Below are 105,583 nucleotides of genomic sequence, written 5' to 3' on the forward strand. Positions count from 1 at the left end.
GACTCGCTTTCGTCTTCTGCGGCTTGACGCCCCGTCCGACGTTTCAAACTCTAGCCGATCCCCGCTCCTGAAAGCGAATCGGCCGCAATCTCCGAAAAAGCGCACGCCGAAAATGCGAACGGGGACGCGAAAGACACGCGACCCGTCACGGATCATCGACCTGGTTTCTCAAGGGATTGGCCGCCCCGGGACCGTCCACACAGATGCGTGTCCGGTGCTCCCTGCCGAGCGACCCCCGAACGGCCGGAAGGCCGGCCCCTGGTGGGGGCCGGCCTTCCGTCGCGCTGGGATGCGCCGGGACACGGTGGTGCGCGGTGGGCTGCTGCTCAGCTGTTGGTGGGGAAGCCCAGGTTGATGCCGCCGTGCGAGGGGTCGAGCCAGCGCTGGGTGACGGCCTTGCCGCGGGTGAAGAACTGGACGCCGTCGGCACCGTAGGCGTGGGAGTCGCCGAACAGCGAGGCCTTCCAGCCGCCGAAGGAGTAGTAGGCGACGGGGACGGGGATCGGCACGTTGATGCCGACCATGCCGACCTCGACCTCGTTCTGGAAGCGCCGGGCCGCGCCGCCGTCGTTGGTGAAGATGGCGGTGCCGTTGCCGTAGGGGTTGGCGTTGATGAGTTCCAGGCCCTCGTCGTAGGAGGGGACCCGGACGACCGACAGGATCGGGCCGAAGATCTCGTCGTTGTAGACGGACATGCCCGGCTTGACGTGGTCGAACAGGGTGGGACCGAGCCAGAAGCCGTCGGCGGTGGGGGCGCCGTTAACGTCCTCGGCGATGATGGCGTGCTTGCGGCCGTCGACGGCCAGCTCGGCGCCGTCGGCGACGCCGGACTCGACGTAGGAGGTGACCTTGTCGCGGTGCGCGCCGGTGACCAGCGGGCCCATCTCGGAGTCGCCGTTGCAGCCGGGGCCGACCTTGAGGGTGGCCATCCGCTCCTTGATCTTGGCGACCAGCTCGTCGCCGATCGGGTCGACGGCGACCAGGACGGAGACGGCCATGCAGCGCTCACCGGCCGCACCGAAGCCGGCGTTGATGGCGGCGTCGGCGGCCAGGTCGAGGTCGGCGTCGGGGAGCACCAGCATGTGGTTCTTGGCGCCGCCGAGGGCCTGCACGCGCTTGCCGTAGCGGGTGCCGGTCTCGTACACGTAGCGGGCGATGGGGGTGGAGCCGACGAAGGAGACCGACTTGACGTCGGGGTGCTCCAGCAGGCGGTCGACGGAGACCTTGTCGCCGTGGACGACGTTGAAGACGCCGTCGGGGAGGCCGGCCTCCTTCCACAGCTCGGCGATGAAGTTGGCGGCGGACGGGTCCTTCTCGGACGGCTTGAGGATGACCGTGTTGCCGGCCGCGATGGCGATCGGGAAGAACCACATCGGCACCATGGCCGGGAAGTTGAACGGAGAGATGATGGCGACCGGGCCGAGCGGCTGGCGGATCGAGTAGACGTCGACGCCGGTGGAGGCCTGCTCGGTGAAGCCGCCCTTGATCAGCTGCGGGATGCCGCAGGCGTACTCGACGACCTCCTGGCCGCGGGCCAGCTCGCCGAGGGCGTCGGAGTGCACCTTGCCGTGCTCGGAGACGATGATCGCAGCGAGTTCGTCCTTGCGGGCGTTGAACAGCTCGCGGAAGTTGAACAGCACCTGGGTGCGCTTGGCGATCGAGGTGTGGCGCCAGGAGGCGAACGCCTGGGCGGCGGCGGCGACCGCCTGGTCGACCTCCGCGATCTCGGCGAAGTCGACCTGGCCGGTCACCTGGCCGGTGGCCGGGTCGTGGAGGTCGCCGCGGCGGGGCGCGGTTCCGGCGGTGGCGACGTTCTGGCCGCCGATCCAGTGGGTGATGTGCTTGCTGCTCAAGGGTCTCTGCCTCCGATGTCCACGGATGTCCCGCGCTCGTTCTCCAGTCTGCGCGGGACGGCGGGCCCGCTCAACGAGCACCCTGACGGGGAAGCGCGATTCACCCTTACAGGTCGTCGGGAGGGCTGTCGGGAGAGCAGGCCGGACCGGTGGCCGGATCGGATTCGGCAGGTTCCAGCTGTTCCAGGTAGGGGTCGTGCAGGCCGTCGGCGAGCGCAGTGGTCTCCAGCAGGTCGAGGCGCAGGTCCTGGGCCCAGGCTTCGGCCCACCGCCGGGTGCCGGGGTCCTCGGGCGGCAGCAGCGCGGCGGCGGTCTCGAGCCGGTCGGCGAGCGTGCGGGCGGTGGTGTCCTCGTCGGGGCCGGAGTCGAACGCGTCGGCCAGCGCCAGGAGTTCGCCCTCCCGTCGGCGGGCGGTGAGGGCGTGCAGGACGTACAGGTCGGCGGGCAGGGCGCGTTCGCAGAGGGTGCGGACGGCGAGCGCGGCGGCGTCGTCCAGTGCGGCGACGGGGACGGTGGCGCCGGCGGGGAGGACGGGCGGGTGGCGCAGCGGTTCCCGGCGCAGTTCGACGGCGAGCGTCAACTTCCGGATGGTGACGGCGAGTTGGCAGCGGCGTGCGGTGCCGGGCGGCTCCTGGGCGCGGTGGCCGGCCGCCCGCAGGGTCTCGGCGAGTCCGGTGGCGAGGTCGGCGAGCGGCGGGCCCTCGCCGGTAACCAGCAGCAGGTCGGTGCCGTGGACGGGGGCGGCCAGGCCGTGCAGGCGCAGCGCGTCGGCTCCGGCCAGTACGAGGTCGTGCCGCAGGCAGTACGGCTGGGCGTCGGCGAGCAGCACGGCCCGCTCCTCGGCGCCCGGGCCCACCTCACCGGCCGATCCCGCACCCGCGCCCACCGCACCCGAGCCCGAGCCCACCGCCTCCACACTCACACCCGCACCCGCCGCTCCCACGCCGCCCGCGCCGCCCGCGCCACCCGTGTCGTCCATGGGAACAGTCTGGTCCGCCTAGCCCAGCCCGCGCAGGTGTGCGGCGGCGTCGTGCAGGGCGAGTTCGAGGGCGCGGGGGTCGACGAGCCGTCCGTCGGGGTGCGGGGGGATCAGCCAGTGCGGGCCGCGGGTGGGGCGGGTGGGGTGCGGGAGGACGATCCAGGTGCCGTCGCCGGAGGCGCGGATGCCGGTGCCGGTCCAGCGTTCGGCGGTGCCGACGGGGACCAGGAAGCCGACGGTGTCGCCGTCGGGGTCCTCCAGGACGGGGCCGCCGCCGAGCCGGTCGAGCAGGGCGGCGGCGGGGCGGCCGAGCGGGCCGGGGGCGTGCAGGACGTCCCAGCGGCGGCCGGCGGGCAGCAGGGCGAGGCCGGAACGGGTGCGTTCCCAGGTGCGGCGGCAGTGGTCGGGGTCGGCGGCGGCCTCGGCCAGCCAGTGCAGGGCGCTGGGGCGGCGGGTGGTGCTCACGTGCGGTTCCTCGTCTCTCCGGGGTGACGCGCGGCGGGCGGGGTGCCTGCTGTCGTCATCCGGGAGAGCGGGGTACCGGGGATCTCTTACACGGATCCCCGGCGGGCGGACGGGTGGGGCGGGCGGGCGGGGCGGTCAGCGGTCGCCGAAGATCGTCCGGTGCCAGTCCTTGCGGGCGACCGCGGTGGTGTCGAACATGACGTGCTTGACCTGGGTGTACTCGTCGAGCGAGTACTGCGACATGTCCTTGCCGTAGCCGGAGGCCTTGTACCCGCCGTGCGGCATCTCGCTGATGATCGGGATGTGGTCGTTCACCCAGACGCAGCCGGCCGCGATCTCGCGGGTGGCGCGCAGCGAGCGGTGGACGTCGCGGGTCCAGGCGGAGGCGGCCAGGCCGTAGGGGGTGTCGTTGGCGAGGCGCAGGCCCTCCTCGTCGCTGTCGAAGGGCAGGACGACGAGCACCGGGCCGAAGATCTCGCCCTGGACGACCTCGCTGTCCTGGGCGGCGCCGGTGATCAGGGTGGGGCGGTGGTAGGCGCCGAGGGAGAGGTCGGTGCCGTCGTGGCCCTTGCCGGTGGCGGGGCCGCCGGTGACGACGGTGGCGTAGGCGCGGGCGCGCTCGACGAAGCCGGCGACGCGGTCGCGGTGGGCGAAGGAGACCAGCGGGCCCAGGTCGGTGTGCGGGTTCAGCGGGTCGCCGAGCCGGATGCCGTCGTAGAGGTCGGCGACGCCGGCCACGAAGGCGTCGTAGAGCGGGCGCTGGACGTAGGCGCGGGTGGCGGCGGTGCAGTCCTGGCCGCTGTTGATCAGGGAGGCGGCGACGGCGCCGTGCACGGCGGCGTCGAGGTCGGCGTCGTCGAAGACCACGAAGGGGGCCTTGCCGCCGAGTTCGAGGTGGGTGCGCTTGACGGTGGCGGTGGCGATCTCGGCGACCCGCTTGCCGACGGCGGTGGAGCCGGTGAAGGAGACCATGGCGACGTCGGGGTGGCCGATCAGGTGCTCGCCGGCGGTGCGTCCGGCGCCGGTGACGACGTTGACGACGCCGTCGGGGATGCCGGCGGCGGTGCAGGCGCGGGCGAACATCAGCGAGGTCAGCGGGGTGATCTCGGCGGGCTTGAGGACGATGGTGTTGCCCGCGGCGATCGCCGGGAGGATCTTCCAGGCGGCCATCTGCAGCGGGTAGTTCCAGGGCGCGATGCTGCCGACCACGCCGACGGCCTCGCGGCGCACGTACGAGGTGTGGTCGCCGCTGTACTCGCCGGCCGCCTTGCCCTCCAGGTTGCGGGCGGCGCCGGCGAAGAACGCGGTGTTGTCGACGGTGCCGGGGACGTCGAACTCGGTGGAGAGCTTGATCGGCTTGCCGGTCTGCGCGGTCTCGACCCGGGCGAAGTCGTCGGCGTGCTCGGCGAGGATCCCGGCCAGGCGGTTGAGCGCCTCGGAGCGGGCGCCGGGGGTGGCGCCGGACCACTCGGGGAGGGCGGCCCGGGCGGCGGCGACGGCGGTGTCGACGTCGGCGGGGGCGGCGAGCTCGACCTGCTGGACGGTGGCGCCGTTCGCGGGGTTGACCACGGCGAAGGGTTCGCCGCCGGAGCCCCGGGTCGGGCGGCCCGCGATGTGCTGCGCGCCGTCGTTGAAGCTGGTCAGGTCCATGAGTTGCCTCCATTGCCTACTCGACCAGGCCGACGATGCCTCGGTTCGGGTGCCCGGGGCAAGCGTCACTCAGCAACGGCCCGGCCGAAGGGCCTTACACGCTGCAAGGCCGCATCCGGGTGACAGGGCGTCGCCGTCGCGCATGATTGACCTGACACCCTGAGAACCCCCTGGAGGTATCCGCGATGCTCCCCACCGTCGCCCGCGTGCTCGACCTGGACGTGATGCGGCGCGGTCTGCCTCAGGTGGTGGCGGGTGCGGCCGCGCTGGAGCGCCCGGTGCGCTGGGTGCACGTGAGCGAGCTGCCGGACGTGGCGGGGGTGCTGCGCGGCGGCGAGCTGGTGCTGTCGACGGGCATCGCGCTGCCGGAGGACCGGGACGGGCTGGCCCGGTACGTGCGGGAGCTGGCCGAGGTCGGGGTGGCGGGGCTGGTGATCGAGTTCGGCCGCCGGTACTTCGACTCGCTGCCGCGGGCGCTGGTGGCGGCGGCGGAGCGGCACGGCCTGCCGCTGGTGGCGCTGCGCCGGGAGCTGAAGTTCGTCGCGGTGACCGAGGCGGTGCACGCGCTGGTGGTGAACGCGCAGCTGGAGCAGTTGCGGGTGTCGGAGGCGGTGCACCAGGTGTTCAACGAGCTGGCGACGGAGGGCGCGGAGCCGGCCGAGGTGGTGCGGCAGGTGGCCCGGATGGCGGGGGCGCCGGTGGTGCTGGAGAACCTGGCGCACCAGGTGCTGGCGCACGATCCGGCGGGGCGCGGCGAGCAGGAGCTGCTGGAGAACTGGGAGCACCGTTCGCGCGGCGTGCACCCGGCGGGCCGCACCGGGTACGACCCGCGGTCGGGCTGGCTGGTGACCACGGTGGGCGCGCGCGGCCAGGACTGGGGGCGGCTGGTGCTGGTGGACGAGCCGGTGCCGCTCCCCCAGGACGTGCCGCACCCGCACGCGATGCTGCTGGAGCGCGGCGCGGCGACGCTGGCGCTGAACCGGCTGGTGGTGCGCGACCGGGAGTCGCTGGAGCGGCAGACCCACCGCACCCTGCTGTCGGGCATCCTGACGCACGCGCTGACGGTCTCCGAAGTGGCGCTGCGGGCGCAGGCGCTGGGCGTGCCGCTGGAGGGCCGCCGGCTGGTGGGCGTGGTGCTGCGGCAGCGGCAGGGCCCGCTGCCGGCGGCGCTGGAGGCGCAGGCCCGGCTGCGGGACTTCACCGAGCTGGCGGCGACCGCGATCCGCACCTCACGGCTGTCGGCGCTGGTCGGCGCGCTGGACGACGAGGGGGTGGGCCTGCTGGTGGCGCTGGGTTCGCAGCAGGACGAGCACGCCGCGCTGGAGTCGTTCGCGGCGGCGCTGCGCCGGCTGTCCGCGGAGGCGGGCCGGGACGGGGCCGAGCCGGTGATAGCGGTGGGTTCCTCGGTGGGCTCGGTCCGGGACGCCCGGCGCACCCTGCTGGAGGCGACCCAGGTCGCGGACGCGGCGCTGCACGACGCGCCGGGCGGCCGGGCGGCGTACTACCGGCTGCCGGACGTCCGGCTGCGCGGCCTGCTGCACCTGCTGCGCGACGACGAGCGCCTGCAGACGTACGTGGAGCGGGAGTTGGGCCCGCTGCTGGCGTACGACGCGGAGCACGGCGGCCAGTTGGTGCAGATGCTGCGGATCTACCTGGAGCAGGGCCGCAACAAGTCGGCGGCGGCGGACGCCGCGCACCTGTCGCGGCCGTCCTTCTACGACCGGCTGCACAAGGTGGAGCGGATCCTGGGCATCGATCTGGACCAGGTGGAGTCCTGCCTGTCGCTGCACGTGGCGCTGCTGGCGCTGGACGCGGTCCGCCGCTGACCGGTGGACCGCGTCCGACACGGTCAGCGGGCGGGCTTGGGCGGCGGGACCTGGCCGCGGACCAGCAGGTCCAGGGCCTGGGCGTCGTGCCGGTCGCGGGCTTCGAGGGCGACCCGGGAGCCGTCCGCGAAGTGCGCCTCGACCCGGCTGGACCAGGAGCCCATCCGCGGTTCGATCCTGGCCAGCTGCCCGCGCGGGACCTCGCCGTACGGGTGGTAGCCGTCGGAGAGGGCGCTGCCGAGCAGGATCCGGTGGTCGGTGAAGACCAGCATGACGCCGCGGTTCTCGTAGGTCCGGTCGCCGCGGCCGCCGGTCAGCACCTGGACGGCGAACCGGCCGGCCTGGCTGTCCCAGCCGCCGGACAGGCCGCGGCCGCGGAAGATCCGCCGGAGGTTGCGGAAGAAGCCGCCGATGGCCTCCTCGACCGCGTCGACGAGTGCGCCGGCCAGGTCGAGCAGGAAGCCGACGGCCTGGAACAGGCCGTCGCGTTCCTTGCGGTAGCGGCGCGGGACGCGGCGGAGCAGGTCGCTGAGCTCGATGTCGACGATGGCGTGCACCCGTTCGCCGGGCGCCAGGTGCGGCGCCACCAGCGGCAGGTGGGAGCCGCCGCCGAGCCGGTGCGGCTCGTACACCTGCGGTGCGGCGGTCGGCGGGTACCCGGGCGCGCCGTAGGGGCCAGCCGTCATCCGAACGCCTCCGTGACGCGGTTGCCCGGCACCCGGTAGGGCTCGCCGCCGGGCGGGCCGTCCAGGGCGCCGGCGATGGTGTCCAGGCCCTGGTCGCTGAGCAGGTTGTCGGTGAGGACGCCGGGGAAGTCGCCGGCGCCGGTGACCGCGCCCAGGCCGCCCTTGATGCCGCCCTTGACCGCGCCGAAGCCCTTGCCCAGGGCCTGGGCGGTGGCGAACTCGCCGAGGTTGGCCATCGACGGGTTGCGGACCAGGTCGAGGCCGGACTTCCAGCGGTTGCCCTTGCCGCCGAGCTTGCGGACGGCCTTGGCGGCCTTGCGGGCCTTGTTGAACTTGCCCAGGGTGCGCGCCGCCTTCATCGCCTTGATGGCTTCGTGCAGTTCCTTGAGCGCCTTCTCCAGCTTGAGCGAGACCTGGCCCACCCGGGCGATGTAGATGGCGATCTCGCCCTCGACGATGAGCGCCTCGGCGGCGGTGGCCAGGCCCAGGGTGAGGATGTCGATCGCCACCGAGGCGGCCAGGGTGATGATCAGGGTCTCGATGGCCTCGCGGATGATCTCGATGATCAGCTGCTCGGCGAGCTGGCACTGGGCGGCGGCCTGGTTGATGATCTGCGCGACCTGGGCCATGTCGGCGGCGGTGGCGTCGACGGCCTCGACGACGGTGGCCATGTGGCCGCCGAAGGCCGCGGAGGCCGCGCCCTCCCAGCCGCCCTCGACCCGGGCGCCGGCGGCCCGCAGCTCGTCGGCGACCTCCTGCATCGCCTTCGCCTGGGCCTGCCACTCGTGCGAGGCGGCGGTCAGCGCCTGCAGGTCGCCGGTGACCTTCTCCAGCACGTCCATCAGCCCGGTGGCGTCCAGCGCCGTCTTGACGATGGAGTCGAGGCCCGCGTCGAGGCCCTCGCTGACCGGGTTGTCGAAGCTGGGCAGCGACGGCAGCTGGTCGGCGGCCCGGTCGCGGGTCCACCGGTAGGCGTCGACCGCGTCGCCGAAGGAGCCGGGGGCCAGGGTGCTCACTGGCCACCCCCGTAGACCTCGGCGGTGTCCTGCTCGTTGCTCTCGTAGTTGTCCACCGTGAACCGGACGCCCTCGCCGGTGGCGTCGAGCAGTTCGATCAGGTCGGCGAAGTTCTCCTGTTCCGCTTCGGCGTGCTCCTGGTAGGAGCCGTGCAGCTCGCCCGAGCCCGGCAGCTTGCCGAAGGCCTCGGACGAGAGCTGGACACCCGCCAGGGCCGAGCGGATCTGCGCGATCCGTTCGGCCTGGGTGTCGAGCACGGACGCGTATCCGGTGAGTACTTCGGGCTCGACCCGAAACCCCGTGTCCCCCATGACATTTCCTTTGCTCTCAGGTCAGGCGAATCATCGTACTGATCTGATGAGCAAAGACATCAAGGGGCCCCGGGCGGTTTTCCCGGAGCCCCTGTGAAGAAAAAGTGAAGGATCGTCAGAGCACGTGTGCGTCGGTGAGGGTGAGCACCTCGTCCAGCACGGCGAGGCCCGCCTTGGCCTCCTCCTCGCTGACGTTGCACGGCGGCACCACGTGGAAGCGGTTCATGTTGGTGAACGGCCACAGGCCGCGCTGCTTGCAGGCCGCCGCGAGCTGCGCCATCGGCGCGTTGTCGGCGCCGGCCGCGTTGTACGGCACCAGCGGCTCGCGGGTCTCCCGGTCCTTCACCAGGTCCAGCGCCCAGAACACGCCCAGGCCGCGCACCTCGCCGATCGAGGGGTGCCGCTCGGCCAGCTCGCGCAGGCCGGGGCCGAGCACGCTCTCGCCGATCAGCCTGGCGTTCTCCACGATGCCCTCCTCGGCCATCGTGTTGATCGTCGCCACCGCGGAGGCGCAGGCCAGCGGGTGGCCCGAGTAGGTCAGGCCGCCCGGGAACGCCTTCTGCGCGAAGGTCTCCGCGATCGCCCCGGAGATCGCCACGCCACCCAGCGGCAGGTAGCCGGAGTTGACGCCCTTGGCGAAGGTCAGCAGGTCCGGGGTGATCCCCCAGTGGTCGGCGGCGAACCACGCGCCGGTGCGGCCGAACCCGGCCATCACCTCGTCCAGGATGAACACGATCCCGTACCGGTCGCAGATCTCCCGCACGCCCGCCAGGTACCCGGCCGGCGGCACCAGGATGCCCGCGGTGCCGACCACCGTCTCCAGGATGATCGCCGCAACGGTGCCCGGGCCCTCGAACGCGATGGTCTGCTCCAGGTGCGCCAGCGCGCGCTCGCACTCCTGCGCCTCGTTCTCCGCGTGGAAGTTCGAGCGGTACGGGTACGGGCCCCAGAAGTGCACGATGCCCGACACGCCCGCCTCGTTCGCCCAGCGGCGCGGGTCGCCGGTCAGAGCGATCGCATTGGCGGTGGCGCCGTGGTACGAGCGGTAGGTGGAGAGCACCTTGTGCCGGCCGGTGTGCAGCCGGGCCATCCGGATCGCGTTCTCGTTCGCCTCGGCGCCGCCGTTGGTGAAGAAGATCTTGTCCAGGTCGCCCGGGGTGCGCTCGGCGATCAGCCGGGCGGCCTCGCTGCGCGACTCCTCGGCGAAGCCCGGGGCGATGGTGCACAGCTGGGCGGCCTTCGCCTGGATCGCGGCGACCACCTTCGGGTGCTGGTGCCCGATGTTGGTGTTCACCAGCTGCGAGGAGAAGTCCAGGTAGCGGTTGCCCTCGTAGTCCCAGAAGTAGGAGCCCTCGGCACCGGCCACCGCGAGGGGGTCGATCAGCGCCTGGGCGGACCACGAGTGGAAGACGTGCGCGCGGTCGGCGGCCTTGACGGCCTGCCCGGCGACCGGGTCAGCGGTGGGAGTGCTCATGCGACCAGCGTAGGGAGGCCGCTCCGCCCCGGGCAGCTTCATCCTGTCACGCGCGTCGCGCCGCACCCTGACACATTGACGGACGCAAGCGCCAGGGGCGCGAGGAACTGCGCGCCCGGCCACCCACTCACGTGGAGCGATGGCCTACGGCCCGGTTCCTCGCGCCCCTGCCCTCGGCGCTGCGCTGCGCGATCAGATCGCGGTCATGCTGCGCCTGATGGTCACGACCCGCTAAATCGCGGTCATACTGCGCCCGACGGTCATGACCCGCTAGATCGCGGTCATACTGCGCCCGACGGTCATGACCCGCTAGATCGCGGTCATGACGTGCTTGATCCGGGTGTAGTCCTCGAACCCGTACGACGACAGGTCCTTGCCGTAGCCGGACTTCTTGAACCCGCCGTGCGGCATCTCGGCGACCAGCGGGATGTGGGTGTTGATCCACACGCAGCCGAAGTCCAGCCGGCGGGACATCCGCATCGCGCGGGCGTGGTCCTTGGTCCACACCGAGGAGGCGAGCGCGTACTCGACGCCGTTGGCGTACGCGACGGCCTGGTCCTCGTCGGTGAACTTCTGCACGGTGATGACCGGGCCGAAGACCTCGTTCTGGATGATCTCGTCGTCCTGCTGGAGGCCGGAGACCACGGTCGCCGCCCAGAAGTAGCCCTTGTCGCCGACCCGGTGGCCGCCGGCCTCGACCTTGGCGTGCGCGGGGAGGCGCTCGATGAAGCCGGCCACCTGCTGGAGCTGGTTGGCGTTGTTGAGCGGGCCGTAGAGGACGTCCTCGTCGTCCACGCCGCCGGTCTTGGTGTCGGCGGCGGCCTTGGCGAGGGCCTCGACGAAGGCGTCGTGGATCGACTCGTGCACCAGGACGCGGGTGGCGGCGGTGCAGTCCTGGCCGGCGTTGAAGTAGCCGGCCACCGAGATGCCCTCGACGGCCTCGTCGATGTCGGCGTCCTCGAAGACCACGACCGGGGCCTTGCCGCCGAGCTCCAGGTGGACCCGCTTGACGTCCTTCGCGGCGGACTCGGCGACCTGCATGCCGGCCCGGACCGAGCCGGTGATGGAGGCCATCGCCGGGGTGCGGTGCTCGACCATCAGGCGGCCGGTCTCGCGGTCGCCGCAGATCACGTTGAAGACGCCGGCCGGCAGCTCCAGCTCCTTGAGCACGCCGCCGATGATCTCGGCGAGCAGCACGGTGGAGGCGGGGGTGGTGTCGGAGGGCTTGAGCACCACGGCGTTGCCGGCGGCGATCGCCGGGGCGAACTTCCACACCGCCATCATCATCGGGTAGTTCCACGGGGCGACCTGCGCGCAGACGCCGACCGGCTCGCGGCGGACGATCGAGGTCATGCCGTCCATGTACTCGCCCGCGGCCTTGCCCTCCAGCAGGCGGGCGGCACCGGCGAAGAAGCGCAGCTGGTCGACCATCGGGCCGATCTCCTCGGAGAGGGTCAGCCCGCGCGGCTTGCCGGTGTTGCGGACCTCGGCGTCGACGATCTCGTCGGCCCGGGCTTCGACCGCGTCGGCGATCTTGAGCAGCAGCTTCTGCCGGGTGGACGGGGTGGAGTCCCGCCAGACCGGGAAGGCAGCGGCCGCGGCGGCCATCGCGGCGTCCACGTCGGCCGCGCCGGAGAGCGGGGAGGTCGCGTAGACCTCGCCCGTGGTCGGGTCGACGACGTCGAGCGTGCGGCCGTCCGCAGCGTCGACGAACTCGCCGTTGATGTAGTTGCGCAGCGTACGAAGCTCGCTCACGGTCTCTCCTCGGTCTGGGCCTGCGTCGTTGCAGCCCCGGGCGCCAGGTTACCCCTGGGCCGGGATGGGCACGGCATGTCAGCGACAAGCCACGATCGGCGGTGTGCAGGCTCGCGCGTGTACGTAGCCAGGGTACCCATGTCACTGCCGGTATCGACAGGGGTCGTCGCCAGAGGCCACGCTTTCCGCGCCCGATCTTCGAATGGGCAACGAAATCAGCAGCTCGGGAGCTTGCGATTCCGCCGCCCGTCAGGCACAGTGGCGGCGTGGCCAACCGTGACCGGAACGCCAGCGTTCCCCTCGACGCCGCCTCCAAGGCGATCATCGAGCAGCTCCAGGAGGACGGGCGCCGTCCGTACGCCGCCATCGGCAAGGCCGTGGGCCTGTCCGAGGCGGCCGTCCGGCAGCGCGTCCAGAAGCTGCTCGACCAGGGCGTGATGCAGATCGTCGCCGTGACCGATCCGCTCACCGTCGGATTCACCCGCCAGGCGATGGTGGGCATCCGGGTGGAGGGCGACATCGAGCCGGTGGCCGACGCGCTGGCCGCCTTCGACGAGGTCGACTACGTGGTGTGCACCGCGGGTTCGTTCGACCTCCTCGCCGAGCTGGTGTGCGAGGACGACGAGCACCTGCTCGAACTGATCAACAAGCGCATCCGCGCGCTTCCCGGCGTGCGGAGCACCGAGAGCTTCGTTTACCTGAAACTCCGGAAACAGACCTACACCTGGGGCACCCGATGACAGCCGACCCGGCGCAGAAGGACCTTTCCAAGACCGCCTACGACCACCTGTGGATGCACTTCACCCGCATGTCGTCGTACGAGAACTCCCCCGTGCCGACGATCGTCAAGGGCGAGGGCACCTACGTCTGGGACGACAAGGGCCGCAAGTACCTCGACGGCCTGGCCGGCCTGTTCGTGGTGCAGGCGGGCCACGGCCGCGAGGAGCTGGCCGAGGCCGCCGCCAAGCAGGCCAAGGAGCTGGCCTTCTTCCCGGTGTGGAGCTACGCCCACCCGAAGGCCGTCGAGCTGGCCGAGCGCCTGGCCAACTACGCCCCGGGCGACCTGAACAAGGTGTTCTTCTCCACCGGTGGCGGCGAGGCCGTCGAGACCGCGTGGAAGCTGGCCAAGCAGTACTTCAAGCTGACCGGCAAGCCGACCAAGTACAAGGTCATCTCCCGCGCCGTCGCCTACCACGGCACCCCGCAGGGCGCGCTGTCGATCACCGGCCTGCCGGGCCTGAAGGCCCCGTTCGAGCCGCTGGTGCCGGGCACCCACAAGGCCCCGAACACCAACATCTACCGCGCCCCGGCCTTCCTGGCCGGCCCCGACGGCACCGTCGACCCGGAGGCCTACGGCCGCTGGGCCGCCGACGAGGTCGAGCAGGCCATCCTCTTCGAGGGCCCCGAGACCGTCGCCGCCGTCTTCGTCGAGCCGGTGCAGAACGCCGGCGGCTGCTTCCCGCCGCCGCCCGGGTACTTCCAGCGCCTGCGCGAGATCTGCGACCGCCACGACGTGCTGCTGGTCTCGGACGAGGTCATCTGCGCCTTCGGCCGCCTCGGCACCATGTTCGGCGCCGACAAGTTCGGCTACCAGCCCGACATGATCACCTGCGCCAAGGGCATGACCTCGGGCTACTCCCCGATCGGCGCCACGATCATCTCGGACCGCCTCGCCGAGCCGTTCTACAAGGGCGACAACACCTTCCTGCACGGCTACACCTTCGGCGGCCACCCGGTCTCCTCCGCGGTGGCGCTGGCCAACCTCGACATCTTCGAGCGCGAGGGCCTGAACCAGCACGTCCTCGACAACGAGTCGAAGTTCCTGGCCACCCTGAACAAGCTGCGCGACCTGCCGATCGTCGGCGACGTCCGCGGCAACGGGTACTTCTACGGCATCGAGCTCGTCAAGGACAAGGTCACCAAGGAGTCGTTCAACGACGACGAGGTCGAGCGCGTCCTGTACGGCTTCCTGTCCAAGGCCCTGTTCGACAACGGCCTGTACTGCCGCGCCGACGACCGCGGCGACCCGGTCGTCCAGCTGGCCCCGCCGCTGATCTCCGACCAGTCGACCTTCGACGAGATCGAGCAGATCCTGCGGACCAGCCTCTCCGACGCGTGGCAGAAGATCTGATCCTCCTTCCCCACCCTCCACCGAAGGGCGGCCCCGGCTCCTCACGCCGGGACCGCCCTTCGGCGCGTCCGCACCCGCGGGCGCCCGCGATCCGGCCCGCCGCCGGGGTGAATCTGCCGCCCGACACGCCGCGTTCGAGGTGATTCGTCCCGGATCGGCCCCGTGCGGCGCGCCCGCGGCACCGCCCGATCGTTCTAATCTGACGACTGTCATATCCCCGTCGGCACCTGGATGGATCTCATGTCAGCGGCCCCGCCCGACAACGACGTGCTCTGGGCCCGGGGGATCGTCAAGTCCCACCAGGGCACCCCCGCCCTGCGCGGCGTCTCCCTGGGCGTCCGCGAGGGCGAGATCCTCGCCGTCACCGGCCCGCGCGGCTCCGGCAAGTCCACCCTGCTCGGCTGCCTGTCCGCGCAGCTCCCGGTCGACGAGGGCGAGGTCTGGTTCCACAGCGCCCCCGTGCACACCCTGGGCCGGGCCGGCCGCGAGAAGCTCCGCCGCGAGCGCTTCGGCTACGTCGGCCCCGAGCCGCACCTGGTCCCGGAACTGACCGCCCGGGAGAACGTCGCCCTCCCGCTGCTGCTGGCCGGCGCCGGCCACCGGGCCGCCCACCGGGCCGCCGCCGAGTGGCTGGAGCGCCTCGACGTCGCCGACTGCGCCAAGCTGCGCCCCGCCGACCTCCAGCAGGACCGGCGCCAGCGGATCGCCGTCGCCCGCGCCCTCGCCGCCCAGCCGCCGGTCGTCTTCGCCGACGACCCCACCGCGCCGCTGCACCGCGACGCCCGCGAACAGGTCACCCGGATACTGGCCAGCGCCGCCCGCTCGCACCGCCTGACGCTGGTGCTGGCCACCCACGACCCCGCGCTCGCCCGGTTCGCCGACCGCACCGTCCAACTGGTCGACGGCCGGATCGCGGCCGAACCCGCCGCCGTCGCCGCCGGGAACTGAGGGGGCCGCCGTGTACTACCTCAGGCTCGCCCGCGGCTACCGCGCCCTCGACCTCGCCCGCTGGCTGCTCACCGCGACCGCCGCCGCCGTGGTCGCCGCCTTCCTGCTGCGCGCCCTCGGCCGCGCCCTGAACGGCACCGGGGGCAACCTCGAACGGCTGCTCTGGTGCCTGCCGCCGCTCGCCGCCGTCGCCTGGTTCGCCGCCGTCGCCGCCCGGGCCGTCCCCGCCCAGCACCCCGAGCGGATCACCGGCCTCACCGCGGCCGGCGCCGGACCCACCCGGATCCGGCTGCTGGTCGCCGGCGAGATCGCGCTCGCCTGCGCGCTCGGCTCCGCCGTCACCCTGCTGCTGTTCCTGATCCTGCGCAACGACATCGCCGGGCCCGCGCTCGCCCCCGACATCGGCATGGGCGTCCCGCTGCCCGCCGCCGCCCCGGTCGCCCTGCTCGCGGTCCTCCCGCTGGTCGCCGGGGTCTCCGCGGCCTGCGCGATCCGCTTCCCCGAGGGCCTCCCCGGCCGGCCGGCCGCACCCGCCCGCACCCGCCACACCCCGCTGCGGCTGCTGCTGCCCGCCCCCGTCCTGCTCGCCGGACTCGGCCTCGAACTGTACGGGCTGCGCCCCGCCGCCACCGACGCCGACCGCACCCTCGCGCTGCCCGCCGGGCTCCCCGACACCAGCCCCGCCCTGCTCACCGGCTGGACGCTCACCGCGCTCGCCCTCGCGCTGTGGACCGGGCCGCTGCTCGCCCTCGCCGGCCGGCTGCTCGCCCTGCGCCGGCCCACCCCGCTCCGGCTGCTGGCCGGCCGGGCGCTCACCGCCCAGGCCCGCCGCCTCGGCACCCCGCTGGCCGTCCTCACCGCGGTCGTCGCACTGCTGCTGGTGGCCTGGCGCAGCTGGGCCCGGACCGGAGCCGACGTCCCCGGCCTGACCCTGGTCGAGGGCGCCCTGGTGCTCGCCTGCGCGGTCGCGGCCCTCGCCGCCCGCCTGCACGAACTGCGCGCCGACCGCGGCCCCACCCTCGACGCCCTCGACCGCCTCGGCACCCCGCCCGGCCTGCTCACCGGCACGATCGCCCTGCGCACCCTCGCCACGGGCACCGTCCTGCTGCTGACCGGCGGGCTGACGGTGCTGCTCTGCCCGCTGTAGGACCGCGGACACGACCGGGGCCCGGAAGGACGTCGTCCTTCCGGGCCCCGCCGCATCCGGGCTCAGCCCGCGGCGGCGAGCTGGCCGCAGGCCCCGTCGATCTCCTGGCCGCGGGTGTCGCGGACGGTGGTGGGCACGCCGTGGGCCTGCAGGCGGCGGACGAACTCGCGCTCGTCCTCGGGCCGGGAGGCCGTCCACTTCGAACCCGGGGTCGGGTTGAGCGGGATCAGGTTCACGTGCACCCGGCGGTTCTTGATCAGGCGGCCGAGCAGGTCCGCCCGCCACGCCTGGTCGTTGATGTCCTTGATCAGCGCGTACTCGATGGACACCCGGCGGCCGGACTTCTCCGCGTAGTTCCACGCGGCGTCCAGCACCTCGTCGACCTTCCAGCGGGTGTTGACCGGCACCAGCTCGTCGCGCAGCTCGTCGTCCGGGGCGTGCAGCGACAGCGCGAGGCGGCAGCTCAGGCCCTCGTCCGCGAAGCGGTGCATGGCCGGGACCAGGCCGACGGTGGAGACGGTGATGCCGCGCTGGGAGAGGCCGAAGCCGTCCGGCGACGGGTCGGTGAGGCGGCGGATCGCCGACAGCACCCGGTTGTAGTTGGCCAGCGGTTCGCCCATGCCCATGAACACCACGTTCGACAGCCGGGCCTCGCCGCCGGGGACCGCCCCGGACTTGAGGTCGCGCATGCCGGACGCGATCTGCTCGACGATCTCCCCGGTCGACAGGTTGCGGGTCAGTCCGGCCTGACCGGTCGCGCAGAACGGGCAGTTCATGCCGCAGCCGGCCTGCGAGCTGATGCACATCGTGACGCGGTCCGGGTAGCGCATCAGCACCGACTCGACCAGCGTGCCGTCGAACAGCTTCCACAGCGTCTTGCGGGTGGCGTCGTCGTCGCAGGAGACGTGCCGCACCACGGACATCAGCTCGGGCAGCAGCGCCTCGGTCAGCTTCGTCCGGCTCGCCGCCGGGATGTCCGTCCAGCTCTCCGGGTCGGCGGACATCCGGCCGAAGTAGTGGTTCGACAACTGCTTCGCGCGGAACGGCTGTTCGCCCAGCTCGGCGACGGCCTCCTTGCGCTCGGCAGGGCTGAGGTCGGCGAGGTGTCGCGGGGGCTTGGCGCCGCGCGGCGCGACAAAGGTCAGTTCTCCGGGCTTAGGCATGGTTCATCCAGTGTCGCAGATGCCGAACGGCCCCCGGACGCGGTGGCGTCGCGGGGGCCGTGGAGGGCGAGGGGCCGGGTTCAGCTGCCGACGAAGGCGGCGAGCAGCAGCCAGACCACCGGGGCGGTGGGCAGCAGGGAGTCCAGCCGGTCCATGATGCCGCCGTGGCCGGGCAGCAGGGTGCCCATGTCCTTGATCCCGAGGTCGCGCTTGATCATCGACTCGGCGAGGTCGCCGAGGGTCGCGGTGACCGCCGCGCAGCCGCCCAGGATCAGGCCCTGCCACCAGGTGCCGCCGTCGATCAGGAAGTGCATCAGCAGCGCGCCGGCGATCATCGACAGGCCGATGCCGCCGGCCAGGCCCTCGCGGGTCTTGCCCGGGCTGATGGTCGGCGCCAGCTTGGTGCGGCCGAACTTGTAGCCCACGGCGTACGCGCCGGTGTCGGAGCAGATCGTGACGACCAGGAACAGCAGGATCCGCCAGGCGCCGTCGTCCGCGGCCAGGATCAGCGCGACGAAGGTGGCCAGGAACGGCACGTAGAAGGCGGTGAAGACGCCGGCCGTTATGTCGCGCAGGTAGTTCTCCGGCGGGGTGGCCATCCGGGCCACCATCATCGCCAGCCCGGTCACCGCGAGGATCGCCGCGGCCCACTGGCCGCCCTCGAAGTAGCCGGTGACGACCATGCCCACGCCGCCGACCAGCAGCGGGACCTGCGGGACGCGGACGTCCTTGCGCTCGGCGAGCCGGCTGGTGAGCTCCCAGATGCCGACGGCGACGGCGGCCGCGACGACCACCATGAAGACCGCCTTGACCACGAACAGCGAGGCCGCGATCACCGCCCCGAGTCCGACGCCCACGCCTATCGCGGCGGGCAGGTTGCGGCCGCCGCGCGGCTTGCGGGGCTGCTGGTCGGTCTGGGCCACGGAGGTCTCCTGGGCGGGGGGCATGAACTGAGTCTGTGCCGGGCCGCCCCCTCGTCATGCCGGAGGCCGCCGCGCGTGACCCGTTTGGTGTCGGCCGGGCCGGGCCGTCGGGGCGGCCCCGGCCGGAGCGGGGGCGGGCCCGGGTGGAGCCGCGCCCCGGGCCGGGCGGTCGGGCCGCCGGTCCGGGGCGCTGCGGGCGGGGTCCGGATCAGACCTCCAGCAGCTCGGCTTCCTTGTGCTTGAGCAGCTCGTCGATCTGCGCCACGAACTTGGCGGTCAGGTCGTCGAGCTCCTTCTCGCCGCGGCGGCCGTCGTCCTCGCCGATCTCCTTGTCCTTGACCAGCTTGTCGATCGCGTCCTTGGCCTTGCGGCGGATCGAGCGGACCGAGACCTTGGCGTCCTCGCCCTTGCCGCGGGCCTGCTTGATGTACTCGCGGCGGCGCTCCTCGGTGAGCTGGGGCAGCACCACCCGGATGACGGAGCCGTCGTTCGACGGGTTGACGCCCAGGTCGGAGTCGCGGATCGCGGTCTCGATGGCCTTCAGCGCGGTCTTGTCGAACGGGGTGACCATCGCCATCCGCGGCTCCGGCACGGAGAACGAGGCCAGCTGGTTGATCGGCGTCAGGGCACCGTAGTACTCCGCGACGATCTTGGCGAACATCGCCGGGTGCGCGCGCCCGGTGCGGATGGCGGCGAGGTCGTCCTTGGCGACGGCGACGGCCTTCTCCATCTTCTCCTCGGCCTCGAGGAGGGTCTCATCGATCACTGTGTGCTCCCTGTCCGGTTCATCTGCTGTTGTCCCGTACCGGTGCCCCGGACGGCTGTTGCTGCTCGGAACCCCGACGGCTAGGCCCGGGCGGAATCCTCGCTGATGAGTGTGCCGATCTTCTCACCCTTGACCGCGCGGGCGATATTGCCCTCGGCGAGCAGCTCGAAGACCAGGATCGGCAGGCCGTTGTCCTTGCACAGGGTGATCGCGGTCAGGTCGGCGACCTTGAGGTCGCGGGAGATCACCTCGGTGTAGTCCAGCGCGTCGAACCGGACCGCGGCCGCGTTGGTGCGCGGGTCGGAGTCGTACACGCCGTCCACGCCGTTCTTGCCCATCAGCAGGACGTCGGCGTGGATCTCCAGCGCGCGCTGGACGGCGGTGGTGTCGGTGGAGAAGTAGGGCATGCCCATGCCGGCGCCGAAGATCACCACGCGGCCCTTCTCCAGGTGCCGGATGGCGCGCAGCGGCAGGTACGGCTCGGCGACCTGGCCCATCGTGATGGCGGTCTGCACCCGGGTCTCCATGCCCTCCTTGATCAGGAAGTCCTGGAGCGCCAGGCAGTTCATCACGGTGCCGAGCATGCCCATGTAGTCGGAGCGGGCCCGGTCCATGCCGCGCTGCTGGAGCTCGGCGCCGCGGAAGAAGTTGCCGCCGCCGATCACGATGGCGACCTCCGTCCCGGCCCGGACCACCGTGGCGATCTCACGCGCGATGGCGTGCACCACGTCCGGGTCGACGCCGAGGCCGCCTCCGCCGGCGAACGCCTCGCCGGACAGCTTGAGCAGTACCCGGCGGCGTGCACCGCCCGGAGCGGTCTCCTGCGTCTCCTGCATGGACTTTCTCCTTCTCCGCCTGCTGGTCAGCAGATCTGCAAAGTGCTGGTCACGGTGCCGGGTGCGCGGACCCGGTGCCGTGCCCGTGTACACGAGAGGAGGCCACTGCCGCGGGAACCGGTACGGTCTCCTGCACGGCAATGGCCTCCTCGTCGTTCATGGTGCCGGCGCCGCTCCCCCGGGGGTGCTGGGGGGCTCGTCGGCTCGCTCCTCCGTCCTCGCGGACGGGGGCGGTCCTCCTACTTTATGTCCGGCACGGAGCCTGGAGGGGCGGGACGGACCGCGGGGAACGGGTCTCAGGCGCCGACGCGGAAGCGGACGAAGCGCTTGAGGGTGACGCCGGCCTCGTCGAGGACCTTGGCGACGGTCTTCTTGTTGTCCTTGGCGAACGCCTGCTCGAGAACGGCGTTCTCCTTGACGAAGCCGGTGACCCGGCCCTCGACGATCTTCGGCAGGGCGGCCTCGGGCTTGCCCTCCTCGCGGGCGGTGGCCTCGGCGACGCGGCGCTCGTTCTCGAGCTCCTCGGCCGGGATCTCCTCGCGGGAGAGGTACTTCGGCGCGAAGGCGGCGATGTGCTGGGCGACGTCCTTGGCGGTGTCGGCGTTCTCCTGGTCGAGCTCGACGAGGACACCGATGGTCGGCGGGAGGTCCGGGTCCGACTTGTGCATGTAGACGCCGACGAAGCCGTCGTTGTCGAACTGCGCGAAGCGGCGGAACACGATCTTCTCGCCGAGGGTCGCGTTGGCCTCGTCCACGAACTGCTGGACGGTCTGGCCCGGGGCGATCTCGGAGGCCAGGGCGGCCTCCAGGTCGGCCGGGGAGGTGGCGGCCACGTGGGCGGCGATCGCGTTGGCGACCTCGACGAACTTGCCGCCCTTGGCGACGAAGTCGGTCTCGCAGTTCAGCTCGACCAGGACGCCGGACTTCTTGTCCTCGGCGATCAGCGCGGCGACGGCGCCGTTGGAGGCGTCGCGGCCCTCGCGCTTGGCAACGCCCTTCTGGCCCTTGATGCGCAGGAGCTCGACGGCCTTCTGGACGTCGCCCTCGGCCTCGTCCAGGGCCTTCTTGCAGTCCATCATGCCGGCGCCGGTGAGCTCACGGAGCTTCTTGACGTCCGCGGCGGTGAAGTTCGCCATGGTTGTGATCTCTTCTCACGTCTCGCGTGTCTGCGTGGGAAAGTGCCGGGGCCCGGGGTGCGGACCCCCGGCACGGGAGAGAGGGGCACCCACCGGCTCAGCCCGGCCGGTGCCCCTCACCCTGGTGGTGCGTCAGGCCTGCTCGGCCTCGGCGGCCGGAGCCTCGGCAGCGGCCTCGGCCGGGGCCTCGGTGGCGGCAGCCTCAGCGGCGGGGGCCTCGGCGGCCTTCTCGCCCTCGAGGATCTCCTTCTCCCAGGCGGCCAGCGGCTGGTCGGCGCCCGGCTCGGCCTTGGTGTCGCCCTTGGCGACACCGGCGCGGGACTTCAGGCCCTCGGCGACGGCGTCGGCGATCACGCGGGTCAGCAGGGTGACGGAGCGGATGGCGTCGTCGTTGCCCGGGATCTTGTAGTCGACCTCGTCCGGGTCGCAGTTGGTGTCGAGGATGGCGACGACCGGGATGTTGAGCTTCCGGGCCTCGCCGACCGCGATGTGCTCCTTCTTGGTGTCCACGATCCAGACGGCGCTGGGCACGCGCTGCATGTCGCGGATACCGCCGAGGGTCTTCTCCAGCTTGTCGTACTCGCGCTGGAGGACCAGGAGCTCCTTCTTGGTGAGGCCGGAGCCGGCCACGTCCGTGAAGTCGATCTCGCCGAGCTCCTTGAGGCGCTGCAGGCGCTTGTAGACGGTCGAGAAGTTGGTCAGCATGCCGCCCAGCCAGCGCTGGTTGACGTACGGCATGCCCACGCGGGTCGCCTGCTCGGCGATGGCCTCCTGGGCCTGCTTCTTGGTGCCGACGAAGAGGACGCTGCCGCCGTGGGCAACGGTCTCCTTGACGAACTCGAAGGCGCGGTCGATGTAGTTCAGCGACTGCAGGAGGTCGATGATGTAGATGCCGTTGCGCTCCGTGAAGATGAAGCGCTTCATCTTCGGGTTCCAACGACGGGTCTGGTGACCGAAGTGGACGCCGCTCTCCAGCAGCTCCCGCATCGTGACGACGGCCATGTGCCGTGCTCCTCGTGTGTTGCCCGGCGCGCCGTGGGGGCAGTCGCGCCCTGCGGGGTGCCGGGGTACTCGGTTTTGTCCGTGCCGGTCGGGCGACCGTCACGCCTGACGCCCCGACGTGCCAAGCCGCCCGGCCTGCGCGAGGCTTGCGGCCTCGGCGGGCTCGGCGGACCGAGCGGCACTCGCACCGTCACGGCCGCTCCCCCGAGGGGGGCGGACCGCCGGTGGCGGGGCGTGCGAAGTCGACCCGGCAGACCGGGTCGCGTGTGAAGTGTACGGGAAGCCCCGAGCGGCGGGCGACTCCCGGCGCTCCCGCCACCCTGTTCAGCGCCGTCCCGCCCGGCCCGCCGCCCACCGTTCACTCCTGCGGGGGACGGCAGTTGTCCACAGCCCCCGGTCTGTCCACAGGCCCCGAATCCGACGCGCGCGACGGACCGCGCCGGCCCCACCCTGGTGACCCGCCCCGGCGGACGGGGCGGCGCGGCAGCGTGCGGGCTGCGGCCGTGCTGCGGGTCTCGACGGGTTCGGAGGTGCGGTGTGTACGGGCGGGGTGGTTCGACGGGGTGGCGGTGCCGGTGGAGGCCGGGGCTGGTGCCGGGGCTGGCGTTGGCGTTGGCGTTCGCGTTGGTCTCGGCGGTGGCGCTCGGCGGGTTGGCGCCGGCGTCGGCCGGGGCCCTTCCGACTGGGGCCCTTCCGGTCGAGGCCCTTGCGATGGGGGCCGCCCCGGTGGTGCGTTCCCTCGCCGTGGAACCGGGGCCCGGGCGGGGGCGGGTGTGGCCGGTGGGCGGCCGGTCGGGGCTGCTGCGGCGGTTCGACCCACCGCCCTCGCGCTGGGCCGCGGGGCACCGCGGCGTGGACCTGGCGGCCGCGCCGGGCACGGTGGTGCGGGCGGCGGCGCCCGGGGTGGTGACCTTCGCCGGGCAGGTGGCCGGACGCCCGGTGGTCGTGGTGACCCACCCGGGTTCGGGCGCTCCCCCGCTGCGGACCACCTACCTGCCGGTGGCGGGCTCCGCTCCGGTCGGCACGGGCGTCGCGGCGGGCGACCCGATCGGGGCGGTGACCGCCGACTCCGGACACTGCCCGGTCGACTGCCTGCACTGGGGCCTGCTCCGCGGCAACCGCTACCTCGACCCGCTCGCCCTGCTCGGCTCCGGCCGGGCCCGGCTGCTACCGCTCGGCCCGCCCTGACGCCCGATCAGCTCCCGTCCGGCTCCGGCTACTCGTCCGCACCGTTGGCGCGGCCCGTACCGCCGGGACGGTCGGTGCCGCCGGGACGGTCGGTGCCGCTGGGGCGGTGGGGGTCGCCTGGCCGGTCGGGGCGGTCGTCCGCCTGCGTCTGTGCCTGCGACTGCCCCGGCTGGGGGCCGCCCGGGCGCAGGCCGTCGAGGGCGAAGCGCACCGCGGCGTCGGCGATCTCCCGGACGGCCGCGACTCCGGCGGTACCGTCCTCGCCGCGGGCCCGTTCGATCTGGCGGACCGCCGCTTCCACCACGCCTTGGAGCAGCGCCGCCGCGACACCGGGCCGGCCGTGGCCGAGTTCCTCCAGGGTGCGCACCACCATCGCGGTCAGCCCGGAGTGGGCCGCCCGGATTCTGGACCGCGCGGCGTCGTCGAGCTCGTACTCGGCGACGGCCACCACGGCGCGGTGCACCGGGTCGGTGGCCAGCGCCACCTGGCCGCGGACGTACGCCTCGATCCGCTCGGCCGCACTGTCGCAGACCGCCATGCCAGCCTCGATCTCGGCCGCCCAGAGCGGGAGGTCGACCGTACAGAGCGCTTCCACCAGTTCGGACTTGGAGCGGAAGTACTCGTACACCGAGGAGCGCGCGAGACCGGCGCGCGCCGCGAGCGCGCCGAAGCTCAGCGCCTCCCGGCCGCCCTCGGCCAGCAGGACGCGCGCGGCCTGCAGCAGCGCTGCCCGCTGCAACTGTCGATGCTCGGCCACCGTGGCCGCCCGGATTTTCGGCACTCCCCAACTGTACGGACGCTGACGGCAGGTGGACACGACATCACGCGTCCACCAGCCACCACGCGCCGCGCTGCACCTGTCCTCCGGCCGCCCGCACCTGCCGCCGCTCACCGGGCATCGGACATCTTCGCCCGCAGCTGCAGCACCGATTTGGTGTGGATCTGGCTGACCCGGCTCTCCGTCACCCCGAGCACCTGGCCGATCTCCGCCAGCGTCAGGCCTTCGTAGTAGTAGAGCGTCACGACGGTCTTCTCCCGTTCGGGCAGGGTGTTGACCGCCGAGGCGAGCAACCGCCGGAGTTCGCGGTCCTCGGCGATCTCGACCGGGTTGTCCGCACCGCTGTCCGGCAGCGTCTCCATCAGGGTGAGCCGGTCGCCGCCCTCACCCGCCGAGTGCAGCAGTTCGTCCAGCGCCACCACGTTGGCGAGCGACAACTGGCTGAAAATGGTGTGCAGGTCGTCGAGCGGGATGCCCATCTCGGCCGCCACCTCGGGGTCGTGCGGAGTCCGCCGCAGCCGGGCCTCCAGCGTGGCGTAGGCCCGCTCGACCGCCTTGGCCTTCTGGCGCACCGACCTGGGGATCCAGTCCAGCGCCCGCAGTTCGTCGATGATCGCACCGCGGATCCGGCTGATCGCATAGGTCTCGAACTTGATCGCCCGGTCGATGTCGAACTTCTCGATGGCGTCGATCAGCCCGAACACCCCGGAGGAGACGAAGTCCGCCTGCTCCACATTGGCCGGCAGCCCGACCCCGACCCGACCCGCCACGTACTTCACCAGCGGCGAGTAGTGCAGGATCAACTGGTCCCGGAGCCCGTGGTCCCCGGTCTCCTTGTAGGAGCGCCACAGCGCCTGCAGCGCGGACTGGTCGGTGTCCTTCGCCCGGTCGCCGCTCTTTCCGCCCTCGTCCGCCGCACCGCTGCGCGCACCTGGTGCGGGGGACGGTGCAGGCACCGTCGCTCCGGCTCGCGCACCCGCCTCCGCGCCGTCATCCGCGCCGGTCCGTCCGCTCGACGGACCCGACGCATCCGATGAGCCCGATGCACCGGAGGTACCCGGCGCGCCCCGACGGTCATCGGTCCTCACGGACGCCTTCGCGCCCTGCTTCGCCACCACCGGGGCTTCGGCTCCGCCAGGAACCTCCGTCCCGGTCGGCGCAGCGGCGCCGGCCGACGTCTCCGCCGCGGTGGGAGCCGAGGCCGGGCCCGGAACGGTGGCCGGGGCGGGCAGCGGCACCGATGGTGGTGCACCTGGCCCGGCGCTCGGGCCCTCACCGGAGTTCCGGACCGGAGGCTCCGGCGAGCGCGCGGGCGGCGGGCCGCCCGCCTGCCTGCGGAGTTGGGCGCTCCGGGCGGAGGACTCCTTCGCCTTCGCCCGTGCCCCCCGCTTGGCCTGACCTCGTACCGGGCGCCCGGCGGAGGGCGGAGTCGAGGCCGGGGACGGAGCCGGGGGCTCGGCGGTGGCCGGACCGGGCCGCGGCCGGTCACCGCCCGACCCACCGCTGCTCCGATCGCCGTTGCCGGCCTGACCGGCCCCGCCCTGGCCACCGACCTTGGCCCCACCAGCCTTGGTACCGACCGCACCGGTACCGCCGATTCGAGCGCCGCCGGCTCTGGCCGGCCCGGCCGGCCGAACGCCCGTGCCGGTGTTCGTACCGGTGTCCTCTTCCCCGCGCGGCCGCGATGTCGCCACCGCGACGGGCTGTGCTGCCTGCGGGCAGGGCAGCACCTGACCGGTCCGGTCGGCCGGTGGACGTGCCGGAGTCGGCCGGGCGGTGGACCCCGGCGGGGCCGACCGGGCTGCAGGCCCGGGCGGAGCCGGTGGACGCGGGAGGGGCGAGGACGGGACGGGACGGGTCTGGGACTGTGGGGCCGCGGTCGGGGTGTTGCCCGGCCTCGTCATTCCCACGACTCCCGAGGACCTGACCCGCAGTTCCGCGGCGTTGTGGGTCTCGGCCCCCGTCCCGTCCGGGGACCGACCGTCACCGGTCATCCTGTGTCCGGGAATGTGAGTGGGCATGCGTTGGTCTGCGCCGTTCTGCCGAGTCATGTGCTGATAGGGACGCCATACGCGAGCGTAGCGTGACCGAGTCGCTGCACAGTGCTACCGCCACTCGGGCGTCGCCCGATCCGGTGGCAGCAAAGGGCACCATCGGCGCGTCGCGGACAGCCCCCGACCCGTCCCGGGTGCTCCCGCCTGGCCGACCCGCCGACCAGCACGGACCTGCGCGCCGACTCCGAGCGCCCCGGGCCCGAACCTTCGTCGCGGCGCCCGACCGACCCTGCCGCCCTGCCATCGTCCCCCAACTCGCCCTGCACCACCTCCTGTTGACCGGTTGACCCGTTCGGAACCCTTCAGCCTGTCCGGCTCTGACCGAATGCGATCACTTGCGGCGCACCAGCCTCCAGTGCGCTCCGTGCCGCTCGACGAAACCGAGCGAACTCAGTTCGTGGAGGTGTTGGACGGTCGCGGCCTCGGAGAGCGCCGCGTAGTGGGCGAGCCGCTGGACCGGCGCGCCGTCCGCGCTCGCCGGCACGGCTTCCAGCACTCGGGCCACCGGCGGCTCAAGCGCGTCCCTCGGCAGGATCGGCCCGACCCGCTCCGGCGCCAGGTCGGCTCCGATCGCACCGATCAACTCGCCCACCTCGGCACCACTGGTGACCATGGTGGCCGCCCCGCTCCTGATCAGGGTGTGCACGCCCGCCGAGAGTTCGGAGGTGATCGGGCCGGGGATGCCCATGGTGTGCCGGTTGAGATCCCGGGCCCGCCGGGCGGTGCTGAGTGCGCCGCTGCGCGGCGCGGCCTCGACCACCACCGTGCCGCGGGTGAGCGCCGCTATCACCCGGTTCCGCAGCACGAACCTGAACCGGGTCGGGTTCATCCCGAGTGCCAGTTCGCTCACCAGCAGCCCGTCCCGGCCGATCCGCTCGATCAGCGACTCGTTCCCGCGCGGGTAGCAGATGTCGACGCCGCTGGCGAGCACGGCGATCGTCATTCCGTTGACCGCGAGCGCCCCGAGGTGCGCGGCGGTGTCCACCCCGTAGGCCGCGCCGGACACCACCACCCAGCCGCGCTCGGCCAGTTCGGAGCCGAGCTGACCGGCGACGTGTCGGCCGTACGCGGTGCAGGCCCTCGCTCCGACGACGGCCACGGACCGCAGAGCGAGCAGGCGGAGGGACGGCAGCCGCTGCGTCGGCAGGCCCCGGATCCACAGCCCGATCGGACGGCTGTCGCCGAGGTCATCGAGCTGAGAGGGCCACTCGCTGTCGCCCGGAATGATGAACTTCCCACCGAGCTTGGTGATCCGCTCCAGGTCGGTGGCCGGGTTGAACTTTCGCAGCCTCTCCTGGTAGGCGGTGATCCGGTCGGTCCCGAGCCCCAGCCTGCTCGCTGGCGCCCCCTCGTAGAACCCCTGCAACAGCCCGACCACGCCCAGCCGTTGGACCGCTCGGCCGATCGCGGCGTCGCCCGGCTCGATCAGCCTGGTGAGCGCCGCCCGGGCGATCCGCTCGGGCTCGGGCGGATCCGGCGGGGCCACCGGCGCGGCCCAGCCCGTGGGCCGGATCGTCCGGTGCTCGACCCGTGCCGCCCCGGTCGGGAGGAGGCGGTCGGGAGCCGAAGCCACCGTCGCGCGGTGTACCGCCGGTGGGCCGCCGCCCTGGATCAGGTGTCGGAGCCGCTCGTTTCCGCCGCGCGCCACCCGGGTGTCAGCCTGGTCGGCCACATCGGGCGGGTGTGGCGGGCACGACCGGCCCGGTGGGCCGGACGGCTCCGGACCGTCCGGGAGTTGGCAGCGATCGCCCCCGCCCGGCCGTACGGTGCCAGGCCTGCGCGTGCCGGTACACGGCACGGGCCGGTCGGTTGCCGGCGCCTGCGGTGGGGCGGCGGGAAGGCCGGTGCGGTTGAGAGGCGCGGGGTACCAGGTCATTGATGCTCCTTCTGCTACTGCGGCCTGCCCGTCCGGCGGCGGAGGGAATGTCTCCCACCTGGACCGCGACCAGGTCGAACAGGGCTGGGCCATTCAGCCGTTGGGCTGTTGAGGGTGTCGGGAGGTGGGGCGGTCAGAACTCACCGCCCGAGTCGGTGTCCCTGTCGGCGTCCTCGTACGGGTAGCGCGGGTCGTTCCTGCGGTCCGTCGGGCGGAGGACGCGCCGCACCCCGGTGCGGAGGGTGAGCGCGGTCTGGATGTCGGACCGGTTCGGGCAGTTCCGGCCGGCCAGGTCGGCGACCGTCCAGGCCACCCGTAGGACGCGGTCGAGACCGCGTGCGGTGAGCAGGCCCCGGTCGAGGTCACGTTCGGCGTCGGCCAGCGATCCGGGTGCGAGCTGCCAGCGCGTGCGCAGTTCGTGCCCGGGCACTTCGGCGTTGGTCCGCCACGGGGTGTCGGCGAGGCGAGCGGCGGCCCGTGCCCGGGCCTCCCGCACGCGTGCGGCGACCGTCGCCGTGCTCTCGGCCTTTCCGCCTTGCTGCATCAGTTCGGCCTTGGTGACTCCGGCAACCTGCACCTGGAGGTCCACCCGGTCCAGCAGCGGACCGGACAGCCGTGCTTGGTAGCGGTTGACCATGACGGGTGTGCATTCGCACCCTTCTCCTCTCAGTGAATAGCGGCCGCAGGGGCAGGGGTTGGCGGCCAGGTTATGAGGAGGCTTTGAAGCTGTCCGTTGTCCACAAAGCGAGCGAAAGAGGTACCGCGTGCCCCACCCGGCCGGGTGGGGCACGCGCCCCTTTCATGGCCATGTCATTCGGTGAATCCAAGATCGTCCACCTTGGGAGCGCAGGCTCAGGTACATGGAGGAGAAGCCAGGAAGCGGCAGGCCCGTGGACGGTGAGCCGGGCCCGGGGGCCGATCTGCGAAAAAATCGAGTTGGTCGGCGCCTCTCGCTGCGCCAACCATGGGCAGGCGGCCGGCCGTACAGATCCAACCGCTGTGCCGGTCTGGATTCCCATAGTCGGTACTCACATGTATCTCTACATGTGGTACTCGCATCTGGTCCTCGCACATGGATCTCACATGGGACCCGCTGGTGCAGTCAGATCGATGAAGCCACTCAGGTTGATTGGCCACTGGTCGTACGTCTAACTTCGAGGACATGAAGAAGACGACGACGACCAACCCGGACGTACAGCCGCCGGAGGTCTCCGGCCAGGAGACGCGCACGGCGCTGCTGGAGCGCGCGAAGAGGAAGGCCGCGCCCTACCGCAAGACCTTCGTGCAGGCCCACCGCGGCGGGGAGAGCCGGCACGGACCCTTGAAGCGCTTCGTCACCAACGGGAACCTGCGGGCCCTGAAGGCGTACTTGATCACCGTGGCGGCCTGCAGCAGCGAGAACGAGGACGGCTGGACCACCACGCTCGACAGCATGACCTGGGCGCGTCTGTTCGACACCACCTTGACCACCACCGATCAGTCCGCCCGGACCGCGGCCTGGAGGACGCTGAAGCAGCTGCAGGCGATGAACCTCATCAGGTGCTCCCGCCCCCGCAGCAGCACGAAGATCTCGGTCACCCTGCTCTGCGAGGACGGCTCCGGCGACGAGTACACCCGCCCCAACGGGAAGGCGGAGGCGGACCGCTTCCTGCAGATTCCCATCGCCTTCTGGGTCAGGGGCTACGACACCCAGCTCGACCTCCCCGGCCTGGCCCTGCTGCTGGCGATCGCCCGGGAGAAGCCGTGGTCGCAGTTCCCCGCCGAGCGGGCGCCGGAGTGGTACGGCTGGTCCGCGGACACCCAGCTGCGGGGCCTCCAGAAGCTGATCTCCCTCAACCTGGTGGAGCGCCGGGAGAGGTACGTGAAGGCTCCGCTGTCCCCCACCGGCAGCACTCTGGTGTACGAGTACCGGCTCGTCGCGTCGCTGCGGGTGCGCAAGTCGAAGGCGACCCCGGCGCCGGCGGGCTGATCCACCAAAGGAAGGAAAGCGATAAAGCCTTGTATTGCTATAGCCGCGAACCGCCTCGGACGCATTCACGAAGGCAGTGGCCCCAATTGGGCAAGGAAAGCACGAGGAGTGGAAATTGCCCGCGCATTCATGATATAATGGAAATGTCGCCTGACTATCTTGCCGGATGCCCAGGCGACATTTCACGAAACCCATCAACGAACCCTTTGGAGGGTCCCATGTCCAACAATGGACATCAATTCATTGCGAATACTATCACGGTCAACTATCACAACCATAGCTCTGGAGAGGGATCGGGGGCAATCGGACCGGCCGAACCGGCCGCATCTGCCGCCGCAGCGCCTCCCGCACCTCCCGCGGGCGGCCAGAACGCCGCTGGTCCAACAGGCGATCCATCCCCAGTCGGGGGCGGTGACGGGCGAACGTTCCACCAGAACCTCTTCGTCTTCCTGCTGGTCATCGTGATCGGACTGGCGATCACCCTCTTCCTGAGCCCGTCCCTGGTGGCCTCCCTCCTCCTGGTCATCGCCGGTCTCGCCGCTGCGTGGGCGAAGATCAAGGCAAAGGAGTAGGCCGAACGGTGTGAGGGTGGTCACGGAACAGCTGTTCCGTGACCACCCTCACACCGGGAGCGTCGATACCGGCCGGGCGATCGGGGCCGAGTCCGTCACAGGTGCGACGGCGGTCTCCTGGTGTCCAAGTGGACAATTCCGCTGGACCTCTGGAGCTGTGACTTGAGATCGGAATTGTCTGTGGTGAGCTGCCGGATCGTCTCTGCGTAGATGTTCAGGAGTTTGCGGAGTTCGGTGTTCTCCTGGCGGAGTCGTGTGATCGTCTTGCCGTCGTTCGCCTCGGCGGTCGCCGGTTTTGCGGGTGCGCTGATGGGTGGAATCTTCGGCCGGAAGTGCTCGATGATCAGTGACCGGAAGTGCCGGTAGAACGTCGCGTGCCGGATGCCCAGGCGGCGTTCGACCTCGGCGACCGTGGGCGCGCGGCCGGTGCGGGCGGCGTCGGCGATCACGGCGTCCATCGCCGCCCGGACCTCGGTGTCGGTGGGCAGTTGGGGCATCAGCGGTGCTCCTGGTCGGGGGTGTGGCGGGTGAGGAAGTCGGTGATCTCGTCGTGTTGCTGCTGGAGTCGCTGGCGGGGGAAGGGCGCCAGCGCTTCGCCTTCGGCGAGGGCGGCGGCGAGGTGGTGGAGGTGTTCGGCGAGGGCGTCCCGGTTGTCCGTGTTGAGCGCGACGTTGCGGCAGCGCAGGGGTTGGCAGTCGGGCAGGGACGGGCCGTCGGCGCTGTCCTCTGCGCGTCGGCACAGGGCCCGGTCGGGGACGTGGACGCAGGTGACGAAGCTGCCGGGGTAGATGTGGGGGTCGTGCCGGGCCATGAGCCGCTTGAGGCGCACGGGGTCGGTGACGACCTTGCCGGGGAAGTCGGCGTGCTGGGCGAACTCGGCGAGCCTCAGTTCGGCCTCGGCACCGGCCGGGCCGGTCAGCCGGTGGTGTTCGCCGACGGCCGCGAGGTCCAGGAGTTGTTCGCCGCGGGCGAGTGCCTGTTCGGCTTCGACTTCGGGGCGGAACCCGGACTCGGAGGTGCCCGCGTAGCCCTCGAACATCTGGACGCTGAGGTGCCGGTACTGGATCGCGCCGGCGATGCTGCCGCCGGGCCTGCGGGCGATGAACCATGCGAGGGTGCGGCGGAACTGGCGGGTGGTGATCGGCCAGGGCCGGCCGTTGACGTGCGGGATGGTGTCGGTGCGGCCGTGGGCGGTGCAGTAGTCGTTGATCCAGTCAATGAACAACCGCAGGTCGGTGACGGTCTGGGTGCTGGTCTTCGACCGGTTCGGGTCGGTGCGGCGGTAGTGCGGCGAGCTGGCGAGGACGCTGAACAGCCGCTGGTTTCCGTCCGGGGCGAGCCGTTCCATGATCCGGATCGCGCGTTCGACGGGTTCGCCGACCACCCAGTGCGCTTCGGCTCCGCGGACGTCCTGTTCGCCCTTGAAGGCCAGGCTCGTGACCCGGCGCCGGTAGGTGTGCCCGTCCTCGGTGGCGGCCTTGCTCAGGCAGCCGCCGGCGAGGTGCTTGACCTCGCTGTCCCGCATGCCGGAGAGGTAGGAGATGACGACGTAGCAGGCCGCGGCCAAGAGCCGGTCGAGCCGCGGGACGTCCTCGTAGGCGATCCGGCCGCGCCAGGGTCGGCCGTCGATCCGGCCGGCGACCTGGGCGAGGAGGTAGGTGTCGTCGTCCAGGCCGAGGTCCCGTTGGGCTTCGGCGATCATCGCCCGGCAGGTGTCGGTGTTGAACGCGCCCCGGTTGCAGCCGACTTGGCGTGCGAGGTGGCTGGTGTTGACGACCAGCGTGTCGGTCTTCTGACTGCGGCAGCCGCGGGCGCCGGGCAGTGGCTGGTCCTGCGCGCGGTAGCGGTCCAGGACCACGGCGAGGTGGGCGGGTGCTCCCTTGATCCTCGGCGCCCCGCGGCGGATGCGGTTGGGGGTGCTGTTGTCCCGGAGCCCGGCGTACTCGTCGTGGGCCCGCAGAACGTCGTCCGAGAAGTCCTCGATCCAGCGTAGCGCCCAGGTCAGGAGGGGGCCGATGACCTGTTCGGGGATGCGCTCGGTGGTGTTCTCCCCGTCGTTGCGGCGCTTGGGGCGGAGCCAGCCGGGGACGGTGGCCGGGTCGAAGGACAGTGCGTCGGAGAGCTTCGCGCGGAACAGCCACAGCTTCCGCGCGACGAACGTCTTCGTCCGGTGGGTGTCCAGGGCGATCCGCAGGGTGCCCAGGTGGGTGAGGTAGTCGGCGAGGTCGGCGGGGGTGAGCTCGCACAGGCGGGTGACCCGCTCGGCGGCCCATCCCAGGAACAGCCGCAGGTCGGCGAAGTGCCCGCGGAGGGTGAAGATGCGGGCGGGCCGCTCGCCGGGCGGAAGGTCGTTGGCGAGCTCGCAGGCCATCAGCTCCTTGGCCACCTGTCGGAAGCAGGCGGGGATCATGGGGAAGTTCAAGATCAGTTCGCGGTGGTGGTCCTGGACGATCGCCGGTTTGAGCTTCCACACGTCGTCGCCGAACCGGGAGGTGTCCTGCGGCAGGACGCCCGGCCTCAGCGGCCGGTCGCCGAGGACCAGGGCGTCGGGGGCGAACCGCGAGGCGGTGGCCGTGGACGGGGCGGGCGTCGTCACGTGGTCTCCTTCGGCCCGTCGAACAGGGCGGCGATCGGCAGGGCCGGCTTGGCGGCCTCGGCGTTGCGGATCTGGGCCGCGGTGAAGCGGGGCAGGATGCGCCGGGTGACGACCAGCCAGGTGACGGCGTGTCGGCGGCACCAGTCGGCGACGTTCGCGGCGTCGAGTTCGGCCCGCATCTTGTCCAGCAGTGCCAGCAGTGCGGGCAGGTGCTTCTCCAGCACCAGCGCGTTCTCGCAGCGCAGGCAGGTCAGGAACGACTGCCGACACGGTCCTTCGTCGAACGGGCCGTTCTCGAAGTCCAGGCAGGCGCTGGCCAGGGTGTCCAGTCGGCCGTCCCGGGCCGCGGAGATCTTCCCCGGCGTGGTGCCCAGCAGCTTCGCCGCCGCGTGCGGGTCTTCGGCCATGGCGGTCTCGGCGGCCTGGTCCAGGACCCTGGCGGTGGCGGCCCGCGCGTGCTTCTCGGCGTCGGCGAGGGCCTGGGCCATGACGCGCTCGGCCCAGTCCCGGATGCGCGGGTCGGGCTTGAGGTAGTGGCGGAACGAGACGTCCAGGGTGTTGGTCCGCGAAGCGGTCGGCAGATGCCCGCCCAGGGCCCTGGTCGTGCGGACCTCGACCGTGGTCTTGATCCGGTTGTTTGTCACCTCCAACGGCTCCCCCGCGTCGTCGCGCAGGCCGTGGGAGGCGGACCATTGCTTCAGCGAGAGCTGGCCGCTGGTGTTCATCCGTAGGGCGAACGGGGCGACGTGGCCGGCGGCCTTCTGCTTGGCCTCCCAGTGCTCGTAGTGGTCGGCGCGGCGGCCGTCGAGTCCCGCGAAGACCGACCACAGATGCTCGCCGCCGGAGAACGACCGGCTCCGGGCGGTCAGCCGGTGCAGCAGCAGGTAGTAGCCGCCCGGGGTGTGGAGCTGACGGCTCGGCAGGCCGATCTCCCAGTGAACCGTCTCCCGGCTGGCGCTCTTGGCGCGGCGCCGTTTCAGCAGGTTGACCGCGACGGCCCGTTCTTCCAAGAGGCGGTGTTCCGCCGGAAGCTCCTTGATCGTCTCGACGTTCCGGCCGGTCAGCGCGACGCCCAGGATCAGCAGCGGCGTCAGGTCGGGCTCGGTGAGGAACAGTCGCTGGGCCAGCAGCCGGCGCCAGTGGTTGCCGACCATGCCCCGGGGCAGGGTGCGGCCGTTCGGGATGCCCCGGGAGGTTCCGGTGCGGGCGAGCCGCAGCAGCCGCTCCGCGTCGGTGCGCTCCTGGCCCTCGAAGACGTCCAGACCTTCGGCCTCGATCCGGGCGAGCTCCGCCTCGCCCGCCGCGATGCGGTCCCGGATGGCGGCGACGTCGCTGCGGGCGGCCGTGACGATCGCGGCGAACTCGCGCTCCGAGTAGCCGGGCCGGCCCTCCTGCGGGCGACCGGCGACGTGCCCACGACGGGCGAGGAAGTCCACCACGTCCGGCCGCAGTCGCCCCGGCGGCAGGCGGCGCAACAGCAGCACCACCGCCCCGAACCGGCCGGTGAAGGCGGTGTTGTTCCCCCGGTTCTGCAGGTGCAGCCGCAGCCGCAGGAGGTGGGACTCCCTCAGCTCGCCGGGGTCCACGGGCGGGCTGTCCAGCGTGGCCAGGAACGCCAGCAGCAACCGGGCCGAGTAGTGGACGTGCTCGGCGCTGTGGAGGGTGCGGCAGGTGCCGGTGGGTCCGAACCTCTCGGCCTCGGCTGCGGCCAGGTCCTCGTGCCAGCCGGGCAGCGGCAGCCCCGCCAGCGAGAACACCTTGTGCCGGCCGTCCTCGCCGTCGAACACGACCGTGACCCCCGCCGGAGTCGGGCGGACCGCCGACGGCGGCTCGTAGAGGCCTGCGGGGAGCGCGGCGGACCGACCGCGGCCCGGCCGGACGGAAATCGTACTCACGCGGCCGTCTCCCATCCCTGCGGACAGAACCCGCTCGGCGCCCAGGCGTCGGCCGGGATCAGCGCGAGCCGGGTCTCCAACTCCAACTCCTGCAGCGTGTGCAGGTAGAGCTGAGTAGTGATCACCGACCGGTGTCCGAGTCTGATCCGCAGCCAGTTCAGCGGGTCGCCGAAGACCATCTGGAACATCTCGCGCTGACCGGGGTTCATCTCGCCGAGGGCCTGCAAGTGCCCGCGCCAGAGCTGTTCCAGCGTCACCACGCTGTAGGAGTGCCGCAGGATGTGCGGGTGTGCCCGGTCGCTCAGCCCGTGGCTGCGGCAGCGGGCGTTGGCGTCCTTGAACACCTGCTGGAACCCGGCGGGCGTCATCGGCATCCCCCGCTCGGTCAACCACAAGGCGGCCGGCTCCAACCCGTTCTCGCCCTCGATGAACAGGCGCCGCCGCTCGTGCGGCTCCAACCTGGCCACCGGCACCCACCGGCCCGACAGCCGCACCGCGGCCCGCTCCCGGTCCTCGACCACCAACGGCGAGCGCACCGCCTTGTAGCGGCCCCGGTGCTGGGCGTCCTCGACGGCCTCCGCACGGTCCACCTCGACGTACTCCCAGACGTCCCGCAGCACGAGCACCGGCATGTAGACCACCCGGCCGGACCCGTTCTTGGCCACCGCGTTCGGCAGCCGGGTGCGGGCGTTGTGCACCCCCGGCTCCACCCGCGGCAACTCGAACAGGGTCAACGCGCTCTGCTCGGCCAGCCGCAGACCCGTGCGGACCATCAGGTCCGTGTACGCGGAGTTCCGGGCGGCGAACCGGCCACGGAACCCCGGCCAGGGCAGCCCGTCCGGGCCGAACCCGCGGACCCCGACGTCACGCCACCTCGCGTAGGCCGCCGGCGGCAGCCACTTCACGTCCCGGCGCGGACCGGCGTGCGACGACTCAGCCGGCGCCAGATGCTCACGCCACCCGCGAACCGGGTCCGGGAGCGTCACCACCCGCTGAACTATCGGGTTGACCCGGACAAGATCTACCGAGATCGCCCACCGGTAGAACTCGTTCACGGTGGAGACCTCCCGGTCCCACGTCGAGTCCTCCACCCTCGGCCCGGCGGGGTCCTTGCGCCTCCACCGCTCGTACGCGGCCCGGTCCTCCGGCACCGCGTCCCGCCATATTCGCTCGCGGGCGGCCCCGCCCCCGGGCGACAGCACCGGCGGCCGGCTGAACCAGAGGAAGTTCAAGAACCCCCGCAGGTCACGGGCGGCCGCGGCCTGCGTGTTCCACGGACTCGCGCTCAGCACCGTGGCGAAGTACCTGTTCAGATCGGTGTCGTACCCGCCCGTCGGGCTGATCAGGAACGGTTGCCCGTCCAGAACACCATGACCGTCCAGCCACTCGTCCAGCACACCCGGGTCCGTGTACGCAAAGGACTCCGTGCGCGGACGCGCCAGGTCCCGGCGAGTGAAGAACACCCGCCATCCCAAGATCGACATAGTGTCGGACTCTAGCCCTGGACATGTTCACAACCGCATAACGGATACAGAGCAGGAAGCGGGCGGGCAGCCGCATCGAGCCTGCGGCTCTGGCGATCATCACCTCCCCCGATTCCAGGGGTTGGCGCAGTGCGTCGAGGACCCGGACCGGGAATTCGGGTGCCTCGTCGAGGAACAGCACGCCGCGGTGGGCGAGGGAGACGGCTCCGGGCCTGGGCAGTCCCGTTCCGCCGCCGACGATGGCGGGCATGGTCGTCGAGTGGTGCGGCGCGCAGTAGGGCGGGGTGTCGATCAGCGGGCGGTCGGGTGGGAGCAGGCCGGCCACGGAGTGGATCGCGGTCACTTCGAGGGCTTCGCTGGGGGTGAGCGGGGGGAGCAGGGCCGGGAGCCGTTCGGCCAGCATCGTCTTGCCGGCGCCCGGCGGGCCCTTCAGGTAGAGGTGGTGTCCGCCTGCTGCAGCGATCTCCAGGGCTTGGCGGGCCTCGTCCTGCCCGGCCACGTCGGCGAGGTCGGGTCGGACGGCCTGGTCCGAGGTGAGGTCGCGGACGCCGAGGCCGGGGAGCAGCAGCCCGGCGAAGGAGGAGTCGGGACGGCCGGTGGACGGGTCCGGTGGCTCGTCGGGGACGGGGGCGTTGGTGAGGATCGCGATGAGCTGGCGCAGGCTGCGCACTCCGAGGACGGAGACGCCGGGCACCAGTTTCGCTTCGGCGGCGGTCTGCTCGGCGACCACGATCTGCCGGTAGCCGGCGTCGGCCGCCGCCAGGACCGCGGGCAGGACTCCGCGCACCGGGCGTACGCGGCCGTCCAGTCCGAGCTCTCCGATGATCAGCATGCCGTCGATCGACGCGGGGTCGAGCCGTTCGGCGGCCGCCAGGACGGCGCAGGCCACCGCCAGGTCGTACCCGCTGCCGCTCTTGGGTACGGAGGCCGGGGTGAGGCCCACGGTGAGTTTTCGCAGCGGCCACTTCTCCCCGCTGTTGGAGACGGCGGCGCGGACCCGGTCGCGGGCTTCCAGGAGGGCCTTGTCGGCGAGGCCCACCAGGCTGAAGGCGGCGAGTCCGGGTTCGAGGTCGGCTTGGACCTCGACCACGACGCCGTCCACGCCGACCAGGGCGACCGAGCAGGTGCGGGCGAATGCCATTCAGACCGCCCCGCGCAGGTGCTCGACCGCGGCGGCGCCCCGGCGGGGGTTGACCACGGCGACCAGGTCGATGCGGACGCCGCCGGGCGGCGGCGGGGCCGGCCCGCCGCTCTCCGCGTCGGGTTGCGGATCGACGCCCCCGGCCCGTTCGGCGGCGAGCACGAGTTGGGAGAAGTGCACCGGCCAGCGTTCGGCGAGCCACCGTTCGGCGAGGTGGCGCAGCCGGTCGGCCTTGGTCTGGTCGATCGCCTCGGCGGGCTGCTGGAAGCCCCACTCGGAGCGGGTCTTCACTTCGCAGATCGCCAGGGTGTCCCCGTCGAGCGCGACGATGTCGAGCTCGCCGTCGGCGCAGCGCCAGTTGCGTTCCAGGATGCACAGGCCGCCCTCCGTGAGTCGGCGGGCGGCGACCTCCTCGCCGTAGCGTCCGAGGCCGTTGGTGGAAATCTTGTTGGGGTTCTGCACGGCAATCACCTCCGGTCGGAAGGTTGCCGTCAGGCGCCGAGGGCGGGCCAGCGGAATCGTCAGGCCTGTGGATAACCCGGGCCTGTGGATAACTTGGTTCACCCGTTCGAGCGACAAATCGAAAAATGCGCTGGACAGTGCTCGATCAGCGCAGTCAATCTCGGTGGCCCGGGCACCGTCGCAGCTCACGGAGGTGCGACAGCCCCGGCAGGAGGGCACGGTCGGCCGTGCCGTTCCCGCCGGGCACCCGGCCCGCCGGAAACCGATCGCCCGGTCGCGGGGCGGTCAGTTACCGAAGGCGGAGTCGTCCGAGGGCAGCTCGAGGTCGCTCTTGGCCAGCTCCTCGATGTTCACGTCCTTGAACGTCAGCACGCGGACCTTCCGAACGAACCGGGCCGGTCGGTACATGTCCCAGACCCACGCATCCGCCATCGACACTTCGAAGAACACCTCGCCCTGCACCGAGTGCACCTGGAGGTCGTAGTCGTTCGTCAGATAGAAGCGCCGCTCGGTCTCAATCACGTACTTGAACAGGCCGACGACATCCCGGTACTCCCGGTAGAGCTTGAGCTCCATCTCGGTCTCGTACTTCTCGAGGTCTTCGGCACTCATTCCAAGCGTCCCCTCACTCGTCACGTCCACCCCATTGTGGACCACCGGGCCCGTGCTCAGAGCCTTACTGGCCGTTCTGGCGGTCCTTCCGTCAGAACCCGTGCCACCAGTTCGACCAGTCCGCGGGGGTGGACGGTCTCCCCCGTGGCCCTCAACTCCCCCACCGTCCACCAGCGGACGGCCAGCAGCAGCGCGTGTTCGTCCGCTCCGCCCTCCGTCAGTGACACCGCGGTCCTGGTGGTGCGGGCCAGTCGGAACCACTGCTCCTGTCGATACTCCCTGCCCCGGAAGGAGAACTCCGCCGTGCCGTACGCGACCAGCGGTCCCCAGTCCACGTCCGTCAGCCCGATCTCCTCGGCCAGCTCGCGCCGGGCCGCCTCGGCCGGGCTCTCGCCCGGCTCGATGCCTCCGCCGGGTGTGATCCACCAGGTGGTCCCGGGTTCGGCCGGGTCCGTCCCGTGCAGCAGCAGGACGCGGTCGTCCGGGTCCAACAGCAGCACCCGGACGGCCCGGCGATGCTCGACCACCATCTGGTTCAGCTCCGTCCTGAAGCGCTGGGCTCGTCTCCTGGCCAGTGCCGATGCCGGGGCCGGTGCGCCGCCGGCCCCGGGATCAGGCCCTCCGCCGCCGCAGCCGCCCGGCCAGCGAGACCACCCAGCCGACTGCGGAGGCGACCACGATCAGCACCGCGCCGCCGGCCGCCGTCCACGCGGCGGGCACCAGCGGGCCGGGGTGGTGCGCACCCGGTGCGCCCAGTTCGTCGAAGGCCGTGGTGCGCTGCTTCAGCCCGGCCTGGGACAGTGGCTGGATCACCGCTTCGACCTTCGCCTTCACCTCGGAGGCAGGCACCGAGCCGAACGCCACGTCGAGGTGGCTGCGCGAGTCCAGGGAGTTCCCCCGGAAGTCGCCGAGCAGGAACAACCGCCCCTCGGGCACGGTGATCGAGAACTCGGTCGTGTTCATCGCCGCAGGGGTCAGGTAGGGCTCGGACACCTGGTGCCCGTTGACGGCGATCCGCCCGTCGCGGCCGCCGGAGACGGTGTCGCCGCCGACCGCGACCACGCGCTTGACCAAGGTCGCGCTGCCCCAGTCCGGGTCCTGGAAGACCACGATGTCACCGCGGCCGGCGGATCCGCCGGTCCGGGCCAGGACGGTGTCGCCGACCCTCAGGGTCGGGCTCATCGAACCGGTCGGGATCTTGTAGGGCCGGTACTGGAGGGCCAGCGTCCCGAAGCCGCCGACCAGCATCACGAAGCCGAGCGCGATCACCACGCCCTGCGCGATCGACCCGGCGCTCCGGCGGCGGGCCGGCCCGGCCTCGGTGCGCGGGGTCTGCTCCGCGACGCTGCTCATCGGCTCCGCCCTCTCCTGGTGCTCGGGCGCTCCGGACGAGCGCTCGCGGCCGGTGCGCCGCCGGCCGTCCTGGTCCGGACAGCACTGCGGGCCGCGGCACGTGCGAGCAGATTACTCGCCAGTACCACGGCCCGCGCAAGGGGTCTTCCCGGCCGGTCGGTGTCCGGTCAGCGGCGGCGCCTGCGCACCCACCACACGGCGGGGACGGCGAGCGCCGTACCGGCCATCGCCGGAGCGAGCGGTCCGGCGGCCAGCCCCTTCTGGTCGAAGGTGTCCGGGACGGGCAGCGTCGCCCAGTCGCCGATCGGCCAGGCCACCACGAACGCGCGGCCCACCACGTTGCCGACCGGGACGGTTCCGCCGCCGGGCTGGTCCATGTGGTACCGCGAGTCCAGCGAGTTGCCGCGGTGGTCGCCCATCACCCAGATGGTGCCCTTGGGCACGTTCACCGGGCCGAAGGGCTTCTCCCCGCACGGGGTGTTGCCGGGGAAGATGTACGGCTCGTCGAGCGCGACGCCGTTCACCTTGACCGGGCCGGAGCCCTGGCACTCCACGGTGTCGCCGCCGACCGCGATGACCCGCTTGATCAGGTCCTTCTCGTCGCTGGACGGCATCAGCCCGATGAAGCTGAACACGTCCTGCACGCCGCGGACGAAGGAGTTGTCGCTGCGCTGGGTCGGCTCGTCGTTCAGCCAGCCGCCCGGGTCCTTGAAGACCACCACCTCGCCGCGCTCCGGCTCCGAGCCGAACCAGGGAGTGAGCTTGTCGACCAGGACGCGGTCGCCGACCTGCAGCGTGTTCTCCATCGACCCCGAGGGAATCGAGAACGCCTGGACGAAGAAGGTCTTGATCACCAGGGCCAGGATCAGCGCGATGCCGATCAGGATCGGCAGTTCCTTCCAGAAGGAACGCTGCTTCGGTGCCTTCCTGGACGTCGCCGCCGAATCCCCGGTGGCTTCCGCCCCGTCCTCGGTGTCCCGGAGCTCCTCGCCGTCACCGGCGGGCAGCCCCTCCTGGTTGCCCACGGGTTCCCCGTCGGGCTCCGGAGCACCTGAGCGGGCACCGATCACCAGATCCCCCACGACATCTCCTCCCTGCTGTGCGGACGCCTGCGCGCCCGCGCTCACGAGTGCCGCACAGCGGGCACCACACTCTGCGATCGACCGAAAGCCCGCCTCTGGCTTGCCCTACTGGGGCAGGCCCGACACCAGGCCGGAACCGAGCACTTCACACTTCTCTATCACTACCGGTCGACGTGCCCGTGCTCCCACGCGCCGACCCGGATGTCAGTCGGCCACCGGCCCGCCCCTCCGGCGCGTTCTGCGGTGCCGGGTGAGGAGCGGAAGGACGCCCAACACACCCATAACGAGTGGGGGTTCCGCAGGAACCGGTTCAACGGCCGCCGATCCTGCTGTCCGCCCCGGAAGGGAGGAGAGTGAATCGGGAACGTCGAGTTGACCGAAGTGGGAGAGCGGCCAGGCCACCACGAACGCGCGTCCGACCACGTTCTCCACCGGGATCGTCCCGGAGCCCGGATTGCCCATGTGGTAGCGAGAGTCGGCGGACAGGTCGCGGTGGTCGCCCATCACCCAGAGCCGCCCCTGAGGGACCGTCACCTTGAAGGTGATCCGCGAGGGCGAGTTGCCGGCCGCGATGTACGGCTCGTCCAGCGGGGTGCCGTTCACGCTCACCCGGCCGTGCTCGTCGCAGCACTCCACGGTGTCGCCGCCGACGCCGATCACCCGCTTGATCAAGTCCCGTTCGTCGTCGGAGGGGAGCAGCCCCACCGCGGAGAACACCGACTTCACGTTCCGCAGCACGGGCCCGTCCGTGGACCGCTTGTGGTCGTTCTCCAACCAGCCGCCCGGGTCCTTGAAGACCACCACCTCGCCGCGCTCCGGCTCGGCGCCGAACCACGGGGTCAGCTTGTCCACGACGACCCGGTCGCCGATCCGCAGGGTCTGTTCCATCGAACCGGAGGGAATTACGAACACCTGGATCAGGAACGTCTTCATCACCAGCGCGATGACCAGGGCCACCAGCACGATCACCGGCAGCTCGCGCAGGAACGAGCGCCGGCTGCGGCGCGCGGCGCGCTTGGCGCTGCGGCGGCGCTCGGCGCGGCCCCGGGCGGAGCGGCCACCCGCGTCGTCCGCACCGTTCCCGCCGCCGTCACCACCACTGCCCCCGGAGCGGCTGCCGCCGTGCTCCTCGCCGTCCACGTCCTCCGCTCCGTCCGCGGGGGGCGTTGCGGGGATCAGGTACACGGACCCGGGGTCGGCACCGGTTGCGAAGTCCGGTCCGAAACCAGGTCCGGAGCCGGGCTCGGAGTCAGGGCCGGAGGCGGTGCAGGAGGTGCGGCCCGGGTCCGCGGAGTCGGACGGGCCGTCGGCGGCGGTCCTGGGTCTACCTCTGCTCCCCATGGCCACCAGTCCCCTCAATCGCGGCGAACGCCGCCGGTCGGTCGAGGGAGGTGGCCCGGCCGAGGGGGAACATCACCCAGTCGGCGCGGCCGATCACCTTGTCCTCGGGCACGGCGCCTCCGCCGGGCTCGCCGAGGTGGTCACGGGAGTCGCGGGAGGCGCTGCGGTGGTCGCCCATCATCCACAACTTGCCGTCAGGAACCACGATGTCGAACGGTACCGCCGACGGGGCGTCGCCGGGGAGCAGATACGCGCTCTCGTCCAGCGGCACCCCGTTGACCTTGAGCCGGCCGTCGGTGCCGCAGCAGGTGATCCGGTCCCCGCCGACGCCGATCACCCGCTTCACGTAGACCGTGTCACCGGCCGGGGCGAGGCCCGCGCCGGTCAACAGCCGCTTCAGGCCGGACGGTTCGTCCTGGTACGGCAGGAAGGAGCCGATGCCGTCGAAGACCACTACGTCGCCCCGCTGCGGGTGCCCGCCGAAGGCGTACGCGAGCTGGTTGACCAGCACCCGGTCGCCCGGTCGCAGCGTCCCCTCCATCGAACCGGAGGGCACCGCGAACGGCCGGACCACGAAGGCGTTCACCACCAGCAGGACGACCACGCACACCGCCGCGATCCACAGCAGGTCGCGCGACCACCGCCGCCCGCCGCCGTGGTCGTCGTCAGCACCCGCCTCGCCCTCGGCGCCCCGGTCTCCCTCGGCGCCGACCTCACCGTCCGGGCTCGGGCTCGGGCCGGAAACGGCGACGGTGGCCGTTCCGGGGGCTCCAGGAGCTCCCGGGGTTCCGGAGGCGGAAACGGCGGCGGACCGCGACGGCGAGTCCGCACCCGTGGGTGCGGGACTGCCGTCGCGGTCCGTCGGTGGCTCGTGCGTGCTCATCGGGGGTGAGCTTATCCCCCCGGTCTACACCGGTTGGAGGGCCAACCCCGATTGAGCCTGCGCGATCACGCGTCGCGCTTCTCCTTGATCTTCGCGGCCTTGCCGCGGAGGTCGCGCAGGTAGTACAGCTTGGCGCGGCGGACCGCACCGCGGGTCACGACCTCGATCTTCTCGACGACCGGGGTGTGCACCGGGAAGGTGCGCTCGACGCCGACGTTGAAGCTGACCTTGCGGACGGTGAAGGTCTCACCGATGCCCGCACCGTGGCGGCGGATGACGACGCCCTGGAAGACCTGGACGCGCGAGCGGTTGCCTTCGATGACTCGGACGTGCACCTTGAGGGTGTCGCCGGGGCGGAAGGCGGGGATGTCGGTGCGCAGCGAGGCCGCGTCGACAGCAGCGAGCTTGTTGCTCATCGTTGCTCTCCATCGCAGGCGCCACGGGCCGCCCACGGAAGTTCGATTCGACTGGGTGGTGTTGCGGGCCGCTTCGGCTGGCGGTGATCCCCCCGTGGCGGGGGCACCGGTCCACTGGCTCCCCGTGAGGAGATCCGGGCGGCAGACAACAGTCGCCTATTGTTCCACAGGCTCGGCCACGGACCGAAATCGGCCGGCGGCCTCGTCCCAGGCCAGGCCGAGCACGCTGAGCGCCTCGCGCTCCTTCTTGGTGAACGCCTCGCGCTGCCAGCGGGCCACCAGGTCGGGCCGGTTGGCCAGGGTGCGGGCGAACGCCTGCTCGCGCCGCCACTGGGCGATCTTCCCGTGGTGGCCGCTGAGCAGGATCTCCGGCACCTCCCGGCCGCGCCACTCGGCGGGCTTGGTGTACACCGGGCCCTCCAGCAGGTCGGCCATGGCGCCGGGGGCGAAGGAGTCGTCGCGGTGCGACTCGGCGTTGCCCAGCACACCGGGCAGCAGCCGGGCGATCGCCTCGACCATCACCAGCACCGCGACCTCGCCGCCGGCCAGCACGTAGTCACCGATCGAGGTCTCGACCACCGGCATCCGGGTCGCGGCCTCCTCGATGACCCGCCGGTCGATGCCCTCGTAGCGGGCGGGCGCGAAGGCCAACCAGGGGCGGGCGGCGAGTTCCTGGGCCAGTTCCTGGGTGAAGGAGCGTCCGCTGGGGGTGGGCACCACCAGGGTCGGCACCTCGCCCTCGGGCCCGGCGGCCAGCACGGCGTCCAGCGCGGCGCCCCACGGCTCCGGCTTCATCACCATGCCGGGCCCGCCGCCGTAGGGCGTGTCGTCCACGGTGCGGTGGATGTCCGTGGTCCAGGAGCGCAGGTCGTGCAGGTGCACGTCCAACTGCCCGCGGGCGCGCGCCTTGCCGACCAGCGAGACGTTCAGCGGCTCCAGGTACTCGGGGAAGATCGTGACGACGTCGATCCGCATGTCGCTCACGCGCCACCACCGTTCTCGCCCGAACCCGAGCCCGGACCCGAACCCAAGCCCGAGCCGGCATCCGAGTCCGCGCCCTCGCCCGCGTCTCCGTCCGAACCCGCGTCTCCATCCGAACCCGCGCCCGAGCCCGAGCCCGCGCCCGAACCCGCGTCGACCGGGTCGATCAGGCCGGGCGGCGGAGTGATGACGACGCGCTGCTCGTCCAGGTCGATGGTGGGGACGATCTGCTCGACGAACGGGATCAGCACCTCGGTGCCGTCTGGGCGCTCGACGGTGAGCAGGTCCTGGTACGGGAGGTGGACCACCTCGGTGAGCTCGCCGACCGGGGTGCCGTCGGCCAGCACCACGTCCAGGCCGATGAGTTGGTGGTCGTAGTACTCGTCCGGGTCCTCGGGGGTCTCGTCCGGGTCGATCTCGGCGATCAGCATGGTGCCGCGCAGGGCCTCGGCGGCGGTGCGGTCCTTGACCCCGGCGAAGCGCAGCAGCAGGCGTCCGCTGTGCACCCGGCCGCTCTCGACGGTCAGCGGTCCGGTGGCGGCGGGGTCGGTGAGGAGGACCGCGCCGGGCCCGAGCCGCAGCTCCGGCTCGTCGGTGCGGACTTCGACGCTGACGTCCCCCCGGATGCCGTGGGCGCGGCCGATCTTGCCGACGACGAGCTGCACGGTGATCGTTCTCCTGGAAGGTGATGGAGCTGAAGGGTACTTGCGGCGGGAGGGACGGCGGTGGTCCCGGAAACGAGGAAGGACCGGCCGGGACGGATGCGTCCCGGCCGGTCCTGAAACCCGGTGGCCGACCTCGCGGTCGGTGCCCTCGGCGGTCGAGCGGAGGTCAGCGGAGGCTGTCCGCGTCGACCAGGTCGACCCGGACGTTGCGGCCGCCCAGGGCGCCGACCACGGTGCGCAGTGCGCGAGCCGTACGGCCGCCCCGGCCGATCACCTTGCCGAGGTCGTCGGGGTGCACGCGCACCTCGATGGTGTGGCCGCGGCGCAGGTTGCGCGAGCGGACCTGCACCTCGTCGGGGTGCTCGACGATGCCCTTCACCAGGTGGTCGAGGGCTTCCTCGATCATGCTCAGGCCTCGGTGGAAGCGGCCTCGGCCTCGTCAGCCTTGTCCGACTTCTTGGCCTTCGGGGTGATGGCGACACCGGTGGTGGCGTCCTCGAAGCCGGCGACGGCCTTGGCGAACAGGTGCGAGAAGTCCTCGACCTTGGGCTCGGCCACCTTCAGCGGCTCCGGAGCCGGCAGGCCCTTGAACTTCTGCCAGTCGCCGGTCAGCTTGAGGATGGCGAGCACCGGCTCGGTCGGCTGGGCGCCGACGGACAGCCAGTACTGGGCGCGCTCGCCGTCGACCTCGATCTTCGAGGGGTTGTAGGTCGGCTGGTAGAGGCCGATCTCCTCGATCGCGCGGCCGTCGCGCTTGGTGCGCGAGTCGGCGACGACGATGCGGTAGTGCGGGGAGCGGATCTTGCCCAGACGCTTCAGCTTGATCTTGACAGCCACGGGTGTGGATTCTCCTGGTTTTGACGTGGGTGAGCAGCGCTCCGCCGCGTGGGGCTGCGGCGCGAGGTGCCGTTCAAGGGACACGCCAGCCGTTAGGAGAGAGGGTCCTGTCTTGGCTGCCGAGTACTCAGCCATCCATTCTGCCACACCGCAGAGGTCCCCCCGGACCGCGCCCCCGCGCGGAACGGCAGGACCTCAGGGCGTCACTCGGGTCGTGCGTCACCCGGACCGGGCGTCGTGCGTCACTCGGACCGGGCGTCGTGCAGTGATGCGGATCGTGCGTGATGCGGATCGTGCGTGATGCGGATCGCGCGCCGTGCGACGGGTTCAGGCGATCTTGAACGGCTGCTGGCAGGCGCCGCAGACGATCGAGGCCTGCGCCAGCACGGACGGGACGACGCGGACGTTGCGACCGCAGCCGCACACCGCCTTGACCCGGACGCCGCCGCCCGAGGAGCCGTGCCGGGCGGCGGGGCCGCGGAAGGCGCGGTGGTTGCCCTCGCCGGCGACGGCGAGCTGGTGCGCCCCGAGCGCGCGGTCGAGACGCTCGATGGTCTCGGCGTAGCGGTCGCGGGTCTCGTGCCCCATCGTCACCTGGGAGAAGCCGCTGCTGGCGTGCGGCTCGACCGGGTGGGCCAGGCCCAGCTCGGAGGCGAGCAGCAGGAAGCGGCGGTTGTGGTAGCGCCCGGCCCGCGAGGTGTCGCGGATCTCCCGCGCGGCGGCCAGGCCGTGGGCGGCCTCGTGCAGCAGCCGCTCGAAGTTGAGCTGGGTGCCGCAGGCGGACGAGGACTCGCCGATCAGCGCCTCGGGCGACGCCAGGTCGGGCAGGTCCCGGTGGTGGGCCTGGATGTCGCTCCAGGCGGCGGCCAGTTCGGCCGCAAGGACGAGGGGCTGTGTCGTGCTCACGCTGTACCAACGACGGGGAGAGCGGTGGTGTTCCGGCGGACGCCCCGGTTCGGGAATTCCCAGCGGACTCTCAGAAATGCACTTCCGCGCGCGAATTGCGCGGCTCCGGACTGACGCAAGACCAACCCCCTGCACGTATGGAGCCGGCGGGTTTCGCCGGGCTCTCGGCACCCGCCGCGGAGCCCAACATCCCCACGACGGACGGCCCGCGTCCTGTCCGAAAATTGACAGGGCCACGGGCCGTACACCGTACCGCTTGTGGAGTACCTCGGGGAGTTGACTGGTGAGTAGTCTCAACTGCCAGCACCCGGGCCGGGGTTCGGGAATTCACCGGGAAAGCGGCCGGCCGCGCAGTTCACGGGAGCGGGGTCGGCCGGAGGCCGGTCCGCGGCCGCCCCGGAAAGGCGGCCGCGGCGGGGCGGCTCAGTAGGCGCGGGCGACCAGGGCGAGGTTGCCGGGCTGGTCGTCGGCGGCCGGCACCGAGCCGTCCTCGGCGATCAGGCAGCGCACCGAAACACCCTGCTCGGCCAACTTGGCCTCGCCCTCGGGGCCGAGGTCGGCCCAGGAGATCCGGCCCCAGCCGGTGGTGGCGGCCTCGGCGGCCTCCTCGATGGTCTTGACGTCCACGGTGCGGGCCTCGCGGCGCTCGCGGGACTCGCGCAGCAGCTGCGCCTGGTCCTCCTCCAGGATGCCGGGGACGATCGCGGCCAGGGAGTCGACCGCGACCGGCTCCTTGCCGCCGGCGATCCGGCGGACCAGCATCGCGGTGCCGGCCTCCAGGTCGCGCGGGCCGACCTCGATCCGCAGCGGGACGCCCTTGAGCTCCCAGTCCACGGCGCGGCGGCCGAACGGGGTGTCGGTGCGGTCGTCGACGACCACCCGCACGCCCGCCGCCTCCAGCTGGGCGCCGATCTCGCGGACCTTCGCCAGCACCGCGTCCTCGCCCTTGATGGCGAGCACCACGGCCTGCACGGCGGCCAGCCGCGGCGGCACCCGCAGGCCGTTGTCGTCGCCGTGGGACATGATCAGGCCGCCGACCATGCGGGTGGAGACGCCCCAGGAGGTCTGCCAGACGTGCTCGCGCTCGGCGCCCTGCAGCTGGTAGGTGGTGTTGAACGCCTTGGCGAAGTTCTGGCCCAGCTCGTGGCTGGTGCCCATCTGCAGCGCCTTGCCGTCGCCCATCATCCCTTCGAGGGTGAGGGTGTTGATGGCGCCGGCGAAGCGCTCCTTGGCGGTCTTGCGGCCGAGCACCACGTCGATGCCCAGCACGTTGGTCATGAAGTCGCCGTAGACGTCGGTGTGGATCCGCGAGGCGTACGCGCGGGCGTCCTCGTAGGTGGCGTGGGCGGTGTGGCCCTCCTGCCAGAGGAACTCGGTGGTGCGCAGGAAGACGCGCGGGCGCAGCTCCCAGCGGACCACGTTGGCCCACTGGTTGATCAGCAGGGGCAGGTCCCGGTGGCTCTGCACCCACTTGGAGAAGTACTCGTTGATGATGGTCTCGGAGGTGGGCCGGACGACGACCGGCTCCTCCAGCTCCTTGCCGCCGCCGTGGGTGACCACCGCGAGCTCGGGGGCGAAGCCCTCGACGTGCTCGGCCTCCTTGGTCAGGTAGGACTGCGGGATGAACATCGGGAAGTAGGCGTTCTGGGCGCCCGCCTTCTTGATCCGCGCGTCCATCTCCTGCTGCATCCGCTCCCACAGGCCGTAGCCGTACGGTCGGATGACCATGGTGCCGCGCACCGGACCGTTGTCGGCCAGCTCGGCCTTGTTGATGAGGTCCTGGTACCAGCGGGGGAAGTCTTCCGCCTGGGGAGTGAGAACGGGTGCCTTAGCCATGGGCCGAATGGTACGGAAAACCGGGGCCCGACCGTGAATCGGTTTCGCCCCGCCCGCGAACCCCGCCTGCGGACCCCGCCCACGAACCCCGGACGCGGACCCCGCCCGCAAACCCCGGACGGCCGACCGGTCGGAACGCGCCGCGCCCGCGCACACCCCGGGGCGCACACCCGCGGCGCACGGATACCTGCTCGCACCCCTCTGGACGGCGGACGCGGCCCGCTGTTCGCTGGGAGGGGGGCCGGGGGGCCGGGCTGCGGGGACCGCAGCCGATTCCGAGGACCGAATGGGAGGCCGCGATGGCTTCAGCGCAGGTGACCGGCAGCACCGTGGACCGGGTCCGGACGGACTCCCCGGCGGGGCGCAGCGGTCGGGCGCGGGACTGGGCGGAGATCCAGGAGCGCATGCTCGTCCCCCTCTACCAGGACGTTTACCGGCGGTTGGAGGTCGGCGCGGCCACCAGTCTGCTGGGCGTCGGCTGCCGGTCGGGGCTGGCGCTGCTGCTCGCCGCGGGGCGCGGCGCGCAGGTCGCGGGGGTGGAGGCGGACGCCGGGCTGCGGGAGCTGGCGGCGGCCCGCGGGCTGCAGGTGTCGCCCGGCGGCCGGGCGGAGGCGGTCGCCCGTTCGGCGCACCCCGTCCCCCGCCCGGCGCACTCCCTGGTGACGGTTTTCGAGCAGCCGCCGGTGCCCGCGCTGGTCGCCCGGTCGGCGGAGCGCACGCTGCCGGGCGGGCACCTGGTGGTGGCCGCCTGGGGTCCGGCGGAGCGCTGCGAGAGCGCGGCGGTGCTGGAGGTGGCCCGCCGGCACGCCCCGCTGGACGCGCCGGACCCGTTCGCCGCGTCCGGCCCCGGCGCCCTGGAGTCGCTGCTGGCCGCGGCGGGGACGCGCCCGTCCGGGAGCGGCCGGGTGGCCTGCCCGTTCGCCTACGCGGGCCTGGACTCGGCGGTCCGCGGCCTGCTGTCGACCGGCCTGTTCGACCGGGCCGAGGAGGCCGCCGGGGCGGCGCTGGTGGCCAAGGAGCTGGCGGAGGCGCTGCACCCGTACCTGCGCCCGGACGGTTCGGTGCGGATGGCGAACGAGTTCCGCTGGGCGGTGGGGACGAAGCCCCGCGGGTAGCGGCAGAGCCCCTGGGCGGGAACCGCCAAGAATGCCAGGAACGCCAGGGCGCCAGGGCGCCAGGGCGCCAGGACCGGCTGAGCCCGGCGTCAGGACCGGCTGAGCCCGGCGGCAGCGTACGCGGCGTCCTCGTCGAGGGTCTCGGCCTCCAGCAGGGCGGCGGCCAGCGCGTCGAGCCGGTCGCGGTGCCGGTGCAGCAGGGCGACGGCCTCCTCCCAGCACTCGGCGACGATCCGCCGGGCCTCCTCGTCGACCGCGTCCAGCGTGGTGGGGGCGGCGGCCAGGCCGTACGGGGACTGGCTGTCGTTGGGGATGGCGGTGACCCGGCCGACCCGGTCGCTCATGCCCCAACGGCCGGCCATCGAGCGGGCGATGGTGGTGAGTTGTTCGAGGTCGCTCTCGGCGCCGGTGGTGACCACCCCGTAGACCACCTGTTCGGCGGCCATCCCGCCGAGCGCGCCGACGATCCGGCCGCGCAGGTAGGGCTCGGTGTAGGAGTAGCGGTCGGTGTCGGGGGTGGAGAGGGTGACGCCGAGGGCGCGGCCGCGCGGCACGATGGTGACCTTGCGGACCGGGTCGGCGCCGGGTTGCAGCATGCCGAGCAGGGCGTGGCCGGATTCGTGGAAGGCGGTCCGCTCGCGTTCCTGCTGGGGCATCACCAGCGGGCGGACCGCGCCGAGCTGGACCTTCTCCAGTGCCTCGGAGAGGTCCTCCTGGCCGACCGCGTCCTGCTTGCGCTTGACGGCGAGCAGCGCGGCCTCGTTGACCAGGTTGGCCAGGTCGGCGCCGGTCATGCCGGGCGTGGTGCGGGCGACGGTGTCCAGGTCGGTGCCCTTCGCCAGCGGCACCTCGCGGGTGTGGATCCGCAGGATCTGCTCGCGGCCGGCCCGGTCGGGCGGGCTGACGGTGATCCGGCGGTCGAACCGGCCGGGGCGCAGCAGGGCCGGGTCGAGGACCTCGGCGCGGTTGGTCGCGGCGATCACGATCACGCCCTCGGAGCCGGAGAAGCCGTCCATCTCGGTGAGGATCTGGTTGAGCGTCTGCTCGCGCTCGTCGTGGCCGCCCATGCCGCCACCGCCGCCGCGCTGCCGGCCGATGGTGTCGATCTCGTCGATGAAGACGATCGCCGGGGCGACCTTGCGGGCCTCGGAGAACAGGTCGCGGACCCGGCCGGCGCCGACGCCGACGATCATCTCGATGAACTCGGACGCCGAGGCGGAGAAGAACGGCACGTCCGCCTCCCCGGCGACGGCCCGGGCCAGCAGCGTCTTGCCGGTGCCGGGCGGGCCGGAGAGCAGGACGCCGCGCGGCATCTTGGCGCCGAGCCGGCGGTACTCCTGCGGGTTCTTCAGGAAGTCGACCACCTCGCTGAGCTCGGCCTCGACCTCGTCGATGCCGGCCACGTCCTTGAAGGTGGTGCGCTTGCCCTGGCTGGTGTCCACCGGCTTCGGCGGGGCCTTGCGGCCGAGCGCGCCGGTGCCCATCCCGCCGGCCATCCGGCGGGCGATCAGCACCCAGACCCCGATCAGCAGCAGCATCGGCGCCAGCGAGATCAGCAGGTTGGCCAGGAAGCTGCGCTGCTGCACCACCGGCCGGGCGGTCACCTCGACGTTCTGCGACTGCAGGGTGCCCCACAGGTTGTCGCCCGCGAACGCCGGGCGCTGGGTGGTGAACTCCGTGTAGTCGCCCTTCTCCCCGTCCGGCTTGGGCTGCTTGTTCTTGAGGTTGCCCTCGATCGCGTCGCCCTTGGCGTAGATCTTGGTGATGTTGCCGCTGTTCAGCTGCTTGTTGAACTCGGTGTACGAGATCGTGGTCGACCCGCCGTTGCCGAAGAAGCTCAGCAGGACGTCCGAGAGCAGGAAGACCACCAGCGCGGTGAGGATCAGGCCGGTCCAGCCGCCCGGCATCTTCTTCTTCGGCGGCGGCGGGGGCGGCGCCCCCTCGGAGCGCCAGGGCTGGTCGGGGGTCTGGCGCGGCGGCACGGGGTTGCTCACCCGTCGGACAATACGGACACGGCGCCCGCCGGGCGGCGCGCAACGCCGCGACCGGGCCCGGTCAGCGCACCGGCGTCGGCCACTCCTCCGCGGTCAGCGCGAAGCGCTCGTGGTCGCGCCAGGCCTCCTGGAGGAACAGCATCCGCGGGGTGAGGCCCTCGTGCCGGAAGCCCAGCCGGCGGGCCATGGCGATCGACCGCTCGTTGTCCGGCTGCACGTTGATCTCCAGCCGGTGCAGTCCCAGCCCGCCCCGCTCGGCCGGGGTGAAGCAGCGCTCCACCACCAGCCGCATGCCCTCCGACATCCGGCCCGTCCCGACGAACGGCTCGTACGAGTCGTAGCCCAGCACCCCGTTGCAGAACCGCGCCATCACGATGTTCGCCACGTTGCACTTGCCGACCAGGCCGCCGGTCTCGACGTCGACGATCAGGAACGTCCGCAGGCCCGCGCCCTGACGGCTCAGCAGGTCCGGCAGGCCGTCCGGCTCCACCGGGTTCCACCGCCCGATGTGGGCGGCGGAGCGGCGCACCGCCTCGGCGTAGGGGACGACGTCATCGGGGCGGGGGGATCGGATCGTCACGCGCATACGGGACATCATGGCGCAACGGGGGACGGAAGCAGGGGCGCGGGTGCACCCGCGCCCCGCCGCCTACAGCAGGTCCTTGAACTCCTTGGGGAGGTCGAAGTCGGCCGGGCCCTTGCCCGGCTGGAGGCCGAACGCGCCGCCCGGCTGGGCGCCCTGGCCGGGGCCGAGCGCCTTGCGCTCGGCGGCCGCGGCCTCCTCCTGGGCGCGCTTGAGCGGGTTGCCGCTCTTGCGCTTGCCCTTGGCGACCGGGGCCTTCTTGGCGGACTTCTTGCCGCCGCCGCCCATCCCGGGGATGCCCGGCATGCCGGGGATGCCCTTGCCGGAGGCCATCGCGGACATCATCTTGCGGGCCTCGAAGAACCGCTCGACCAGGCCGGAGACCTCGCCGACCTGGACGCCGGAGCCCTTGGCGATGCGCAGCCGGCGCGAGCCGTTGATCAGCTTGGGGTCGGAGCGCTCGGCCGGGGTCATCGACTTGATGATCGCGCCGACCCGGTTGACGTCCTTGTCGTCCAGGTTGTTGATCTGGTCGCGGATCTGGCCCATGCCGGGGAGCATGCCGAGCAGCTTGGAGATGGAGCCCATCTTCTGGACCTGCTCCAGCTGCGACAGGAAGTCGTCGAGCGTGAAGTCCTTGCCGCCGCCCTGGAGCTTGGCGGCCATCTTCTCGGCCTCGGCCTGGGAGAAGGTCTGCTCGGCCTTCTCGATCAGCGAGAGGACGTCGCCCATGCCGAGGATGCGCGAGGCCATCCGGTCGGGGTGGAAGGCGTCGAAGTCGTCGACCTTCTCGCCGTTGGAGGCGAACATGATCTGACGGCCGGTCACGTGGGCGACCGAGAGCGCGGCGCCGCCGCGGGCGTCGCCGTCGAGCTTGGAGAGCACGACGCCGGTGAAGTCGACGCCCTCCAGGAAGGCCTGGGCGGTGGTGACCGCGTCCTGGCCGACCATGGCGTCGACCACGAACAGGACCTCGTCCGGGTCGACCGCGGCGCGGATGTCGGCGGCCTGCTGCATCAGTTCGGCGTCGATGCCGAGGCGGCCGGCGGTGTCGACGATGACGACGTCGTACTGCTTCTGCTTGGCGTACTCGATGGAGTCGCGGGCGACCTGCACCGGGTCGCCGACGCCGTTGCCGGGCTGCGGGCCGTAGAAGGCGACGCCGGCCCGCTCGGCGACCACGCCGAGCTGGGTGACGGCGTTGGGGCGCTGGAGGTCGCAGGCGACCAGCAGCGGGGTGTGCTTCTGGCTCTTGAGCCAGTGGCCGAGCTTTCCGGCCAGCGTGGTCTTGCCCGCGCCCTGGAGGCCGGCCAGCATGATCACGGTCGGTCCGGTCTTGGCGAACCGCAGGCGGCGGGTCTCGCCGCCGAGGATGCTGATCAGCTCCTCGTTGACGATCTTGATGATCTGCTGGGCCGGGTTCAGCGCGCCGGAGACCTCGGAGCCCAGGGCCCGGTCCTTGACCTGCTTGATGAAGGCGCGGACCACGGGGAGCGCGACGTCCGCCTCCAGCAGGGCGATCCGGATCTCGCGCGCGGTGGCGTCGATGTCCGCCTCGCTGAGACGGCCCTTGCCCCGGAGGTTCTTGAACGTCGCTGCGAGGCGGTCGGAGAGAGTGTCGAACACGTCGGTCGCGGGTCCCTTGCGGCATCGAGTACGGGTACTGTCGTCGCCCCCAAGGGTAGCCGTACCCCCGGCGAGCGGTCTGCGCCCCTGCGGGAACCGGCGTTCAGCGCGCCTCCAGGGCCTTCCGGACGGCCCCGGCGACCCGTTCGGCGTGCTCCGGTTCCAGCGGCCGGCCGTCGGCCGAGGTCAGGTAGAAGGCGTCGACGGCCTCCGCGCCGAGGGTGGAGACGTGCGCGGTGCGGACCCGTACCCCGGCGCCGTCCAGGGCGAGGCCGATCCGGTGCAGCAGGCCGGGCGCGTCGTGCGCGCGGACCTCCAGCACGGTGGCCGAGCGCGAGGCGGCGTGCGGGGCGACGGCGACCACCGGCGGCGGGGTGCTGATGCCGCGGCGGCGCGGCGCGGCGGCGTCGCGCTCGGCGAGCTTGCGGGCGACGTCCAGCGAGCCGTCCAGGGCGCGGCGCAGGTCGGCCCGGAGCCGGGCGGCCTCGGGCAGGTCGCCGTACTCGGCGGCGACCGTCCAGGACAGCAGCAGGACGGGGCCGGCGCCGATCGGGTCGAGTTCGCGCAGGCCGGCCTTGCGGACGGTGAGGCGGTGCACCGCGAGCACCCCGGCGACGGTGCCGAGCAGGCCGGGGCGGTCGGGGATGGCCAGGGTGAGCTCGACGCCCATCGGCTCGCCGCCGTCCGACGGGGTCTCGGCGTGGGCGGTGAGGGCGAGCGCGGGGGCGCCGGTGCGGGCGGCCTCGACGGCGAGGCGTTCCTGGTCGGCGGTGACCTCGGCGTCGGCGGCGGGCGGGCGGGCGTCGCCGGCCAGCCGGGCGGCGGTGCGCTCGACCAGGGTGGCGACCAGCGAGGCCCGCCAGCTCGACCAGGCGGCGGGGCCGGTGGCGGTGGCGTCGGCCTCGGTGAGGGCGTGCAGCAGTTCCAGGTGGGTCTGGGTGCCGACGGTCTTGGCGATCAGGTCGGCGGTGGCCGGGTCGTCGGGGTCGCGGCGGGTGGCGGTGTCGACCAGCGTCAGGTGGTGGCGCACCAGCAGCGCCAGGGTGTCGGTGTCGTGCTTGTCGAAGCCCATCCGGACCGCGACGTCGCGGACGATCACCTCGCCGGCCTCGGAGTGGTCGCCGGGCCAGCCCTTGCCGAGGTCGTGCAGCAGCGCGGCGACCAGCAGCAGGTCGGGGCGGGCGGTGCGGCGGGTCATCGCGGCGGCCCGGACGGCGGTCTCGATCAGGTGCCGGTCGACGGTCCAGCGGTGCACGGCGTTGCGCTGCGGGCGGCAGCGGACGCGTTCCCAGTCCGGCAGCATCCGGCTGATCAGCCCCTCGGCCTCCAGCGCCTCCCAGACCGGCAGGCAGGCCTCGCCGGCGCCGAGCAGGGTGACCAGTTGCTCGCGGGCCTCGTCGGGCCAGGGCACCGGCAGCGGTCCGGTCTCGGCGGCCAGCCGGCGCACGGTGGCGTAGCCGACGGCCAGTCCGGCCTGGGCGGCCGCGGCGGCGGCGCGCAGCGGCAGCACCGGGTCGGTGGCGGGCCGGGCCGCCTGGGCGAGCACCGCCTCGCCGTCCTGCTCGACCACGCCCTCGGCGAGCGGGCGGCGCTCGGGGGCGGCGGGGCCGAGCGGGGCGCGCCGGGCGCCGTTGAACGGGAAGCCGAACCGGGCGACGCGGCGCGGCGCCGGGCGGCGGGCGGCGAGGACGCGGTCGACGGAGCGCCAGGTGACGTCCGAGGCGTAGGCGACGGTGCGGGCGGCCCGGTAGACCTGCCGCAGCAGGGTGTCGGCGTCGAGCACGCCGAGGCGTTCGGCGACCTGGTCCTGGTCCTGGAGGGAGAGCCGTTCGGTGGCCCGGCCGGTGGTCAGGTGCAGCGCGTCGCGGACGTCGGCGAGGGTGCGGGCGGCGGCGTCCAGGCCGTCCCGGGGGGCGTCGGCGAGCCAGGTGGCGGCCACCGCGTCGAGGGCGACCAGGTCGCGCAGGCCGCCGCGGGCCTCCTTGAGGTCGGGTTCGAGCAGGAAGGACAGCTCGCCGTGGCGTTCGGCCCGGGCGCGGCCGAGCTCGCGCAGCTCGGGGAGCCGCTCGGGGGCGGCGGCGCGCCAGTCGGCGAGGACGGCGGAGCGCAGGTCGGCGGTGAGCTGCGGGTCGCCGGCCAGGTGGCGGGCGTCGAGCAGGCCGAGCTGGGCCTTGAGGTCCTCGGCGGCGACCTCGCGGGCCTCGCCGGGGGTGCGGACGGCGTGGTCGAGGGCGACGCCGCTGTCCCAGACCGGGTACCAGATCCGTTCGGCGAGGTCGGCGGCGAGCGGGCCCTCGTGCAGCAGCAGCACGTCCAGGTCGCTGCGCGGGGAGAGTTCGGCCCGGCCGTAGCCGCCGACGGCGACCAGCGCGGTGCGGGCGGGGCCGCCGGCGGCCCGGTGCAGGGCGGCCAGCCAGTCGTCGGTGAGCCGGGCCAGGGCGGCGCGGCGCTGCGGGCCGGTGGTGTCCGGGTCGGCCAGCAGGCGGGCGCGCTCGGCGCTGTAGCCGTGCTCGGCGGGGTCGGTGCTGCTCACGTCTGCTCCCGGTGCGTACTGGTGCCGGATGCGCCTTCGGCGGACCTGCCGCACGGGCAGGTCCGCCAGGAGGGTCTCAGCGGTGGTTCAGAGGGCGTCGGGTCCGCGTTCGCCGGTGCGGACCCGGACGGCGGTCTCGACCGGGATCGACCAGACCTTGCCGTCGCCGATCTTCCCGGTGCGGGCGGCCTTGACGACCACGTCGATCAGCTGCTCGGCGTCCTCGTCCTCGACCAGTATCTCGATCCGGACCTTCGGGACCAGGTCCACCGTGTACTCGGCGCCGCGGTAGACCTCGGTGTGGCCGCGCTGGCGGCCGTAGCCGTTGGCCTCGGTGACGGTCAGGCCGTGCACCCCGAACGCCTGCAGGGCGTCCTTGACCTCGTCCAGGCGGTGCGGCTTGATGACGGCGGTGATCAGCTTCATCGGGCGTCGACCTCGGTCTTCTCGGCGGGGACGGCCACCGGAGTGGCCGGGGTGCGGGCGAGGCTGGCGCCGACGGCGGTGAAGTCGTAGGCGGACTCGGCGTGCTCGGCCTGGTCGATGCCGGAGACCTCGACCTCCTCGGCGACCCGGAAGCCGATGGTCTTCTGGATCGCCTGGCCCAGCAGCCAGGAGAGCACGAAGGAGTAGACCAGGACGACGACCACGCCGAGCGCCTGCTTGCCGAGCTGGCCCAGGCCGCCGCCGTAGAACAGGCCGGACGCGGTCTGGCCGACGTGGCCGGTGGCGAAGAGGCCGATCAGCAGCGAGCCGACGATGCCGCCGACCAGGTGGACGCCGACCACGTCGAGCGAGTCGTCGAAGCCGAACTTGTACTTCAGGCTGATCGCGGCGGCGCACAGCGCGCCGGCGATCAGGCCGATGGCGATCGAGCCGAGCGGGGAGACCGAGCCGCAGGCCGGGGTGATGGCGACCAGGCCGGCCACCGCGCCGGAGGCGGCGCCGAGCGTGGTGAACGCGCCGTGCCGGATCTTCTCGTAGGCCAGCCAGCCGAGGACGGCGGCGGCGGTGGCGACCTGGGTGTTGACGAAGGCCATGCCCGCCACGCCGTTGGCGGCCAGCGCCGAGCCCGCGTTGAAGCCGAACCAGCCGAACCACAGCAGGCCGGAGCCGAGCATCACCAGCGGCAGGTTGTGCGGGCGCATCGGGTCCTTCTTGAAGCCGATCCGCTTGCCCAGCACCAGGGCCAGGGCCAGGCCGGCCGCACCGGCGTTGATGTGCACCGCGGTGCCGCCGGCGAAGTCGATCACGCCGTTGCGGTCGCCGAGCCAGCCGCCGTTGCCGCCGTCGAAGAAGAACACCCAGTGCGCGACCGGGAAGTACACGACGGTCACCCAGAGCGCCACGAACAGGCTCCAGGCCGCGAACTTCGCCCGGTCCGCGATGGCGCCGCTGATCAGCGCCGGGGTGATGATCGCGAACATCAGCTGGAAGGCGGCGAAGCCGGTCACCGGGATCGTCCCGGTCAGGGCGTTCAGGTCGATGCCGCGCATGCCCAGGTAGTCGAGGTTGCCGATCAGGCCCGCCCCCGCGTCCGGCCCGAAGGCCAGCGTGTAGCCGTACAGGACCCAGAGCACCGTGACGATGGCCAGTGAGATGAAGCTCATCACCAGCATGTTGAGGGTGCTCTTGACCCTGACCATGCCTCCGTAGAAGAAGGCCAGACCCGGGGTCATCAACATGACCAGGGCCGCACAGATGAACACAAAGGCGGTATCGCCCGCGCTGAAGCCGTCCGGCATCGGCGTCTCCTCCGAAATCAGAGCCGCACCACGACCGGAACACCTGTCCCGTGCCATTCCGGCGTGTCGGCGATGAGAGGAGAGTGCCGAAGTCGGGTTTCGGCCGATGCGGCTCGGTGTTTCGCCGCAGTGACGCGGTCGACGCGCCCGTTACGGGCAGGTGAACCACGGCAGGTGACGCGTACTGGACAGCGCGTGCTATACGCCGACGGCCGTCCGGACGGGGGGCGGACGGCCGTGGGCGACGGAGCGGCGGAGGGGTCAGACCACCGAGACGAACTCCGGGATGTCGTGCACCACCCGCTCGGCCAGCCGGTCCACCCCGGGGGCGCCGCGGAAGTCCCGGCTGGCGGCCTCGGAGGTCTTGCGGACCCGGGTGTTCAGCCGCTCGGAGCGCACCTTCTTGGCGATGTCGACCGCTTCCTCGCAGTACTTCGCGGCCTCCTCCGGCTCGCGCTGCAGCAGCCGCACCGAGGCCATCCCGACCAGGTTGAACGCGTAGGTGCGGACGTGGTCGCCGTCCTCCCGGAACCGGTCGACCGCCTCGGTGATCAGCGGCTCGGCGGCCTTGGCCATCGCCACCCCGCGGTCCGAGGTGTACGCCAGGTCCCGGTAGGAGTGGCCGTTCTCCGCGCACAGCTCGGCGTACGAGAAGAACCGCAGCCAGTTCGGCGAGTCCTCGTTGGTCTCCCGGATCTCGCTGAAGGTGTCCTCGGACAGCCGCACCGCCCGGGCGCACCGGTTGACCTCGCCGATGGTGGAGTACGCCCGCGCCTCCATCGCGTACAGCAGCGACTGCTGGCGGGCGGTGGCGGTGTCCCGGCTGCCGTACTGGGCGAGGTGGATCAGCTCCAGCGCGTCCTCGCCGCGGTTGAGGTGGATCATCTGCCGGCTCATGTCGGTCAGCACGTGCGCCCCGAACGGGCGGTCGCCGGCCTCCTTGGCCGCGTGCAGCGCCAGCACGTAGTACTTCTGCGCGCTCGGGTGCATGCCCACGTCGTACGACATGAAGCCGGCCAGGTGGGCGAGTTCGGCGGTGATCCGGAACAGCCGCTTGGTGGTCGTCTCGGGGTAGGTCTCCTGCAACAGGTCGGTGACCTCGTGGAGTTGGCCGACCACCGCCTTGCGGCGCAGGCCGCCGCCGTTCTGCGCGTCCCACTTCCGGAACATCTCGGTGGTCTGCTCCAGCAGTTGCATCTCCGGCTCGGACAGCCGTCCGGAGAACTGCTGGCCGCCGTTGGCCGCCGCCAGGATCGGGGTCGGCGCGCCGTTCGGGCCGGGCGTCAGCCAGCGCTGCATCGGCTCGATCAGCGCCGCGCCGGCCGTCAGCGCCAGCGAAGTGCCCAGGAAGCCGCGGCGGTTGAGCATCAGGTCGCTGCGCGAGTACTCGCTGATCGCCTGCACGGTCTGCTGCGGGCTCCACGGCAGGTCGACCCCGCTGCCGACGGTGGTCACCTGGACCACCGTGCGCAGGCCCAGGTCCTCGACCGAGACCACCGAGCCGAAGCGCTCCGAGAACAGCTCCGACATGATCTTCGGGATCGGCTCGCGCGGCTGTTCGCCGTCCAGCCACCGGCGCACCCGCGAGGTGTCGGTGGAGACGTGGTGCGCGCCGATCTGCCGCGCCCTGCGGTTCACTTGACGCGCCAGCTCGCCCTTCGACCAGCCGCTGCGCGTGAACCAGGAGCCCAGCTTCTCGTTCGGCTGCTTCTCACCCATGGGACCGTCCCCATCCCGCCCCGAACCCGGGGCCCCGCTTCGCCCTGACTCGTGTTCATCGCCGCCCGCGTGACCGGTCGGCTGCGTTCCGTATCCCGAACGTAGCGCGCCTCCGCCATCCGGGGGAGCAACGTCGGAGAAACGCCACCTTTCGCCACCCCCAAGAGTGAACTACCGGGCCGGCTACCGCGCTTCACTGGGAGTCAGCTCTGCATGACCCCGGCACATGCCCGGACCCGACGGAACCCGACGGAGGCACGCGTGCGGCAACGACGATCCGGCATCCGAAGCGCTGGTGCAAGGCGCCTGCTCGCCCGCGCCACCCGGATCGGTGTGCGCCGGTCCGCGCGCGCCTCCGGTGCACCACGCACCACGCGCCCATCGGACGACGCCCTGTCACCGTCCCGTAACCAGCGGCGACCGGAACCGGTTGGGGGTGGCATGGACAAGCTGTTCGGCACCCTGCGGCTCACCCCCCTCGGCGCCCGCCGCCGCACCCGGCCCACCGCGCTGCAGGCCGCCGCCGAGTACTCCGGGCGCTGGGGCTGGACGCTGGCCGTCGGCAGCCCGGCCCGGCTCGCCGCCCCGGCCGCCCCGACGGCCTGCGACTGCGGCGTCCCGCACTGCGCCGCGCCCAACCTGCACCACCTGGTCGGGCCGGTCATCGCCCCCGGCGCGACGGCCGCCGAGCTCGCCGCCCGATGTCCGGCCGACGCCCCGCTGCTGCTCCCGACCGGCCACCGGTTCGACGTCCTGGACGTGCCGGCCCAGCCCGGCCTGCAGGCCCTGGTCCGGCTCGAACGGATGGGCACCCAGGTCGGCCCGGTGCTGGCCTCCCCCGCCGGCCGGCTGCTGCTCTTCGTCGCCCCCGGCACCGCCGAACGCCTGCCCGACCTGCTCTACCGGATGGGCTGGGACGACGCCTCGCTCGACCTCGCCTGCCACGGCCTCGGTTCCTACCTGGCCGCCCCGCCGACCCCGCTCGGCCCACTCGGCCCGATGCGCTGGCTGCGCCGCCCCACCCCGGACAGCGCCCCGCCCGAGGCCCGCCTGCTGCTCGGCACCCTCGCCTACGCCTGCCACCGCACCCGCGCCCGCACCGCGGAGCTGGCCAGCTAGGCCCTGCGCACGGACGCACGACGAGGCCCGTCCGAGAGGGCGGTTCCCTCCCGGACGGGCCTCATCGAGGTGCGCCGGTGCGGCGGTACGTCAGCCCAGCAGCGCGTCCACGAACGCCCCCGGCTCGAACGGCGCGAGGTCGTCCGCGCCCTCGCCGAGGCCGATCAGCTTGACCGGCACGCCGAGTTCGCGCTGCACCGAGATGACGATGCCGCCCTTCGCGGTGCCGTCCAGCTTGGTGAGCACGATGCCGGTGATGTCGACCACCTCGGCGAACACCCGGGCCTGGACCAGGCCGTTCTGTCCGGTGGTGGCGTCCAGCACCAGCAGCACCTCGTCGACCGGGCCGTGCTTCTCGACCACCCGCTTGACCTTGCCGAGCTCGTCCATCAGGCCGGTCTTGGTGTGCAGCCGGCCGGCGGTGTCGATCAGGACGGTGTCGACGCCGTCGGCGATGCCCTGCTTGACGGCGTCGAAGGCGACGGACGCCGGGTCGCCGCCCTCGGGGCCGCGGACGGTGTGCGCGCCGACCCGTTCGCCCCAGGTCTGGAGCTGGTCGGCGGCGGCGGCGCGGAAGGTGTCGGCGGCGCCGAGCACGACCTTGCGCCCGTCGGCGACCAGGACGCGGGCGAGCTTGCCGGTGGTGGTGGTCTTGCCGACGCCGTTGACGCCGACCACCAGCACCACGGCCGGGCCCTCCTCGTGCTTGACCGAGCGGACGGTGCGGTCGGCCTCGGTGCCGATCAGCTTGACCAGTTCCTCGCGGAGCAGGCCGCGCAGCTCGTCGGGGGTGCGGGTGCCGAGCACCTTGACCCGGGTGCGCAGGTTGTCGACCAGCTCCTGGGTGGCGCCGACGCCGACGTCGGCGGTGAGGAGGGTCTCCTCGATCTCCTCCCAGGTGTCCTCGTCGAGGCGGTCCCGGGAGAGCAGGGTGAGCAGGCCCTTGCCGAGGGTGGACTGCGAGCGGGAGAGCCGGGAGCGCAGCCGCACCAGGCGCCCGGCGGTGGGCTCGGGCACCTCGATCGCGGGTGCGGCCTCGGCCTCTTCGGCGGTCGGCTCCCCGACGGCCGGCTCCTCGGCCGGCTCCTCGGCGACCGGGGCTTCCGGGGCCTGGGTGGCGCCGGTGGCGGCGGGCGGCGCGGTGGGTTCGGCGGCGCCCTCCGCGGGCTTCGCCGGGGCGGTCGCGGTGGTTCCCGGCTCCGGCTTCGCGGGCGCGGTGATGGTCGGCGGTCGGCTCGACCGGTCCAGTTCTCTGCGTCGTTTGCCGGAGACGACGAGTCCGGTGATCGCGCCGATGGCGACCACCGCAATGACAACGGCAAGGATCACGTATTCCATAACCCGTCCAGTATCACGTAGCGCCTATGCCGGGCCCGGCTGCGCGGGTTCCAGCGCTGTCCTGTGCTCCTGCTGCGGTGCCGCCGCCCGCGCCGGCGGCCGCAGCCGCTGGCTGATCACCTGGGAGATGCCGTCGCCCTTCATGGTGACGCCGTACAGGGCGTCGGCGGACTCCATGGTGAGCTTCTGGTGGGTGATGACGATCAGTTGGGAGCTCTCCCGCAGCTCCTCCATGATCCCGACCAGCCGCCGCAGGTTGGTCTCGTCGAGCGCGGCCTCGACCTCGTCCATCACGTAGAACGGGCTGGGCCGGGCCTTGAAGATCGACACCAGCAGGGCGACGGCGGTGAGCGAGCGTTCGCCGCCGGAGAGCAGCGAGAGCCGCTTGACCTTCTTGCCGGGCGGCCGGGCCTCGACCTCGACGCCGGTGGTGAGCATGTTCTCCGGGTCGGTGAGCAGCAGCCGGCCCTCGCCGCCGGGGAACAGCCGGGCGAAGACGCCCTCGAACTGGGCGGCGGTGTCGTGGTAGGCGGCGGTGAACAGCTGCTCGACCCGGGTGTCGACGTCGCGGACGATGTCCATCAGGTCGCGGCGGCTCCTGCGCAGGTCGTCGAGCTGTTCGCCGAGGAAGCGGTGCCGGGCCTCCAGCGCGGCGAACTCCTCCAGCGCGAGCGGGTTGACCTTGCCGAGCTGCTGGTGGGCGCGCTCGGCGGCCTTGAGCCGCCGTTCGACCTCGGCGCGGACGTAGGGGCGGGGCTCGCCGGGTTCCTGGCCGTCCTCGGGCGGCGGGGCGGGGACGGGCTGGTCGGGGCCGTAGCCGGCGAGCAGGTCGCCGCCCTCGATGCCGAACTCCTCCAGGGCCCGGGCCTCCAGCTGTTCGATCCGCAGCCGCTTCTCGGCGCGCAGCACCTCGTCGCGATGCCCGGCGTCGACCAGCCGGTCGAGTTCGGCCTTGAGGGTGCGGCCGTGCTCGCGGAACTGCCGCAGTTCGGCCTCGCGGGCGGCCCGGTCGGCCTCGACGGCGGCGCGTTCGGCCTCGGCGGCGGCGAGGGTCTCCTCGATCCGGCCGAGCAGGTGCCGGGCGCCGGTGGCGACGGCGGTGGCGACGGCGGACTCCCGGCGGGCGCGTTCGCGCCGTTCGGCGGCGCGGGCGCGGGCCTCGCGCTCGGCGCGGGCGGCCCGGTCGAGCTGGTCGGCGCGTCCGGCGAGGCCGCGCACCCGCTCCTCGTGGGTGCGGACGGCGAGCCGGGACTCCAGCTCGGTCTGCCGGGCGGCGGAGGCGGCGGCGGCGAGCCGGTCGCGTTCGGCGGGGTCGGGTTCGTCCTCGCCGCCGTCGGCGAGTTCCTCGGCGGTGGCGAGGCGTTCGGCGAGTTCCTCGGCGGCGGCCCGGGCCTCGGCGAGGCCGCTGTCGGCCTTGGCGGCGGCGGTGGCGGCGCGGTCGGCCTCGTCCCGGGCGGCCCGGGCGGCGCCGCCGGAGCGGCCGAGGGCGCCGGCGCGTTCGGCCCGGCGCTGCTCGTCCCGGCGACGCAGCGCGGCCAGTTGTTCGACCTCGGCGGCGCGGGTCTCGCGTTCGGCCCGGGCGGCGGCGAGTTCCTCGGCGGCCCGGGCGCAGCGGGTGTCGAGTTCCTCGATGCGGCGGGCGGCTTCGGCGACGGCGGCGCGGGTCTCCAGCGGGCTGGGCGCGCCGGGTGAGCCGCCGTGGGCGAGGGTGGCGGAGAGCAGGTCGCCGTCGCGGGTGACCGCGGTCCAGTCGGGGTGGCGGTCGATCAGCTGCCGGGCGGCGTCGAGGTCGTCGACCACGGCGGTGCGGGCCAGGATCCGCCGGGCGGCGGCGGCCACCTCGTCCGGTCCGCCGATCAGTTCCGCGGCCCGGCGCACGTCCGCGGGCGGGTCCACGGCGTCGTCCGCGGTCCGGTCGGCGATCAGCAGGGCGGCCCGGCCGCCGTCCCCGGCGCGCAGCCAGGCCAGTGCGTCGGCGGCGCGGGCGGGGTCGGTGGCGGCGAGGGCTTCGGCGGCGGGGCCGAGTCCGGCGGCCACCGCGAGCTCGAACCCGGGTGCGACGGTGAGGAGTTCGGCGGCGGGGCCGAGCACGCCGGGGCGGCCGAGCAGGGCGGCGCTGCCGTCCTTGCGGCGCAGGCCGAGGGCGAGGGCGTCGTGCCGGGCGGTGAGCGCGGCGCGTTCCTTCTCGGCGGCGGTGAGCGCCTCGCGGGCGGCGGAGAGCGCGCGTTCGGCGTCCCGGAGGGCTTCGCGGGCCTGCTGGTGGTGCTGTTCGGCCTGCTCCTCGCCCGCTTCGGACTCCTCCTCCTGTTCGCGGAGCCGCTGGTGCTCCCGGTCGGCGGCGTCGGCGCGCAGCCGGGCCTCGTCGCGGGCGGTGGCGAGCCGTTCGGTCTCGGCCCCGGCGGCGGTGGCGCGGGTGCGGGCGGCGGCGGCCCGGCCCTGCAGGCGGGCGAGTCCTTCGCGCCGGTCGGCGATGGTCCGGGCGGCCGCTCTGAGCCGCAACTCCTCGTCGGCGAGGGCGCGTTCGAGTCCGGTGCGGTCCTCGACGGCTTCGTCGAGGGCGTCCTGGGCCTGTTCCAGGGCGGCTTCGAGGGCGGCTTCCTCCGCGCGGACCCGTTCGGCCTCGCGTTCGAGGTCCTCCGGGTCGCGGCCGCGGCGCTCCTCCAGCTGTCCGGCGGTGGCGGCGGCCCGGATCCGGGCCTCGGCGAGCCCGGTGGTGCCGCGGGTGCGTTCGGCGAGCGAGGAGAGCCGGTACCAGGTCTGCCGGGCGGCTTCGAGGGCCGGTCCGAGCTGCTCGACCTGGGCCTCCAGGACGGCTTCGCGCTGGAGGGCGGCGGCGAGTTGCTGTTCGACGGTGGTGCGGCGGAGTTTGAGCGCGAGTTCGTCGGCGACCTCGGCCTCGACGGCGCGGCGCAGGGTGAGCAGGTCGTCGGCGAGCAGCCGCAGCCGGGCGTCGCGCAGTTCGGCCTGGATGCCGGCGGCGCGCCGGGCGATCTTCGCCTGGCGGCCCAACGGGCCGAGCTGGCGGCGCAGTTCGGCGACCAGGTCCTGGACCCGGTTGAGGTTGGTCTGCATCGCGTCGAGCTTCCGCAGCGCCTTCTCCTTGCGCTTGCGGTGCTTGAGGACGCCGGCCGCCTCCTCGATGAAGGCGCGCCGCCCCATCGGGTCGGCGTGCAGCACGGAGTCGAGCTGGCCCTGGCCGACGATGACGTGCATCTCGCGGCCGATGCCGGAGTCGGAGAGCAGTTCCTGGATGTCGAGCAGCCGGCAGACGGTGCCGTTGAGCGCGTACTCGCTGCCGCCGTTGCGGAACATCGTCCGGGTGATGGTGACTTCGGTGTAGTCGATCGGCAGGGCGCCGTCGGTGTTGTCGATGGTGAGGCTGACCTCGGCGCGGCCGAGCGGGGGGCGCCCGCTGGTGCCGGCGAAGATGACGTCCTCCATCTTGCCGCCGCGCAGCGACTTGGCGCCCTGTTCGCCCATCACCCAGGAGAGCGCGTCGACGACGTTGGACTTGCCGGAGCCGTTGGGGCCGACCACGCAGGTGATGCCGGGTTCGAAGCGCAGGGTGGTCGCCGAGGCGAAGGACTTGAACCCGCGCAGGGTCAGGCTCTTGAGGTGCACCCGACCGTCCTCCTCGCCGTACCGCCGGCCGCCGCCGCGGCCCACCGCTGGCGACTGTATCCGGCCGGGGTGCCGACGGGCCCTCAGGCGGTGGTTTGGGCACGCCGCGGGTCGGGCAATGTCCCAGCGACAGGACCGTCGTGGACACGACGAAGGGACGTCCGCCTCGGACGTCCCTTGCAGGCTGCCATCCCCTCGCGGGGAAGCTCAGCGCACGACTGCGTCGCTCACGAGGACCACGAGCGATCAGGTCAGGGCCGGCTCGCGCTGGTCCAGGTCGATGCTGCTGAGCAGCGAGTGCTCATCGGCGACGGCGGACAGCGCGTCGTTCTCGGCCTGGAGCTTGACCAGCTCGTTCTCCAGGTCCTGGACGCGCTGCTGCAGCCGTCGCATCTCGGAGAGCATTCGCGGGTCGGGGCCGCCGACGTACCCGAGAAGCGCCTTTGCCATGATGTGTGGTCCTCCACGCTGAGTGACCGAACCGTGTACGGTGGGTCTTGGGGGAAGGGATACGCACGCGCCTGCGCGCCGGACGTGCTGGCTGGGCACTACGAGGGCATCCGCTGGTGAGTGGCACACTCACAGGCGTGGCCCCGCCGGTTAAACGCAAACCTGTGCGCGGGTTTCCAGCGTCTCACCAAAGACCGTACGGGTCAACACGATCACCGCACGCTACCGCGCCCCTGTCACCTGCATGGCGGGAACCTCACACCATCGGCCGGGCTAGTGGATCACTACGTCTGCGGAGTCAACCACGAGTCTGCCCCGAAGGCAACCCTGTGACACCGGCAGTTGCCGGGGGCTCTCCTCCCACCGGCAACTGCGGTGTGCTCATCGGATCACGAAGCCCTGGTACCCGTCGCCCACGGCGGTCCAGATCTCGGTGACTCCACTGACCTGACCAGGCGTTCCGGGCCCGCGCAGCGCGGCGAGCAGCCGCTCGCAGTCGGCGCGCGACCCCTCGGCGACCACCTGGACGCGGCCGTCCCCGAGGTTGCTCGTGTAGCCCGTCAGCCCGATCTCCAGGGCCCTGGCCCTGGTCCACCAGCGGAACCCCACCTGCTGGACGCGGCCGCGCACCCAGATGGTGGCGCGGACGGACCGGCGGCTGTCGTGACCTTGCATGTGTCGACCATAGTCGGGCACTTCGGGGGCGCTCGGAACGGGCTTCACGCCCCTTCCACCGACCCTCCCCACCGGTGCGGCGCCGCGCTCCCCACGGACACAGGAGCCGGCGGCGCTACCGGCGCGGCTCGGCCAGCGCGTGCAGCGTCCAGCCCCGGCCGGCCGGGTCCAGCGGGGCGGTGGCGGCGGTGAACAGTTCGGCCGCCCGCCGGTAGGAGAGCCGTCCGCGCCCGGTGAGCGGGCAGCGGTCGCGCTCCGGGACACCGGCCGGGGCGCGCCGGCCGGTGAGGAACAGCGGGCCGGCGGTGCGGCCGGCCACCAGCAGCGGCAGCAGCCGGGCGGTGCCGCCGCGCCAGCGCAGCGGGCGCTCGCCGGCGGCGGTGCGGGCCTGACGGTTCGCCAGGTCGAGCCGGTCCACGTCCAGCGCCAGCAGCCGCTCGATCGGGGCGCCGCTCTCCCGCACCAGGTGCCACAGCACCTTCTCGCGCAGCGGCACCCGCAGCGCCAACACGGCCCGCACCCGATCCTCGCCGAGGCCGCCGGCCGGGCCCGCGGCGGTCGGGGCGGCGGTCGGCAGCGGGCGCAGCCCGGCGGCGGGGTCGGCGGACAGCCAGCCACGGGCGCACCACCAGCGCAGGGCCGCCCGCAGCGCGGAGAGTTCGCGGTTGGCGGTGCGCGCGCCCACCGCCGCGGCCCGCTCGGCGAACGCGGCGGCCACCCGGTCCGGTGCGTCCGGCCCGTCCAGCAGGGCGAGCGGCAGCACCGGCGGGGCGGCCCCCCGCCGGTGGGCGCCGGACGGCGGGGTGCGGACGACCAGCAGCCAGGCCCAGGTGTGCAGGGCGATCCGGTAGACCCGCCGGGAGCCGTCCGCGAGCGGGGCCCCCGCCAGGTAGTGCTCGGCCGCGACGGCGAACTCCACGGGTGTCATACCCGCAGTAAATCCTCTGGCGGACAGGCCGTCAACACTCGCTCCAACTGCGGTAAATCGCCGATTTACTGCGGGGGATCACGACCCTCCAAAAATTGATGCTGTCTCGCTCAACTTTTTCGCCGGAAGCCCTTGCCGGGCGGCCCGGCGGCGGGGCAGCCTGCCGGTCATGAAGTCGATTCCACGGCGGCTCGCCGTCCTGCGCGGGCGGGAGTTCCGCCTCTTCTTCACCGGGTACGCCGTCTCGCTGTTCGGCTCCTCGATGGCCTCGGTGGCGGTGGCCTTCGCGGTGCTGGACGGCGGGGGCGGCGGCTCCGGGCTCGGGGTGGTGATGACCGCCCGGATCGTGCCGATCGTGCTGCTGCTGGTGCTCGGCGGGGCGGCCGCGGACCGGCTGGGGCCGCGCCGGGTGATGCTCGGCTCGGACGCGCTGCGCTGCGCGACCCAGGCGGCCGCCGCGGCGCTGCTGTTCGCCGGGCACGGCACGGTGTGGGCGCTGGCCGCGCTGGCGGCGCTGTGGGGGCTGGGCGAGGCGGTGTTCCTGCCCGCGCTGGACGCGCTGCTGCCGCGGCTGGTCCCGGCCGCCGACCTGGCCGACGCCAACGCGCTGACCGGCATCGCCCGCAACGGCGCCGCGGTGGCCGGCCCGGCCCTGGCCGGGCTGCTGACCGCCACCGCCGGGTCGGGCTGGGTGCTGCTGATCGACGCCGCCTCGTACGCGGTGGGCCTGACCGCGCTGGCCCTGCTCCGCGTCCCGGTGCTGCCCGCCGGGGCCGGCGGCCCCGGGCTGGTCGCCGAACTCCGCGACGGCTGGGACGAGTTCCGCACCCGGCGGTGGCTGTGGGTGAGCGTGCTGCAGGGCTGCCTGTTCAACCTGCTGGTGTGGGCGCCGTTCCTGGTGCTGGGCCCGGTGCTGGCCCGCGAGCGGCTCGGCGGGGCGAGCGGCTGGGGCGCGGTGATGGGCGCCTACGGGGCGGGCGCGGTGCTGGGCGGGCTGGCGCTGCTGGGGCGGCGGACCCGGCGGCCGCTGCGCACGACCCTGGCGGTGACCGCGGGCTGGGCGCTGCCCTCGGGGACGCTCGCGCTGGGCGGGCCGCTGCCACTGGTGGTGCTGGCGGCGGCCGGGGCGGGGGTCACCTCGATCGTCTCCGGCACCCTGTTCTCCACCCTGGTGCAGCGCCACGTCCCGCCGCAGGCGCTGGGCCGGGTCGGCGGGTACGTGACGCTGGGGGCGTTCGCGTTCGGGCCGGTCGGGCTGGCGCTGGCCGGGCCGCTGGCCTCGGCGGTCGGGGCGGGGACGGTGCTGGGCTGGGGCGCGGCCTGGCAGTTGGTGTCCTGCGCGGCGGTGCTGGCGGTGCTGGGCCGCCGGGAGCCGGCCGCCGCCGAGGCGCCCCCGGAGGTGCGAACGGCCCCCGTCCCGGACGGGACGGGGGCCGGGGGCCGGGGGCCGTCGGAGCGCTGAGCGCTCAGCGCGGCCGGGGCGACGGAGCGCCGGGGTGTCGGCCGTCAGTCGCCGAAGCTCCCGAAGTCGCTGCCGCCGCCGAAGTCCCCGCCGCCACCGAAGTCCCCGCCGGAATCACTGCCGAAGTCGTTGCCGAAGTCGGCGGAGTTGAAGTCGGAGCCCGAGTACTCGCCGGCGTCCGCGCCGTCGTTGTAGTCGTACCCGCCGCCGTCGTGGTCGCCCGCGTAGGCGTAGCCGGGGGTGGAGAGCATCGAGCCGAGCATGGTGCCGACCAGCAGGCCGGGCAGCAGGCCGCCGCCGAAGTAGCCGCCCGCCCAGGGGCTGTAGGCCGGGCCGGCGTTCCAGTACGGCTGGTGGCCGTGCTCGGTCTCCACGGTGCGGATCGCCGGGTCCTGGCCGGCCGAGAGCCGGGCCGCGTCGTCGGCGCAGGCCGGGACGGAGCGCGGGGCGCCGCCCGGCGGGGCCCACTGCACGTCGGCGGTGGACGGGCCGTGCCGCGGGTCGAAGAAGCACGGGACGCGGCGCTCGGGCAGCGGGCGGCCCTCGCGGCGGGCGGCCAGGGTGGCCAGCGCGAACCGGCCCTGCTCCAGCGCCTCGGTCACCGGGCGGACGTCCTCGGGCTTCTTCGCCTCGTCCATGGTGCGCTTGGCGAGGTCGTAGGAGTCCAGCGCGCCGGTGTAGTCGGCGCGCTGGGCGTCGTCCGCGCCGGGGGCGCCGGGGTCGAAGTCGAGCCGGTCGAGCTCCTCGCCGAACGCGGTGATGTCCTCGTCCACCACGGTGCGCAGCTGGGCGAGTTCGGCCCGGACCTGCTCCTCCTTGCGCTTCCTGGCGCGGCGGAACAGCAGGAACACGCCGACGCCGAGCAGCGCGACCAGCAGCACCGGGACGAGGATCCAGGCGATCGAGGTGCTGTGCTGCGGGCCGTCGCCCTCGGTCTGCTTCGCCGCCCCGTCGACGAACTCGGTCAGGGTGGCGTTGATGTCCTTGGGGTTCGAGCGGAAGGCGGCGCCCGCGATCCGGTCGGTGGCGGCCCTGCCCAGCGCCTTGGCGTCGGAGTTGGCCTGGAACTGGTCGCCGCGCCAGATGCCGTAGACGCCGACGATGCCGACCTTGGTGCGCAGGTCGCCGAACAGGTTCTTCGTCGGGTAGGCGTCGCTGGCGGGCAGCACCGCGATGAAGATCGGCTTGTCCGCGTCCTTCAGCTTCTCGGCCAGCTTGTCCGCCTGGTCCTTGGAGAACCGGTCGTTCATCGCCGGGTCGACGTAGACCTGGACCTTCTTCAGGGAATCGGCCGCGTCGTTCAGCCCGGACGCCGAGGCGGGCGCGGACAGCCCGAGCACCATCAGCAGGGCGAGCAGCGCCGCCAGGACGGCGGCGGGCCCGGTGGCGCGGGAGCGGCGGAGCACAGTTCTCATGCTCCAGACCGTACCGGTCCACCGGTACGGTCCACGCCCTCCCCGAGTACTGTTCCCACCCCTGGGGCGCCCCCTACTCCAGGCCGAGACCGGCCCTCCGAACCCCCGCCGACCGGCCGGAGTTGGGACCGCGCGTGCCGCCCGGGGCGCCGGACCGGGCATAGTGGGGACGATCTTCCGCACCACCTGACAGGAGACCCCTGGTGATCCTCGGCCTCGTCACCGCCGTCGCGGCGTCCGCCTGCTACGGCACCGGGTCGGTCCTGCAGGCCCTCGGCGCCCGCCGCTCCGCCCGGCAGGAGGCGGCGGCCGGCACCGTCACCGAGCACGGCGGGCCGAGCCTGTCCTCGACCGCGAAGGCCGCCGTCACCTGGGAGTTCATCCTCGGCACGGTGCTGGACTTCATCGGCTTCGGCCTCGGCGCGCTGGCCGCCCGGCTGCTGCCGCTGTTCCTGTCGCAGACCATCATCAGCGCCAACCTGGTGATCACCGCGGTGCTCTCGGTCAAGCTGCTGGGCCTGCGGCTGCGCCAGTTGGAGTGGCTGTCGATCGGCGTCCTGTGCGGCGCGCTGGTGCTGCTCGCGGTGGCCGCCGGCCCGGAGGGCGGGCACGAGGCGGCCCGGGCCTTCCACTGGGCGCTGCTGATCGGCTCCGCGGTGCTGATCGCGGGCGGTTCGCTGATCGTCCGCCGGCTCGGTTCGAGCGGGGCGATCGTCGCGGGCCTGCTCTCCGGCCTGGGCTTCGGCGCCCTCGGCATCGGCGTGCGGATCCTGGACGGCGTGCAGCCGTTCGCCCTCGGCGCGCTGCTCGCCGACCCGGCCCTGTACGCCGTCCTGGTCGGCGGCCTCGGCGGCATGTACCTGCACACCGTCGCCCTGCAGATCGGCTCGGTCAACGGCGCGACCGCCGCCCTGGTCGTCGGCGAGACGGTCGTCCCCGGCGCCGTCGGCGTCCTCTGGCTCGGCGACTCCTCCCGGGCCGGCCTGGGCTGGCTGGCCGCCTCCGGCTTCGTCCTCGCCGTGGTCAGCGCCGTCGGCGTCGCCTACTTCGGCGAGGAGGGCGGCGCCCTGCACGCGGCCGCCGAGGAGGAGAAGACCTCCGCCGGGAAGGCCCGCTGACCGGGCGTGCTAGCGTCGTTCCCTCCCCGGGCGCCGGGTGAGGTCCCCCGGCAGGCCGCCATGACCGAACTGCTCGACGCGCTCGCCCGCGTGGACGCCGTCTTCGCCCCGTACGCCGCGCGGCCCTTCGCCCTCGACGGCTGCGCGTACTGCTACACCGCGGCCGACCTCGCGCTGCTGGCGGGTCCGCCGGCCCTGGTGCCCGACCGGCTGCTGCACGAGGCGGCCACCGAGGTGCCCGACCACTGGAGCGACTTCCCCGGCCTCTACCGCCGCCTGTTCCCCCGCGTCCTGCGCCGCGTCGCGCTGGACGGCGCCGGGCCCGATCCCGCGACGGTCGCCTCCCGGCTGCTGGCCGCCGGCTGGGGCGGGTGGCCCGAGCGCCCGGCCGTGGAACGGTTCCTGCGGGCCTGGTGGGAGCGCCTCGTGGAGCGGCCGTCCGAGCGGCGTCCGACGGAGGCGCTGGAGCTGCTCGTTCCGCTGACCGGCAGCCCCGTCCCGTGGCTGGAGCGGTGGACCGCCCACCCGGACGAGCGGCTCTCGCGGACCGTCGACCGCTGGCTGGAGCGCCGGCTGGAGGTGCGCTTCGGCCTCCACGACGAGGCCGGTGCCGCCCCGGCGGAGCTGGCGCAGGTGCTGCTCGCCCTCGGCCCGGACTTCCTGGGCGCCCACCGGCTGCGGGAGGTCGAGCGGATCGCCTGGAGTTGAGCGCGTGGCGGGTTCAGGCCCGGGGCGGGCGCTGGCACGTGGGGCAGGAGTAGCTGGAGCGGTTCATCCAGGGGTCGCGGCGCATCGGGGTGCCGCAGCGGCGGCAGGGTCGGCCCTCGCGGCCGTAGGCGTCGAGGTCGCGGGAGAAGTAGCCGCTCTCGCCGTTGACGTTGACGTACATCGAGTCGAAGCTGGTGCCGCCGACCGCCAGGGCCGCCGTCATGACGTCCCGGGCGTGGCCGAGGAGTTCGAGGGCGGCGGGGCGGGTCAGGGTGGCGGTGGGGCGGTCGTAGTGCAGGCGGCTGCGCCAGAGCGCCTCGTCGGCGTAGATGTTGCCGACGCCGCTGATCAGGGTCTGGTCGAGCAGGGCGCGCTTGACGGTGGTGCGCTTGGCGCGCAGGGCGCGGGCGAAGGCGTCGTCGTCGAAGCGGGCGTCGAGCGGGTCGCGGGCGATGTGGGCGAGCGAGAGCGGGGTGGACTCGAGGTCGTCGGCCTCGGCCTCCTCGACGGCCAGGCCGCCGAAGGTGCGCTGGTCGACGAAGCGCAGCTCGGTGCCGCCGTCGGCGAACCGGAGCCGGGCCCGCAGGTGCACGGAGTCGGCCATCTCCGGTTCCTGGACGAGGAGTTGGCCGCTCATGCCGAGGTGCCCGACCATGGACAGGCCGTCGCCGAGCGGCACCCACAGGTACTTGCCGCGGCGCTGCGGGGTGCCGAGGGTGCGGCCGCGCAGCAGCGCGGTGAACTCGTCGGCGCCGCCCGCCTGGCGGCGGACGGCGCGCGGGTGCAGCACCTGGACGTCGGCGACGGTGCGTCCGGCGGCCCAGCGGGCCAGGCCGCGGCGGACCACCTCGACCTCGGGCAGTTCGGGCACGGCGGCCGCCGGTCAGCCGAGGGCCGCGGCGGGGTCGCCGTCGGGCCGGCCGGCCTCGTGCTTGGCCTTGATGGCGCGCCAGGCGGACTCGGCGGCCTTCTGCTCGGCTTCCTTCTTCGAGCGGCCGCTGCCGGAGCCGTAGTCCTCGCCGGCCACCCGGGCGGCGGCGGTGAAGGTCTTCTCGTGGTCGGGACCGGATTCGGTGACCACGTACTCGGGGACGCCGATGCCGACGGCGGCGGTGAGCTCCTGGAGGCTGGTCTTCCAGTCAAGCCCGGCGCCGAGCTGCGCGGACTCCGCGATCAGCGGGTCGAACAGCCGGTGGACGAAGTCCGTGGCGGAGTCCAGGCCCTGGTCGAGGTAGATCGCGCCGATCACGGCCTCGACGGTGTCGGCGAGGATCGACGACTTGTCGCGGCCGCCGGTGCCCTCCTCGCCCTTGCCGAGCCGGATGAAGGCTCCGAGGTCGAGGCCGCGGCCGACCTCGGCGAGCGCGCGGGAGTTGACCACCGCGGCGCGGAGTTTGGCGAGCGTGCCCTCGGCGACCTCCGGGTGGAGGCGGTAGAGGGTGTCGGTCACCACGAGGCCCAGCACCGAGTCGCCGAGGAACTCCAGGCGCTCGTTGGTGGGCAGCCCGCCGTTCTCGTACGCGTACGAGCGGTGGGTCAGGGCGCGTACCAGAAGGGCGCGCTCGAGCGAGTAGCCGAGGCGCCCTTCCAGGACGTCGTATTCGGTCGAAGCCGGCCCACCGCCCTTGCCCCCGTTGGTCCCGGGGTTCGGCTTGCGGGTGGAACTGCCACTGTCCGACATCGATCCGTGCACCCCGCCGATCAGACCGAGAGGACCTGGCGACGGTTGTACGTGCCGCAGCTCGGGCACGCGATGTGCGCGAGCTTCGGCTCGTGGCAGCGGTCGCACGCCACGAGCGCGGGCGCGACGGCCTTCCAGTTGGAACGGCGGTGACGCGTGTTGCTGCGCGACATCTTCCGCTTCGGAACAGCCACGGTAAATCTCCTGGTTCTACGGCGAGGCCCTCACGGGCAGCGCTGTGTCTTATTCCTCGTCACCCTCGTCGCCGGGGGCGGCGGAGAGTCCCTGCAGGGCCGCCCACCTGGGGTCGGCGGCGTCGTGGTGGTGCGACGGGTCGTCGCTCAGGCGGGCCCCGCACTCGGAGCACAGACCCAGGCAGTCGTCCTGGCACACCGGCTGCAGCGGCAGTGCGAGCACCACCGCGTCACGCAGCACCGGCTGGAGGTCGAACAGGTCGCCCTCCAGGCGGTAAGTCTCGTCCTCGGACTCCTCGTCGAAGTCGTCCCCCGCAACCGCGCGGTGACGCTCCTCGGACTCCGGGTAGTAGTACAGCTCCTGGAAGTCGACCTCCAGGTCGTCCTCCACCGGCTCCAGGCAGCGGGAGCACTCGCCGGTGACGTGGGCCTCGGCGGTGCCGGTGACCAGCACGCCCTCGACCACCGACTCCAGGCGGAGCTCCAGCGTGATCTCGCTCTTCTCGGGAACGCCGATCACGTCCGCGACGCCCAGCTCCGCCGGGGCCTCCAGGGTGCGGGAGACCTTGCGCAGCGAACCGGGGCGACGGCCGAGCTCATGCGTGTCGAACACGAGCGGGTCGCGGTGGTCGAGGCGGTTCAAGGTGTCCTGACTTCCTGGTGGCGGCGCGCATTCCTGCGCGGCGCGGAGTTTCGGTTTCTGCGGCGGCCCGGCGAGCGGGCGCACGGCGAACCCGGCGCGAACAGGCCGGAGTGGTCAGACTACCGGAGAGTCCGCGCCGAACCCAACTCGCCCCTCAGCGGCCGCCGAGCTCCCGCAGCCGGGTCATGTCGATCATGCTGGTGTCGAAGAAGCTGGTCTCGTCCAGCCCGGCCTGCTGCTGCGGCAGTTGCGCCTGCTGCTGGGGCTGCTGCTGGTAGCCGTACGGGTCGACGGGCAGCGGGTTGCCCCACTGGTCGAAGCCCTGCGGCTGCTGGTACTGCGGCTGCTGCTGGTAGTACGGGTCGACCGGCTGCTGCTGCCCGTAGGGCTGGCCGTACGGGTCGGTCTGCGGGGCCGCCGCCGGGTCGTAGCCGCCGCCGTACGCCTCGGCGTACTGCGGGGCCTGCTGCTGTCCGTACGGGTCCTCGCCGGGCTGCGGCTGCCCGTACGGGTCCTCGCCGGGCTGCTGCCAGCCGGCCGCGGCCGGGGTCTGCTCGGGCCAGCTCTGCTGCTGCGGGACGTCCGCGTACCAGTTCTGCGGGTCCTCGGGGGCGGCGCCGTCGGCGAAGCCCGCGGCCACCGCCTCGGCCCGGTCCTTGAGCTGCTGGGCCTCGTCGGCGGCGGCCAGGTAGGCGCCCAGCTCGTCGATCGGGGCCTTGCCGAGCAGCTTGTCGCGGCCCTTGCCGACCGCCTCCAGGGTGGCCGAGAGCACCGCCTCCAGGGTGGCCAGCTTCACGTCGACGTACTCGTCGGCCTCCGGGCTGGGGCTGGTCCGCGGCCGGAACTCCTCGCCGTCCTCGGCGCCGTCCTGCTCCGGCTCGTACACGCCGGAGTCGCCGCGCAGCTTCTGTCGGCCGCGGCCGACCGCGCCGAGCGTCTTGGTGAGGACCACCTCGAAGTTGGCCAGCTTGGAGTCGACGTAGTCGTCGGCCTCGGCGAGCTTGGTCTGCACCTCGGTGCGGGCCTCGGCGAGCACCCGGTCCGCCTCGGCCTGGGCCTGCCGGACCACCTCGGTGTCGGAGATCAGCGAGCCGCGCTCGTCGTGCGCGCCGCGGATGATGTGGTCGGCCTGCGCCTGGGCGTCGGCCACCATCTGCTGATGGTCCGCCACCACCGACTGCGCCTGGGCGAGTTCGGCGGGCATCGCCTCCCGCAGGTCGCGGAGCAGGCCGGTCAGCTCGGCGCGGTTGACCACGCAGGACGACGACATCGGCATCGCCTTCGCCTTCTCGACCACGGCGATGATCTCGTCGAGTTTCTGCTGCACGTCCACGGGCGTCTTCAGTCTTTCCGTGTGCCGCCGAGGTGCGGCGGAGGCAGTGCTCCGGGGGTCGCTGGCTGCGGCCCCGGGGCCGGGAGTATCAAGACTGTACGGCCACCTGCCCCACCGCTCACAACGCCCGGTCAGTTGCGGCGTTCGGCGATCCGCTCGACCAGTCGCCGGTGCACCGCCCCGGGCAGCAGGTGCGAGACGTCGCCGCCGAGCGAGGCGACCTCCTTGACCAGGCTGGAGGACAGGAAGCTGTACGTCGGCGAGGTCGGCACGAACAGCGTCTCGACGCCGGTGAGCCCGTGGTTCATCTGGGCCATCTGGAGTTCGTAGTCGAAGTCGCCGGCCGCCCGCAGGCCCTTGATGATCGCCGGGATGCCGCGCTCGCGGCAGAAGTCCACCAGCAGGCCGCTGTGCGACTCGACCTTGATGTTGCCCAGGTGGGCGGTGGTCTCCTCGATCAGGGCGATCCGCTCGTCGATCGAGAACATGCCCTGCTTGTTGCGGTTGATCAGCACCGCCACGTGCACCACGTCGTACAGCTTGGAGGCCCGCTCGATGATGTCGAGGTGTCCGTTGGTGATGGGGTCGAAGGACCCCGGACAGACGGCGCGGCGCATGCGTGTGCTCCCTTGTGGGGCGGGATGTTCTGCTACGAGTCTTGATCAGCCCCGGTAGCGGCGCGACCGTACCAGAGCGTGCCCTCGCCGTACTTGCGCGAGCGCAGCCCCTCGAAGCCGTCCGGCCAGCCGAACTCGCCGCCCCGGGTGCTGCGTTCCACGGTGACGAGAACGTGCTCGGACAGCCAGCCCCCCGAGCGGAGTGTGACCAGCATCTCGCGCAGCGCGGCGTCCTCCACCGCGTACGGCGGGTCCAGGAACACCAGGTCGTACGGCTCGGCCGGCGGCGGCCCCGCGACCACCTTCTCTGCCTTGTCGGCCCGCACCTCCGCGCCAGGCAGCCCCAGCGTGCGGACGTTCTCCCGGACGGTGCGCACCGCGCTCGCGTCCGCCTCCACCAGCAGGGCGTGCGCGGCCCCGCGGGAGAGCGCCTCCAGCCCGACCGCGCCGCTGCCCGCGAACAGGTCGAGCATCCGGGCCCCGGCGACCGGCCCGAACAGCGCCTCGACGGTGGAGAACATCGCCTCCCGCGCCTTGTCGGACGTCGGGCGGGTGTTCCGGCCGGGCGGCGCGGCGAGACGGCGGCCTCCGGCACGGCCGGCGATCACGCGAGGCATGGCGTTGGGTCCTTTGCGGGTGGGAGGGACTGCGCGCCCGACCCTAGCCGACGGATCGGCCCGGGCCGGGCGCGCGCCCGCTCACTCCCCCGCGGCGGTCACTCGTTCGCGGCGGCGCCCAGCAGCGTCGGCGACGCGTAGCGCGACCAGGACAGGCAGCCGTCGGGCGGGCAGTACTCGGGGCGGCGCGGGTCGTGCCCGAGCTCGCGCAGCTTGGTGCGGACGGAGTCGGGCGTGCGGCCGTAGCGGGCGGCGATCCGGGCGATGGTCTCGCCCTCGTGGAAGCGCCGGACCAGTTCCTCCTCGTGCTGCGGCACCCAGGGGGCGCCGTGGCCGGGGTAGAGCTCGCGCAGCACGTCCCGGTCGGGGATCGGCTCGGAGACGTCGGCGACGATGGCCAGCGCGCGCAGGGCGCGGTTGAGTGCGATGCGCAGGGAGGCGACGTCCTCGACCGGGAGGCGGAGCTTCCCGGAGGCGACCGGGTTGGCGGAGTTGCCCTCGCGCCAGCCGGTCAGGGTGAGGGTGACTTCGCGGTCGTCCTCGCTGGCGACCTCGATCCGGAAGACCTTGTCGCCGAGCGGGAGCTCGTTGAGGTGACGGAATGCCATGCAATGACCCCCAATTCTCGCGCCGGGGACGCGACTTGGAGTGCGCCCCGAACAACTACATTCTCTCCCGGGGCACTGACAACCACAGGTGTCCGAACGACCCGCCTCAGCCCTTCTCCAGGTACTCCGCGCGGTCCTCGTCGAGCAGGCTCTCCAGCGCGGTGCGCAGCTCGGGGTGGGCCTCCAGCGCGGGGTCGGCGGCGACCAGCCGGGTGGCCTCGGCCCGGGCGGTGGCGATGACGTCCTCGTCCTCCAGCACCGAGAGCACCTTGAGCGAGGACTTCACGCCGGACTGGGCCTGGCCGAGCACGTCGCCCTCGCGGCGCTGTTCGAGGTCGATCCGGGAGAGCGCGAAGCCGTCCAGGGTGTCGGCCACCGCGTCCAGCCGGGCCCGGGCGGCGCTGGCCGCGGGCATGTCGCTGACCAGCAGGCAGAGCCCGGCGGCGGAGCCGCGGCCGACCCGGCCGCGCAGCTGGTGCAGCTGGGAGACGCCGAACCGGTCCGCGTCCATGATCACCATGACGGTGGAGTTCGGGACGTTGACGCCGACCTCGATCACGGTGGTGGCGACCAGCACGTCCACCTCGCCGGCCGCGAACCGGCGCATCACGTCGTCCTTGGCCTCGGGGGCGAGCCGCCCGTGCAGGACCTCGATCCGCAGCCCGGCCAGCGGCCCCTCGGCGAGCTTCTCCGCGGTCTCCACCACGGCCAGCGGCGGCCTGCGCTCCTCGCCGTCCGCCCCTCCCACCTCCTCGGGCTCCTCCTTGCGCTTCTTCTTCCCCTTCGCCGGCTCCTCCTCGTCCCCGATCCGCGGGCAGACCACGTACGCCTGGTGCCCCTTGCCGACCTCCTCGCGGACCCGCTCCCAGGCCCGGGTGAGGAAGTTGGGCTTCTCCAGGGCCGGGACGACGTGGGTGGAGATCGGCGAGCGGCCGGCGGGCAGCTGGTCGAGGACGGAGGTCTCCAGGTCGCCGAAGACCGTCATGGCGACGGTGCGCGGGATCGGCGTGGCGGTCATCACCAGCAGGTGCGGGGGCTGCTCGCCCTTGGCCCGCAGCGCGTCGCGCTGCTCGACGCCGAAGCGGTGCTGCTCGTCGACGACGACCAGGCCGAGGTCGGCGAACTGCACCTTGTCCTCGATCAGGGCGTGCGTGCCGATCGCGATGCCGGCCTTGCCGGAGGCCATGTCGAGCAGTGCGCCGCGGCGGGCGGCGGCGCCCATCGAGCCGGTGAGCAGGGCGACCCGGGTGCCGATCTCGGAGCCGCCGATCATGCCGGCCTCGGCGAGGTCGCCCATCATCTCGACGATCGACCGGTGGTGCTGCTGGGCCAGCACCTCGGTCGGGGCCAGCAGCACGGCCTGCCCGCCGGTGTCGACCACGGCGAGCATGGCGCGCAGCGCGACCAGCGTCTTGCCGGAGCCGACCTCGCCCTGCAGCAGCCGGTGCATGGGGTGTTCGGTGGCCAGGTCGGCGAAGATCTCGGCGCAGACCTTGCGCTGGCCGTCGGTGAGCGTGAACGGGAGCCGGGCGTCGAAGGCGTCCAGCACCCGGCCGGGGACGGGACGACGGGGGACGGCGGGCAGCGCGGAGTCGGCGGCCCGGCGCTGGGCGAGGGCGACCTGGAGGACGAACGCCTCGTCCCAGCGCAGCCGGTTCTGGGCGCGCTCCTTCTCGGCCTGGCTGTGCGGGCGGTGGATCAGCTCCAGCGCCTCGGGCAGCGGGATCAGGTCGTGCTCGGCGCGCAGGTCGGCGGGCAGCGGTTCGCCGACGTCGGCGAGGTGCTTGGTGAGGGCCATCTCGACGCAGAGCGAGAGCTTCCAGCTGGGCAGCTGGGCGCTGGCCGGGTAGACCGGGATGAGCCGGCCGGCGAACTGCTCCGCCGCCGAGGTGCCCTCCTCGCTGTCGATCAACTGGTAGTCGGGCGAGGCGAGTTGGCGGGTGCGGTTGAACAGGCCGACCTTGCCGGCGAACAGGCCCTGCAGGCCGGGCTTCAGGTCCTTCTGCCGCCAGCCCTGGTTGAAGAACACCAGCGAGAGCCGGGAGCGGCCGTCGGTGACCACCACCTCCAGCCGGTCGCCCTTGCGGCCGCGGAACGGGATCAGCGTGACCTTCTCGATCCGGGCCAGCACCGTGACGTGCTCGTCCACCTCCAGCTCGTCCAGGCTGGTGAGCTGCCCGCGCTCGACGTACCGGCGCGGGTAGTGGTGCAGCAGGTCGCCGACCGTGCGCAGCTTGAGACTGTCGGCCAGCGCCTTCGCGGTGCGGTCGCCGACCAGTTCCTTCAGCGGTTCATCGAGAGCGCCCATCGCACCATTCCACACCACCGGACCGACGCTCCCGGTCTCACTCCACCCCGATGAGCAGCGGTGCGGCCTCCCGGCCGCCCGGGTAGGCGACGGTGTCGACCTCGGGGCGGGTGCGCCGGGCGTGCGCGATCAGCCGGTCGGCGAGTTCCTCGGGGGCCTCCTCGCCGAGCACCAGGGTGACCAGTTCGCCGCCGGCCGCGAGCATCCGGTCGAGCACGCCCAGGGCCGTCCCGGTGAGGTCGGCGCCGATCACCGCGACGTCGCCGTCGATCAGGCCGAGCACGTCGCCGGCCTGGCAGACGCCCGCCATGGTCCAGGACTCGCCCTCGGCGACGGCCAGTTCGGCGTACCGGGTGGCGCCGGCCGCGGAGGTCATCGCCACCACGTCCTCGTCGAAGCGCCGCCCGGCGTCGTGCACGGCCAGCGCGGCCAGGCCCTGCACCGGGGAGCGGGTGGGCAGCACGGCGATCCGGACGCCCTCCTCGCGCAGCTGGTCGGCGGCGGCGCCGGCGGCGGCGCGCAGTTCGGGGTCGTTGAGCAGCAGCACCACCTCGCGGGCGCCGCAGCGGTGCACGGCGGCGACCAGTTCGGCGCTGGCGGGCGGGCGGTCGGGGTCGGCGGCGAGCACCACCGAGCCGGCCTGCTCGCACAGCTGGGCCAGTCCGCTGCCGGTCACCACGCTGAGCACGGCCCGGCCGTGCGAGACGGTCTCCTCGCGTTCCCCGGACCGGGCCGCGGCCTCGGCGAAGTGGGTGATCCTGATCCGGTGCGGCCGCCCGGCCTCGACGCCCGCCTCGACGGCGGCGCCCGCGTCGTCCACGTGCACGTGGACGTTCCACAGGCCGTCGCCGCCGCCGATCACCAGCGAGTCGCCGAGCCGTCCCAGGCGTTCGCGCAGCAGCGGGAGCTGCCCGTCCTCGGCCTCCAGCAGGTAGATCACCTCGAACGCCGGGTGGCCGGAGCCGGGCGGGCGCTCGTAGCTCTCGCAGCCGTCCACCACCAGCGGGTCGATCTCGCGGCGCAGCGCGACCGGGCCCATCGGCTGCTGCCCGGAGACGGCGTCCACCAGCGCGCCCAGCACGGCGACCAGGCCGCGGCCGCCCGCGTCCACCACGCCCGCCTCGGCCAGCGCGGACAGCTGGTCGGGGGTGAGCAGCAGCGCCTGCCGGGCCGCCCGGTACGCCTCCCGGGCCTGTCCGGTCAGGCCGTCGGCGCCGGTGGCGGCGTCCGCGGCGGCGGCGGCGACGGTCAGCAGGGTGCCCTCGACCGGCTGGGCGACCGCCCGGTACGCGGAGCGGGCGCCGTGGTCGAGCGCGGCGGCCAGCTCGCCGCCGTCGGAGAGCACTTCGGCCAGGCCGCGCAGCCACTGGGCGAGGATCACGCCGGAGTTCCCGCGCGCGCCGATCAGCGCGCCGCGGGCGGCGGCGGCCGCGGCGACGGCCAGTTCGGGTTCCTCGGTGGCGGCGAACACCGCGTCCAGCGCCTCGGCGGCGGACTCCACGGTCAGGTAGAGGTTGGTCCCGGTGTCCCCGTCCGGAACCGGGTACACGTTCAGCGCGTCGATCTCCTCGCGGGCCTGGCCGAGGGCGGCCAGCGCGAGCCGGCACCAGGTGCGGACGGCCGGGGCGTCGAGGGTGTCCAGCACCAGGTCTCCTCCGGATGAACGCCACGGGAACGCGAAAGGACGCGGTGGCGAGGGGCGATGCTGGCAGGTTATCGGCCCGCGCGGGGGTGCCGGTCGCAGGCTCGTGCCCAGCTCGGGGGAACGATCACCCCCGCGATCGTGGTAGTTTCGTTGAGCGGGAGTCACCGTTGTATGCTCTCCCGGTTGCCTGGAGCACCCCGGGCTAGTTCAAGTACCTGATCTGAAGTCTTGGAGTGACTCCTGTGGCTGCCAACTGTGACGTCTGCGGCAAGGGCCCGGGCTTCGGCAACAGCATCTCCCACTCGCACCGCCGCACCCCCCGTCGTTGGAACCCCAACATTCAGACGGTGCGCGCTGTGATCGGGCGGACGCCGAAGCGGCTCAACGTCTGCACCTCGTGCATCAAGGCCGGTAAGGTCTCGCGCTGACGCGCAGACCGGTACGCCGGTCACCAGCTTTCCCCGAAAGCCGACCACACCCCTCCGGGGGCCGTGGTCGGCTTTCGGCTTTTGCTTCCAGGGGCCCGGGGAACGGCGGGCTCGTGCTGCTGGCGGCCGGAGCCCGTCGGAGTGTCCGTGCTGCTGCGTGCCGTAACAGAACCGGAAGCCGATGCGCGCAACGGCAGTGAACCGTCAGCAGCCACGGCCTCGCCGTTCCCCGAGCCCCTGATTTACTTCCTGGCCTGCCAGAAGTGGTCCACCGGCCCGATGCCGGCGCCGAGCGCGAAGCCGTGCGCGATGGCGCCGGTGACGTACGCCTTGGCGTGGGCGACGGCTTGCGGCATCGGGTCTCCGAGGGCGAGCCGCGCGGCGATCGCGCTGGCGAGGGTGCAGCCGGTGCCGTGGGTGTGCCGGTTGTCGTGGCGGGGGGCCCGGTACCAGTGGGCCTCGCCGTCGGGGGCGAGCAGCAGGTCGGCGGCCTCGCCCTCCAGGTGGCCGCCCTTGACCAGCACCCAGTCGGGGCCGAGGTCGCGCAGCGCCTTCGCGGCGTCGAGCATGTCGGCCTCGCCGGTGACGGTGCGCCCGGTGAGCTGGGTCACCTCGTGCAGGTTGGGGGTGGCGAGGGTGGCGACCGGCAGCAGCCGGGTGCGGAGGGTGTCGACGGCGTTCGCGGCGAGCAGCGCGTCGCCGTGCTTGGAGACGCCGACCGGGTCGACCACGACGGGGGCGGGGGCGTCGGCGAGCAGCGCGGAGACGGTCTCGACGAGTTCGACCGAGGCGAGCATGCCGGTCTTGACGGCCTGCACGCCGATGTCGTCGACGACGCTGCGGTACTGGGCGCGGACGGCTTCGGCGGGCAGTTCCCAGTAGCCCTGGACGCCGAGCGAGTTCTGCGCGGTGACGGCGGTGATGATGCTCATGCCGTGGACGCCGAGGGCGAGCATGGCCTTGAGGTCGGCCTGGATGCCCGCACCGCCGCCGCTGTCGGAGCCGGCGACGGTGAGGACTCGGGGCGGGGCGGCGGCGAAGGTGCTCATGCGCCCCAACCTACCGACCCGCCGTCGGCGTTCAGAGCACGGCCTCGGATTCGGTCCAGCGGTCCTGCGGGACGGTCTTGAGCTGGACGACCGCGTCGGCGATCGGGGTGAGGTGGATCTCGGTGCCGCGCAGCGCGGTGAAGTGCCCGAACGCGCCCTTGTGGACGGCCTCGACGGCGTGCCAGCCGAAGCGGGTGGCGAGCACCCGGTCGAGCGCGGTGGGGGTGCCGCCGCGCTGGGTGTGGCCGAGGATGACCGGCCGGGCCTCCTTGCCGAGCAGGTTCTCCAGTTCGATGGCGAGCCGGGTGCCGATGCCGCCGAAGGTCTGGTGGCCGAACTGGTCGACCCGGCCGTGCTCGAAGCGCAGCGTGCCGGGCAGCGGCTGGGCGCCCTCGGCGACGGCGATGATGGCGAACTTCTTGCCGCGCCGGAAGCGGTCCTCGATCATCCGGGCGACCGCCTCGATGTCGAAGGGCTTCTCGGGGATGAGGATGCCGTGGGCGCCGCCGGCCATGCCCGCGGTGAGGGTGATCCAGCCGGTGTGGCGGCCCATCAACTCGACCACCATGACGCGCTGGTGGGACTCGGCGGTGGTCTTGAGCCGGTCGATGGCCTCGGTGGCGACGTGCACGGCGGTGTCGAAGCCGAAGGTGACGTCGGTGGCGTCGATGTCGTTGTCGATGGTCTTGGGGACGGCGACGACGGGCAGCCCGGCGTCGCTGAACAGCTTGGCCGCGGTGAGGGTGCCCTCGCCGCCGATGGCGATCAGCGCGTCGATGCCGAGGCCGGCGGCGAGTTCGCGGGAGTTCTCGACGGCCCAGCGGATCTTCTCGCGCTGGACCCGGGCGGAGCCGAGGATGGTGCCGCCCAGGGTGAGCAGTCCGGTGACGTCCTCGTGCGAGATCGGTCGGGCCCGGCCCTCGATCAGGCCGAGGAAGCCGTCCTCGATGCCGAGGATCTCGTCGCCGTGCACGTCGGTGCCGCGGTGCACGATCGAGCGGATGACCGCGTTCAGGCCGGGGCAGTCGCCGCCGCTGGTGAGAACGCCGATTCGCATGGTGGCTGTGCTCCTGCTCCGGGGGGCGCGCCCCCGCGTCCGTAGGTGGACCGGACCGTCGACGCTGCCGGTCCGCCCGACAGTCGCCACCCTACGCGCTCGGGGGCGTACCGCCGGGTAGCCACCAGGGCGGGCCGCGGCCTACTCCTCGGCGAAGTGGTCCCAGCCCGCGGTGCGGTCCCAGGGGGCGCCGTCCACGGTGACGGTGCCGCCGCGGCCGGGCCGGGCGGTCCGGACCACCTCGCCGATCACCCGCCAACGGGCGGGCAGCGGCGCGGACTTGGGGAAGGTGGCGACGATCGCGTGGTCCTCGCCGCCGGAGAGCACCCACACCAGCGGGTCGACGCCGACGGCCTGCCCGATGTCGGCCATCTGCGCGGGGACGTCGAAGTCGGCGGCCCGCAGGTCGATGTCGACCTCGCTGGCCCGGGCGACGTGGCCGAGGTCGGCGACCAGGCCGTCGGAGACGTCGACCATGGCGGTGGCGCCGAGCTCGCTGGCGGCGGGGCCGGCGTGGTACGGCGGTTCGGGGCGGCGGTGCGCCTCGACGAAGGCCCGCGGGGAGCGGAAGCCGCGCTGCAGGACGGTCAGCCCGGCGGCGGACCAGCCGAGCCAGCCGGTCACCGCGACCACGTCGCCGACCTGGGCGCCGGAGCGCACCACCGGGCGGCGGCCCTGCAGGTCGCCGAGCGCGGTGATGGCCAGCGTGATGGTGTCGCCGCGCACCACGTCGCCGCCGACCACGGTGGCGCCGGCCACCTGGCACTCGTCGCGCAGGCCGTCCATCAGCTCGGTGGCCCAGGTGGTGGGCAGGTCGGCGGGGGTGACCAGGCCGAGCAGCAGCGCGGTCGGGACGGCGCCCATCGCGGCGATGTCGGCGAGGTTCTGCGCGGCGCACTTGCGGCCGACGTCGTACGCGGTGGACCAGTCGCGGCGGAAGTGCCGGCCCTCGATCAGCACGTCGGTGGTGGCCACCACCCGCCCGTCGGGCGCCTTGACCACGGCCGCGTCGTCGCCGGGCCCGAGCTCCACCGCCGGGGTCATCGGCAGCCGTGCGGTCAGCTCCCGGATGAGCCCGAACTCGCCGAGTTCGCCCACGGTCCCCTGCATTCAGCCCGTCCTTCCGCGTTCCCCGTTGTCCGATTGTCGTCCTGCTCCCCCGCCTGCGGAGGCGGCGGCACCGCCGCCTCCGCGCGCAGCGTACGCCTTTCGGGCCCCGCGGGGTCTCCCCCGTCCGTGCCGTCGCGCGGTAGCGTGGTGATCAGACTGCCGGTCAGCAACTCCCCCCACCCAGCCGCCTGGAGGTCCCCCGTGGTGCAGGCGTACATCCTGATCCAGACCGAGGTGGGCAAGGCCACCTCGGTGGCCGAGTCCATCGCCGGGATCACCGGAGTGATCACCGCCGAGGACGTGACCGGCCCGTACGACGTGATCGTCCGGGCGGAGGCGGAGTCGATCGACGAGCTGGGCCGCCTGGTGGTGGCCAACGTGCAGCGGGTGGAGGGCATCACCCGCACCCTGACCTGTCCGGTGGTGCGGCTGTAAGCCCTCCGTCCACCGGGCGGGATAAGCCCGCTTACCATCGTGCGGTGGCTTCCCGTGACCTGCTGAACCGCCTGCCCGCCCCGGTGCGCTGGCTGGCGCTGCCCGCCGCGCTGCTCGGCTGCACGGCCTGGATGGTGGTCTCCTGGGGCGGCGATCCGGACGTCCCCGCGCCCTCGCAGGACGCGGAGACCGCCCGGTACTGCGCGGCGCTGCACGCGGCGCTGCCCGCCGAGGTGCTCGGCCGCCCGCGCAGGGACCCGTCCCCGGCCTCGCCGTACACCGCGGCCTGGGGCTCCTCCCCGCGCACCGTGATGACCTGCGGCGCCGACCGGCCGGACCTGCTGAACGACACCGAGCGCAAGGGCCCGTGCGTCGACGAGGTCGGCTGGGGCCTGACCGAGGACGGCGCCGGCGGCTACCGGTTCGCCACCGGGATGCGCAAGGCGTACGTGGTGGTGGAGGTCCCGGCGGGCGCGTACCCGAACTACGCGGACCCGCTGGGGTCGTTCTCCGACGCCATCCGGGCGACCGTCCCGCGGATCGACGGGACGGCCGACTCGGACTGCCTGGACGACGCCTCCTGAGCGGCGGCCGCCCGGCCGGGGCCTAGCGCAGGCCGGTGGAGCGGCGCAGCGCGGCGGCCAGCAGGCGGTCGATCAGCTCGGCGTAGGGCACGCCGGTGGCCTCCCACATCTTCGGGTAGGCCGAGATCGGAGTGAAGCCGGGCATGGTGTTGACCTCGTTGACCATCCACCGGCCGTCGGCCAGCAGGAAGAAGTCGACCCGGGCCAGGCCCTCGCAGCCGAGGCCCTCGAACACCTCGACGGCCTGCCGGCGGATCTCCGCCCGCTCGGCGTCGGTGAGGTCGGCGGGGATGCGCACCTCGGAGGAGTCGATGTACTTGGCCTCGAAGTCGTAGAACTCGAAGTCCCCGTCGACCAGCACCTCGGCGGGCACCGAGGCGCGCGGGCCGTCCTCGAACTCCAGCACGCCGCACTCGATCTCGCGGCCCTCGACGCCCTTCTCCACGATCACCTTCGGGTCGTGGCGGCGGGCCTCCTCGACCGCGGCGTCCAGGTCGGCGAGGTCCTTGACCTTGGTGATGCCGATCGAGGAGCCGGCCCGGCAGGGCTTGACGAACAGCGGCAGGCCGAGCGCGGCGATCCGCTCGCGGGCGGCGGCCCGGCCGGCCTCGGACTCCCACTCGCGCGGCTTGAGCACCGTGTACTCGCCCGCGTACAGGCCGAGCGACTCGATGATCCGCTTGGTGAACTCCTTGTCCATGCCGACCGCGGAGGCCAGCACGCCGGAGCCCACGTACGGGACGCCGGAGAGCTCCAGCAGGCCCTGCAGGGTGCCGTCCTCGCCCCACGGGCCGTGCAGCAGCGGGAGCACCACGTCGACCTCGCCGAGGACCTTCGGCGCGGCGCCGGGCTCGCTCCACACCACCTCGCGGTTGCCGGGGGCGGCGGGCAGCACGACCTGGCCCTCGGTGGACTCGGCGACCTGGTCGACGTCCGGCATCCGGCCGTCGGTGATGGCCATCCGGGCCGGTTCGTCGCCGACCAGGGCCCAGCGGCCCTCGTGGGTGATGCCGATCGGCAGCACCTCGTACTTGCTGCGGTCGATCGAGCGCAGCACGCTGGCGGCCGTGACCACGGACACGCCGTGCTCGGAGCTGCGGCCGCCGAAGACGATCGCCACGCGCGGCTTGGCCGCCTGGTTCGGGGAGGTCTGTTCGATGCTCATAACGGCGTTGAGACTACCGTCCGATTCCGGTCACCGGCGCTCAGGCTTGGCCGAACGGGCCATCAGCCCCTTCAGCACCTCCTGGGTCGGCCGGCCCTTGTGCACCACGTCGACCACGGCCTCCACGATCGGCATCTCCACCCCGTTGCGCCGGGCCAGGTCGAGCACCGACTCGCAGGACTTCACGCCCTCCGCGGTCTGGCTGGTGGCGGCGATCGTCTCGGCCAGCGTCATGCCGCGGCCCAGGTTGGTGCCGAAGGTGTTGTTCCGGGACAGCGGCGAGGAGCAGGTCGCCACCAGGTCGCCCATCCCGGCCAGGCCGGCGAAGGTGTGCGGGTCGGCGCCGAGCACCAGGCCCAGCCGGGTGGTCTCGGCCAGGCCCCGGGTGATCAGCGTCGCCTTGGTGTTGTCGCCCAGCCCCATGCCGTTGGCCATGCCGACCGCCAGGCCGATCACGTTCTTCACCGCGCCGCCCAGCTCGCAGCCCACCACGTCGGTGTTGGTGTACGGGCGGAAGTACGGGGTGTGGCAGGCCTTCTGGAAGCGCTTGGCGACCTCCTCGTCGGCGCACGCCACCACCGTCGCGGCGGGCTGCCGGTTGGCGATCTCGCCGGCCAGGTTCGGGCCCGACACCACCACGACCCGCTCCGGGCCGACCCCGGCGACCTCCGCGATCACCTCGCTCATCCGCTTCACGGTGCCCAGTTCGACGCCCTTCATCAGGCTGACCAGGGCGGTCTGCGGCTCGATCAGCGGCGCCCAGAGCGCGAGGTTGTCGCGCAGCGTCTGGGACGGCACCGAGAGCACCGCGAAGTCCGCGCCGGCCAGCGCCGCGGCGGCGTCGGTGGTGGCCCGGATGCCCGCGGGCAGGGTCAGTTCCGGCAGGTAGTCCCGGTTGACGTGGTCCCGGTCGATCGCGTCGACCAGTTCCTGCCGGCGGCCCCACAGGGTCACCTCGCAGCCCGCGTCGGCCAGGATCATCGCGAAGACGGTGCCCCAGGAGCCCGTCCCCATCACCGCGCAGCGGGTCACCGGCCGCCCTCCTCGGCGGCGCGCTCGCGCTTGGCCTGGGCGGCCGCGGCCCGGTCCTTGGCGGCCTTGCGCATGTCGTACCGCTCCTTCGGGGCCTGCTCGCCGCGGATGTCCTCCAGCACGGCGGTGATCGCCGCCATGATGTCGTCGGTGGCCTCCCTGAGCACCTGGGCGGTGAGCTCCTGCCCCTGGTACTTGCTCAGGTCGACCGCGGGGCCCGCCGCGACGACCACCCGGTGCCGCGGGAACAGCCGGTACTTGCCCTTGCCCTTGCCGTACGGCGGGATGATCTCGTGCGCGCCCCAGTGCGCCACCGGGATCACCGGCGCGCCCGTCATCAGCGCGACCCGGGCCGCGCCGCTCTTGCCGGTCATCGGCCACAGGTCGGGATCCCGGGTGAGGGTGCCCTCCGGGTAGAACTGCACGCACTGGCCGCCGTTCACCGCGTCGATCGCGGCCCGGAACGCCTCGGCCGCGTCGGTGGACTCCCGGAACACCGGGATCTGGCCGGTCTTGCGCAGCATGAAGCCGATGAACGGCACCGAGAACAGCGAGGACTTGGCGAGGATCCGCGGCGGACGGCCCGAGTTGTACTGCCAGTGCGCGTAGAACACCGGGTCGATCACCGAGTTGTGGTTCACCGCGGCGATGAACCCGGACTTCTCGGGCAGGTGCTCCCAGCCGCGCCAGTCCGCCTGTGCCAGGGCGTTGGTCACCGGCTTCACGAGCACCGCCGCGAAGCGGTACCAGATCCCGTAGTCGGCGTTTCCGAACCTGGCGTTAGAGCGGCGGGCCACCCCAGCTCCTCCTCATTCGTGCGGCGCCCCGTACTGCGCCGCGCTCTCTGCTCGCCGGGTCCGGCCAGCGGCTCCGGGGCGCCGACCAGTCTCACCCGCGGGCCGAGCCTGTGTCGAGCAGCCACCACCGCCACCAGCCGGCCAGGCACCCGCCCGCCGCCCCGGGGCCCCCGGAACCGCTGGCCAGGGCTCCCCGGCCGACGCCACAATGGCGCCGATGACAGAGGACACCGTACGCCCCGCCGCCGTCGGGCCGACCGCCCCGGGGCAGCCGCACGCCGACCGGGAGGCGCTGCGGCTCGGCTGGTCGGTGGTCGTCCCGGTCAAGGCGCTCGCCGGTGCGAAGAGCCGGCTGGCCGCGTTCGGCCCGCTGCGGCCCCGGCTCGCCCTGGCGTTCGCGCTGGACACCGTCGCCGCCGCGCTCGCCTGCCCCGCGGTCGGCCGCGTCCTGGTGGTCACCCGGGACGCGCGCGCCGCCGGGGCGCTGCGCGCGCTGGGGGCCGACGTGCTGGCCGACGAGCCGGAGCCCGGCGGCCTCAACCCGGCGCTCGCGCACGGCGCGGCGGCCGCCCTGCGGCGCCACCCCCGCTCCCCCGTCACCACGCTCTCCGCGGACCTGCCGGCGCTGCGGCCCGCCGAACTCGCCCGCGTCCTCGCCGCGGTGCCCGCGCGCGGCCGGGCCTTCCTCGCCGACACCCCGGGCACCGGCACCGTGCTGCTCGCCGGGGCCGGCCGCGAACCGCTCCGCCCGGCGTTCGGCCCCGGCTCCCGGGACGCCCACCTGGCCGGCGGCGCGACCGAACTGCTGCTGCCCGACGCGCCCTCCGTCCGCCGCGACGTCGACACCCCGGCGGACCTCGCCGAGGCCCGGCTGCTCGGCCTCGGCCCGGCCACCGCGGCGCTGCTCCGAAGCCCTATGCTGGCTCCCATGCAGGCCACCGCGTTCACGTACGACCCCACGACCCGCTCCGGCTCGGTCCTGCTCGACGACGGCACCCCCGTCCCCTTCGACGCCCCCGCCTTCGACGCCGGCGGCCTGCGCCTGCTGCGCCCCGGCCAGCGCGTCCGGATCCGCACCACCGGCGAGGGCCCCGACCGACGGGTGGTCTTCCTCACCCTCCAGACCTTCCCGGACCCCGAGGGAGACTGACCGGCCGTCAGGCGCTCCGCCGGTAGCGCGGGCCCGGCGGCGGGAGGGTTCCCGAGCCGTTCAGCCGCAGCGAGGCGACATCCGGGCTGTCGAGCAACCTGAGGGCGGTGGGCACCAGTTGGAACGGGCCGCGGCCGGTCGGGCGGACGCTGATCAGCCGGGTGCGGCCGAGCAGGGCGAAGCCGAGCTGCAGTTGGCCGTCCCGCTGCAGGAACGCCTCGGTGCGCTCGACCGCGCCCGGGCCGAAGAAGTAGCGGTAGGCCTCGAACTGCGTCCAGCCGAGCGGCAGGGCGTGCAGGGTCTGCCAGAGCGAGGCGAGCGCGGGGGCCAGCGCGAGGAACGAGGTCGGTTCGGTGATCTCCTCGATGCCGACGGTGTAGCCGGGCGGCGCGTTCTTCACGGCGGCTCCTGGGGTGGGTCGAATTCGGCCCAGACGGTGTGGATGCGGGCGCGGTAGCGGTGTCCGTAGCGGTCGGCGCGGGTCAGGACGTCGAGGACCGTGAGGTGGTCCCGCGGGTCCGGGTCTCCGGGGAGCTCCGCCTCCACGCGGTAACCGCCGTCGGGCAACTGGATGATCCTGGCTTCGGCTCCGGTGGCCGCGGCGAGCCTGGAGGCCAGGTCGAACACCCTCGTGCTTGGCACGCCACCGCTCTCCCCGAAGTCGGCCGATCACGCATAGTGAAGCTAAGTCATTAGATTCCACCTGATGCATTAGGTTGTCAAGCTGAATCACCCGTCCTGCCGCCAACCGGCAGGTCCCCGCCCTCCGCAGGGAGATGCCAGATGCCCTCACAGGACCCGCCGTACCTCCGCATCGCGGACCACCTGCGCCGCCGGGTGACGGCCGGGGAGTGGGCGGTCGGCGAACGGCTGCCGTCCCGGGCGCGGCTGGCCGAGAGCTACGGCGTGGGGCCGAACGTGCTGCAGCGCGCGCAGGAAGTGCTCATCGGCGAAGGGCTGTTGGAGGGCCGGACCGGCTCCGGCACGTACGTCCGGGAGCCGGTGGACCGGCTGCCGATGCTGCGCTCGCGGACGGCCGGCGCCTTCCCGGCCGCCCTGGTGCCGAACGGCGGCTGGGAGTGCGACTCGTACGGCCGCACGCCGGCCCCGGCCCACGTCGCCCGGCGGCTGCGGATCGAGCCGGGCGCACTGACGATGCACACCCGCTACGAGTTCACCGCGGACGGCCTGGTGGTCCAACTGGCCGACTCCTGGGAGCCGATGGACCTCACCGAGAACACCCCGGCCCAGCTGCCCGAGTACGGACCGCACCACGGCCGGGGCGTGACCGCCCGGATGGATTCGATCGGGATCCGGGTGGTGCGCGCGGTGGAGCGGCTGCGCCCGGCCCGGGCGACCGCGGAGCAGGCCGCGCTGCTGCCGGGCGTCAGCGCGGGCGACCCGGTGACGCTGCTGGAGCGGACGTACCTGGACGACACCGGGCGGCCGGTGGAGACCGCGGACCTGGTCATTCCGGATTCCCGCTGGGAGATCTGCTACGAGCTGCCGGTGGAAGTGCCGGAGTAGGACCGGCGGCGAATGGCGGCCGGCGGAAGCCGACCGGGCCAAAGAAGCCGTCCGGGCGGGAGCCCCCGGCCCGCGGCGGCGCCCGCCATTCACCGGCCGGCGCAATTCCCGGCCGGTTTTCCGGCCCGCCGGGAAGCCGCCGCCGGGGAACTGACGCCGCGTCGCGCCGACGCCCGTTCAGGACGGCGTCGGCGGAAGGCGGGTGCGCCCGGCGCCGGGCAGCGGAAAAGGCCGTGCCGGTCCGGGCCCGGGGCGGAACCCGGGCCGGACCGGCACGGCCGGTGCTCCCGGTGCCGGTCGGGCCGGCGCCGGGGGCGGGCGACTACTTGGCGGTGGACTTGCGCGCGGTGGTCTTCCGCGTGGCGGTCTTCTTCGCCGGAGCGGTCTTCTTGGCGGTGGCGGCGGTCTTCTTGGCGGCCGCGGCGGTGGTGGTCTTCTTGGCCGCCGTGGTGGCCTTCTTGGTCGCCGCGGCGCTGGTCTTCTTCGCCACGGCGGTCTTGGCGGTGGTGGCCTTCTTGACCGCGGTCTTCGCCGGGGCCGCCTTCTTGGCCACCGCGGTCTTGGCGGTGGTGGCCTTCTTGGCGGCGGTCTTCTTGGCGGCGGTGCCGGCCGCGGCGGCGCGCTTGGTCGCGGCGCGCTTGGCGGCCGGGGTGGCGGCCACGCCGGACTTGCCCGGGGTGAGCGAGCCCTTGGGGGCCTTCTTGACCGACGGACCCTCCTTCGGCAGCTTCTTGCTGCCGGAGACGAGGTCCTTGAAGCCCTGGCCGGGGCGGAACCGCGGGACCGCGGTCTTCTTGACCTTGACCCGCTCGCCGGTCTGCGGGTTGCGGGCGAAGCGCGCCGAGCGCTCCACCTTCTCGAAGGTGCCGAAACCGGTGACCGAGACGCGGTCACCCGCCACGACGGCACGCACCATGGTGTCGAGCACTGCGTCGACGGCCTCTGCGGCAGCCTTGCGACCGCCCAGCTGCTCGGCCACCGCTTCGACAAGCTGAGCCTTGTTCACGTCTTCCCCTTCGGAAACGGGCGCCGGATGATTCCATCCGTTCTTTTCGCACGTTAGGTATGTATCTGCGGACTTTCAATTACCAAACGCGTGAATCACCCTAGTGTCGCAATGGATTTGCGCATGGCGGTGCTCACCGGGGAGGCATCCGCCCCTCGTCGAGGTCCTGCACAAAGCGACTCAACCGCCGTGCCGCCTCCGGAAGATCGCGCTTCGCGGTCTCGGTGACGATCAGCAGTTGTCGGGTGAGAGCGGTCTTTGCGTCCGTCGACACGTTCAGCGCGTGAACGCGGGCGTGGGCTTGCTTCAACCGCTCGGCCACCAGTGCGTAGAGCAGGGTGACTTCCGAGTCGGCAGCACCGTCCTGACCGTCCCCGGACGCGGGTTCGCCGTCCTGGTACGGGGGTTCGGGACTGTGGTGCATGCAACGATTGTGCCATCTGTGCGGAGTTGCGCTACACCAGGGTCTATTCCCGGCTGACGAACTCCCCTGCGAACAACGAAGACCCGCCCCGGAGGGGGGCGGGTCTTGTTGTCGGTCCGTCAGAAAGCGGTGCCTCAGGCGACCGGCTGGGTGCGCGGCTTGAAGGACGGGCGCTTCGCCTCGAACGCGGCGACATCGGCTTCGTTCTGCAGGGTGATGCTGATGTCGTCCAGGCCGTTCAGCAGCCGCCAGCGCACGTTGTCGTCCAGCTCGAACGGGGCGGCCAGGGGGGTTCCGTCGAGCCCCTCGGCCCGGACCTCGCGGGCCTCCAGGTCGACGGTGATCTCGGCGGTCGGGTCGGCCTCGGTCAACTCCCAGAGCCGCTCCACCGTCTCCTGCGGCAGGACCACCGTGAGCAGGCCGTTCTTCAGCGAGTTGCCGCGGAAGATGTCGGCGAACCGGGAGGAGATGACGGCCTGGAAGCCGTAGTTCTGCAGCGCCCAGACGGCGTGCTCGCGGGACGAGCCGGTGCCGAACTCGGGGCCGGCCACCAGGACGGACGCGCCCTGGCGCTCGGGCAGGTTCAGGACGAAGGACTCGTCCTTGCGCCAGGCCTCGAACAGGCCGTCCTCGAAGCCGGAGCGGGTGACCTTCTTCAGCCAGTGCGCCGGGATGATCTGGTCGGTGTCCACGTTGGAGCGGCGCAGCGGGACGGCGCGACCGGTGTGGGTGGTGAACTTCTCCATGGCTCAGACCTCCACAGCCACGTTGTCGGTCAGGTCGGCGGGTGCGGCCAGACGGCCCACCAGCGCGGTGGCGGCGGCCACCTGGGGGGAGACCAGGTGGGTGCGTCCGCCCTTGCCCTGGCGGCCCTCGAAGTTGCGGTTCGAGGTGGAGGCGCAGCGCTCGCCCGGGGCCAGCTGGTCCGGGTTCATGCCCAGGCACATCGAGCAGCCGGCGTGCCGCCACTCGGCGCCCGCGGCGGTGAAGACCTTGTCCAGGCCCTCCTCGACGGCCTGCAGGGCGACCCGGACCGAGCCCGGGACGACCAGCATCCGCACGCCCTCGGCGATCTGACGGCCCTCCAGGATGGCCGCGGCGGCCCGCAGGTCCTCGATCCGGCCGTTGGTGCAGGAGCCGACGAAGACGGCGTCGACCTTGACCTCGCGCAGCGGGGTGCCGGCCTCCAGGCCCATGTACTTCAGGGCGTTCTCGGCGGCGATCCGCTCCTGCGGGTCCGCGAAGTCCGCCGGGTTCGGCACGTCGGCGCCCAGCGGCGCGCCCTGGCCCGGGTTGGTGCCCCAGGTGACGAACGGGGTCAGCTCGGCGGCGTCGATGAACACCTCGGCGTCGAAGACCGCGTCCTCGTCGGTGGCCAGGGTCTCCCAGTAGGCGACCGCGGCGTCCCAGTCCTCGCCCTGCGGGGCGTGCGGGCGGCCCTGGAGGTAGTCGAAGGTGGTGCGGTCGGGGGCGATCATGCCGGCCCGGGCGCCCGCCTCGATGGACATGTTGCAGATCGTCATCCGGGCCTCCATGGAGAGGCTGCGGATCGCCGAGCCGCGGTACTCCAGGACGTAGCCCTGGCCGCCGCCGGTGCCGATCTTGGTGATCACGGCCAGGATCAGGTCCTTGGCGGTGACGCCCTCGGGCAGCTCGCCCTCGACGGTGATCGCCATGGTCTTGAACGGGGCCAGCGGCAGCGTCTGGGTGGCCAGCACGTGCTCGACCTGGCTGGTGCCGATGCCGAAGGCCAGCGCGCCGAAGGCGCCGTGGGTGGAGGTGTGCGAGTCGCCGCAGACCACGGTCATGCCGGGCTGGGTCAGGCCCAGCTGCGGGCCGACCACGTGCACCACGCCCTGCTCGACGTCGCCCAGCGAGTGGATGCGCACGCCGAACTCCTCGGCGTTCTTGCGCAGCGTCTCCAGCTGGACCCGGGAGACCGGGTCGGCGATCGGCTTGTCGATGTCCAGGGTCGGGGTGTTGTGGTCCTCGGTGGCGATCGTCAGATCGGTCCGGCGGACCGGGCGGCCGGCCAGCCGGAGGCCGTCGAACGCCTGCGGGCTGGTCACCTCGTGCAGCAGGTGCAGGTCGATGTAGAGCAGGTCGGGCTCGCCCTCGGCGCGCCGGACGACGTGGTCGTCCCAGACCTTCTCTGCGAGTGTCCGTCCCATCGGATTCCCTCCAGCCGGCCGCTCTGCCGGCCTTCTCTTGATCGTCGAGGTCTTGTCCCGTGCTGCCCTGTGAGGCTCGCTTGAGTCGCGCCCTGCACGCCGGACCGTCCAGGATGCGGACACCCTGGTGGGGTGCCGTCCTGGGTGTCTCCCGGGCTGCTGACTCCAAGAGTGGCGCTTTTCTCGGAAGATTGAACTTGCGTCTCGCTGATTGAGACTGCAGTATCGAGACATGGACAACACTAGCGGCGTCGGCGTTCTCGACAAGGCCGCTCTGGTGCTCAGCGCACTGGAGTCGGGCCCCGCCACGTTGGCGGGGCTGGTCGCCGCCACCGGTCTGGCACGGCCCACGGCCCACCGACTCGCCGTCGCACTCGAGCACCACCGCCTGGTCACCCGTGACATGCAGGGCCGTTTCATCCTCGGCCCCCGCCTCTCCGAACTCTCCGCCGCCGCCGGCGAGGACCGCCTGCTGGCCGCCGCCGGACCGGTCCTCACCCACCTGCGCGACGTGACGGGCGAGAGCGCCCAGCTCTACCGCCGCCAGGGCGAGATGCGGATCTGCGTGGCCGCCGCCGAGCGCCTGTCGGGCCTGCGCGACACCGTGCCGGTCGGCTCCACGCTGCCGATGAAGGCCGGCTCCGCCGCCCAGGTCCTGCTCGCCTGGGAGGAGCCCGAGCGCCTGCACCGCGGCCTCCAGGGCGCCCGGTTCACCGCCACCGCGCTCAGCGGCGTCCGCCGCCGCGGCTGGGCCCAGTCCATCGGCGAGCGCGAGCCCGGCGTCGCCTCCGTCTCGGCCCCCGTCCGCGGCCCCTCCAACCGGGTCGTCGCCGCCGTCTCGGTCTCCGGCCCCATCGAGCGCCTCACCCGCCACCCCGGCCGGATGCACGCCCAGGCCATCATCGAAGCCGCCAACCGCCTCACCGAGGCCCTCCGCCGCAACTGACCGCCCGCGCGGACACGACGACGATGCCCTCCCGGCCGGTGGCCGGGAGGGCATCGTCGCGCTGGAGGGCCCGGGCGGGTCGGCGCGGGCCGGGCATGCAAAAAAGCTCCGGTTTCCCGGAGCTCGTTCGTGGAGCTTTTCTTGGCTGGGGTACCAGGACTCGAACCTAGACTAAATGAACCAGAATCACTCGTGCTGCCAATTACACCATACCCCATAAGTACCCCCGACCGGATTCGAACCGGCGCTACCGCCTTGAGAGGGCGGCGTGCTAGGCCACTACACAACGGGGGCCTGAATGAGCGAGTACCCCCGACCGGATTCGAACCGGCGCTACCGCCTTGAGAGGGCGGCGTGCTAGGCCACTACACAACGGGGGCGGGACTCATTCGTTCTGCAATTGTCAAGAATTGCGTACCCCCGACCGGATTCGAACCGGCGCTACCGCCTTGAGAGGGCGGCGTGCTAGGCCACTACACAACGGGGGCTTACTGCAGTGATGTGCTGCGCTGGGGTACCAGGACTCGAACCTAGACTAACTGAACCAGAATCAGTCGTGCTGCCAATTACACCATACCCCACCAGAGTTCAACCCCTCTGCGGGGTCTTCCTCGGTGTCTTGCGCCTCCCTGCCCGGGCGGCGCAGAAAGAACATTACCCGACGCCCCGCCCCGCTCCAAAATCGATAACCGCAGGCAGCGCGCCGGACACCTGCGGGCCAGGTCAGCGACACGGTCCGCAGGTGTCCGGCGGGTGTCCGGCGGGGCGCCGGAACCGGCTCAGGAGGCCGGCAGGAGCTCCAGGGCGGAGAGCAGGCGGCGCAGCGTCTCCTCGCGGCCGAGCAGTTCCATCGACTCGAACAGCGGCGGGGAGACCCGGCGTCCGGTGACCGCGACCCGCAGCGGGGTGAAGGCGAACTTCGGCTTGATGCCGAGGCCGTCGACCAGGGCCTCGCGCAGCACGGCCTGGATCGGCTCCGGGGTGAAGTCGGGCAGCTCGGTGAGCGCCTTGACGGCGGCCTCGAGGACCGGGCGGGCGTCGGCGGTGAGGACCTTGGCGGCGTCCTCGGGGTCGACGGCGAAGTCCGCGGGGGCGACGAAGAGGAAGCCGGCCATGGTGACGATCTCGGAGAGGACCACCATCCGCTCCTGGGTGAGCGGGGCGACCGCGGCCAGCAGGGCGAGCTGCTCGGCGGTGGGCTCGGCGGGGAGCAGGTCGGCGGCCTGGAGGTAGGGGACCAGGCGGTCGACGAACTCCTCGGGGGCGAGGCGGCGGACGTGCTCGGCGTTGATGTGCTCGGCCTTCTTGAGGTCGAAGCGGGCCGGGTTGCCGTTGACGTCGTCGATGTCGAAGGCGGCGACCATCTCGTCGATGTCGAAGATGTCGCGGTCCTCGGCGAGCGACCAGCCCAGCAGGGCCAGGTAGTTGAGCAGGCCCTCGGGGAGGAAGCCGCGCTCGCGGTAGAGGTTGAGCGAGGCCTGCGGGTCGCGCTTGGAGAGCTTCTTGTTGCCCTCGCCCATCACGTACGGCAGGTGGCCGAACTGCGGGGTGGTGCCGTTGCCGACGCCGATCTCCGCCAGGGCGGCGTAGAGGGCGATCTGACGGGGCGTCGAGGAGAGCAGGTCCTCGCCGCGCAGGACGTGGGTGATCTCCATCAGGGCGTCGTCGACCGGGTTGACCAGGGTGTACAGCGGGGCGCCGTTGGCCCGGACGATGCCGTAGTCGGGGACGTCCTTCGGGTCGAAGGAGATCGGGCCGCGGACCAGGTCGTCGAAGGCGAGCGCGGTGTCGGGCATCCGGAAGCGGAGGATCGGCTGCCGGCCCTCCTGCTCGTAGACGGCGACCTGGTCGGCCGTCAGGTCGCGGCAGTGGCCGTCGTAGCCGGAGGGCCTGCCGGCCGCGCGGGCGGCCTCGCGGCGGGCGTCGAGCTCCTCGGTGGTGCAGTAGCAGGGGTAGGCGTGGCCGGCCGCGCGCAGGCGCTCGGCGACGTCGGCGTAGGTGTCCATCCGCTGCGACTGGCGGTAGGGGGCGTGCGGGCCGCCGACCTCGGGGCCCTCGTCCCAGTCGAAGCCGAGCCAGCGCATGGCGCCGAGCAGCTGCTCGTACGACTCCTCGGAGTCCCGGGCCGCGTCGGTGTCCTCGATGCGGAAGACCAGGGTGCCGCCGTTGTGCCGGGCGTAGGCCCAGTTGAACAGGGCGGTGCGGACCAGGCCGACGTGCGGGTTGCCGGTCGGGGAGGGACAGAAGCGGACCCGGACGGCGGGGTTCACCGCGGCGGAGCCGCTGTTGTCTGCGTTAGCCACGCTTGATCACCTTGTTGGAGAGGGTGCCGATGCCTTCGACGGAGACGGCGACCTCGTCGCCGATGTTCAGGGGGCCGACACCCGCGGGGGTGCCGGTGAGGATGACGTCGCCGGGGAGCAGGGTCATCGCCTCGGAGACGTGCACGATCAGCTCGGCGACCGAGCGGACCATCTGGGAGGTGCGGCCGGCCTGGCGGAGCTCGCCGTTGACGGTGCAGGTGACGGCCAGGTCGGCGGGGTCGAGGTCGGTCTCGATCCACGGGCCGAGCGGGCAGGAGGTGTCGAAGCCCTTGGCGCGGGCCCACTGGCCCTCGCGCTGCTGCACGTCGCGGGCGGTGACGTCGTTGGCGCAGGTGTAGCCGAAGACCACCTCGGGGACGCGCTCCAGCGGCACCTCGCGGCACATCCGGCCGATCACCACGGCGAGTTCGGCCTCGTACTGCACGTCCGAGGAGAACGGCGGGTAGGCGACGGACTCGGTGGGGCCGATGACGGCGGTGGAGGGCTTGAAGAACGTCAGCGGGACGGCGGGGACCTCGTTGCCCAGCTCGGCGGCGTGCGCGGCGTAGTTGCGGCCGACCGCGACGATCTTGCTGGGGAGCATCGGGGCCAGCAGCCGGACGTCCTGCAGGCGGTGGGTCTCGCCGGTCGGCTGCGGCGTCCCGAAGGGGTGGCCGGCCAGGGTGTGCACCACCAGCGAGTCGGGTTGCGCGGCGTCCCCCTCGATGATTCCGAAGGAGACCGAGCCCGCCGCGGGGCTCCCTTCGCGGACGGAGAACCTGGCGATACGCACAGCCCTGCAACCTCTCGGTTCGTCGGCCGCCCGGACGCTCCCGGACGGTGACCGGGCCCGCAGTACCGGGCCCGGCTCGTGCCACCAAGGTTATCGGCGCGGCGGCCGCTCCCGCGGCAGGCGGGGGGCGGGGACTGCGGCCGGGGTCAGCGGACGGTGCGGCGCGGGTTGGCCGTGCTGGCCGGGAGCTGGGCGGTGTACGTCCGGGCGGTGCGGGGGGCGGCGAAGCCGGGGAGCTCGGAGAAGTCCGCGACGGAGGCCAGGGTGGTGCGGCGCGGGTTGGCCGTGGAGCCGGCGCTCGGGGTGGTTCCGGTGGCCTGCTCGGTCGTCTCGGACATTTGCGTCAGCACCCTTGTTTCGCTCGAACGGACTTTTGCGCGGGCCCGCCGCTGGGCAGGCTCCGATCAACCCTGCCAGGTTAGGGAGCCCATTCCACAGCGGCCGTGACCAAAGCTACACATCGGGCTGTGAGTTTGCTCACAATTCCGGTCGCAAAGGGGGCGGAGGTGGTGATTCCGGACCAATGCCGGAATCCGCCATTAGGGATATCCCGGACATTCGGCGCACAAATCGATCTTCACCATCGTTGACCCGCTCGCGTCAAGTGTCCGAAAAGGACCGTATTCCACGTCCGTTGCACCACAGAACGTGAGACGCCGCGCGCGGAGGGTGGCCCAGGACACCGTGTCGTAACGGCCCTTGTTGGACTTCCCCCGCTGTGCTGGAATGCCACGGAAAAACTCGACACCGCCCTATCTCCGCACCGGCGGGGAAGGGCGCCCGGTCCAGAGGTTGCGACGCCAGTGCAGGGACGTTTCAAGAGGGGCAGCGGCGCCGCGGGTGACCCGGAGGCGCGGGAGCCCGTGGCCGGCCCCCACCAGGCGGCACCGGCGACGACCGGCCAAGGCGAGCGGCCCTTCGGCGCCCCCGCCGAAGCCGCCGCCGACAGCGGTGCGCCGGGCGCGAACAGCGCGCCCCAGGAACAGGGCGGCGACACGCCGGCCGACAAGAAGAGCCGCCGTGCGCGACTGCGCGGCACGCTGAACCGCCGCCGGGCCACCGGTCTGAGCCGCTTCGCCATGCGCAACTGGCGCATCCGGACCCGCCTGATCGCGCTGCTCTTCCTCCCCGTGATCGTGGCGCTGGTCTTCGGCGGCCTGCGGGTCCAGGGCTCGATGGAGAACTCCCGCGAGCTCTCCCAGATGAGCGACCTGGCCGAGCTCGCCCGGACCGCCACCGACCTCGCCGACGCCCTGCAGAACGAGCGCGACATCGCGGCCGGCCCGGTCTCCCGCGGCGGCGACGCGGACACCGACAAGGACATCCAGCAGGCGTACAGCGAGAGCACCGCGCTGTCGAAGAAGTTCAACGCGGCCGCCGACAAGTTCGACAACCTCGACCTGGCCGGCTCCAAGACCCTGCTGCTGCAGGTCCGCAAGGACCTCAACTCGCTCCCCCGGGCCCGCAAGGGCGCGTTCAAGGACGCGAACAACATCCAGGCCACGATCACCAACTACAACGTGATCATCAATGACCTGATCGGTGCCGCGCAGGACATCGCCATCACCTCGAACTCCGCCGAGCTGGTGAAGTCCACCCGCACCCTGTACCAGTTCTCGCTGGCCAAGGAGGCCAGCTCGATGCAGCGCGCGCTGATCTCCGCCGCGCTGGCCCAGAACCCGCCGAACTTCTCCGCCTCCGACGAGACCTTCGGCGTCCGGCTGCGCGCCGCCGAGGACAACGCGATGGAGAACTTCACCGCGCTGTACGGCGAGGGCCCGGCCCGGGTGCTGCGCTCCTCGATGAGCTACAACAAGGTGGTCGCCGAGGCCGACCGGTTCTCCCAGGCCGTCCTCAACCCCAACGGCATCAAGCAGACCGACGGCGTCAGCTACCAGCAGTGGTACGAGGAGTCGACCGCCAAGATCACCGCCGAGCGGACCATCGAGAAGAAGCTCCTCGAGGACCTCAACGGCAAGGCCCAGCAGCTGCAGTCCGACGCCGACACCCAGTCGGTCATCAACGCCTCGCTGGTCGCCCTGGTGCTCGTCGTCGCCATCGCCGGCGCCGCCCTGGTGGCCCGCTCGATGGTGCGCTCGCTGACCCGCCTGCAGACCTCCGCCGAGGACGTCGCCGAGCGGCGCCTGCCGGAGCTGGTCAAGATCCTCTCCGAGAGCGACCCGCACGACGTCGACGTCACCGTCGAACCGGTCGGCGTCGACTCCGCCGACGAGATCGGCCACGTGGCGCACGCCTTCGACATGGTGCACCGCGAGGCGGTCCGACTGGCCGCCGAGCAGGCGCTGCTGCGAGGCAACATCAACGCGATGTTCACCAACCTCTCGCGCCGCAGCCAGGGCCTGATCCAGCGCCAGCTGTCGCTGATCTCCGAGCTGGAGAGCCGCGAGGCGGACCCGGACCAGCTGGCCTCGCTGTTCAAGCTCGACCACCTGGCGACCCGCATGCGCCGCAACGGCGAGAACCTCCTGGTCCTCGCGGGCGAGGACCCGGGCCGCCGCTGGACCCGCCCCGTCCCGCTGGTCGACGTGCTGCGCGCCGCGGCCTCCGAGGTGGAGCAGTACGAGCGCGTCGAGCTGGCCTCGGTGCCCACCGCCGAGGTGGCCGGCCGGGTCGTCAACGACCTCGTCCACCTGCTCGCCGAGCTGCTGGAGAACGCCACCTCGTTCTCCTCCCCGCAGACCCGGGTCCGGGTCACCGGCCACGCCCTGCCGGACGGCCGGGTGCTGATCGAGATCCACGACACCGGCATCGGCCTGTCCCCCGACGACCTGGCCGACATCAACGAGCGCCTCGCCAACCCGCCGGTCGTGGACGTCTCCGTCTCCCGCCGGATGGGCCTGTTCGTGGTCGGCCGGCTGTCCCTGCGGCACGGCATCCGGATCCAGCTCCGCCCGTCCGACTCCGGCGGCACCACCGCGCTGGTCATGCTGCCGGTGGACGTCACCAACTCCGCCGAGCGGCGCGGCAACCGGCCCGGGGCCGGCCAGCCGGGCCAGGGCCCCCAGGGCGGCGGCCGGCAGCAGCGCGGCCTGGCGCCGACGCCGCGCCAGCAGGGCCGCCCCGCGGGCGACCTGCCCGGCGGGCGCACCGCGCTCGGCCAGTCCGCCCCGAACGACCCCGCGGGCCGTCCGCAGCTGGGCCAGGGCCCGGCCGGCGGCAGCCCCGACCTGTTCTCCCCCGCCGCCCCGTCCGGCGGTCCGGGTGCGCCGCGGCGCGCGCCGGGCGGTCCCGGCGGGTCCGGCGGCCAGCCGGGCGACGGCGGGTTCGGCCCGGGCGGCGCGTTCGGCACCGGCCCGGCCCAGGGCAACCGCTCCGGCGGCCTGCCGACCCGTGCGGTCGGCCAGTCGCTGCGCGAGAACCCGGCGCCGGGCGGGTCGGGCCCGGCGGCTCCGGCCGGTCCGGGCGCGGGTGCGCCCGCCGGCGGCGGGCTGCCGCCGCGCCGGGTGCCGGGCGCCTCGGGCGCCCCGGGCCTGCAGGGCGGTCCGGGCGGCGGGCTGCCGCCGCGCCGTCCGCAGCCGGGCCAGGGCGGTCCGCAGGGCCAGCCGGGCCGGCCGCCGCAGGGCGGTCCGCAGGGGCCGCGCCGTCCGCAGGCGCCGCAGGGCCCGCAGGGCGGTCCGCAGCAGGGCCAGTCGCGTCCGGGCGGCGAGCCGACCCAGCACGGGCGGCCCGAGCAGCTGCAGCGGCGTCCGCTGCCGCAGCAGCCGGCCGCGCCGATCGAGGCCGCGCCGGCCGAGCAGTCCGGTGCGTTCGCCCGGCCGCGGTTCGAGGCGTCCGACATCGACCCGCGCGACCCGCTGGGCCTCGGCCTGGTGGAGCCGGTGCTGCCGGACCCGGTGGGCCAGGGCGTCCCGCCGCTGCCGCCGCAGTCCCAGCAGCCGCCGCAGCAGCCGCAGTTCGCGGAGCGTCCGCAGCCGATGGCGCTGCCGACCGCCGGTGACCGGCCGGCCGGGCCGGGTGCCCAGGACGGTCCGGAGCAGTTCCGGTCGCGTCCGTCGTACCAGCCGCAGCGTCCGGGCACCTCGGCGCCGGGCTTCGCCCAGCAGGCGCCGGACCGGGCTCCGCAGGAGCGGGCGCCGCGGCCGCCGGCCGGGCCGGCCGAGCGGCAGCGTCCGCAGGCGCCGGGTCCGCAGTCCCAGGGCCTGCCGCAGCGTCCGGCGCCGGGTGCCGGGCCGCGTCCGGCCGGGCCGCAGGGCCAGCCGGGCCAGGGCGGCCAGCCGGGCCAGGGCCGGCCGCAGCCGCAGGGGCCGTTCGGCGGTGCTCCGGCGGGCGGTCCGGCGGTGGAACCGCAGGGCGACCCGGAGGCGCCGTGGCGTCCGTCGGCGAACGACGAGCGCTGGCGGCGGGCCGAGCAGATGCGCGAGCCGCAGACCAACGGCCTGACCACCTCGGGGCTGCCGCGCCGCACCCCGCAGGCCAACCTGGTCTCCGGCAGCGCCGAGGCCAGCCCGCTGACCGGGCCCCAGGTCTCGCGCAGCCCGGAGGAGGTGCGCGGCCGGCTGACCAACCTGCGCCGCGGCATCCAGCAGGGCCGCCAGGCGGGGACCCAGCAGCCGGGCGCCGGCGGTCCCGGGTCGCAGCAGCGGCCGGGCTTCGACTTCGGCGGAGCGTCCGAGGGCTACCGGGGAGCCCGTGGCGGGCGGTCCGACGTCGATGGCAACAGCGGCTTCGGCCCCGAGCACCAGGAGCGTTGAGTTGATCCAGATGAGCCAGGCCGCACAGAACCTGAACTGGCTGATCACCAATTTCGTGGACAACACCCCCGGGGTGTCCCACACCGTGGTGGTCTCCGCCGACGG

Annotated in this window: 93 protein-coding genes, 5 tRNA genes and 4 pseudogenes; 21 read left to right on the forward strand and 81 right to left on the reverse strand. The window is 73.0% G+C overall.

The genetic code is table 11. The annotated features are described in order from the left end of the window. Positions 1 to 326 precede the first annotated feature (326 nt). The 4 genes from IH44_RS0108245 to IH44_RS0108260 form a co-directional block, all read right to left on the reverse strand. Positions 327 to 1,853 (reverse strand): CoA-acylating methylmalonate-semialdehyde dehydrogenase, encoded by a 1,527-nt coding sequence (locus tag IH44_RS0108245; RefSeq protein ID WP_030458772.1) that lies wholly within the window; start codon positions 1,851 to 1,853, stop codon positions 327 to 329. 106 nt (positions 1,854 to 1,959) lie between these two features. Continuing rightward, positions 1,960 to 2,832, reverse strand: coding sequence for a hypothetical protein (locus IH44_RS0108250; RefSeq protein WP_157852191.1), 873 nt, complete (start codon positions 2,830 to 2,832; stop codon positions 1,960 to 1,962). 18 nt (positions 2,833 to 2,850) lie between these two features. Beyond that, positions 2,851 to 3,297 carry a hypothetical protein gene (locus IH44_RS0108255; protein ID WP_030458774.1) on the reverse strand — a complete coding sequence of 149 codons (447 nt, stop codon included), beginning with the start codon at positions 3,295 to 3,297 and terminating at the stop codon, positions 2,851 to 2,853. Positions 3,298 to 3,432: 135 nt separating this feature from the next. Further along, on the reverse strand, positions 3,433 to 4,947 hold the full coding sequence (locus tag IH44_RS0108260) for a gamma-aminobutyraldehyde dehydrogenase (RefSeq protein WP_030458775.1): 1,515 nt from the start codon (positions 4,945 to 4,947) through the stop codon (positions 3,433 to 3,435). 185 nt (positions 4,948 to 5,132) lie between these two features. On the opposite strand from IH44_RS0108260, the gene IH44_RS0108265 reads away from it, so the two are divergent. Continuing rightward, positions 5,133 to 6,773 (forward strand): PucR family transcriptional regulator, encoded by a 1,641-nt coding sequence (locus IH44_RS0108265; RefSeq protein WP_030458776.1) that lies wholly within the window; start codon positions 5,133 to 5,135, stop codon positions 6,771 to 6,773. 23 nt (positions 6,774 to 6,796) lie between these two features. Here IH44_RS0108265 and IH44_RS0108270 read toward each other — a convergent pair whose 3' ends face one another. From IH44_RS0108270 to IH44_RS0108295, 5 genes are all read right to left on the reverse strand, one after another. Next, on the reverse strand, positions 6,797 to 7,459 hold the full coding sequence (locus tag IH44_RS0108270; RefSeq protein WP_030458777.1) for a hypothetical protein: 663 nt from the start codon (positions 7,457 to 7,459) through the stop codon (positions 6,797 to 6,799). Next, entirely contained in the window at positions 7,456 to 8,475 is a 1,020-nt protein-coding gene (locus tag IH44_RS0108275) for a WXG100 family type VII secretion target (protein ID WP_030458778.1), read from the reverse strand. The genes IH44_RS0108270 and IH44_RS0108275 overlap by 4 nt, the downstream gene beginning before the upstream one ends. After that, entirely contained in the window at positions 8,472 to 8,786 is a 315-nt protein-coding gene (locus IH44_RS0108280) for a WXG100 family type VII secretion target (protein WP_155525157.1), read from the reverse strand. Before IH44_RS0108280 ends, IH44_RS0108275 begins: the two co-directional genes overlap by 4 nt. A 115-nt stretch (positions 8,787 to 8,901) precedes the next feature. Continuing rightward, positions 8,902 to 10,260, reverse strand: coding sequence for an aspartate aminotransferase family protein (locus IH44_RS0108285; protein ID WP_030458780.1), 1,359 nt, complete (start codon positions 10,258 to 10,260; stop codon positions 8,902 to 8,904). A gap of 309 nt (positions 10,261 to 10,569) precedes the next feature. Next, the gene (locus tag IH44_RS0108295; RefSeq protein WP_030458781.1) at positions 10,570 to 12,015 is read right to left on the reverse strand and encodes a gamma-aminobutyraldehyde dehydrogenase; all 1,446 of its coding nucleotides are present in this window, start codon (positions 12,013 to 12,015) and stop codon (positions 10,570 to 10,572) included. A gap of 266 nt (positions 12,016 to 12,281) precedes the next feature. Here IH44_RS0108295 and IH44_RS0108300 point away from each other — a divergent pair, with 266 nt between their 5' ends. The 4 genes from IH44_RS0108300 (at position 12,282) to IH44_RS0108315 (ending at position 16,241) form a co-directional block, all read left to right on the forward strand. After that, entirely contained in the window at positions 12,282 to 12,755 is a 474-nt protein-coding gene (locus IH44_RS0108300; protein WP_030458782.1) for an Lrp/AsnC family transcriptional regulator, read from the forward strand. Further along, a complete protein-coding gene (locus tag IH44_RS0108305; protein WP_030458783.1) occupies positions 12,752 to 14,146 on the forward strand; it encodes an aspartate aminotransferase family protein in 1,395 nt (464 codons plus the stop codon). Before IH44_RS0108300 ends, IH44_RS0108305 begins: the two co-directional genes overlap by 4 nt. Positions 14,147 to 14,386: 240 nt before the next feature. Next, positions 14,387 to 15,094, forward strand: a complete 708-nt coding sequence (locus IH44_RS0108310) for an ABC transporter ATP-binding protein (RefSeq protein WP_030458784.1) — start codon at positions 14,387 to 14,389, stop codon at positions 15,092 to 15,094. Positions 15,095 to 15,104: 10 nt separating this feature from the next. Continuing rightward, entirely contained in the window at positions 15,105 to 16,241 is a 1,137-nt protein-coding gene (locus IH44_RS0108315; RefSeq protein WP_030458785.1) for a hypothetical protein, read from the forward strand. Positions 16,242 to 16,303: 62 nt separating this feature from the next. Here IH44_RS0108315 and rlmN read toward each other — a convergent pair whose 3' ends face one another. From rlmN to rpsB, 6 genes are all read right to left on the reverse strand, one after another. After that, positions 16,304 to 17,404 carry a 23S rRNA (adenine(2503)-C(2))-methyltransferase RlmN gene (rlmN, locus tag IH44_RS0108320; protein WP_030458786.1) on the reverse strand — a complete coding sequence of 367 codons (1,101 nt, stop codon included), beginning with the start codon at positions 17,402 to 17,404 and terminating at the stop codon, positions 16,304 to 16,306. Positions 17,405 to 17,484: 80 nt separating this feature from the next. Next, positions 17,485 to 18,351 carry a phosphatidate cytidylyltransferase gene (locus IH44_RS0108325; protein WP_030458787.1) on the reverse strand — a complete coding sequence of 289 codons (867 nt, stop codon included), beginning with the start codon at positions 18,349 to 18,351 and terminating at the stop codon, positions 17,485 to 17,487. Between the two features lie 184 nt (positions 18,352 to 18,535). Beyond that, a complete protein-coding gene (gene frr, locus IH44_RS0108330; protein ID WP_030458788.1) occupies positions 18,536 to 19,093 on the reverse strand; it encodes a ribosome recycling factor in 558 nt (185 codons plus the stop codon). Between the two features lie 80 nt (positions 19,094 to 19,173). Then, on the reverse strand, positions 19,174 to 19,929 hold the full coding sequence (pyrH, locus tag IH44_RS0108335; RefSeq protein ID WP_030458789.1) for a UMP kinase: 756 nt from the start codon (positions 19,927 to 19,929) through the stop codon (positions 19,174 to 19,176). 296 nt (positions 19,930 to 20,225) lie between these two features. Then, positions 20,226 to 21,065, reverse strand: a complete 840-nt coding sequence (tsf, locus tag IH44_RS0108340; RefSeq protein ID WP_030458790.1) for a translation elongation factor Ts — start codon at positions 21,063 to 21,065, stop codon at positions 20,226 to 20,228. A gap of 132 nt (positions 21,066 to 21,197) precedes the next feature. Continuing rightward, positions 21,198 to 22,067, reverse strand: coding sequence for a 30S ribosomal protein S2 (gene rpsB, locus IH44_RS0108345; RefSeq protein ID WP_030458791.1), 870 nt, complete (start codon positions 22,065 to 22,067; stop codon positions 21,198 to 21,200). 780 nt (positions 22,068 to 22,847) lie between these two features. Here rpsB and IH44_RS0108350 point away from each other — a divergent pair. Further along, a complete protein-coding gene (locus tag IH44_RS0108350; RefSeq protein WP_232794862.1) occupies positions 22,848 to 23,255 on the forward strand; it encodes a M23 family metallopeptidase in 408 nt (135 codons plus the stop codon). A 184-nt stretch (positions 23,256 to 23,439) separates the two neighbouring features. On the opposite strand, the pseudogene IH44_RS0108355 reads toward IH44_RS0108350, so the two are convergent. The 4 genes and pseudogenes from IH44_RS0108355 to IH44_RS0108370 form a co-directional block, all read right to left on the reverse strand. Next, positions 23,440 to 24,012 (reverse strand): annotated as a pseudogene (locus tag IH44_RS0108355) (TetR/AcrR family transcriptional regulator); the annotation flags it as partial. A gap of 131 nt (positions 24,013 to 24,143) precedes the next feature. After that, complete coding sequence (gene whiG, locus IH44_RS49640; RefSeq protein ID WP_369794915.1) at positions 24,144 to 26,084, reverse strand: RNA polymerase sigma factor WhiG; 1,941 nt, start codon at positions 26,082 to 26,084, stop codon at positions 24,144 to 24,146. A 334-nt stretch (positions 26,085 to 26,418) separates the two neighbouring features. Next, on the reverse strand, positions 26,419 to 27,660 hold the full coding sequence (gene dprA, locus IH44_RS0108365) for a DNA-processing protein DprA (protein WP_232794863.1): 1,242 nt from the start codon (positions 27,658 to 27,660) through the stop codon (positions 26,419 to 26,421). 436 nt (positions 27,661 to 28,096) lie between these two features. After that, positions 28,097 to 28,669 (reverse strand): annotated as a pseudogene (locus IH44_RS0108370) (ATP-binding protein); the annotation flags it as partial. A gap of 456 nt (positions 28,670 to 29,125) precedes the next feature. Here IH44_RS0108370 and IH44_RS0108375 point away from each other — a divergent pair. After that, positions 29,126 to 29,932, forward strand: coding sequence for a hypothetical protein (locus IH44_RS0108375; protein WP_035954404.1), 807 nt, complete (start codon positions 29,126 to 29,128; stop codon positions 29,930 to 29,932). A gap of 218 nt (positions 29,933 to 30,150) precedes the next feature. Next, positions 30,151 to 30,504: a hypothetical protein gene (locus tag IH44_RS46330; protein WP_157852193.1), complete on the forward strand. Its 354-nt coding sequence runs from the start codon at positions 30,151 to 30,153 to the stop codon at positions 30,502 to 30,504. Between the two features lie 95 nt (positions 30,505 to 30,599). Here the strand turns inward: IH44_RS46330 and IH44_RS0108385 are convergent, their stop codons facing one another. The 19 genes from IH44_RS0108385 to proS all read right to left on the reverse strand — a co-directional run bounded on the left by IH44_RS0108385 (position 30,600) and on the right by proS (position 48,994). Beyond that, positions 30,600 to 31,001: a hypothetical protein gene (locus IH44_RS0108385; protein ID WP_030458798.1), complete on the reverse strand. Its 402-nt coding sequence runs from the start codon at positions 30,999 to 31,001 to the stop codon at positions 30,600 to 30,602. Beyond that, entirely contained in the window at positions 31,001 to 33,100 is a 2,100-nt protein-coding gene (locus IH44_RS0108390; protein ID WP_030458799.1) for a hypothetical protein, read from the reverse strand. The genes IH44_RS0108385 and IH44_RS0108390 overlap by 1 nt, the downstream gene beginning before the upstream one ends. After that, a complete protein-coding gene (locus tag IH44_RS42505) occupies positions 33,097 to 34,995 on the reverse strand; it encodes a hypothetical protein (protein ID WP_157852195.1) in 1,899 nt (632 codons plus the stop codon). The genes IH44_RS0108390 and IH44_RS42505 overlap by 4 nt, the downstream gene beginning before the upstream one ends. After that, positions 34,992 to 35,768, reverse strand: coding sequence for a hypothetical protein (locus IH44_RS49645; protein ID WP_232794864.1), 777 nt, complete (start codon positions 35,766 to 35,768; stop codon positions 34,992 to 34,994). Before IH44_RS49645 ends, IH44_RS42505 begins: the two co-directional genes overlap by 4 nt. A gap of 472 nt (positions 35,769 to 36,240) precedes the next feature. Next, positions 36,241 to 37,620, reverse strand: a complete 1,380-nt coding sequence (locus IH44_RS0108405) for a YifB family Mg chelatase-like AAA ATPase (protein ID WP_232794865.1) — start codon at positions 37,618 to 37,620, stop codon at positions 36,241 to 36,243. Beyond that, on the reverse strand, positions 37,621 to 38,091 hold the full coding sequence (locus IH44_RS0108410; protein WP_369794916.1) for a YraN family protein: 471 nt from the start codon (positions 38,089 to 38,091) through the stop codon (positions 37,621 to 37,623). A gap of 276 nt (positions 38,092 to 38,367) precedes the next feature. Next, positions 38,368 to 38,694: a DUF2469 domain-containing protein gene (locus IH44_RS0108415; protein WP_030458804.1), complete on the reverse strand. Its 327-nt coding sequence runs from the start codon at positions 38,692 to 38,694 to the stop codon at positions 38,368 to 38,370. A gap of 56 nt (positions 38,695 to 38,750) precedes the next feature. After that, positions 38,751 to 39,224 (reverse strand): NUDIX hydrolase, encoded by a 474-nt coding sequence (locus IH44_RS0108420; RefSeq protein WP_030458805.1) that lies wholly within the window; start codon positions 39,222 to 39,224, stop codon positions 38,751 to 38,753. 82 nt (positions 39,225 to 39,306) lie between these two features. Continuing rightward, entirely contained in the window at positions 39,307 to 40,047 is a 741-nt protein-coding gene (gene lepB, locus IH44_RS0108425; RefSeq protein ID WP_030458806.1) for a signal peptidase I, read from the reverse strand. A gap of 167 nt (positions 40,048 to 40,214) precedes the next feature. Then, on the reverse strand, positions 40,215 to 41,129 hold the full coding sequence (lepB, locus tag IH44_RS0108430) for a signal peptidase I (RefSeq protein WP_030458807.1): 915 nt from the start codon (positions 41,127 to 41,129) through the stop codon (positions 40,215 to 40,217). A 204-nt stretch (positions 41,130 to 41,333) separates the two neighbouring features. Beyond that, complete coding sequence (lepB, locus tag IH44_RS0108435) at positions 41,334 to 42,314, reverse strand: signal peptidase I (RefSeq protein WP_051816674.1); 981 nt, start codon at positions 42,312 to 42,314, stop codon at positions 41,334 to 41,336. Between the two features lie 139 nt (positions 42,315 to 42,453). Further along, the gene (gene lepB / locus IH44_RS0108440) at positions 42,454 to 43,353 is read right to left on the reverse strand and encodes a signal peptidase I (protein WP_030458809.1); all 900 of its coding nucleotides are present in this window, start codon (positions 43,351 to 43,353) and stop codon (positions 42,454 to 42,456) included. A gap of 65 nt (positions 43,354 to 43,418) precedes the next feature. After that, complete coding sequence (gene rplS, locus IH44_RS0108445; protein ID WP_030458810.1) at positions 43,419 to 43,769, reverse strand: 50S ribosomal protein L19; 351 nt, start codon at positions 43,767 to 43,769, stop codon at positions 43,419 to 43,421. A gap of 156 nt (positions 43,770 to 43,925) precedes the next feature. Next, positions 43,926 to 44,744 (reverse strand): tRNA (guanosine(37)-N1)-methyltransferase TrmD, encoded by an 819-nt coding sequence (trmD, locus tag IH44_RS0108450; protein ID WP_030458811.1) that lies wholly within the window; start codon positions 44,742 to 44,744, stop codon positions 43,926 to 43,928. 5 nt (positions 44,745 to 44,749) lie between these two features. Continuing rightward, on the reverse strand, positions 44,750 to 45,415 hold the full coding sequence (gene rimM / locus IH44_RS0108455; RefSeq protein ID WP_030458812.1) for a ribosome maturation factor RimM: 666 nt from the start codon (positions 45,413 to 45,415) through the stop codon (positions 44,750 to 44,752). A 166-nt stretch (positions 45,416 to 45,581) separates the two neighbouring features. Further along, positions 45,582 to 45,821 carry an RNA-binding protein gene (locus tag IH44_RS0108460; RefSeq protein WP_030458813.1) on the reverse strand — a complete coding sequence of 80 codons (240 nt, stop codon included), beginning with the start codon at positions 45,819 to 45,821 and terminating at the stop codon, positions 45,582 to 45,584. A 2-nt stretch (positions 45,822 to 45,823) separates the two neighbouring features. Beyond that, positions 45,824 to 46,252: a 30S ribosomal protein S16 gene (gene rpsP, locus IH44_RS0108465; protein WP_030458814.1), complete on the reverse strand. Its 429-nt coding sequence runs from the start codon at positions 46,250 to 46,252 to the stop codon at positions 45,824 to 45,826. A gap of 327 nt (positions 46,253 to 46,579) precedes the next feature. Beyond that, positions 46,580 to 47,158, reverse strand: a complete 579-nt coding sequence (locus IH44_RS0108470; protein WP_030458815.1) for a hypothetical protein — start codon at positions 47,156 to 47,158, stop codon at positions 46,580 to 46,582. A gap of 423 nt (positions 47,159 to 47,581) precedes the next feature. Next, positions 47,582 to 48,994, reverse strand: coding sequence for a proline--tRNA ligase (proS, locus tag IH44_RS0108475; RefSeq protein ID WP_030458816.1), 1,413 nt, complete (start codon positions 48,992 to 48,994; stop codon positions 47,582 to 47,584). A 299-nt stretch (positions 48,995 to 49,293) separates the two neighbouring features. Between proS and IH44_RS0108480 the strand changes: the two genes are divergently transcribed. Further along, positions 49,294 to 50,109: a class I SAM-dependent methyltransferase gene (locus IH44_RS0108480; RefSeq protein ID WP_030458817.1), complete on the forward strand. Its 816-nt coding sequence runs from the start codon at positions 49,294 to 49,296 to the stop codon at positions 50,107 to 50,109. Between the two features lie 89 nt (positions 50,110 to 50,198). Here the strand turns inward: IH44_RS0108480 and ftsH are convergent, their stop codons facing one another. The 7 genes from ftsH to IH44_RS0108515 form a co-directional block, all read right to left on the reverse strand. Beyond that, on the reverse strand, positions 50,199 to 52,103 hold the full coding sequence (ftsH, locus tag IH44_RS0108485) for an ATP-dependent zinc metalloprotease FtsH (RefSeq protein ID WP_030458818.1): 1,905 nt from the start codon (positions 52,101 to 52,103) through the stop codon (positions 50,199 to 50,201). A 61-nt stretch (positions 52,104 to 52,164) separates the two neighbouring features. Further along, on the reverse strand, positions 52,165 to 52,689 hold the full coding sequence (locus IH44_RS0108490; protein ID WP_232794866.1) for a GNAT family N-acetyltransferase: 525 nt from the start codon (positions 52,687 to 52,689) through the stop codon (positions 52,165 to 52,167). Positions 52,690 to 52,752: 63 nt separating this feature from the next. Then, positions 52,753 to 54,312 carry a signal recognition particle protein gene (ffh, locus tag IH44_RS0108495; RefSeq protein WP_030458820.1) on the reverse strand — a complete coding sequence of 520 codons (1,560 nt, stop codon included), beginning with the start codon at positions 54,310 to 54,312 and terminating at the stop codon, positions 52,753 to 52,755. 103 nt (positions 54,313 to 54,415) lie between these two features. Further along, positions 54,416 to 56,845: a [protein-PII] uridylyltransferase gene (locus IH44_RS0108500; RefSeq protein WP_030458821.1), complete on the reverse strand. Its 2,430-nt coding sequence runs from the start codon at positions 56,843 to 56,845 to the stop codon at positions 54,416 to 54,418. An 87-nt stretch (positions 56,846 to 56,932) separates the two neighbouring features. Continuing rightward, positions 56,933 to 57,271, reverse strand: coding sequence for a P-II family nitrogen regulator (locus tag IH44_RS0108505; RefSeq protein ID WP_030458822.1), 339 nt, complete (start codon positions 57,269 to 57,271; stop codon positions 56,933 to 56,935). After that, positions 57,268 to 58,590: an ammonium transporter gene (locus IH44_RS0108510; RefSeq protein WP_030458823.1), complete on the reverse strand. Its 1,323-nt coding sequence runs from the start codon at positions 58,588 to 58,590 to the stop codon at positions 57,268 to 57,270. The genes IH44_RS0108505 and IH44_RS0108510 overlap by 4 nt, the downstream gene beginning before the upstream one ends. 261 nt (positions 58,591 to 58,851) lie before the next feature. Next, positions 58,852 to 60,309, reverse strand: a complete 1,458-nt coding sequence (locus tag IH44_RS0108515) for a hypothetical protein (protein ID WP_030458824.1) — start codon at positions 60,307 to 60,309, stop codon at positions 58,852 to 58,854. A gap of 441 nt (positions 60,310 to 60,750) precedes the next feature. Between IH44_RS0108515 and IH44_RS0108520 the strand changes: the two genes are divergently transcribed. After that, the gene (locus IH44_RS0108520) at positions 60,751 to 61,428 is read left to right on the forward strand and encodes a bifunctional DNA primase/polymerase (RefSeq protein WP_030458825.1); all 678 of its coding nucleotides are present in this window, start codon (positions 60,751 to 60,753) and stop codon (positions 61,426 to 61,428) included. 90 nt (positions 61,429 to 61,518) lie between these two features. Here IH44_RS0108520 and ftsY read toward each other — a convergent pair whose 3' ends face one another. The 5 genes from ftsY to IH44_RS0108545 form a co-directional block, all read right to left on the reverse strand. Continuing rightward, entirely contained in the window at positions 61,519 to 62,766 is a 1,248-nt protein-coding gene (gene ftsY, locus IH44_RS0108525) for a signal recognition particle-docking protein FtsY (RefSeq protein ID WP_030458826.1), read from the reverse strand. A gap of 24 nt (positions 62,767 to 62,790) precedes the next feature. Beyond that, positions 62,791 to 66,387 carry a chromosome segregation protein SMC gene (gene smc / locus IH44_RS0108530; RefSeq protein WP_030458827.1) on the reverse strand — a complete coding sequence of 1,199 codons (3,597 nt, stop codon included), beginning with the start codon at positions 66,385 to 66,387 and terminating at the stop codon, positions 62,791 to 62,793. Positions 66,388 to 66,633: 246 nt separating this feature from the next. Continuing rightward, positions 66,634 to 66,837: a hypothetical protein gene (locus IH44_RS0108535; protein WP_030458828.1), complete on the reverse strand. Its 204-nt coding sequence runs from the start codon at positions 66,835 to 66,837 to the stop codon at positions 66,634 to 66,636. 381 nt (positions 66,838 to 67,218) lie between these two features. After that, positions 67,219 to 67,512, reverse strand: coding sequence for an acylphosphatase (locus IH44_RS0108540; RefSeq protein ID WP_030458829.1), 294 nt, complete (start codon positions 67,510 to 67,512; stop codon positions 67,219 to 67,221). Between the two features lie 115 nt (positions 67,513 to 67,627). Then, positions 67,628 to 68,440: a hypothetical protein gene (locus IH44_RS0108545; protein ID WP_030458830.1), complete on the reverse strand. Its 813-nt coding sequence runs from the start codon at positions 68,438 to 68,440 to the stop codon at positions 67,628 to 67,630. Between the two features lie 169 nt (positions 68,441 to 68,609). Between IH44_RS0108545 and IH44_RS0108550 the strand changes: the two genes are divergently transcribed. Continuing rightward, complete coding sequence (locus IH44_RS0108550) at positions 68,610 to 69,902, forward strand: MFS transporter (RefSeq protein WP_035954417.1); 1,293 nt, start codon at positions 68,610 to 68,612, stop codon at positions 69,900 to 69,902. 44 nt (positions 69,903 to 69,946) lie between these two features. On the opposite strand, the gene IH44_RS0108555 is transcribed toward IH44_RS0108550, so the two are convergent. After that, on the reverse strand, positions 69,947 to 71,317 hold the full coding sequence (locus IH44_RS0108555) for a hypothetical protein (protein WP_030458832.1): 1,371 nt from the start codon (positions 71,315 to 71,317) through the stop codon (positions 69,947 to 69,949). Between the two features lie 203 nt (positions 71,318 to 71,520). On the opposite strand from IH44_RS0108555, the gene IH44_RS0108560 reads away from it, so the two are divergent. Together IH44_RS0108560 and IH44_RS42510 are read left to right on the forward strand one after the other, a co-directional pair. Continuing rightward, positions 71,521 to 72,435 carry a hypothetical protein gene (locus IH44_RS0108560; protein ID WP_035954420.1) on the forward strand — a complete coding sequence of 305 codons (915 nt, stop codon included), beginning with the start codon at positions 71,521 to 71,523 and terminating at the stop codon, positions 72,433 to 72,435. Between the two features lie 60 nt (positions 72,436 to 72,495). Continuing rightward, positions 72,496 to 73,143 carry a hypothetical protein gene (locus IH44_RS42510; RefSeq protein WP_051816675.1) on the forward strand — a complete coding sequence of 216 codons (648 nt, stop codon included), beginning with the start codon at positions 72,496 to 72,498 and terminating at the stop codon, positions 73,141 to 73,143. Positions 73,144 to 73,156: 13 nt separating this feature from the next. On the opposite strand, the gene mutM is transcribed toward IH44_RS42510, so the two are convergent. The 10 genes from mutM to IH44_RS0108615 form a co-directional block, all read right to left on the reverse strand. After that, positions 73,157 to 74,014, reverse strand: coding sequence for a bifunctional DNA-formamidopyrimidine glycosylase/DNA-(apurinic or apyrimidinic site) lyase (mutM, locus tag IH44_RS0108570; protein ID WP_030458835.1), 858 nt, complete (start codon positions 74,012 to 74,014; stop codon positions 73,157 to 73,159). A 12-nt stretch (positions 74,015 to 74,026) separates the two neighbouring features. Next, on the reverse strand, positions 74,027 to 74,824 hold the full coding sequence (gene rnc / locus IH44_RS0108575; RefSeq protein WP_030458836.1) for a ribonuclease III: 798 nt from the start codon (positions 74,822 to 74,824) through the stop codon (positions 74,027 to 74,029). A 20-nt stretch (positions 74,825 to 74,844) separates the two neighbouring features. After that, entirely contained in the window at positions 74,845 to 75,018 is a 174-nt protein-coding gene (gene rpmF / locus IH44_RS44035; protein ID WP_030275709.1) for a 50S ribosomal protein L32, read from the reverse strand. Positions 75,019 to 75,067: 49 nt separating this feature from the next. After that, a complete protein-coding gene (locus IH44_RS0108585; protein ID WP_030458837.1) occupies positions 75,068 to 75,661 on the reverse strand; it encodes a DUF177 domain-containing protein in 594 nt (197 codons plus the stop codon). A gap of 154 nt (positions 75,662 to 75,815) precedes the next feature. Next, positions 75,816 to 76,994, reverse strand: coding sequence for a hypothetical protein (locus IH44_RS0108590; RefSeq protein WP_030458838.1), 1,179 nt, complete (start codon positions 76,992 to 76,994; stop codon positions 75,816 to 75,818). 131 nt (positions 76,995 to 77,125) lie between these two features. Next, positions 77,126 to 77,611 (reverse strand): pantetheine-phosphate adenylyltransferase, encoded by a 486-nt coding sequence (gene coaD / locus IH44_RS0108595; protein WP_030458839.1) that lies wholly within the window; start codon positions 77,609 to 77,611, stop codon positions 77,126 to 77,128. 32 nt (positions 77,612 to 77,643) lie between these two features. Next, the gene (rsmD, locus tag IH44_RS0108600; RefSeq protein ID WP_030458840.1) at positions 77,644 to 78,228 is read right to left on the reverse strand and encodes a 16S rRNA (guanine(966)-N(2))-methyltransferase RsmD; all 585 of its coding nucleotides are present in this window, start codon (positions 78,226 to 78,228) and stop codon (positions 77,644 to 77,646) included. Between the two features lie 98 nt (positions 78,229 to 78,326). Next, the gene (locus IH44_RS0108605) at positions 78,327 to 78,836 is read right to left on the reverse strand and encodes a hypothetical protein (protein ID WP_030458841.1); all 510 of its coding nucleotides are present in this window, start codon (positions 78,834 to 78,836) and stop codon (positions 78,327 to 78,329) included. Between the two features lie 106 nt (positions 78,837 to 78,942). Then, on the reverse strand, positions 78,943 to 81,144 hold the full coding sequence (recG, locus tag IH44_RS0108610; protein WP_030458842.1) for an ATP-dependent DNA helicase RecG: 2,202 nt from the start codon (positions 81,142 to 81,144) through the stop codon (positions 78,943 to 78,945). A 37-nt stretch (positions 81,145 to 81,181) separates the two neighbouring features. Next, positions 81,182 to 82,789, reverse strand: a complete 1,608-nt coding sequence (locus IH44_RS0108615) for a DAK2 domain-containing protein (RefSeq protein WP_030458843.1) — start codon at positions 82,787 to 82,789, stop codon at positions 81,182 to 81,184. Between the two features lie 242 nt (positions 82,790 to 83,031). Between IH44_RS0108615 and rpmB the strand changes: the two genes are divergently transcribed. Then, the gene (gene rpmB / locus IH44_RS44040) at positions 83,032 to 83,217 is read left to right on the forward strand and encodes a 50S ribosomal protein L28 (RefSeq protein WP_014138233.1); all 186 of its coding nucleotides are present in this window, start codon (positions 83,032 to 83,034) and stop codon (positions 83,215 to 83,217) included. Between the two features lie 242 nt (positions 83,218 to 83,459). Here the strand turns inward: rpmB and thiD are convergent, their stop codons facing one another. The 3 genes from thiD to IH44_RS0108630 form a co-directional block, all read right to left on the reverse strand. After that, the gene (gene thiD / locus IH44_RS0108620; protein ID WP_030458844.1) at positions 83,460 to 84,266 is read right to left on the reverse strand and encodes a bifunctional hydroxymethylpyrimidine kinase/phosphomethylpyrimidine kinase; all 807 of its coding nucleotides are present in this window, start codon (positions 84,264 to 84,266) and stop codon (positions 83,460 to 83,462) included. 31 nt (positions 84,267 to 84,297) lie between these two features. Beyond that, on the reverse strand, positions 84,298 to 85,323 hold the full coding sequence (locus IH44_RS0108625; protein ID WP_030458845.1) for a 6-phosphofructokinase: 1,026 nt from the start codon (positions 85,321 to 85,323) through the stop codon (positions 84,298 to 84,300). Between the two features lie 141 nt (positions 85,324 to 85,464). Continuing rightward, positions 85,465 to 86,433, reverse strand: a complete 969-nt coding sequence (locus tag IH44_RS0108630) for a thiamine-phosphate kinase (RefSeq protein ID WP_030458846.1) — start codon at positions 86,431 to 86,433, stop codon at positions 85,465 to 85,467. 201 nt (positions 86,434 to 86,634) lie between these two features. Here IH44_RS0108630 and IH44_RS0108635 point away from each other — a divergent pair, with 201 nt between their 5' ends. Further along, positions 86,635 to 86,868 (forward strand): Lrp/AsnC ligand binding domain-containing protein, encoded by a 234-nt coding sequence (locus IH44_RS0108635; RefSeq protein ID WP_030458847.1) that lies wholly within the window; start codon positions 86,635 to 86,637, stop codon positions 86,866 to 86,868. A 44-nt stretch (positions 86,869 to 86,912) separates the two neighbouring features. Further along, positions 86,913 to 87,452: a DUF3515 domain-containing protein gene (locus IH44_RS42515; protein ID WP_051816676.1), complete on the forward strand. Its 540-nt coding sequence runs from the start codon at positions 86,913 to 86,915 to the stop codon at positions 87,450 to 87,452. Positions 87,453 to 87,474: 22 nt separating this feature from the next. Here the strand turns inward: IH44_RS42515 and IH44_RS0108645 are convergent, their stop codons facing one another. The 3 genes from IH44_RS0108645 to IH44_RS0108655 are packed head-to-tail and all read right to left on the reverse strand — an operon-like array spanning position 87,475 to position 90,446. After that, the gene (locus tag IH44_RS0108645) at positions 87,475 to 88,617 is read right to left on the reverse strand and encodes a D-alanine--D-alanine ligase family protein (protein ID WP_030458849.1); all 1,143 of its coding nucleotides are present in this window, start codon (positions 88,615 to 88,617) and stop codon (positions 87,475 to 87,477) included. Between the two features lie 30 nt (positions 88,618 to 88,647). Further along, positions 88,648 to 89,631: an NAD(P)H-dependent glycerol-3-phosphate dehydrogenase gene (locus tag IH44_RS0108650; RefSeq protein WP_162870153.1), complete on the reverse strand. Its 984-nt coding sequence runs from the start codon at positions 89,629 to 89,631 to the stop codon at positions 88,648 to 88,650. Positions 89,632 to 89,645: 14 nt separating this feature from the next. Beyond that, the gene (locus IH44_RS0108655; RefSeq protein WP_051816677.1) at positions 89,646 to 90,446 is read right to left on the reverse strand and encodes a 1-acyl-sn-glycerol-3-phosphate acyltransferase; all 801 of its coding nucleotides are present in this window, start codon (positions 90,444 to 90,446) and stop codon (positions 89,646 to 89,648) included. 217 nt (positions 90,447 to 90,663) lie between these two features. Between IH44_RS0108655 and cofC the strand changes: the two are divergent. Continuing rightward, a pseudogene (gene cofC, locus IH44_RS0108660) lies at positions 90,664 to 91,371 on the forward strand (2-phospho-L-lactate guanylyltransferase); the annotation flags it as partial. Between the two features lie 232 nt (positions 91,372 to 91,603). Here cofC and IH44_RS0108665 read toward each other — a convergent pair. Next, a complete protein-coding gene (locus tag IH44_RS0108665; protein ID WP_030458853.1) occupies positions 91,604 to 91,996 on the reverse strand; it encodes a hypothetical protein in 393 nt (130 codons plus the stop codon). Next, on the reverse strand, positions 91,993 to 92,238 hold the full coding sequence (locus IH44_RS0108670) for a hypothetical protein (protein ID WP_157852197.1): 246 nt from the start codon (positions 92,236 to 92,238) through the stop codon (positions 91,993 to 91,995). Before IH44_RS0108670 ends, IH44_RS0108665 begins: the two co-directional genes overlap by 4 nt. A gap of 141 nt (positions 92,239 to 92,379) precedes the next feature. On the opposite strand from IH44_RS0108670, the gene IH44_RS0108675 reads away from it, so the two are divergent. Next, positions 92,380 to 93,123 (forward strand): GntR family transcriptional regulator, encoded by a 744-nt coding sequence (locus IH44_RS0108675; RefSeq protein WP_030458855.1) that lies wholly within the window; start codon positions 92,380 to 92,382, stop codon positions 93,121 to 93,123. 322 nt (positions 93,124 to 93,445) lie between these two features. Here the strand turns inward: IH44_RS0108675 and IH44_RS0108680 are convergent, their stop codons facing one another. The 4 genes from IH44_RS0108680 to leuC all read right to left on the reverse strand — a co-directional run bounded on the left by IH44_RS0108680 (position 93,446) and on the right by leuC (position 96,724). Continuing rightward, on the reverse strand, positions 93,446 to 94,129 hold the full coding sequence (locus IH44_RS0108680) for an HU family DNA-binding protein (RefSeq protein WP_030458856.1): 684 nt from the start codon (positions 94,127 to 94,129) through the stop codon (positions 93,446 to 93,448). A gap of 133 nt (positions 94,130 to 94,262) precedes the next feature. After that, on the reverse strand, positions 94,263 to 94,466 hold the full coding sequence (locus IH44_RS0108685) for a hypothetical protein (RefSeq protein ID WP_030458857.1): 204 nt from the start codon (positions 94,464 to 94,466) through the stop codon (positions 94,263 to 94,265). A gap of 221 nt (positions 94,467 to 94,687) precedes the next feature. After that, complete coding sequence (gene leuD / locus IH44_RS0108690; protein ID WP_030458858.1) at positions 94,688 to 95,299, reverse strand: 3-isopropylmalate dehydratase small subunit; 612 nt, start codon at positions 95,297 to 95,299, stop codon at positions 94,688 to 94,690. A gap of 3 nt (positions 95,300 to 95,302) precedes the next feature. Beyond that, complete coding sequence (gene leuC / locus IH44_RS0108695) at positions 95,303 to 96,724, reverse strand: 3-isopropylmalate dehydratase large subunit (RefSeq protein ID WP_030458859.1); 1,422 nt, start codon at positions 96,722 to 96,724, stop codon at positions 95,303 to 95,305. Between the two features lie 232 nt (positions 96,725 to 96,956). Here leuC and IH44_RS0108700 point away from each other — a divergent pair, with 232 nt between their 5' ends. After that, on the forward strand, positions 96,957 to 97,670 hold the full coding sequence (locus IH44_RS0108700; protein ID WP_030458860.1) for an IclR family transcriptional regulator: 714 nt from the start codon (positions 96,957 to 96,959) through the stop codon (positions 97,668 to 97,670). 142 nt (positions 97,671 to 97,812) lie between these two features. Here IH44_RS0108700 and IH44_RS0108705 read toward each other — a convergent pair. The 8 genes from IH44_RS0108705 to IH44_RS0108740 form a co-directional block, all read right to left on the reverse strand. Continuing rightward, positions 97,813 to 97,887, reverse strand: a tRNA-Gln gene (locus IH44_RS0108705). Between the two features lie 4 nt (positions 97,888 to 97,891). Continuing rightward, positions 97,892 to 97,964, reverse strand: a tRNA-Glu gene (locus IH44_RS0108710). A 13-nt stretch (positions 97,965 to 97,977) separates the two neighbouring features. After that, positions 97,978 to 98,050, reverse strand: a tRNA-Glu gene (locus tag IH44_RS0108715). Positions 98,051 to 98,085: 35 nt separating this feature from the next. Beyond that, positions 98,086 to 98,158: transfer RNA gene (locus tag IH44_RS0108720), tRNA-Glu, on the reverse strand. Between the two features lie 21 nt (positions 98,159 to 98,179). Then, positions 98,180 to 98,251: transfer RNA gene (locus tag IH44_RS0108725), tRNA-Gln, on the reverse strand. Between the two features lie 198 nt (positions 98,252 to 98,449). Next, positions 98,450 to 99,973, reverse strand: a complete 1,524-nt coding sequence (gltX, locus tag IH44_RS0108730) for a glutamate--tRNA ligase (protein WP_063759570.1) — start codon at positions 99,971 to 99,973, stop codon at positions 98,450 to 98,452. After that, a complete protein-coding gene (locus IH44_RS0108735; protein WP_030458862.1) occupies positions 99,966 to 100,766 on the reverse strand; it encodes a fumarylacetoacetate hydrolase family protein in 801 nt (266 codons plus the stop codon). The genes gltX and IH44_RS0108735 overlap by 8 nt, the downstream gene beginning before the upstream one ends. A gap of 146 nt (positions 100,767 to 100,912) precedes the next feature. After that, positions 100,913 to 101,104, reverse strand: a complete 192-nt coding sequence (locus tag IH44_RS0108740) for a hypothetical protein (RefSeq protein WP_030458863.1) — start codon at positions 101,102 to 101,104, stop codon at positions 100,913 to 100,915. A gap of 525 nt (positions 101,105 to 101,629) precedes the next feature. On the opposite strand from IH44_RS0108740, the gene IH44_RS0108745 reads away from it, so the two are divergent. Both IH44_RS0108745 and IH44_RS0108750 read left to right on the forward strand, forming a co-directional pair. Next, positions 101,630 to 105,478 (forward strand): nitrate- and nitrite sensing domain-containing protein, encoded by a 3,849-nt coding sequence (locus IH44_RS0108745; protein WP_051816678.1) that lies wholly within the window; start codon positions 101,630 to 101,632, stop codon positions 105,476 to 105,478. Between the two features lie 10 nt (positions 105,479 to 105,488). After that, positions 105,489 to 105,583, forward strand: a pseudogene (locus IH44_RS0108750) (roadblock/LC7 domain-containing protein); the annotation flags it as partial.

This window comes from Kitasatospora sp. NRRL B-11411, from assembly GCF_000721345.1.
Lineage (GTDB): Bacteria > Actinomycetota > Actinomycetes > Streptomycetales > Streptomycetaceae > Kitasatospora > Kitasatospora cineracea.

Coding starts and splice junctions, on each gene's coding strand:
- IH44_RS0108515 (WP_030458824.1), bottom strand. CDS start 60,309: ATGGGTGAGAAGCAGCCGAACGAGAAGCTGGGCTCCTGGTTCACGCGC.
- IH44_RS0108675 (WP_030458855.1), top strand. CDS start 92,380: ATGCCCTCACAGGACCCGCCGTACCTCCGCATCGCGGACCACCTGCGC.
- IH44_RS0108605 (WP_030458841.1), bottom strand. CDS start 78,836: ATGGCATTCCGTCACCTCAACGAGCTCCCGCTCGGCGACAAGGTCTTC.
- rlmN (WP_030458786.1), bottom strand. CDS start 17,404: ATGCCTAAGCCCGGAGAACTGACCTTTGTCGCGCCGCGCGGCGCCAAG.
- IH44_RS0108310 (WP_030458784.1), top strand. CDS start 14,387: ATGTCAGCGGCCCCGCCCGACAACGACGTGCTCTGGGCCCGGGGGATC.
- IH44_RS46330 (WP_157852193.1), top strand. CDS start 30,151: ATGTCCAACAATGGACATCAATTCATTGCGAATACTATCACGGTCAAC.
- IH44_RS0108630 (WP_030458846.1), bottom strand. CDS start 86,433: ATGCAGGGGACCGTGGGCGAACTCGGCGAGTTCGGGCTCATCCGGGAG.
- pyrH (WP_030458789.1), bottom strand. CDS start 19,929: ATGCAGGAGACGCAGGAGACCGCTCCGGGCGGTGCACGCCGCCGGGTA.
- IH44_RS0108540 (WP_030458829.1), bottom strand. CDS start 67,512: ATGCAAGGTCACGACAGCCGCCGGTCCGTCCGCGCCACCATCTGGGTG.
- IH44_RS49645 (WP_232794864.1), bottom strand. CDS start 35,768: ATGGTCCGCACGGGTCTGCGGCTGGCCGAGCAGAGCGCGTTGACCCTG.
- IH44_RS0108480 (WP_030458817.1), top strand. CDS start 49,294: ATGGCTTCAGCGCAGGTGACCGGCAGCACCGTGGACCGGGTCCGGACG.
- IH44_RS0108520 (WP_030458825.1), top strand. CDS start 60,751: ATGGACAAGCTGTTCGGCACCCTGCGGCTCACCCCCCTCGGCGCCCGC.
- ftsY (WP_030458826.1), bottom strand. CDS start 62,766: ATGGAATACGTGATCCTTGCCGTTGTCATTGCGGTGGTCGCCATCGGC.
- rsmD (WP_030458840.1), bottom strand. CDS start 78,228: ATGCCTCGCGTGATCGCCGGCCGTGCCGGAGGCCGCCGTCTCGCCGCG.
- rnc (WP_030458836.1), bottom strand. CDS start 74,824: ATGTCGGACAGTGGCAGTTCCACCCGCAAGCCGAACCCCGGGACCAAC.
- lepB (WP_030458809.1), bottom strand. CDS start 43,353: ATGAGCACGCACGAGCCACCGACGGACCGCGACGGCAGTCCCGCACCC.
- recG (WP_030458842.1), bottom strand. CDS start 81,144: ATGGGCGCTCTCGATGAACCGCTGAAGGAACTGGTCGGCGACCGCACC.
- IH44_RS0108625 (WP_030458845.1), bottom strand. CDS start 85,323: ATGCGAATCGGCGTTCTCACCAGCGGCGGCGACTGCCCCGGCCTGAAC.
- rpsB (WP_030458791.1), bottom strand. CDS start 22,067: ATGGCCGTCGTCACGATGCGGGAGCTGCTGGAGAGCGGCGTCCACTTC.
- thiD (WP_030458844.1), bottom strand. CDS start 84,266: ATGAGCACCTTCGCCGCCGCCCCGCCCCGAGTCCTCACCGTCGCCGGC.
- IH44_RS0108505 (WP_030458822.1), bottom strand. CDS start 57,271: ATGAAGCTGATCACCGCCGTCATCAAGCCGCACCGCCTGGACGAGGTC.
- IH44_RS0108325 (WP_030458787.1), bottom strand. CDS start 18,351: ATGCCCCCCGCCCAGGAGACCTCCGTGGCCCAGACCGACCAGCAGCCC.
- IH44_RS0108740 (WP_030458863.1), bottom strand. CDS start 101,104: ATGTCCGAGACGACCGAGCAGGCCACCGGAACCACCCCGAGCGCCGGC.
- whiG (WP_369794915.1), bottom strand. CDS start 26,084: ATGACTCGGCAGAACGGCGCAGACCAACGCATGCCCACTCACATTCCC.
- IH44_RS0108280 (WP_155525157.1), bottom strand. CDS start 8,786: ATGGGGGACACGGGGTTTCGGGTCGAGCCCGAAGTACTCACCGGATAC.
- IH44_RS0108305 (WP_030458783.1), top strand. CDS start 12,752: ATGACAGCCGACCCGGCGCAGAAGGACCTTTCCAAGACCGCCTACGAC.
- IH44_RS0108265 (WP_030458776.1), top strand. CDS start 5,133: ATGCTCCCCACCGTCGCCCGCGTGCTCGACCTGGACGTGATGCGGCGC.
- trmD (WP_030458811.1), bottom strand. CDS start 44,744: ATGCGGATCGACGTCGTCACGATCTTCCCCGAGTACCTGGAGCCGCTG.
- rplS (WP_030458810.1), bottom strand. CDS start 43,769: ATGAGCAACAAGCTCGCTGCTGTCGACGCGGCCTCGCTGCGCACCGAC.
- IH44_RS0108545 (WP_030458830.1), bottom strand. CDS start 68,440: ATGACACCCGTGGAGTTCGCCGTCGCGGCCGAGCACTACCTGGCGGGG.
- coaD (WP_030458839.1), bottom strand. CDS start 77,611: ATGCGCCGCGCCGTCTGTCCGGGGTCCTTCGACCCCATCACCAACGGA.
- leuC (WP_030458859.1), bottom strand. CDS start 96,724: ATGGGACGGACACTCGCAGAGAAGGTCTGGGACGACCACGTCGTCCGG.
- proS (WP_030458816.1), bottom strand. CDS start 48,994: ATGGCTAAGGCACCCGTTCTCACTCCCCAGGCGGAAGACTTCCCCCGC.
- IH44_RS0108650 (WP_162870153.1), bottom strand. CDS start 89,631: ATGGGGACGGGCTCCTGGGGCACCGTCTTCGCGATGATCCTGGCCGAC.
- IH44_RS42510 (WP_051816675.1), top strand. CDS start 72,496: ATGACCGAACTGCTCGACGCGCTCGCCCGCGTGGACGCCGTCTTCGCC.
- IH44_RS0108385 (WP_030458798.1), bottom strand. CDS start 31,001: ATGCCCCAACTGCCCACCGACACCGAGGTCCGGGCGGCGATGGACGCC.
- tsf (WP_030458790.1), bottom strand. CDS start 21,065: ATGGCGAACTTCACCGCCGCGGACGTCAAGAAGCTCCGTGAGCTCACC.
- IH44_RS0108490 (WP_232794866.1), bottom strand. CDS start 52,689: ATGCGCGTGACGATCCGATCCCCCCGCCCCGATGACGTCGTCCCCTAC.
- IH44_RS0108270 (WP_030458777.1), bottom strand. CDS start 7,459: ATGACGGCTGGCCCCTACGGCGCGCCCGGGTACCCGCCGACCGCCGCA.
- IH44_RS0108645 (WP_030458849.1), bottom strand. CDS start 88,617: ATGAGCATCGAACAGACCTCCCCGAACCAGGCGGCCAAGCCGCGCGTG.
- IH44_RS0108460 (WP_030458813.1), bottom strand. CDS start 45,821: ATGATCGAGGAAGCCCTCGACCACCTGGTGAAGGGCATCGTCGAGCAC.
- lepB (WP_030458806.1), bottom strand. CDS start 40,047: ATGAGCAGCGTCGCGGAGCAGACCCCGCGCACCGAGGCCGGGCCGGCC.
- IH44_RS0108250 (WP_157852191.1), bottom strand. CDS start 2,832: ATGGACGACACGGGTGGCGCGGGCGGCGCGGGCGGCGTGGGAGCGGCG.
- IH44_RS0108405 (WP_232794865.1), bottom strand. CDS start 37,620: ATGGCATTCGCCCGCACCTGCTCGGTCGCCCTGGTCGGCGTGGACGGC.
- IH44_RS0108700 (WP_030458860.1), top strand. CDS start 96,957: ATGGACAACACTAGCGGCGTCGGCGTTCTCGACAAGGCCGCTCTGGTG.
- IH44_RS0108415 (WP_030458804.1), bottom strand. CDS start 38,694: ATGAGTGCCGAAGACCTCGAGAAGTACGAGACCGAGATGGAGCTCAAG.
- IH44_RS0108260 (WP_030458775.1), bottom strand. CDS start 4,947: ATGGACCTGACCAGCTTCAACGACGGCGCGCAGCACATCGCGGGCCGC.
- IH44_RS0108535 (WP_030458828.1), bottom strand. CDS start 66,837: ATGGCAAAGGCGCTTCTCGGGTACGTCGGCGGCCCCGACCCGCGAATG.
- IH44_RS0108550 (WP_035954417.1), top strand. CDS start 68,610: ATGAAGTCGATTCCACGGCGGCTCGCCGTCCTGCGCGGGCGGGAGTTC.
- IH44_RS0108555 (WP_030458832.1), bottom strand. CDS start 71,317: ATGAGAACTGTGCTCCGCCGCTCCCGCGCCACCGGGCCCGCCGCCGTC.
- leuD (WP_030458858.1), bottom strand. CDS start 95,299: ATGGAGAAGTTCACCACCCACACCGGTCGCGCCGTCCCGCTGCGCCGC.
- IH44_RS0108420 (WP_030458805.1), bottom strand. CDS start 39,224: ATGGTGGTCGAGCATCGCCGGGCCGTCCGGGTGCTGCTGTTGGACCCG.
- IH44_RS0108285 (WP_030458780.1), bottom strand. CDS start 10,260: ATGAGCACTCCCACCGCTGACCCGGTCGCCGGGCAGGCCGTCAAGGCC.
- IH44_RS0108375 (WP_035954404.1), top strand. CDS start 29,126: ATGAAGAAGACGACGACGACCAACCCGGACGTACAGCCGCCGGAGGTC.
- IH44_RS0108510 (WP_030458823.1), bottom strand. CDS start 58,590: ATGCCGGACGGCTTCAGCGCGGGCGATACCGCCTTTGTGTTCATCTGT.